We start from the raw sequence: 115,343 nt of genomic DNA on the forward strand, positions 1-115,343 counted from the left end.
TATGATGGCCCAAGCTACATCAATGCGTATAGAAGAATTGTAGACATTTTGAGGCAACAAGGAGTTACCAATGTGGCTTATGTGTGGCAATCCAGCACTTCTCCTATTGATGATATCCTTGATGGAGGAAGAGAAAATCTACTCAACTATTATCCTGGAGACGACTATGTAGATTGGTTTGGAATGTCTTGGTTTTTAAGACCAAACGAAACGGCAACTGTAAACAATAACACGCCTTCGACTCAGCTATTCTTAGGTAATGAATTGATAAGTTTGGCTAGAGAAAGAGGAAAAGCGGTAATGATCGCAGAAGCTGCAGATCAAGGATACGATAACCAGCAACTTACCAATTCTAACATAAGTACAGTTTGGGATGGAGCTGCGGCTCAAGGTACGGTTAGCAAATCAGGTTCTCAAATCTGGAATGAATGGTTTGTACCTTATTTCAATTTTATTAATGATAATGAGGATGTAATCAAAGCGATTACTTATATCAATGCAGATTGGGACTCTCAAGGATTATGGGATGCACCATACGAGCAAGGGTACTGGGGAGATACCAGAATACAAGTTAACCCAACATTAGAAAACAATTGGGTAAATCAAGTTACGCAATCGGGATGGATCCACGGGAGTAGCAATTTAAATAGTATTTTAGGATTGAACACTCAAAGAAATGCCATCAATTCTGGGAATAATCTAGTAGAAGATAATCTTAAGGTATACCCTAATCCAAGTAGTGGCATCATATATATCAATGGTAATGAGTTAATCCAGGTACAAGTTTCTGACCTTAATGGAAGAGAGATTAAAACAATCTCTATCGAGCCTGGCAAAGCAACTCAATCATTTCAATTGGATTTACAAGGTGTAGAACAAGGAATGTATTTGATCACAACTTGGGACATCAATAAAACGGTAAATCACAAAAGAATTGTAATTAAATAATCCCCTAGAGTACGTAATATTTTTGAAGAGTCTGGAATTAGTTTTTCAGACTCTTTTTTTATTTCTCTAAATTAAGCTTGATTTTGATTTTGAATTTTCTCTTTTAGATAAGGCGCTAACTTTCCGTAGATAGGAATAAAAACTTTTTCTTTAATGTTTTCGGCATCCTGAGAATAATATATCTTATTAACTTCATACCTATCTTTTCCTAATAACTGATGCATATGTAGCATTTTGAAATCGATCACCTCTTTGATGTTTTCGCCTAGATGGCCACACCCAAAAATTCCAGGTGTATTGGGAGTTTCTTTTAACAATGATGTGACATTATGATCGTCGATAGACAAGTCATACAAGATCTGTAACAAGACCTGCTCATACAAATCTCCTGCGCCAAGGCTCCAATCTGTTTTTGGGTCCTCCTCCTTGGCCAACGTACCTAAAGAAAAAGCCTCCTTTGTATCAATCCCTAAGACCGAAAATAGCTCATCAAGAGTACCTTTCTTTCCTCCTTTTTCCAGAATCAAGGTTTTTAAGTATTCTTTCTCTTTGTCACTAAGAATATTTCCTACCATATGTTCATATCCTAATAAAAGTATCGCTTCTCTCATTTGATGGTATTGTGTATGCAGTTTCATACGTTTAAAAACACCTCTAGCTGTAGCTGTACCCATAGCCATATTAGAAACCAATAATTCTGCACCAAAAGCATGATTAGCAATACGACGAATACCTCCGGATTTTAATTTTTGATCAGACCATTCTAAGAACTCAAAACGATCAGAATAGGCATTTCCTTCCTTTATTTCATTCATTCGTAATGCATGTCTGTATGACAAAGCTTCTCCATTAAGTCCAGCAGCCTCATTATCCCCAAATACTCCCGGCCAATCCATATTTGTACCCCAAACGGGCCTTGGTTGATCTCCATGACATCGTATACAAGATTGAGGATTTACATGCAACTTTGGTTGATCTCCTGTAAAATCAAATTGCGAAAACTCCCAGGTACCATTTTCTTCATTTAGCTCTGCACAATCCAAAAGATCATATTTGGGATCATCTGCTTTGGTGCTAATATTCATTAGAAAGGTTCCATCCGATCCAAAAAGAACAATTCTAGGGAATTTCAAAGAGGATTGCCCCTCTCCTTTTGTATGCTCGACTAAGGAGAAATTGTTGCGGTAATGTACGGGCAATCGATTCAACAAATCCGTAATCGTGGTTATATTATTTTCTTTAATAAATGAAAGTACTCCAACCATAGTCATTTCGGGAAATTCTTCTGAGGATGCCTGGTGTACTTCTTTTAGCTGTACAATAACATCATTCACTGTTTTTGGACAAAGAAGTTTTCCCTGTTGCTGTCCTCCGCTACTGACTAAACCAACATCCTCTATTTGAACATAGGAAGTTCTTTTCTGATTAGAATTGGTATCACAACTTATCAAACTTATTAAGCAAATCGGCAAAAATATCGCTCTGAAGACTAATTTCATTTCTTCTACTTTTTTAGCAAAAAAACAGCTTTTTATACAAAAAAAAGATGCGGTTTTTACGTTTATAGCATAATGCGTGGTAAAAGCGTAGTAACAGAGCACTATTAAAGTATGATCGACTAGTATTTAAAGATTTGTTTTATCGAAATTAGCTCAACTATAAAAAACTTAATTTTTTAACACAAACTTTATCTATAAATTAAATAAGTAATTATGAAACGTATATTAAGCTTACTCATTTTTTCAATGCTTTTTTTAGGTGCATTTGTTGCATGCGAGAATGAAGGATTTGATATAAATGGTTCGGTCTCAAAAGTTATTGATGCCGAAGGAAAAGCAAGTTGTCCGGGATCACATCCTTACGAAGCTTGTGGAGCCTGTTGGACCGACGCTGCGCAAGCACAATCTGGTGGTTGTACTGATACTTCTGGGGGGAATACCGGAGGCAGCGGTAATGACGGAGGCAATAATCAAAATAATGATTGTCCATCGTCTCATCCTTTTTCTGCTTGTGGACAATGTTGGACCGACGCTAACCAAGCACAAGCAGGAGGATGCAACGATTCTGGAGATAATAACGGAGACGGAGATAACAACGGTGGTGGAGACAATACCGGAGGAGGAACTCCATGTGGAAGCTTCAATTACAACCCAAACAACACTGCTTGTGTTACCACTGTAGCCAATGGAAGTGGGTGTATGAATAGCGATGGGTTATTTGTAAGCGTAAGAGGAGTAGTAAGTAATCCTTGTAATACAAAAGAAGCTGTATTGGATATCGAAAGAAACCTGGGAATTGATATTGATGATCAGTTTATAGAAATGAGCGGTTACCAAGGAAATGTTCCTTCAATCAACCCTACAATGACCAAAAGTGATTTCTTAATCTACATGAAAGAGCTATTGAAAGGAATCAACATCAATGGTAAAACCGGGGATCAATTTGCGACAGAATTCACCAACTTGTTGGATACTAACAATGATGGTATCTTAACCAGAAATGAAGCTAGTCAAGCCAAAGGTTCTGATCCAAGACAAGTACTTAATCTAGAGCCAATTTTCACAATTAATGGTGGTCTTGCAACAGATGATGTATTAGCTTATGTTGGGTTGTATTTAGGAGATGGTGCATTGGATAAATATGCGGGAGATCTACCTCAGTTAGTACAGGACAATATGGCAAGTTTTACAAGAACTTGGCAGCCTGGGGTGAATGCCGCATCAAAAAGATATGACACGAGAAAGTAAGGGATAGTTCCCTAAATAAAGTAATAAATTCTGAATATTTCAGGGGTTTGGTTGTATACTGAACCCCTTGTTTACATTTTTGACTTTTTACTATTATTTATCAATTCTTTCTTATAAATTGAAAACTAGTTTTTGAACTATGACGCGCAAAAAAAGAATCACATTAAAAGACATTGCAAACGAATTCAATGTATCTATTGCTACAGTTTCTAAAGCTTTGAATGACAGCTACGAAATCAGCACTAAAACCAAAGCTAAAATCCAGCAATATGCCAAAGAGAATCATTACAAACCCAATAGTATTGCGCTAAATCTTCAGAATAAAAAAACTAAAACTATTGGAGTTATCATCCCGAATATTCTTAACCATTTTTTTACCAAAGTGTTTGTTGGAATAGAAAAAGTAGCTACCGAAAAAGGATATAATCTCATCACCTGTATTTCTAACGAATCTTATGAGAAAGAAGTAAGTGCCATGGAATTACTTAAAAACTCTGCACTAGATGGTTTTATCCTTTCTATTGCAGAAGAAACACAGGTAAAACAAGAATTTAGTCATTTTCAAAACACCATTAATCAAGGTATCCCAATAGTAATGTTTGATCGGGTTACCGAAGAGGTTGAATGTGATAAAGTGATTGTTAATGATAAGGAAGGAGCATATAACGCTACTAATCATTTTATCGAAACCGGATGCAAAAATATTGCTATCGTCTCTACAATTCATAATCTTAGTGTAGGTAAACTGCGACTAGAAGGTTACAAAAAAGCACTATCTGAAGCAGGTATCCCAATCGATGAATCGTTTATCATAAAAGTGGATGAATTTAATGATATCGATACTTCTTTAAAAATACTACTGGGGTCAAAAAAGGTCGATGCCATGCTATGCCTTGAAGAAGATTCGGCAGTGAGTACCTTAAGATTATTGACCGCCAAAGGGTATAAAATTCCCGAAGATATTTCAATTATTGGTTTTACCAATGGGGTATTACCAAGACATGTTACTCCTGCCATTACCACGATTAGTCAACATGGGATCTATCTGGGAGAAACAGCAACAAGGATGTTGATTGAGAAACTTGAAAATGAAGAATCTGAAACTTCACATACTACAAAAGTGATTAAAACAAATCTAATCGAACGAGAAACTACAAAATCACTCCCTTATTGATCGGATAATACGTCAAAAATAAAAGACGTAAAGTTCTCGTAGCGCTCATTAGCTTTTATTTCACTAGAAGGAAAATGGCTATGATTAGGGGCGTCAGGAAAATTTTGTGTTTCAAAACATATTGCAGGAAACTTATCATAGGTTTTGCCTTTTCTAAAATTCCAATCCGCAAACTTTTCTGGGGTATAGATAACTACAGCAGGCTGATTTGTTTGAATTTGCATTCTAATCCCGGTAAGGGGTGAAAATATAACACCTTGAGAAGTATCTCGATGAACTTCAAAAATTAGGGTATCATCCAGAATTCCATCTTTTTGCAGACTACTCAATGCTCTTTCTTCTCTATAGTCAAATCTGGTATCTACAACTTTATGAACCTTCCCAGTAGGAATATTTTTATCGTCCACTTCCAAATATCGATCACAATGGAGTTGGAGGATATGATCACAAACTGAACCTTCCCCATTTAAATTGTAGTAAGCATGATTGGTAAGATTCAACACGGTGTCTTGATCGGAAACAGCAGTGTATTTAATATTGAGTTTATTATCATCAGTAAGTTGATACATTACTTCTACCCTAAGATTGCCTGGATACCCTTCTTCAAGATGCTCGCTGTAATAAGAAAAGGTTACCGACTGATCATCTTCATCTACATAGGCTACGTCCCATACTTTTTCGTCAAAACCGTATTTACCACCATGTAAATGCACCCCATCCTCATGATAAAGCGGGTATTCTTTGTTATTAATCGTCAACTTTTCTCCTGAGATTCTTCCTGCATATCTTCCTATTGACGCGCCTAGGAATCGAGATACTTTGCCTTTGGATTTATCGACGTATTGATCAATACTATCAAAACCTAAAATTACATTTACCCGACTTCCTTGCTTATCCAGTACCTCCAGACTAAGTATTGAGGCTGCAAAATTGGTAATACGCAATCGCGCTCCATTCTTATTCTTAATTGAAAAAACAAATAATTCTTTGTTGGTATAAAAGCCCGAAGACTTTTGCTTTATTCGTCTTTGTTTAGTTTCCAAGAGTAAATCGTATTATTTAGTTTTTAGTTCTTATTCTTCCATAATTTATCATACAAATCTGGCGTAGATTTGATGAACTTTGGATCAGAAGTCTTACTAATCCAACGCTTGCTAAGGGTATCGCTTAACTGCAACCTAGCATCTACCCTCTTAAATGTAGGGTTATCGAACCACATAGGGTGCGAATCCCAGTGACAGTTGATATAATGAACGGCTTTGATCACGTCTGCATTATCATCAACGGTCTTAAAAAAGGGAACAAACCATTCTTGCCAGGCTTCTTCTGCTTGTTCGGGATTACTAAGCTGTGTCTCTTTGGTATTCCCAGTATTTTTATCAAAATCTGGATGCGTAATTGTTGGAGAAGCTTCAGCAATAAAAACCGGTTTCCCTTTTTTTCTGGCAAATTCGATCATCTTTTGTTCTCTCCAACGGTTAAAAAATGAAAAACCTAACCAATCGACATATTCATCACCCGGATACCATGATTCTAAATCTCCTTCATTTGGGGACATAAACCCTGTCGACTGCCAAACAAAAGCAGTATTGGTCACCCCTCGCTCTCTTAGCATCTTTACCATTCGGATATATGCTTTTTTGGTACTTTCTTTATCGTAATGATTCCAAGGATCACCGTCAAACTCATAGGCTATACGTAAAAATACAGGTCTTCTTCCTAGAGACAATAAAAAATCTGCCAATTTATGGATGTATGCATCATGAGTTCCATCGGCTACTTTTTCTTCGTGGTTTACAAACTGTAGGCCAATAGCTAATGCCATATCTTTATAATCTTCATCTGCTAATTGCATGCTTACATTGTAGTCATTATCCCCCCAATCATGGGTATCATACATCCCGTCCAGTCCCTCTTGTATCCTTCCAAAAGAATCTTCTCCAGGGTTAATATTGGTATACGTAGTCCACCCTGCAGGTTTATCAAAATGATCCAGATAGCCATCATTGTACTTTTCTAAGCCCCCTACCGCTTCTAATTCTTGCCCAACGAACAACAACACCTCTCCTTCGGCAGGTTCAAATTTTGCCAATGTTTTTTGTGGTTTTTCTTGCTCTTCTTGTTTGGGTTGATCTTGTTCCTTTTTTTCTGTGACCTGGTTGCAACTCACAACGGTGCAAATACCAAGTAATACCATTATTTTTTTATACATAGCCCTTTATTTTAATGTATCTCTTTATATGTAAACCAATCGAAATCGGCATGTTTTCTATTATATGCCAAATCCTGGCAACACATCCCTACAAACATCCCTGTAAATGCCGGACGGTATCTTTCGTCTCGATCCCGCACATAATCATCGGATAATATGCTTGCATCCAAAACATCTCCTATCGGAAGAAATGTTTTTTCTTGATCAATGCTGTAGTAAAATTGAAGTTCGCCGTGATTCAAAATTCCTTTTAACACCAGCTTGACTTCTGCCGGGATTTCCACTTCCTGATCTTGTTCAGACATTTCAAAATGATCAGAAGTGATAATCCGTAGTAGTTGTTTATCTCCGTTATAATTTGCCGTCAAATGCAAATAATGGTAATGCCCTGTATTATAATAAAATACCAGTCCCGCCATTTCCTGAATATTCTCTGGATGAAACTCTAAAGAAGTACTGGCTTCAATCCTAAAATGCTGAACTCTCCTGGCAATCAAGGCTTGTGTATGTGTAGAAGTTAAACTTTCCTTTCCTTTTAATCGCAAAAACCCTTTTCTCTCCCTAAGAGAAAACCATTCTTCAGTTCTTGGAATACGAAGGGATTGAAAGTCTAGAGATAACGTATCCGCATCAAAATCATCTCTTTCTGGATGCTTTTCTACCAAGACTTCTTTGGTATCAAGACCAGTAATTTCTAATCTTGGTAATCGACAATCACTAACAAGGTAGGGCCAATCATCTTTCCAAATAATTTCTTCGATCGCTGTTTCTCGTCCTAAAATACAACGCCCTCTTTCTTTGAGTGGTCTTCCCACCAAAAACGTAATGAACCATCGACCATCTTCGGTCTCCACAAAATCTCCATGTCCCGATTTTTGAAGTTTATAGGGTTTATTATATGCGCAAGACACTATAGAAGTATCTGGATGCATCAAATATGGTCCAAATATCGATTCTGAACGTGCCACAGATACTGCATGGTTATATTCTGTCCCTCCTTCGGCAAGTATCAAATAGTAGAATTTTCCTCTTTTAAAAATATGCGGCCCTTCTGTGCATCCCAAATAAGATCCTTGATGAAGGTAATGCACCTCCCCAGTTAACTCTTTTTGAACCGGATCATATTCCTGGAGTTCTATACCGCCAAACATTTTATTATCCCGATGATCGATCAACATGTTGAGAAAATACTTTTTACCATCAGTATCATGAAACAAAGATCCATCAAAACCTCTAGAACTGAGGTATACAGGATCTGACCATTCTCCGGTAATATCCTCTGTAGTTATTAAATAATTGGGTGTATCTTTCCAAACTCCATCAAAAGACTTCACGTTAGAATACACCAAGTAAAAAGTACCCTTATCATAGGATAAACAGGGTGCCCAAACCCCGCAAGAGTCGGGTACGCCTTTCATATCTAATTGAGATACTTTATTGAGGGGTTGCGCAATGACTTTCCAGTTTTTAAGATCCCTGGAATGATGAATTTGCACTCCTGGAAACCATTCAAAAGTAGAAGTTGCAATGTAGTAATCTTCCCCTACCCGGATGATTGAAGGATCCGGGTTAAAACCTCGTAATATTGGATTTTCAATCCTGTTCATATGCTTCTTTATGCTTTTACCAATTCTTTTTCTATTTGTTCTAGTGATTTCCCTTTGGTTTCGGGCAAATACTTAATCAGCACCACAAAACCGATTAAGGCCAACATTCCAAAAATGAAATAGGACGTACTGCTCCCTAGCGTTTCTATTTCCCAATTGAATGTTCTTTGTACTACCCAACTGGTAAAAGAGTTTACGAACCCTACAAAAGCGATCATTAAACTTCGAACTCGATTCGGAAATAATTCGGATAACAATACCCACATGACAGGTCCCAATGAAAAGGCAAATGACGCTACAAAAACAAGTATTCCTACTAGAATAAGTATAGGGTCAAGATTACCTGCAGCTTCTATAATTTCTGCTTGTTTTTCTACAAATGTTTGGTCTCCCAATGCTTCCTTCAATGCTTGTTTAAAAGACACATCACTATCGTAAATTACATTTTGTATGTTGTCTAGGTTGAAGGCATCAATTCCTTCTATATGTGCAATCTTTTCTGGCGTGAGTTGATAAGTTGCTTTTCCAAAACCATACGATGTCAAGAACATACCTATTGCTGCACCGATCAGTCCAATAAGCATTAAAGGTTTTCTTCCCATTCTATCGATGAGCAGCATTGCTAAAACAGTAAATACGATATTGATAATACCCACCAACACCGACGAAGCAAATGCGGCATCTGTACCAATACCCGATTGTTTGAATATCGATGTCGAATAAAAGAAAATAGCGTTAATCCCTGTGATCATCTGTATGACACCCACAAACAGTCCGATAAAAAGAACGAATCGTAATGACTTTTTAAATATTTCTGAAATCTTAACCTTTTCTTTTTGATTATTTTCTTTCAGGCTCTCTTTAATCAAAAGCTCTTCTTTTTTTGCTTTCTCGGTACCGTGAAGTTGTTCCAGCGTCTCAAAAGCTTCTTGATTCTTCTGCTTAACGTATAACCATCTTGGACTACGAGGAACCAGAAATAACAAAAAGAAATACACCACGGCAGGAAGCAGTTCTAGACCAAACATCCAACGCCATACGTTTTCTTTAGTGATCAAGTCCGATGTTTGTATCGCTTCGGAAATTGATTGTTGTAAAAAATAACCTGTAAAGTAGGCCGCAGAGAGTCCTATCACAATATTCAGTTGTTGTATAGAAACTAGTTTTCCTCTGTTTTTTGCTGTTGAAACTTCTGCGATATACATTGGAGCCAGAATAAGCGCTGCTCCAAAAGCTGCACCACCAATAAATCTAGCACACCACAATATCCAATACGAGCTGGCATAAGCCGACAGAAAAGCCGAAAGGGCATATACAAAAGCCACAATGATCAATACTTTCTTTCTTCCGATCTTATCACTAATCCAACCGGCAATCAACATGGCAAACATTGCAGCCGATGTTGGGGCTGCATTGATACTTGCTACCTGATCTCCTGTAAAACCAAAATACGGCCCAAAAAATTCTTGAGCTCCCGATATGATCGCGGCATCAAATCCAAATAAAAACCCTCCTAAGGATACTACAAAGGCAATAAAAATTAATCTTCCTGACATCTATAAATGGTACATTTAAATTTAACTTTTGGCAAACACCAAGCCTGTTTGCTGTCTTACTTCATCTACAATCGAAATTAAGTTTAGGCTATCTTGGTGAGACCACAAATCACTTTGTATTTTTTGATCATGAATACATGCATGACATTCTTCTATCTCGTACGTAAATCCTTTCCCTATAGTTGGAAAATGGTAATCAACACGATGATTATTTTTTATCAAAGCATATGATTGTGTTTCATGCCAAATCGAATTGATCTGTATTCTTCCCTCTTCTCCACTTACGATTGCTTGCATATTTGAAGGAGATACAAAACTGCTATGCAAAATACATTGCGCTTTATCATATTGAAGAATGATTGAAGTTTGTTGATCTGCTCCAGATTCATAAAAATTGGCGGTTGCCAAAATCTTATTCGGCATCCCCAATATCAGATAACTCAAAAACAAAGGGTATACGCCCATATCCATCAATGAGCCTCCACCCAAAGCTGGATCAATCATTCTTCCTGTTGCCTCCCCTATGTTAAAGGCAAAATCTGCGTTGATATACCTAATTTCTCCTATTTCTTTTTGAGATACTTTCTTGTACAACTCTCGAATCGAAGGATTGAACCTCGTCCAAAAAGCTTCCATAAAAAACCTCTCATTCTTCTTTGTCGCTGCGATCATTTGTTCAGTCTCTTCTTTGTTGAGGGCAACCGGTTTTTCACACAACACATGTTTTCCCGCATTCAAAGATTTGATCGTTAGATCGGCATGCGAATCATGTGGTGTAGCAATGTAAACAATATCAACTTCACTATCCTGGATAAGCTGATCGTAATTATTGTATGCCCTTTTAGCCTCGTATTTTTGAGCAAAATCTGCAGCTTTTTCCATACTTCTTGATCCAACCGCTACTAATTCTGCCTCGGGAACCAGAGCTAGATCTTTGGCAAACTGGTTAGCAATATTTCCCAGTCCTATTATCCCCCACTTTATTGTATTTGTTTGATTCATAGGTTTTAATTTCTTACCAAAAACGGAATATTACCTCCTCCTACTTTTCCTTTCCCATCATACACATAGGCAAAGATTCGATATTCACCTTCTTTCGGAGAAATAAAAGTAAAACTTCCATTTTCATTCTCTATTATTTTTATGGGAACTCTTGGTGGTTCTAGTTCTTTCTCTCCGCCTTCACTTCGAACAACCACCTCTTTTGAAACTACCCATTTATATTCTAGTGCATCTTGATTAGGATCATTAGCAAACACCTTAGCAGTGTACTTCTGATTGGGTTTCAAGTATATATTTTGCACCGATTTCAGACCATTTAATTGAATGGAATCCACCCTTGGGGCTCTATTTTCTGGATATGATCCGGTCCACACCTTGGTCAAATGATCAATGGTTTCAGTTTGACAACCATCTTTATGAAACATCCCATACCAGGTAGGCGTTCGCTCTTGTTTTTGTCCCCATTCAAAAGCAAAACCACCCAGGCATTTTCCTGATGTATTGTTGATGATCCCTTTTTGCATTCTTCTTAAAATTCCGTCTGCCTTTGGTCCACTTACTTCTTCTATTTCCCGACCCCAAGAGGTCTTGGGCATTTCCCAAAATCCCATAGGTCCAAATTCTGTAATCATATAGGGCTTGGTTATTCCTGTATCTTTCATTCTTTGCTCCACGGTCTCTAAATCCCCATACACTTGAACCGAAACCATATCCATTTGCGGACATCGTTCTAAAGCTATTTTCAAATGCTCATCAATAACACCTGCAAAAGTTGTTGTTACCGGATGATTTGGATCTTCTTTATGAATGAAATCTATAATTTCGGATACCGCATCGTAGACCTTGGGATTCACCATTTTCAACTTACCATTCTCATCAAATAATAAATTCAACTCATTCCCTACCACCCAACACAAAATATTTGGGTGATTCTTATATGCCTTTATCGTTGATTTTACTTTTTTTAGCTGTTGAGCAACCGCTCTTTTATCATTGTAATCGAACCCCCAAAGTTCTTTGCCTATATTGATCCCCATGGCCACCATGAATCCATATTTTTTGGCAGCTTTCAATTCTTCATAGGCATTGTAGGTCCCCCAGGTTCTAAAAGCATTTCCACCTGCTTTACTTAAAGCTTCAAAATCATGACCGTCTACGTAGTTAATACCGACTCCTTTAATTTCGAATTTAGTTTCATTGATATAAAAATTATACTGCCCCTCCACTTCTCGTATAGTCACTTTTGGAACCTCTTGAGCATGTAACTGTATATCTCCCAAGAAACTCAAGAAACTGATGAAAAGAAATATGAAAGCGACGTTTTTCATCTTACTAGGACCTTTCTTCTATAACCTCACTGGTAGAGAATTTATACAACATATTACGATACACACAGATATCGGTGATATCTTCAGGTGTGTCTTGAGGAACAGCTCTGAAGTTGGAAGATATTCGATCTTTCTTTACCGGTAACACCTTATGCCAACAATGGCCATGTAAAAAAATAACAGTTCCCTTTTTGGGCCTAAAGACTAACTGCCCGTCTAGATCCTCGTTTGGCACACCTACTGACAGCCTTCCTTTCTTGTGAGTTTCAGGGAAAATGGCGATTTCTCCTCCTGTTGCTTCGGTAATATCATGAGTATATACCAATCGATTAAGATTATAAGTGGATTTGTCTTCTGGCAGGCAGTCCTGATGCCAAGCTTGACCTTTGCTACCGCCCTTTGAAAACATCATCATACAATACAAATTTTGCCATCCTGTATTTAATATATGATCTGTAATTTCATTAAACTTCTGGTCCTTATCGATCCCATCAAAATAATTTTTTCCTTCTCTATACGGAAACCAAGGGATGACCTCTACAGCAGATTTTGTAATAAACTCTTCGGTATGTTCCCAATTTGGGTTTACACCGTAATGCTCCAGTATTTTTTGATTATAGTCATCCATCAAGCTATCTTCAAAAAAGTCTTCGAAAATAACGAATCCTCGTTCCCAAAACTCGTTTGCTACTGCTTTATAATCCATATCTACTATTTTTTTATACCACTAAAGATTTTGCATCCTCAAGAAACTTTTTTAATCCATTATCGGTAAGAGGATGTTTTACTAATCCTTCAATCGCAGATAATGGCCCAGTCATCACATCAGCTCCTATTTTGGCACAATTTACCACATGCATGGTATGGCGCACTGAAGCTGCAAGAATTTCTGTTTCAAAATTGTAATTGTTGTAAATCTCCCGTATTTCATTAATCAAGAGTAACCCATCTGTAGACACATCATCCAATCTCCCGATAAAAGGAGAAACATATGTCGCTCCCGCCTTGGCCGCCAACAATGCTTGCCCACAAGAAAAAATCAATGTGCAGTTCGTTTTAATCCCCTTATCAGCAAAATACTTAATCGCTTTAATTCCTTCTTTGATCATTGGGATTTTCACCACTATTTGAGGGTGTAATTTTGCTAATTCTTCTCCTTCTTTGATCATTCCTTCAAAATCAGTACTGATTACTTCTGCAGAAACATCTCCATCCACGATTTCGCATATATTTTGATAATGTTTTAGGATATTATCTTTCCCTGTAATCCCTTCTTTTGCCATAAGCGAAGGATTTGTGGTTACCCCGTCTAAAACACCAAGTGCTTGTGCTTCTTGAATATGATCCAGGTTGGCAGTATCTATAAAAAATTTCATATTATATGTCCATTTTTAGCCTACGAAGTAGGACAATATTGTGATTACTATAAGCACCAGTAGCACCGATAATACAATATCGATAAGAGCAATGCTTTTCTTATTTTCTATTTTGTGTTCTTTTGACAACGTACCGAAAGAAAGTCCGGATATGGTGGCATAATTGGGAGGCGCAGTACACAAGCTTATAATAACAGCTATGATTACCGAGAATACAAACATAAATATAGCCATATGTGCAAAATTTATGGTTGCAAAAGAATATAGCACTCCTGATAAATTGTCTTTAAAAATTTCTGCTACGATTCGTAAAGCAGCAACCCCTAATCCAGAAAACAATGTGATAATGGCTGCCCGAGCATTCATTTTTTTCCACAACACTCCGAGCAGGAATACTGCTGTAATCGGTGGTGCAATATAAGATTGCACGCTTTGTAGGTATTGATACAATACTCCTCCCCCAATTTTTTCCATAATAGGTATCCATGTGATCCCCAAAACTACCATAACTACAGTCGCCAATTTCCCAATATTTAACAGCTTCTTTTCTGGTGTTGTAGGTTTCAGTTTTTTATAAATATCAATCGTAAAAATGGTGGAGCACGAATTAAAAACGGATGCTAATGAACTCATTAAAGCTGCCATAAGTCCTCCGGCGACCAAACCTTTTAGTCCAACAGGCAATAATGTTTTAACCAGTATTGGAAAAACCTCATCTGCTTTCTCGTAGGTAAGCACCCCTTGTTTGGCAAGTGCAAAGGCAATAATTCCTGGGATTAGAAAAATGAAAATGGGTAATATTTTGAGATAAGCTCCAAAAATAGCTCCTCTTCTTCCTATGGTAATATTATTGGCAGCAAGCGCTCGTTGTACAATATATTGATCGGTACACCAATACCAAATCCCTACGATTGTTCCTCCAAACAATAGGCCCGTCCAAGGAAAATCCGGATCACTCATCGGGCGCCACATATTAAAATGGTTAGATCCCACTGTTTCTCGTAGAGTGTCCCATCCACCTACTTCTTTTAATCCCAAGTAGGTGATAATAACAGATCCTGTAATTAGGATAACGGTCTGCAGCGTTTCGGTATATATTACGGCTTTCATTCCTCCTACAACTGTATACAAACCGGTAAATAAGACGATTCCAATTGCTCCATACCAAAACGGTATTCCTATCAGTTCTGAAACGACAATCCCTCCTGCATAAATAGTAACCGAAACTTTGGTAATTACATACCCTACTAATGAAAAAAGCGATAAAAACCATCTTGATCTGCTATCGAACCTTTTTTCTAAAAACTCTGGCATGGTAAATACTTTACTTCGCACATAAAAAGGAAGAAAAAGCCATCCCAAAACCAAAACTATCCAGGCATGGAGTTCGTAATGTGCCATTGGCATTCCGGACTCTGCTCCGGTACCTGCCAATCCTACTACATGTTCTGAGCCAATATTAGACGCAAAAATAGATGCTCCGATCACAAACCAACCTACATTTCTACCGGCCAGAAAATAATCTTCGGTATTCTTGTTTTTTTGAAGGACTACCCATACAGCAACTCCTATAAGTGCCACAAAATATAATCCTAATACAATCCAATCCTGAAACGCTAATATTGACTCCATGTAAAATTAGATGTATTGATTTATAATATTTTCAAACAACTCCTGCTTTCCACTTTGTAGTTCCAATTCACCGTTTTGAATAGCGATATCATATAGATTTTTTAAATCCAATTTTCCATCTTCAAAGGCTTTTCCATTTCCAGCATCGAAGGATTCATACCTTTTTTCTCTTAATTTTTGGTATGGTGAAGCTGAAAGAATTTTATCAGCTGTGATCAATGCGCGAGCAAAAGTATCTGCCCCACCAATATGCGCTAAAAAGACATCTTCCAGATCTGTAGAATTTCTACGGATCTTAGCATCAAAGTTGACACCTCCTCCTTGAAGCCCTCCAGCTTTTAGAAATACCAGCATAGCTTCTGTCACTTCTAATATGTTATTTGGGAATTGATCGGTATCCCATCCGTTTTGATAGTCTCCTCTGTTGGCATCGATACTTCCCAACATACCTGCATCTGCTGCCACCTGTAATTCGTGTTGAAATGTATGTTGCGCTAGAGTTGCATGGTTGACCTCGATATTGATTTTAAAGTCTTTATCCAAACCGTACTCTTTCAAAAAGCCAATAGAAGTTGCCGTATCAAAATCATACTGATGTTTTGTAGGCTCCATCGGTTTTGGTTCTATAAAAAATGTTCCTTTAAAACCTTGCGCTCTGGCATAATCTCTTGCTATGGTAAGAAAGCGTGCCATATGATCTAGCTCTCTTTTCATATTGGTATTGAGCAAAGACATATATCCTTCTCTACCACCCCAAAACACATAATTTTCGCCATCTAATGCTATGGTTGCATCCAGGGCTAATTTGACCTGTCCTCCTGCTCTTGCCAACACATCAAAATCAGGATTTGTAGCCGCTCCATTCATATAGCGTGGGTTCGAAAAACAATTTGCAGTTCCCCATAATAATTTTACCCCTGAAGCTTCCTTTTTTTGTTTAAGATAATCTACAATGGTAGCTAGTCTTTTTTCAGATTCTGAAAACGTAGGTGCTTCCTGAACCAGATCATAATCATGGAAACAGAAATAATCAAATCCCATTTTGGTGATAAACTCGAAGGCTGCATCAGCCTTATCTTTGGCCGCCTGAATAGGATCTGAAGCAGTATCCCATTCGAATTTTTGAGTTCCTGGTCCGAAGGGATCGGCTCCAAGTCCACAGAAGGTATGCCAATAAGCAACGGCAAACTTAAAATGCTCGCGCATCGTTTTACCTGCTACCACTTGGTTCGCATCATAATATTTGAATGCTAAAGGATTATCCGACTCTTTTCCTTCAAATTGTATATCATTTATGGTTTTAAAATATTCTTTATCTCCAACTAAGGCCATATCATTATTTTTTTAAAATTCTATTTAATTCTGTTTTCCAGTTTTTATATGCTTCTTTGTAATCGTCTTGATTTTGTAAAGGGTGGTAGGTCATTACATGGTCATTTTTGGTGATCATTGTTCCAAAATCATCAAATGTACCATCACTTAAACCTGCTGCTCGAGCGGCTCCTATTGCACCAGTGGTATTGTAAATCTCAATTTCCTGATTGATCAAGGTAGCTACGGTATTCGAAAAGATTTCTGATCGAAATAAATTGTCATTCCCCGCACGGATCACATTGATTGTGGTATTGTCTTTTTTTAATATTTCCATACCATACACAAAGGAGAATGCTATCCCCTCGAGTGCTGCTCTAAAAATATGTGACCGATTATGCTTATTGAGGTTTAGATTACAGATATGAGTTCCTATAGTTTGGTTATCAAACATACGCTCTGCGCCATTTCCAAAGGGAATCAATTGTAGATTATTAGATCCAACCGATACCTTTGATGCATGTGAATTCATGGTTTGATACGAATTCGTTTCCAGATTCAGATTATTTTTCAACCATCGATATTGAATTCCAGCTCCGTTTATGCACAAAAGTTTACCAATACTGGGTTGGTTTTGGGAATGATTGACATGGGCAAAATTGTTTAATTTAAGTCCCTCTGTAGCAGAAAGGTTATCGGTAACCGCATAGATTACTCCAGAAGTCCCCCCTGTAGCGGCTACTTCTCCCGCTTTAAAAACATTAAGCGATAGTGCATTGTTGGGTTGATCACCTGCTCGATATAAAATAGGAGTTCCCGGATTAAGCCCGCTATCGCCCGCTCCTTTTACTGATAGTTCTCCCTGATTCGAAAAAGTAGGAATGATATCTGGAATTAATGATGCATCAAGGTTATAATGTTCTAATAACCAATTTGCTGGTTTATCGTCTTTAAAATCCCATAAAGTCCCTTCAGAGAGACCTGAAGTTGTAGTGTTTATGATTCCTGTAAATTTAAACGCTATATAATCTCCTGGTAACAGAAATTTATGGATGCGTTCATATTTTTCAGGTTCGTTTTGTTGTACCCATTTTAATTTTGAAGCGGTAAAATTAGCTGGAGAATTCAATAGATTCTCCATACACTTTTCTTCTCCTATCTCTTCAAAAGCTTTATTTCCTATTGCTACTGCCCGGCTATCACACCAAATGATTGAATCCCGAATCAACTCTCCTTTGTCATCTACAACCACCAAACCATGCATCTGATACGAAATTCCGATTCCTTTTATTTGCTCTGGTCCAATTGTATTTTCTTTCAGTAATCTCTTAGAAGCTTTACATACATTTTCCCACCAGGATTCTGGATTTTGTTCAGCCCATTCTTTCTGGACAGAAATGATATCCATCTCCTCTTCGGGTTCATTTACAGAAGCTATGGACTTCCCATTTTCAGCATTTACCAGTGCCGCTTTGATCGAAGAGCTCCCTATGTCAAATCCTATATAATACATTTCACGATTTTTCTTTGCGGTAAAATTTCTACTATTTCTTTGGAAAAGGAATTACTTTCTTAAAAATCCCCGAAACTTAGGTTTGTAATTTTCGTAAATCAAGATAACCACTTTATTATTAAGATCATAGCCTAGATAAAAAAGGAGCATTTCGCAGTTTTATGTACAGAAATAACTCCTTTTTTAACATTAAAATTTACTGAATGAATTAAGCTAATTCAACAATCCTAATTGTATCCCGGGTTTTGTTGTAGAATATCTGATCCCACCTGATCAATTTCAGACTGAGGGATAGGTAACAATTCATCTCTACCTACCACAAAAACTTTCTGAAACTGCGTTCCTACTTCTACATTGTTTAACACCGTTTCTGCATCTCCCCATCGTACCAAGTCGGTATATCGATTCCAACCTTCGGTAGCTAACTCTCTCCTTCTTTCATCCTTAATACCTTGAAAGGTATATGCAGGAGCTGCTGGATTACCTGCCCCATAGGCTCTATCAAGTACTTGTTGGAAAGAAGACGCTCCGTCTCCTCCTCCTCCCAAGATAGAAGCTTCGGCATGCATTAATAATACTTCTGCATATCTCATCATTTTTTCGTTTAATGGAGAATCTGCAAAATTCAATGTGTTTTCTTGTACTGATACTGGAATATGATATTTCCTCATCGTAGCTTTTGATATCCACGATGGTAAAACGTTACCGGCATTATCACAAACTTGCCAGAAAAAGCCGTAAGTATCTGTACCAAATAACCAGTCTCCAGAATTACTTTGATCTGGTAATAAACACTGGTCGGATTGATCGATTTGACACCCACAACTTATTGGTCCACGAACACCTCCATTCAAGTCTGTTGGTAGATCGACAGTTAGCGGTGTAATGAATGTAGCATTCTTTCTTTGGTCAGAATCATCATAGAAGTCGATTAATTCTTGTCTTGGCACTGCGTTTCCGAATGCACTGTTACCAACACCACTGTTAAATAAGAATCCCATTAACTGATGAGTTGCAGAACCTTGATTGAATATTCCTCCTGGAGATTCCCAATTGTTATAAATGATATTTGCCTCGTATCCTATTTCAAAAATAGATTCTTTCCCATATTCGTTGGTAAGACTAAAGTTATCTCCAAAATTCTCCTCCAAACTATATCCAAGTGCCATTACCTCTTCGGTATACTCCACAGTTTGCGCATATTCTTCTTGGTATAAATGTGCCTTTGCCAAAAATGCATATGCTGCTCCACTAGTTGCTCTTCCTTGCTGAGCTGCGGTTGCCGGTAGTGCTTGTGCTGCTGCTAATAAGTCTGGTTCTATTACGTTATCATATACTTCTTGCGCAGTGCTTCTTGGTATTTTGAAATTGAAATTGGCATCCGTAATTCGTTCTGTAATTACAGGTACTCCACCAAAATTCTTCACAAGTTCTAAATAGGCTAATCCTCTCAAAAATCTAGCCTCTGCAATTAATTGTGCTTTGGTAGCTACAGGATCTGCATAGATTTCGTCTGGAGATTCTTCGATAACACCAATTGCGGTATTTGCTCTGGACACCATGGTAAACCATTTTCTCCACCATCCTAATACACTTGGGTTGTTAGGTGGAATTGGGTTTTGATCAAACACTCTTCCCGCTACCCAGAAATTAGCCCACTGAGAGAATACATCGTCTGCACGAATTCCTTGAAACATGACTGGAAAGTGATGTCCTAGGTTATTGTTTATTACCTGCCAACGCAATGGATCATACGTTGCTATCACCAAAGAAGCTATATCATCTTCCGTTTGTATAGCATCCGAAGTTAAAGATGTTATCGGTTCTCTATCGAGAAAATCATCCTCACAGGAAATCGTCATAAAAGTCACCATACATATCCCAAGAATGGCCTTGACAGAAATATTTTTAAGTTTTATATTTTTCATGATGTTTTGTTTTTAGAATTCTAACTGAAACCCGAATAAAAATGTTCTTGGCTGAGGATTAAACCCTCTGTCTATACCCAGATCCAAAGAGTTTCCTGAAGCTTGTTCTCCAATTTCTGGATCAGTTCCATCATAATCTGTTATTAAGAATAGGTTTTGCGCAGTTCCATAGATTCTTAATCTATTTAATCCAATGCTCTCTACCCAGCTCTCTTTAAGTGAATATCCTAAAGTCAAGGTTTTCATTTTTAAGAAAGAACCATCTTGTACGAAAAAGTCTGAAACCTGAGGAGTAAAGCCACCGAGTCTATTAACTACTCCATTGGTAAGAAAAGATTCTTTTCTATTGGTAAATGCCCCGTCCGGTCTTAACGTAGCATCAAAAATGTCGTTTCCTTGAGATCCGTATAAGAAGGTACTAAGATCAAATCCTTTGTATTCAAGATCCAACGTGATTCCATAGGTGAAATCTGGTAGAGGACTACCTATAAACGTCTTATCTGGATTACCATCACCATCAAAATCTCTAAACACAAGATTGCCATCATCATCTATACTTTCTACCTCAAATCCAAAGAAACTCGAAATTGCTTCTCCTTCAGTAGTAAGTGTAATAGGGTCATTGAACACAAAAGTATTCCCTCCTTGCAGTGGTTGCCCGTTATTACCAATACTGGTTACTTCATTCTCATTTACTGCCAGGTTTGCTCCTAATTGCCATCTAAATCCACTTTTATAAGTTTGCTGATAAGAAACTAAAAATTCAAAACCTTGGTTTTCTACATCAGCAATATTGGTTGCAGGTGCAGGGAATCCTGAGAATATAGGTATCCCGATTGGAATTAAAACATCGGAAGATTGTTTATTGTAGTAATCTATAGTAATTCCTAAGGCATTATTAAAGGCATTAATATCCAAACCAATATTGGTTTGCGCCACTTCTTCCCACTTTACATCAGGGTTTTGTAAAAATGCAGGAGTAAGTCCTGGGTTTAGTCCTCCACCGAAGTTGGTTCCTGAACCAGCATTTAAAATCGGAGAGAATTGATATGGAGCGATAAAGTCACTACCATTAATACCCCAACTAGCTCTAAGCTTTAATAAATTAATTACTTCAGAATCTTGTAAGAAATTTTCTTCAGAAATCACCCATCCCGCGGATACCGAAGGGAAAATACCAGTTCTGTTATCATCTCCAAAATTTGAAGATGAATCTGCACGTAAAGTAGCTTCTACATTATATTTATCCATATAGCTATACTTTACCTTACCATAAATACCCAATAGGTTATTCTCTGTTTCCACCGGAGGTGCTACAGTAATACTTGAAGGATTTGTAATCAATGCAAAATTGGCTTCATCTAGCGTATTTACAAAAAAACCAACCCCAGACAATGAACTATTAGAAAAATCTGATTCGTATGTGGAAAACCCAGCTAATGCGTCCAATTTATGGTCTGAGTTTTGGAAAAAATCATATCTTACATTAGCATCAAACTGTCGTAATACCGTCTCTGTTCTTGTTTCTATTAAGGTTGCATTTGGAGAAGCGATCGCCTGCGTTGGAAAATTGAAAGAAGGAAAAAACTGTTTGGTAAATGCATCAGAATTAAAATGATAATAAGTTCCTTGCAGCCTAAATCTATCAAAAATCTCCCAATCTCCTTTTATACTGGCATTGGTTACTGCGGTTTGCGTATTGTTGTTATTCAGCAATAATGCCAACTCAGGATTTGCAACCGCGCCGAGTGCCGGTAATGTTACACCATTTACTACAACTGGGTTGGTTTGGTTACCTGGATTGAACGGCACCGACGGATCGTTAGGATCATTAACCGGATAAATCGCTGGCATCGCATTGATAAAGTTAATAATTGATGTTCCTGTAACTCCAGCATTTTCTAACAAAAAGTTACGATCAATATCTGCTAAATTCGCATTAACCTCAACATTAAAGTTCTCACGAATATCGGTTTCAAAATTTATTCTAACATTTTTTCTATCGAAGTTAGACTTGTTCTCTCTTCCACCTAGCATACCGTCTTGTTGAAAAATTCCTCCAGAAATTGCATAGGAGTATTTTTCTCCTCCACCTATTACAGAAGCTGCGATATTACTAATCGGAGTAGTATCAAAAAGCTCATCATACCAGTCTGTGTCCGGTAAAGCGGCGATCTCTGCATCGGTTAGCTGTGTCCCTCCATTTGATGCCTGAAATTCATTAAAATACTGGACATACTGATTCTTGTCCATTAGATCTGGTTTCCTTAATAAGGACTGAAAACCTGTATATCCATCTATCGAAACTTTTGGTGCAGCAAGATTTCTTTTTCCTGATTTGGTTTCTATAAGCACAACTCCGTTCCCTCCTCTTGCTCCAAAAATCGAAGCAGATGCTGCATCTTTTAACACACTGAAGCTTTCAATATCACTGGCATTGATATGATTTAGGTTAGGTACTTGCTGCCCGTCTACCAAAAATAAAGGTGTAGAAGCCCCAGTAGAACTAGTACCTCTAAGTCTCACCGTAAGCGGTGCTCCTGGTGCTCCAGAGGTTTGCGTAACCGCAATTCCCGGTGCCGTTCCTTGTAATGCAGCTTCTGGCAGAGCAATCGGTACTCTTTCTATTTGTTCTGTAGATACCGTACTTACCGCAGAAGTAACTGATTTTTTGTTTTGTACCTGACCATAACCCAGAATTACTACCTCGCCTAAGGCTTCTGTATCTGATACCATGATCACATTAATGGTGGTTTGACCATTTACAAGAATTTCCTGTGTTTTAAAACTCAAAGAGCTAAACACTAAGATGGCACCTTCTGATAAGTTATCGATGGTGTATTTCCCATCAAAATCTGTAGAAGTACCGTCGGTAGTTCCCTTTACTATAATATTTACCCCAGGTATTGGAGTTCCGTTTTCCTCAGTAACTGTCCCCGAAACACTTTGAGCATAGGAGTTACTTACCGTCAAGATGATCCCCCAAAATAGAATCTTAAGTAAGCTGTTTTTCATACTGACTTTGTTTTGATTAATTAATAAGTTTTAGTTTGATTGTTCGCGAAAATTTCAGGATCTAAATTAGGCGGTAACCAAGGGCGTTCAAAAAAATCAGCAGAGATCAATACAAGAAGAGATCCCTCAAAAAAAGAAGGTTAAAAATGAAAAAAGGTTAAAAAATAAACGCAATTAGCTAGTTTTCAACAACTTAATACTTGTTCAAAAAATACATTTAAATTTTCTCAAACGTTTAAGTAAATCGTTAAGTTTTTGTCATATCCGAAATTGAAAAAGTTATAGATATGACCTATTTATTGCTGAAAACTGAAAAATTTCATAATGATGTTATTAAAAATGTATTATTCTTCATGTTTGATTAATAATTTACTATGCTAGCATAGTAAATTTCACCTTAAAACTCTCTTAAAGTTTAACATCTATTAATTTATTTAAGAATATTTTGTGTAATCCTCTATTGACAGGCATTTTGAAAGTATCTAAATTGGAAACCATTCATTCATTAATCAAAAATCAAATGTCGAAAGAGATACAAATGGCTGCATCTTTGGATGGCAAAATAGACGTCTTAGATTCAGTTCAAATTAAACACGCGTCCTTTTACGAATTCTTATCGTTAAGAATTTGGGGGGTCATTCCTAGTTGGTTTCAACGTTTTATTTCAGGAATTTACGCAAATGTCTTCAATCTTCATATTTCGAAGTTTCTCATTAAACCTTATTGCAAATTTCATTATGAAGAAGCTGATTATCTAAGTCAATTTAAACCTCCTTTTGGTAGATCAAAGTATCTCAACTTTCAGGACTTCTTTGTTAGACAGTTCAAAGAACTTCCTCAAAACTCCTCTCCAACAGTTTGGCCATGTGAAGGACTACTTTGTGACATGGATTTTGTACATAACATTAACAAATCAAATGTAAAAGGAGACCTTAGAGCAGTGCATCATATCTTTGGAGTTAGTGAAAACGAGATCGATAAGGATTATGTATTTACCAATGTATTTTTACATAATAAAAATTACCATCGAATTCACGCCCCTGTAGATGGCACAATTACGCGTATACAACATATTAAGGGGGATTTGATTATTTTAAGACCTTGGTTCTACAAAGACAATCCTTCTATTCCAGCCTTCAGGAATGAACGAATAAATATTGACATCACAGATGATGAGGATCAAAAATGGCATTTATCGATTGTAGGAGGACCAGCGGTTGGCACCATTGAACTCCCAGAACATATTCAATTGGGATCCAGAGTTTCCAAAATTGATGAGATCGCCTTATTCTATTTGGGTTCTACTTGTTGTATGGTTGCTCCTGCAATGCCAAAACACCATGTTAAAAATAGTTTGGTGTATATGGGCGACACTTATTAGTACTACAAATACAAAAAATTGATAGTCAAATATTTGAAACTAACGATAAACTCAATAAACAAAAATTTAACATTTAAAATTTTGAATTACTAGACGGGTGGTCATATTTTTGCTAGCAAAATTGTAAGAAAAAGATGTCTAAAACCCTAAAACATGAAACAAAAGCAGATTACCTTTTGGAAAAAGGTCTGCATATTATTTGGTCTAGGGGATATAATGGGACAAGTGTCAATGATATTGTAAAAGCTGCAGATGTACCTAAAGGTTCTTTTTATTTCTACTTTGACAGTAAAGAAGATTTTGCTATCAAAGCATTGAGAAAGTATTTTGATATGCAATTTGGAACCGCATTAGACATTTTACACGACTCCTCGGTTAGTTCTCCCAAACAACGTTTACTAAACTTTTATGAACACCGGATTGATGTTGTGAAAGAAGAACTAGAATGCAAAATGGGATGTATGGGCTGTAATCTGAGTAATGAAATGTCTGAACATAATGACAATATCAGAGAAGCCATACTAGCACTGCATAATAAGGTGAAAAATGAAATCGTTGCTGTTGGATTAGAAGCACAACGACTTGGTGAAGTAGAAGCCGATATTGATGTAGAAGCCATGGTATCTTTTCTCGAAGATGCGGGAAAAGGAGCAATGACAACTATGAAAGAAATGAAAAGTGCCGAACCTATTGACAATGTGATGAAAATGACCAAACTCCTATTTCTGAAGTAATTTTTTTTGAAATTTTAATAGACGACTGGTCAATTATTAACAATCTAATAACAAAATTATATGAAACAAACTCTAATTTTATCCTGGTAAAAAAATTTTTAATCTATTTATAGATGACTGGTCAACTTTTTTAAAAATTTATTTGAACACCCCTGTCCAAATAAATTCGATCTAATCGTCTTCATACAAATAACTCTTAACAACAAAGATCAATTGAATAGTATTTTCTATTACTAATTGACTGGTCAACTAACAACTGTAATTATGAATGCACTTAAAAAAGCAAGTAACGTTACGAACACTTTTGCTAAGCGGTGGGCGCAATTTGTGATCAAAAACAAGTGGTACGTCCTACTAGCAACAATTATCCTTTCAATGGGATTAGGTTCCCAAGGAGCTATGGAATTTGATGGAGATTATCATGTATTTTTCAGTAAATCGAACCCTGAGCTTGAAGCTTTTGACGCTTTACAAGAAAAATACACTAAAGATGATAACATAGTAATTGTATTATCTCCTTCTAATGGCAACATTTTTACCAAAGAAAATTTGGTCGCCATAGAAGAACTCACCGCCGAAGCATGGAATACCCCTTACTCATCCAGAGTAGATGCGGTTACCAATTTTCAACATACTAGTGCACAAGGAGATGATCTCTATGTAGATGATCTTTCGTACGAGTCTGCAAACAAAACACCTCAGGATATAGCAGAAATACGAAGAAAAGCACTCAAAGAACCTTTATTAGTAAATCGATTACTCAACGAAGAAGGCAGTGTTACTGCTATAAACGTGACAGTAAGACTCCCAGGAGAAGACAGTGCTAAAGAAATCCCAGAAGTAACTGCTTTTATACGCAGTACGATCTCGAATTTTCAAGAAAAGCATCCTAATTTTGAAGTACATTCCTCCGGTTTGGTCCCTTTGAACACTGCCTTTTTTGAGTCCTCGATGCGGGATTTAATGTTGACCATGATTATGCTAATTATTGTGGTAATCACCACTCTTATCCTTACTAGAAACTTTGTTAGCACCTTAGCTACGTTGGTTGTAGTAATGTTTTCTATAATGAGTGCAGTAGGATTTGTGGGGTTAATGGGGATTAAGCTCACCCCTCCCTCTTCTGTATTCCCAACCATGATTCTTACTCTGGCAGTTGCAGATAGTATTCATATCCTGATTACCATGCTTCAAAAAATGCGAAAAGAGGGATACAGCAAACATGACGCTTTAGTAGAATCTATACGTCTTAATTTTATGCCGGTATTTATTACGAGTCTTACCACAGTGATCGGGTTTCTAACCATGAATTTTGGAGATGTTCCTCCGTTTTGGGACCTAGGAAACATTACTGCATTTGGTATGACAATGGCATTTATCTACTCTACCAGTACTTTGCCGGCATTGATGGCTATTCTTCCTGTAAAAACAAAGCAGAAAGCAGAAAATACACCTGAAAAATTTGGATGGTATACCAATCTTGGGCTATTTGTTACCAAGCAACCTGTTCGACTTACTATTATTTCGATAGCAGTTATTGGAGGTTTAACGTATCTGGCCACCAAAAATCAATTTAATGATGAGTTCATTAATTATTTTGATGAAACTGTCCAGTTTAGAAGTGATACGGACTATATCAGTGATAACTTAACAGGGATTTATAATGTTGAATTTTCTGTTGGCAGTGGAGAAAGTGGAGGGATCAACAATCCGGAATACCTTCAAAAACTAAATGAGTTTGAAGACTGGTTGAATCAACAACCGGAGGTAGTACATGTAAATGCCTTTAGTGAAGTAGCCCGAAGAGTTAATCGATCGATGCACGGTGATAATGAGTCTTACTACAAAGTCCCCGCTAATCGAGAAGAAGCGGCTCAATACTTGTTGTTATACGAACTATCTCTTCCTTTTGGACTTGATCTGAATAATCAAATTAATGTAGACAAATCCGAAACGAGAGTTACAGCGACGATCGAAAACATCTCTAGTGCAGAAATGATTGCCTTCTCCAAACGTGCAGAACGCTGGTTAGAGGATCATACTCCTGATGCGATGCACGCTATAGGAGTAAGTCCAACACTCATGTTTTCAAAACTTGGGTTCAGACAAGCCGATAGTATGTTTAAAGGAAACATCATTGCCTTAATATTGATTTCCATAGTACTAATGCTTGCACTGCGCAACTTCAAATTAGGTTTACTAAGTATTATTCCTAATGTGACTCCAGTCCTGGTAGGGTTCGGTTTCTGGGCCATGTACAAAGCACAAATTAATACCGGGATGGTGATTGTTTTTGGTATGACTCTAGGAATCATCGTAGATGATACGGTTCACTTTATGAGTAAATTTTTAAGGGCTCGACGGGAGCTCAATTACGATGCTAAACAAGCAGTTATCTATGCCTTCGAGACCGTAGGTAAAGCTTTGGTAACGACAACCATTGTTTTATTAGCAGGTTTTGCAGTCTTGTCTACCTCTTCATTCGCATTGAATAGTTATATGGCCAGGATAACGGTAATTATTATTGTAGCAGCATTGATCATTGATTTCATCTTACTACCATCACTACTTATTCTGATCAGTAAAAAGAGCGAAAGTAAAGAAAACGTACGTTCATTACAACCACAAATACAATTGGATAAATAAATCAAAAACTTCTCATAACAGTAGGGTTTGGGCTGATTGGCCCGAGACGAATCACCCGAATCTTGCTGTTATTCTTAACTAAAAATTATAAAAACAATGAAACAGTTATTTTTTGCAATCATTGCAATAGCAGGAATCACTTCTTTATCTGCTCAAAATGCAGAAGAAAGAGGGTTACAAATTGCCAAAGCAGCAGAACAAGCTGACCTGGGATTTGGAAGTTCTAAGGTAAAACTAAAAATGACCTTAAAGAATAAAAATGGTCAGACCAGTGAACGATATCTAGAAACAAGAACCTTAGAACTTACCGAAGATGGAGATAAATCTTTAATCGTTTTTAACAGTCCAAAGGATGTGAAAGGCACCTCTACCTTAACCTTTACTCATAAAGTAGGTTCTGATGATCAGTGGTTATTTCTACCTTCTATCAAAAGGGTAAAAAGAATATCTTCTAATAATAAATCTGGTCCGTTCGTAGGAAGCGAGTTTGCTTATGAAGATCTATCTTCTCAAGAAGTAGAAAAATACGCCTACAAATTTCTGGAAGAAAAAGGAAATTTATTGGTAGTAGAACAAGATCCTGTAGACCCAAAATCAGGGTATACACGTCGTGTTGTGACTTATAACAAAGATAAAGGATATCGTATTGAAAAAGTAGAATTTTATGATCGTAAAAACTCCCTTCTCAAAACGCTTACCTACACCGATTATAAGTTATACAAAGGAAAGTACTGGAGAGCACTTACTTTCAATATGGTAAATCACCAAAGTAATAAAGAAACCTTGTTGAAGTTCGAAGAATACAATTTTGACATCGAATTATCAGACGAGGATTTTACACAGGTAGCATTACAACGCGCCGGTCAGTAAATTTTATTTCATGATGAAATACACAAGGCTTAGTTTGTTATATCCTATTATTGTTCTTTTAGTTAGTGGATTATTATTAATAATACAACCTAGCCTTGTGTTTTCAATATTAAACAGCAACACCTCATATCAACCCGATATCGCAAATTTGCTAGGCATGATGTTTATAGGGTTGGGTACTCTCATCACTTTGGTTTTTTGGTACCGAGTTCAAAAAATATATAAATGGACCATACCTATACGATTGTTCTTTAGTATATGCTCAATTGTACTATTCTGCATCTATCAAAATCCATTTTTCGTCATGCTACTGTTTATTATTCTTATCGGGATTTTGATTACAATTTTTGGAATGGTAAAAGACCAGGAATTAAAAAAGTAAATACATGAAAATTAGACATATCACATTTGTAGCGCTCCTATGCGTAGGATTCAACATGCATGCTCAAAACGATGATAGCAAAAAAACAGTTCAAGAATTCGAATTAGAATTAGAAGGAGAGTATCGTTATTTCTATGATGATGCCTTATTTGAAGAGCAGGAAGATCATTTCCCTTCTTTGGCCATTCGACCCGAATATAATATCTCCTGGAACAAAGGTTATGAAAGCATCAATTTTAAAGGTTTTTTTCGTCTGGATGTAGATGATGAACGTACGCATTGGGATATCCGCGAATTGTATTATCAAAAGGCAAAAAACAACTGGGAATTAAGCTTGGGTGTCAAAAAGATCTACTGGGGAGTTACAGAGAGTAATCATCTGGTTGATATCATCAACCAGACAGATGCGGTTGAGACTTTTGACGGCGAAGAAAAGCTAGGGCAGCCTATGGCCCAGTTTACCTGGATCACTCAAAAATTTGGGACTTTCGACTTTTTTTACCTGCCATATCATCGGAAACGTACTTTTGCAGGTGATAAGGGAAGGTTACGTTTTCCTGTGGTGATTGATAAAGACGATTTGGAGTATGAAAGTGGAGCCGAAGAGTGGAGACAAGACCTTGCTTTTCGCTGGAAACACTATTTTAATGCTTTTGATATTGGGCTTTCTTACTTTCATGGTAACGGAAGAGAACCTCTTTTTACTTTTGATACCACGGGAAATATCAATGCTTTTTATCCTGTCATACATCAGGCCGGGCTAGATCTGCAAATTACTCATAATGCATTTTTATGGAAATTAGAATCCATCTATCGTCATGCTGAAGCTCAGGAGTTTGTAGCACTTACCGCAGGATTAGAGTATACTTTTTCTAATATCGACGGAAATGGTCTGGATATAGGTCTTTTGGGAGAGTATTTGTACGATGAACGTGATGAACTTGCTCTTAATGCTTTACAAAATGACATCTTCTTTGGAAGTCGTATTGCTTTTAACGATACGCAAGATACTTCAATTCTGGTTGGTGGGATCTCTGACTTAGAATCTAGTAGTACTATTTTTAGTCTAGAGGCGTCCAGACGTTTTGGAAGTACCTGGACCGCAGAAATTGAAGCTCGAATTTTTAATGATATCGATCAAAACGAGTTTATTCTTTCCAACTTTAGAGAGGATAGTTTTTTAAGGATATCCATCTCCAAATACTTCTAGACGCATTCTTATAAATCCACCGGATTGGTAGCCAAACTATTAAACAGTTTGGCTTTTGCCGTAAAGAACTTATTCTGCACTTCTATTCCTTTTAATCTAGCATCAATAAGACTTCGTTCTCGAGAATTAATCAAAAACACAGAACTCTCACCAAAGCTGAATTTACGCTCTTCTGCCTGTAATAAAGTGGTATAGTCTTTAACAATATTCGCTATTAGTTCGTTTTGCGTTTCAAAAGACTCTAATTCGGCATAAATCGCATTGATTTTATTCTGAATTTGCAATTCTGTAGTTTGTCTTTCAAATTTAGCATCCTGAACTTTGAATTTAGCTAACTTTAGATCTCCTCTTTCTTTTCTCAAAAATAACGGAAACTCAAAGGTTATCCCTCCTTTATATTCCCGCGTCGTAAACGAATTACCTACATCAGGTGTCTCGGTCAAAAAGTTATATTCCAGGTCTATTCTGGGCAAGAGTTTGTTTGCTTTTAATTTCCGATCAACTTCTAGTCCTTCAATCTTATACCCCAGTGATCTTAGTTTTGGGTGATTTTCTAAAGTAAATTCACTTAATGGATTCCCTTGTATCTCCAGAGTAGTATCAATAATTTGATCCAGGTTGTTATCAGGAACTACTTCGGGTTGTAACTCTACTGGAACATTTCCCTCTAACCATAAGAAATTAGATAACTGTAAGGAAGTTTTGATCAACTTCACTTTGGCCTGCTCCAAACTCAATGCACGATTTTGCACAGTGATTTTGGCTTCAACCGTATCGATCGCTGCTTTATCTCCTGCCAAAGCACTTTGCTTTATCCCTCGAAATCTAATCTCGGCATTATTCAAAAAATTCTCATAAATCTCCTTTTCATTAAATGCTTTTAACCAATCAAAATAAGCCAAGGAGGCATCATATAGAATTTGATTGACCAAAAGATCTCGATCAGCTTTGGTTTGCTCTCTAAAAATCTTTGCCTTTTGTAAGGTAGCCATACGTTCATTGATCCAAAACCCTCTTGCTACAGAAACCGAAATACCGGCATTAAAAAGCCCATCTTCGGGGATAAAGTTTTCAGGATTCAAAAATTCACCCTCGTTCTGCTCAAAACCTCCTTTAAGCTCAACACCATACCAGGTTGGGATCTTGAAAGTAGCATTCAACAAGTCGTAATACTCACTTCCCTTAAACTTCTTTCGGTCGTAGTCTACTTCAATTTTGGGATCAAAACCTCCTCTGGCCTTCATCAAATTAGCTTCTCCTATATTGATATTCAGCTCTGCTTGCCTAGCTATAGGATGGTATTTTTTCACATATCCAAGATACTCTTCAAACCGAAGTGTCAACTCATTATTGTCTTGGGCATGCAAAGAAACTATCCCTAATAAAACGATCAAAAATCTGATTTTCTTCATCTTATTTTTTTCCAACTTTAGCTGTATTTCCTTCAGGTTGATAATAATTTGGTGGGAAACCATTCAGTTTACGCCATAATTCAAACCAAATGGGGACATCTTCTAGCAATGCAATAGAATTAGCTCCTGATCCTACTCTTATGTCTTTGGGCCAATCATGATCATCAGCATCTGGAGCGATAAGTACACGGTATTTACCGTTATCACTAATAAACGTTTCGATAGCCACCACTTTACCACCATAGGTACCGTAAGATACATTTGGCCAACCGCTAAATATAATCACCGGCCAACCGTCGAATTGTATCCGTATTTTTTCACCAATATGGATCAAAGGTAAATCGATAGGTTTAACAAAAGTTTCTACTGCAAGTTCATAGTCTGCAGGCATAATACTGAGCAACTGATCTCCTTCTTTAAACGTTTCACCTACACCAGCGCGAATAGCCTTATTTATAAAACCATCCTGCGGAGCACGGATATAATACAGATCATTACGGATCTCATAATTCGTATATTCATTCTCCAACTTAGTTACTTGAGCTTCTGCGTCAAACTGACTGGATTGAGCTGTAAACTTATCACTACGCGCCTTTGCGATTTTATCGGTATACTCGGCAGTTACGCGATTGATTTCTACTTCTGCGTTGATAACATCATTCTTACTGGCCAGGAGTTTATTCTCTTGTGAGATTAATTTTGCTTGTGTTTCCTGAAGCTTTAAACGTTTTTCTTCTACATCAGTCAATGCCTTAAGTCCCTCGCTTTCTAGCTGCACAGTACGATCATATTGGCGCTGCGCAATTGAAATATTAGTTTTGGCAGCCTCTAGATCAATACTATCGCTTTGTACCTTTAATCTGGATTGCATCAACTTATTTTGTGCTTGTTGCAATTTCAAACCTCTTTCATTAATAAGAGCATTGGCTTGAATGTCCAGAGCTTTTACTTTTTCCTGATAAGAGGTCACCGCCATCGATTTCGCCTTGATTTGCTTCCCTGTTCGTTGCACCAAATTGGGATCAAAGTACTCATTCTTTACCTCTGAGATAAACAAGATTGTATCTCCTTTTTTAACAAAATCTCCTTCCTTCACATACCACTGTTCGATACGCCCTGGTATAGGAGATTGAATAGTCTGCGGTCTGTGATCAGGTTTTAAGGTAGTTACATTTCCTACTCCCGAAATATTTTGTGTCCAGGGCAAGAACATAATAATAATAGTAATCCCTGCAAACACCTTCAAAAAACGATTAAAGTACTTGTAATGCCTTCTATGAAAGACTTTCTCTACAGCCTTATATTCTGAAAGATCTACCTTTTTATTTAGTTTATTATGGGTGATATTCAACATAACACTTTATTTTTCGCTTACAATTTTTCCTTTTTCTATCTGAATAATACGACCACATCTTTTGGCCCATTTATTATTTTGACTCACTACAACCAATGCCCAAGGTCTTTCTGGAGCGGTTAGGAAATCCATAATACGAGACACCTCGTTTTCATCGAATTGATCTAGAGGATCTTTAAGGATCAATAATTTTGGTCTTCGCACTATACCTCTAGCCAACACTATTTTTTTGGCCACCGTGTAAGAGATTTGTTTTCCTTCGGGATAAATAATGGTATTCAACCCTTTGGCTTGTTCTTTTACAAATTGTGTTAATCCCACTTGCTCTAATGCCCAATACACATCCTCATGTGGGATTGTACTATCGCCGAAGGTGATATTTTCTAAGATTGTTCCTTCAAAAGGTGATTCCTCGGTAAGCGATTGCCCCAAATGTGCTCTGTAGTAGTTTAAATTGATCCCAGATAGATCTACATTATTTACATAGACTTTACCCGAATCGGGCTTTATCAAACCTGCGATTAAACGTAATAAAGTGGATTTACCCGATCCATTAGATCCCTGTACCAAAATGGTACAGTCTTTTGTTATGGATAAGGAGATATCATCCAAAATTTTCTTACCCGCTTCTCTGGTTGTATAGGTTACATGATCTAACTCTACAGTAAATCCTTCATTTTCTTTGAATGGCTTCTCTCCTTCTTGTGGTTCCAGATTTTTATCAACTACTTGTCCAAGTTTTTCAAGAGAGGTCAATACATCATAAACGGATTCTAGGCCGGTAATCAGTTTTTCTACAGAACCAATAACCAATACAATGATAATCTCTGCTGCTACAAATTGCCCGATATTCATTTCCTGATTGAGTACTAGAATACCTCCAATAAGTAACAAACCAGCAGTTACCAGTACCTTAAAACCAATCATTTGAATAAACTGAATGACCAATACCTTGAAATGACTTTCTCTTGCTGAAAGATACTCGGTCACCAAAGCATCATTTTTTTGCAATGCTAAATTGGTTTTACCAGATAATTTAAAGCTTACAATAGATCTAGCAATTTCCTGAATCCAGTGCGCTACCTTGTACTTACTTTTAGATTCTTTCAAACTGGTTTCTAATCCTCTCTTTGCCGTGTATTTAAAAACCACATATACCAGTAACAGTAGTAAAATTCCGTAGATAATAAAAAACGGATGGTAGAATGACAAGAGCATCAATCCAAATATAATCTGCAACAATGCCGCCGGAAAATCTACCAGAATTTTTGACAAACCTTTCTGAGTGGTTAAGGTATCAAAAAAGCGATTTGCCAATTCTGGAGGGTAGTAATTACGCAGTTCACTCATCTTTATCTTTGGAAAACGATACGTAAACTCAAAAGAAGCACGAGTAAAGATTTTTTGCTGTACATTTTCAATAATTCTGATTTGCATCAGTTGAAGCATTCCCGCAAAAACAACCCCAAGAGTCACCAGTATCACAAGGATGATCCAGGAAGTACTAATTTGAGCTCCTTGTATAAGGTTGATAATTGCCTGTATACCCAGGGGTAAGGATAGATTTACTAATCCCGCAAAAATAGCATAGTAAAAGGTTTGTAAAATATCTTTTTTATCCAGCTGCAAAAGACCTATTAGTCTTTGCCAAGCGGTTAAAACAGTTTTGGCCATTTGGGTTATTTTAAAGATTTAAACACTAGGTCTACAAAATAATTTGAGGGAGTAACTTTTTCGCTACAATCGGTGAGTGTAGCAAAATGTTCCTGTAAAAAATGTTGATGTAATGCTCCTTCGATTACTGTACTTGCCAAGCTTGAAGGATATTTGTATTTTTTATTGTACTCATGAATCATATCTTTCAATCGAGTTACCAAACGCTTATAGATCAAAAAATACCCTTCTTTATTCTCGCGATCAACCTCTTTGGTCAAATAGGATTTTGAGTATTCATTAATTACAATTTTGTTGAGAAGCACCTCATTAATATGAGAAAAAGAGGAATCCTGCTGTACAGTTTGTGTTATAATTTCTATCGCTCTTCTCAATTTCTCTTCTGAATTAGGAATGCTATTGGTTGCAAAAACCAATTGATACTCTAACCAGCCCCAATACCAAGAAGTAAGATACAGCAGTAATTTATGTTTATTTTCGAAATACCGATAAATAGAACTCTCATTAGATCCAATTTTATCTCCTAGTTTTTTGAAGGTGAAGCCTTCAAACCCTATTTCATGAATCATAAGAATGCTATGTTCTATAATGCGTTTCCCTAAATCCGAAGATTCTGGATCCTTTATATAGATCTTATCATTGATATTTACCTTTAAATCTTGCAACAAGTATTTCATTTGCACGCAATTTTAAAATTATTATGTGCAAAAATAAAAGTAATACTATTACATCATAACAGATTAACTTTTATTTAACCACTGTACAGTTTTTAAGAAATCAATGATATTGTTAAATTTGTAAAAAAAGTAACTCTTAATTAACAATAAACTAATTTGACAATGAAAAAAATCTTAATTATTGCGTTTTTGGCATTTTTAACCACTAGCGCCCAAGAAAGTAACGTTAAACAAACCAACGCTTCAGTTGGTGATGAATTAGTAATAGGTGCTCCTTCTTCTCAAGAATTTGAACATATCCATTTTCCTAAAACAAATTTTATCATTAAAAAAGGAGGAATAGCAAATTATAAAGCCCTTACCGAGAAGACGGTTATTATCACCAATGTAGACACCAGCAATGGAAAAAACGTTGTAACTGTAAAAAGAAAAGACGGTCTTAAATTCTTTAATCGTATCGCTACGGTAAAAATTAACCTGGATAAAGCAATTTCTGCTGGAGAAATCAAATCCTAAAAAGAGTATAGACATAAAAAAACCATCCCAATATTGGGATGGTTTTTGTAAAAGTTCAAAGCTTAGTTTTTATTCTCAGATATTAATTTGTTTCTTATTAGTATAAGAATTCTAAAGCTACAACGTCGAAGTTACTAAACTCTCCGTCTTCGCTTCCATCAAAACAAGAAATCATTAAAGAATCAGAGTCAAGTCCACTAGCTCCCCACTGATTTACAGTAGGTGTACCAGGGATATGAATCGCTCCAACTCCTCCGCCACCTTCGTTAGCTCCACCACATCTTCTTCTTGCGTAGTCTGTGTGTCTGAAACCAACAGCGTGACCGATCTCGTGTCCGATTACGTGCTCATTTACATTGTTTACATTACTTCCGCCGAAAGTTCCTGTTCCAGCGTTGATTTGGATAAACTTACCTGGTCTTCCTCCACTTGGGAATTCCGCTTGTCCTCCAGCTCCAGACGCACCATTGTTATAAACTACCATATCAGCTGCCTGGAAGTTTGTACCAAAAGTTAATCTAAAGTTTAATGTACTATTAATTCTGTTGTAATTGTTAACTGCCCACTGTAATCCAGTACGCATGTTAGACGTAAGCGCACAACAAGAACCAGTAAATCCTAAAATATCAATAGTTCTGTTACCACTACTAATTAGGTTATTAGTTCTGTACTGCTTATTTCCATCTTCAGTAGTTCCTAATCTGAACTCTCCTGACTCAAACAAGTCAATTGGTAGTCTTACATCGTCTGCTACGATATATTTACCTACAGAACCATCAAGTAATTCTATAGTTTTGTAAGAAGCTTCAGCTGTTATACCAGCTGCCAATAACCCAGCTTTGTGATCATCTGAAATTTCAACAGATACTTCCGGAGCAGTTTCGTTAGCGATTTCGTCTTTTTGGCAAGATGTAGCAAAACCAGCTACAATAGCACATAGTGCTAATAATTTGATTTTTTTCATTTTAATAAGTTGAGTTTGTGTAGTTACTAATACAATATAAACCAGTTACCTTTTATATTGCTCGCAAATTTTGATAAAGCTTTGAACTTTTACGAATTTGCGGGATGAATATATGACATTTTTTTTGAAATATGAGTTAATATTTTGAACTATTTATTGAAAATACGGGAAAACCGTACGATTTTTTCAAAGAAATTTAAAAATTACTTCGATTTAATCAAGGCAAAAATCGACCAAATACACAATATATTTAAGAGTATTTTTTGTTAATAAACTATTAAAACCTGCCGTATTTCCATAGTTGTTAACACTTTCATAAAAGAAAAAGAATTCATGACAAAACCAAAGCTGACAGAAGGTATTTTCTTACAAATTATAAAAAACAACTTAATCTTCGTTAAAAAAACTAAAAATCAAATTTTTAAGGAGATTTATCTTAAAAAAATGATTTCAAGACTGCCTTAAAACACAAAAAAACAGCCAAAAAGGCTGCTTTTCTTATACATATTATCTATTTTTTTATACTATTTCAGCGCTAAGACCTGCTTCAAGTAGCTTTGAGCAACGTGGTACCAATTCTTTATAAGCTCCTGTTTTTACAGTACATTTTCCTGTATAATGCACCAACAAGGCACACTGTTCTGCTTGAACCGGTGTATGCTCGCAAGAATAGATCAACGTCTCAATCACGTGATCAAAGGTATTTACATCATCGTTGTACAAAACAATTTCATTATTGCTTTGATCAACCGATTTTTCCAACACTTCTTCTAATACTTTTTCCTGAGTACTCATGGAGAACAATTTTATACAAATATACTAACTTAAGCTTTCAAATTAACTGATTGTAGGATTATTTTAACTCATAAGAAGCTGCAATCCAATTATTTCTGTCAAAATTATTCACAAATTGAAAACCTTGTTGATCACAAGCTTCTGTAATTACTGGTAAATCCTCTTTATAAAAACCACTAAGAAGCAGCGTACCTTTATCGGAAAGAGATTGGGCATACTTGGGTATATCATTTAATAAGATATTACGATTGATATTTGCGATAATCAAGTCATATTTCTTATCCTTGATTAGAGTTACATCCCCTTCATAAGCAGTTATAGCAACACAACGGTTCCTTTCGACGTTCTCAATAGTATTCAAATAACACCAATTATCAATGTCGATCGCGTCAATTGGTGAGGCTCCTTTCATCTCTGCGAGAATAGCTAGCACTCCTGTACCGCATCCCATGTCCAACACTTTTTTATCATTCAAATCGATACGCAATAAATGCTGTATCATCATATGTGTAGTTTCATGATGTCCCGTACCAAAAGACATTTTTGGTTCGATAATGATATCATAATCCGTATCCGGTTGATCATGAAATGGCGCTCGAACAGAACATACTCCATCCACAACGATAGGATTAAAGTTCTTTTCCCATTCGCTATTCCAGTTTACCTGCTCTATCTCTTCAAAGGTATGGGTGATTTTAAATTCTTCTGATTGTAGTATGTGTATTTCGTCAAGAATATGCTCATTCCATTCTTCTTTTTGGATAAATGCTTGTACTCCTTCTTCGGTTTCTACAAAACTTTCAAAACCAGCATACCCTAATTCTGCAATAAGAATTTCTGAAGCTGGTTGCAATGGGGTTATCGTGAAATAATACCCCAAATATATTGGATTAGACATGGTGTTATTTTGTGCGCAAAGGTAATCTTTTACCAACAAAAAAAGCACCTCATCAGTATATGAAGTGCTTCAACTAAATTATATCAGTATATCTTTAAATCGCGTTGGCAATTGCAGAAAAACTTTCGGCATCCAAAGAAGCCCCTCCAATCAATCCACCATCTACATCTTCTTTGGCAAAGATCTCTTCGGCATTGTTTGGTTTTACACTTCCTCCGTATAAGATGGAAACCTGATCAGCGATGTCGTTATCAAATGCCTTTGCAATAGTTGTTCGAATAAACGCATGCATTTCTTGGGCTTGTTCTGGTGATGCAGTTTCGCCTGTTCCTATTGCCCAAACAGGTTCATACGCTAACACTACATTTCCCCAATTTTCGGCAGCGATATGAAATAATCCATTTTTAAGTTGACTTTCTACGACAGCAAAGTGATTTCCGCTTTTTCGATCTTCTAGCTCTTCTCCAAAACAGAAAATAATTCTCATGTTATGTTTGATTGCGGTATTTACTTTTTCTGCTAATAGCTCATCAGTCTCCCCAAAATATGCACGTCGTTCACTATGCCCAAGAATAACGGTATTTATCCCTATATTTTTAAGCATCCCCGCAGCTATTTCCCCAGTAAATGCTCCATTTTCAGCCTGATGCATATTTTGAGCCGCTACATCTATAGTAGTATCCTTTAATGCTTGGCTGGCACTATATAGGTTTACAAACGTTGGTGCAACAATGATATCTGCAGATGTTTCTCCTAATTTGCTTTTTAATTCTGAAAGCAAAGTTTCAGTTTCGGCCAGATTTTTATTCATTTTCCAGTTTCCGGCTACAATTTTTTTTCTCATGAATTTTGATTTATAATTTGGTTAACGTGTGGTTACAAGTGTTATGAAGGCCATTTAAGATCTAATTCTAGGATCTAACCAGCCATAGATAATATCAACAAATATATTGATTAGAATAAACATTGTGGCTACGATTAATACAGAACCCATTATTATAGGCAAATCCAGTGTATTCAATGCATCTACAATCTCTTTTCCTAATCCATTCCATCCAAAAATATACTCTACAAAAACAGCCCCAGCCAACATAGATGCAAACCAGCCCGATATTGCAGTTACCACCGGATTTAACGCATTTTTGATTGCATGTTTCTGTATAATCTGCACCAAGGATAGACCTTTTGCTTTTGCTGTCCTGATATAGTCTTGATTCATTACCTCAAGTAACGAATTACGCATCAGCTGAGTAACCACCGCCAAGGGTCGTATTCCCAAAACAATTGCGGGTAATATCAAGTTTTTCCATTGGATATAACTTCCCTCTCCAAAATCATCAACTTCATACAAACTACCTGTCATATTAAGGTTGGTAAATTCGTGCAATACATACCCAAATAACCAGGCAAAAATAATTGCACTAAAAAACGAAGGGACACTCATCCCTAAAGTGCTTAATAATTGAACTGTTCTATCGACCCAGGTATCTTTGGTCAATGCACTAACGACTCCTAGAAATATTCCTAAAAAAATAGCTATGCAAATGGCGCTAACTGCCAAAATAGCGGTATTGGGTAGCGTTTCTCCTATTACCTTGCTTACCTTTTTTCCATTTTTCTGAAATGAAGCTCTTAAATAGGGAAGCTTAATAACTACATTAGTGTTCCCTGCCGTAAACAAACGGTTATAACTATACTTGTTGTCATCCAAAAATGTAAAATCATCCGGGCTTTGACTATGAAAAGATACAGGTGATAAGTCGTTGAGATAATACATGTATTGCTTAGAAACCGGTTGATCAAACCCATATTTCTTTCGAACCGCTTGCAACTGTTCCTCGGTTTCATTTTGACCAAGCATCATTTGTGCAGGATCCCCAGGTAATAAGGTAAAAAGTAGAAAAATAACGGTTATTACCCCTAGCAAAGTAAGTAATGCATACCCAATTTTATTAAGGAAATAACTCACCATTATTGTTTCTGGTTTTTATAAAGAAAGTTTCTCGGCGTCATTCCAATGTAACTTCTGTACAATGGTGCCTTTTTTAAGTTTAACAATTCCTGGGTTTGAACGTAAAATAGTCTTCAGCGCTGTTTCATCTGTAATATAAAATTCGAAGTTAAGATTATACTTCACTTTTATTTCAGAAATATCTTTTGTAGTAGACGCCGTAAGCCCAATAACTTCATAGCCCTGAGCAATAGCTTTATCAGTTATTCCTTTCATCGCATTCAAACCTTCTGCTTCACTTTTTGACAAGTTATAGGCAACTATCACTATTAAATTATCCTGAGATAAAAACTCTGATGTATAGTCTCCCCCATCCTTTTCTATAGAAAAATCATGAATAGGAGGTTCATACCCTTCTTTTAGCGTTTCAGTATCGACACTAATAAATTTACCTTCAACCTTAGGGTAATCTCCACTAGTAGTTACTATTTGCTCTTCACCATTCACCTCAAATTTCCAATGGTAAGCAAATTCGGGTTTTGGAGCGTTTTCGGGTACTTGCATACCCTGCTCGATATTCACTCCTACTTTATACGCTCTAAAATCAAATACCGGTAAATGCATCAGCACGTAATAGGCAAACCCTAAACAAGCCGTAAAACTCGCAAAAACAATCCATTTGTGAGTAGGAATTGGACCGACTGGATTAATATAACGTCGCCCAAAAAACAAGATTAATATCAGGATTAATAAGATTACATCTTTGGTAAAGGATTCCCAGGGTGTTAGTGGTAGCGCATCTCCAAAACATCCGCAATCTGTTACCTTATTAAAATATGCCGAATAAAAGGTGAGGAATGTAAAAAATACAATCATCAATAACAGCGACCACACTGTAAATTTTGGCAAGTAACCCAGAATCAGCATAATTCCTAAAACAACCTCAAAAATTACCAGAAAAACTGCTATTAACAAGGCATACGGAATTAAAAATTCTAGATTAAGTACGCCTTCACCAAAATACTCCTGAAGCTTATATGAAAACCCTAAGGGATCATTAAGTTTAATAAATCCCGAAAACAAAAAAAGTGCTGCAACAAAAATTCTGGAGAAAGTGACTAGTATTTTCATGTGATGTTGTAATTATTTTTTAGGGAAATCCTGCACAATATAGTGTGGATTGTATATTGTTATTTTTAGTTTAACACTATTTTATACCTATTTTTTATCTTCTTCTCCGAGATGAATCATCGCAAACACTGCATAATTGATCATATCCTGATAATTGGCATCGATACCTTCACTAACCAGAGTTTTCCCTTTATTATCTTCTATTTGCTTTACCCGCAACAATTTCTGAATGATTAAATCTGTTAGGGAACTTACTCTCATATCTCGCCAAGCTTCGCCATAATCATGATTCTTATTCATCATCAACTCCTTGGTTATCAAGATATGTTTATCATACAAAGCAGTAGCTTCCTCTACATCTAAATCTGGTTGATCAACAATCCCTTTTTCTATTTGCACAAGAGCCATAATACTATAATTGATAATCCCTATAAATTCTGGCACTTCTCCTTCATCAACCTTTCGCACCGCATTTTCTTGAAGACTTCGTATACGTTGCGCTTTTATAAAAATTTGATCTGTTAACGAGGGAAGTCTAAGGATTCTCCAAGCACTACCGTAGTCCTTCATTTTCTTGACGAATAGATCTCGACATGTGCTAATTACTTCATCATATTGTATCGAAGTATCTTGCATATAACTGTTGAATTTTGCGTAAATTTCGCTTTAATATGGGAATTAAAAAAATCATAGCTCAAGTTTAGAAATAAAAAACCTCAAAACTTCATAATGACAATAAACTGTAAAGGTTCTTTAATTGATTTATCCAGCCCAAAAGTAATGGGAATACTCAATATCACTCCAGACTCATTTTATGACGGAGGCAAATACAAAAACGAAGATCAAATTTTGCTACAAACCGAAAAAATGTTGAAAGAAGGAGCTACATTTATAGATGTAGGTGCATATTCTTCTCGACCTGGAGCAGATCACATTTCTGAGGAAGAAGAAAAAGCAAGAATCCTACCTATTATTGAGTTGTTGGTTGTAAAGTTTCCAGAAATCCTGCTCTCCATCGATACATTTAGAAGTGCTATTGCAAAACAATGCATATTAGCCGGTGCAGCTTTAGTTAATGATATTTCTGCTGGCCATCTGGATACGGAAATGATCTCTATGGTTGGAAATCTCAAAGTACCCTACATTATGATGCATATGAAAGGTACTCCGCAAACTATGAAAACCTTAGCCACATATGATAATCTCCTTACCGATATTAACTTATATTTTTCTGAACGAATAGCCATAGCAAGAAAACATGGAATTGATGACATCATTATTGATCCAGGTTTTGGGTTTGCAAAAAACTTAGCTCAAAATTTTGAGCTATTAAAACATCTAGAAATTCTACAATTTCATAAGTTACCCATCTTAGCAGGCTTATCCAGGAAATCTATGATTTACAAAACATTAGATATCGATTCTACTGCAGCGCTAAATGGGACTACTAGCTTAAATACGATAGCCTTAATCCATGGAGCTTCTATTTTAAGAGTCCATGATGTAAAAGAAGCTGTAGAATGTGTTTCTTTAATCAATGCACTGAAAAGTTAATTTTTTCTATTTTTACAAAAACACCGAGCTTTTGGATTTAATCAACTTAAGAATACTTGATATATTAGATATTGTACTTGTTGCTTTTCTATTGTACTATATCTATAAGTTGGTTAAAGGTACTGCAGCAATCAATATCTTTATTGGGATCGTAATTATTTACCTGGTTTGGAAACTCACTCAGTTTCTGGCCATGGAGATGCTGAGTAGTGTTTTGGGTGAATTTATTGGTGTTGGAATGTTTGCCTTGATTGTTGTTTTTCAGCAAGAAATCAGAAAATTTCTGTTGATGATTGGATCTACCAATTTTGGTAGGAGAAGAAAGTTTCTAAGGCAACTCAAATTTATAAGAGATACGCCCGAAGATAGTGTAACTAATGTAAAAGCTGTAGTAGAGGCCTGCAAGAGCATGGCCGTTACTTATACGGGTGCTCTTATTGTTATTAAAAGAAATACATCTTTGGATTTTGTGAAAACTTCTGGTGATGCCATGGACATATTGGTTAATACACCAATCATAGAAAGTATTTTTTATAAAAACAGTCCATTGCATGATGGGGCTATGGTAATAGAAGACAATCACATTTTGGCTACTCGAGTAATTTTGCCCGTTACCCAGGAAAGCACAATGCCTTTGCGTTTTGGACTTCGACATAGGGCTGCTGTAGGAATCACTGAAAAAACGGATGCTCTTGCCCTGGTAGTAAGTGAGGAAACCGGTAAACTCTCCTATATCAAAAATGGCGAATTTGTCATTTTTAAAACCGAAGAAGAGTTGATTGAAAAAATAAAAAGAGACTTGAGTTAATGAGTAAATTAATTCCTATTACAAATTGCAAAAACTGTGGAGCCCAGGTTGAACAACATAACTTTTGTCCCAATTGTGGCGCAAAAAAGATTACTAAACGCATTACGTTTAGGAATTTGACCGAAGAACTTACCGAAAAGTATTTCAACATAGACAACTCTTTAATTAGAACTATCAAAGACCTTATGTTTAGACCTCATGATGTCATTGATGGATTTATTCATGGAGTGCGCAAAAAATACATCAATGTGATTTCTTACTTTTTGATTTCTATCACATTAAATGGACTTACCCTTTTTTCTTTAAAAAAGTATTTTAATCAGTCTGTTGTTGATTTGAGTACTATCAAAGAGGATCAAGAATGGATAACCACTTTCTATGACATGCTATATGATTATCAAGGGATTTCAAGTTTTGCTTTTATTCCTTTATATGCATTAATATCCAAAAAGGTTTTTTCAAATTACAAGAGGTACAACTTCACCGAGCATATTGTAATCAACATGTATATCACAGCCCATTCATCGATAGTTATGTTCGTTCCAATAATGACATTATTGATTTTTGGATTTAAGTATCAAGGTCTTTCATTTTTTACGCTACTCTTTAGTTTTCTATACAGTATTTATGCTTTCAAAGATCTATACCAATTGAATTGGAAACAAATCACATTAAAAACCTTAAGATTGTTTCTAATACTCTTTATACTTTCTTTTGTTTTAATTTTTATAGCAATCATCATTGGTATTGCTAAGGCTGCAATGGAAGGAAGGTTTAACAACGAAACTGCAATGCTGTTCTAATTATCGCAAATTACACTTCGGCAAACTGCACCTCATACAAGTTGCGATAATACCCATCACTAATTTTCAAGAGTTCATTGTGATTACCTTCTTCTACGATGGTTCCTTGATCCATAACTATAATTTTGTCAGCATTTTTGATTGTTGCTAATCGATGTGCGATAACTATTGAAGTTCTTCCTTTAGTTATTTTATCCGTTGCATCCTGAATCAATTGTTCACTATGAGAATCGATAGAAGAGGTGGCTTCATCCAACACCAAAATACCGGGATTAGTGACATAAGCTCTTAAAAATGAGATTAACTGCCGTTGTCCAGAAGACAGCATCACTCCTCTTTCTTTTACGTTATAATTATACCCTTCGGGAAGACTCATAATAAAGTCATGAATCCCAATCTCTTTGGCAGCAGCCTGCACCTGTTCTTCTGTAATATCTGGATTATTTAAGGTAATATTATTTAGGATAGTATCTGCAAACAAAAACACATCCTGGAGGACCACCGCAATATGATTTCGGAGTGAAGGGAGTGAGACTGTTTTAATATCCGTTTTATCAATAGAAATAGTACCACTATCGATTTCATAAAACCTACTTAACAAATTAATGATGGTAGACTTTCCGGCTCCAGTTGCTCCTACAATCGCAACCGTTTCTCCAGCTTTTACACTTAGAGAAATACCCTTAAGCACTTCTTCTCCTTCAAGATAGCTAAACCGAACCTTTTCAAAATCTATGTCTCCATGAATATTCTCCAGTGTTATCGAGCCCTTATTTTCGATAGTAGCCTCTGTATCCAATACAGCAAAAACTCTGTTGGCTGCTACCATTCCCATTTGTAAGGTATTGAACTTATCCGCTATCTGACGTAATGGTCTAAATAGCATTTGAGACAATTCTATAAATGCTACTACTACCCCTAAGGTAATCACATCACCTTGTGCTGCTTTTAGTCCTCCAAACCAAACAATAAGTCCTATTGTTACAGAACTTGACATTTCTGCAATAGGAAAAAAGATAGAATTATACCAAACCGTTTTTATCCAACCTTTTTTATGCTTTTCATTAATTTCTTTAAAATTAGTGTATTCAGTCTCTTCTCGAGTAAACAGTTGCACAATCTTCATTCCTGTGATCCGTTCCTGTACAAAAGAATTAAGATTAGAAACTTGTGTTCTTACTTCTTCAAAAGCAGCTTTCATCTTCTTCTGAAAAACTCGGGTTGCATATACAATCAGAGGTAATATCACCAATACTAAAAGTGTAAGTTGCCAACTCTGATAGAACATATATCCCAATATAACCAGCATTTTAAGAAGATCACTGATGATCATAAATAACCCTTGGCTAAATATACTTGCTATAGTTTCGATATCGCTTACAGCCCTCGTTACCAAACGCCCAACAGCAGATTGGTCATAATACTGTTTCTTGAAGCCCAACATATGCCGAAACAGCTTGATTCTAAGGTCCAGAATTACCTGTTGTCCTAACCAGTTAGCAAAATAAATGAATAGAAACTGAGAAATCACTTCTAGAAACAGTACTCCAACCATCAAAGAAATAAAGTACACCAGCAATTCTCCGTCTTTGGGTATAATGGTCTTATCGATTACTTGCTGTAATAAATAAGGACGTAATACACCAAAGATCGATAGCATAATTGCCGCGAAAGCAACAAAATAAAATGTAAATCGATAGGGTTGGGTATATGAAATCAACCGTTTAAAAAGTCTGAAATCAAATGCTTTACCGCTCTTTTCTGCCATTTAGTTGATAAATATTATCAGGATATTGAACATTAGTAAGGTATAATCCATGAGCCGGGACTGAATACCCTGCTCTACTACGATCCTCACTTTTAATTATGGTAATCAAATCACTAACTGCTAATTTACCTTCACCAATTTCTATAAGTGTACCAACAATCGCTCTTACCATATTACGCAGAAAACGATTTGCTGAAATCGAGAAGACCAAATCATCACCATATTTTTTCCAATATGCTTCAGTAATGGTACAATTATACGTCTTTACATCGGTTTTGGACTTACTAAAGCATTTAAAATTGGTATAGTTTAACAGTAATTTAGCAGCTTCATTCATGCTGTCTATATCCAGTTTCTTTTTGAAATAATAGGATTTATCCAACACAAAAGGATTCTTTACCAGTGTAAGATGATACTCATAAGATCTACTTACTGCATCAAATCTCGCATGTGCATTTACAGCTACTTCTTGTACGTTTCTTACCGCTATCTCCGGAGGTAAAATAGAGTTCAATTTATATTTTAAATCTTCAGAATCTATATTTTTTTCGATATCGAAATGAGCCATAATTTGTTTGGCATGAACCCCTGTATCCGTTCTTCCTGCTCCAACAATATCAATCTTAGTCCTAAGAACAGTAGACAAACCGTTTTCAATTACTTCCTGAACAGAAATAGCATTCGGTTGCCGCTGCCATCCATGATATGGAACACCATTATAAGAAAGTTCTAAAAAGTATCTCAAAGTATTTTATTTTTGCATAAAATCGGAAGCAAATATAACTCTAAAAATAGAGATTTATCGCACTTCTTGATTCCCTATTTAATTCTACTATCTTGAAAAAAATTCTTTTATTAAGTGACACCCATAGCTATATCGACGAGCGAATCCTACATTATGTAAAAGAAGCTGATGAAGTTTGGCATGCAGGCGACATTGGAGATCTAAAAGTTACCGACGCTATTGAAGCACTTACTACACTCAGAGGGGTATATGGCAACATAGACGACAGTAAAGCAAGAGCAACCTTCCCGCTACATCAGCGTTTTGTTTGTGAAGGAGTCTCGGTTTGGATCACACATATCGGTGGATACCCTCCAAAATACAATCCGCAAACCAGAGCAGAAATCCAAAATAATCCTCCCAAGCTGTTTATCTGTGGTCACTCTCATATTCTTAAAGTAATACCCGATCCAAAAAATGGATTGTTACATATGAATCCGGGAGCAGCTGGAAAACATGGTTTTCACAAAGTTAGAACCATGCTTCGTTTCACGGTTCATGATGGAGCTATAGAAAACCTCGAAGTTATTGAACTTGGAAAAAAATAAAACCCGAAGTTGGCATACTCCGGGTTTTAACGCACTAATACTACTAAGATGTTAGGTTTATCGTAATCGATCAACAGATTTTACAAGATCTTCATCCTTTTTAATGGCTTTGTTCGCCAACACTAATAAAACGATAGAAATAATAGGAATCAGCATCCCAATACCTTTCTCAGAAATCATAGTTTCTCCAGATATAGTTAGAGACCAATAAACAAATACTCCTAGTAAAATAAAGTTTAATAAGATATTGATACGCCCCAATACGAATTGAAGCTTTCTATTTCTAAACAAAAAAATACTACCCAAAGACAAGGCTGCAGATCCAAAACACAACCCTATCAAAAGAGGTTGTTGTTTTACAAATAATTCTACTCCTTGTTGATCAAATCCATAAGGAAATACCATACTTACACCACCACATACTGCGGCCGCTAATAATAGATATACTGTTTGAATTCTTTGTAGCATTATAACTTTTTCTTACGGGAAAGCAAAAATAAGAGTTTCTTTTTATAAATAAGCTTAAAAATTAAAAATAAAGTCGTATACTTGCAGCACAAAATCTGTAACCCATTCAATCAGGGTTACTTACCTTCAAAATAAAATTTTCATAGAATTCTTCTTTAGAAATTTATACCTAAGAAAATTTATATCAAACGTAAATTATATAACACATTTAAATGTTAGAAATTTCAGAATTAAAAGCGAAGAAGCTTCCTGAATTGCAGGAAATTGCAAAAAGCCTTAATGTACCCAAATACCGTTCTTTGAAGAAATTAGATCTGGTATATCAAATTTTGGATCATCAGGCTGCAAATCCTGACGCCTTAAAAGAAACAACAGCAAAGGAGCCAAAAGCTACTACTGGTGAGAAAGCACAAAAAAAGCCTGCTCCCCAAAGACAAAGAAGACCACGAACGAGAAAGCCGGAGGGAACAAACACTACTGCCAATGACGGCAAGAACGAAAAGGCAAACAACAATACTAACACCACAACCTCATCTCCTAAAGTTTCTGAGGAAAACAACAATCCTAAAAAAGAAACAAAAGAAGAAAATACTCCTCAACCAAAAAAGGACGACAAAAAAGACAACAGAAATAAAAATACAGAAAAGTCTAATCAAAAAGGCAGAGGAAATAAAAAAGACAATAATAACAACAACAATAGAGACAATAACGGAAACCGTGATAATAGAAATCGTTATAAGGAACCCGATTACGAATTTGATGCTATTATCGAAAGTGAAGGTGTTTTAGACATTATGCAAGATGGTTATGGATTCTTAAGATCCAGCGACTACAATTACCTATCTTCTCCGGACGATATCTATGTATCTCAATCACAAATACGACTTTTTGGTCTTAAAACTGGAGATACCGTATTAGGGCAAGTAAGACCTCCTAAAGAAGGAGAAAAGTACTTCCCTCTTATTAAGGTTAACAAAATTAATGGTCTAGACCCTCAAGTAGTAAGAGATCGCGTTTCTTTTGAACACCTTACTCCATTATTCCCTCAAGAAAAATTTACACTTGCCGAAAAGCAAAGTACTATTTCTACCAGAATTATGGACTTGTTTGCTCCTATTGGAAAAGGACAACGTGGTATGATTGTATCACAACCTAAAACGGGTAAAACAATGCTACTTAAGGATGTTGCTAACGCTATTGCTGCAAATCATCCTGAGGTATACCAAATGATTCTGCTTATTGACGAAAGACCGGAAGAAGTTACAGATATGCAGCGTAATGTAAAAGGTGAAGTGATTGCTTCTACTTTTGACAAAGAAGCTAACGAACATGTAAAAGTGGCTAATATTGTTCTGGAAAAAGCTAAGCGCCTTGTAGAATGCGGTCATGATGTAGTTATACTTTTGGATTCTATAACACGTCTGGCAAGAGCATATAATACTGTACAACCAGCCAGTGGAAAAATATTAAGTGGTGGTGTTGATGCCAACGCTTTGCACAAACCAAAACGTTTCTTTGGAGCGGCACGTAATATTGAAGGAGGAGGATCTCTTTCTATAATCGCTACTGCTCTTACTGAAACAGGTTCAAAAATGGACGAAGTAATCTTCGAGGAATTCAAGGGAACTGGTAATATGGAACTGCAATTAGACAGACGCATTGCCAACAAGCGTATATTCCCAGCAATTGATTTGATCTCTAGTAGTACAAGAAGAGATGACTTATTGCTAGATGACGCTACGATTCAGCGTATGTGGATCATGAGAAAATACCTTGCAGATATGAACCCTGTTGAAGCAATGGAATTTATTAACGAACGTTTCAAACAGACTAGAAACAACGACGAGTTTTTAATATCAATGAACGGCTAATTCATTTTATATATCATTGACAAAATGACTATCCTTTGAGGATAGTCATTTTTTATTTTAGAGCAATTTTAAGAAATGTACACTAAGCAAAATGTACTTTTACTTAAAATCTTGAAAGTTTTCATATCTATTGAGGACCAAGTAACAAATATGTATGAATTATGAAAAACACACACTACTTTATTATTGGCATTCTTTTTTTATTTACAAGTTGTCAAAGCAATAGCCAAACAGCAAACCCTAAACAAGAGTCACTCAAAAACTTACCCCCAGTGCAAACTGAAGCTGTTGACGGATATGAAAGAGCATATTTTGCCAGTGGATGCTTTTGGTGTGTTGAAGCAATATATGAAAGTGTAAAAGGAGTAAAAGAATCTATTTCGGGATATTCTGGCGGACACACAGACAATCCAACCTATGCAGCAAGCAACACTGGACGCACAGGACATGCTGAAGCTGTAGAGATCTATTACAACCCTGAAGTCATTTCATTTGAAACACTCGTGGACATTTATTTTGGATCTCAAAACCCTACCCAGATAAATGGACAAGGACCAGATCATGGATCACAATACAGATCTATCATCTTTTATCAAAATGAGGAACAGAAAAAAATCATTGAAGAAAAGAAATCTGCATTAGCTAAAAAATTAAACAGAAGCATTGCTGCCGAAATTCTTCCTTTTCAAAAGTTCTGGATAGGAGAAGATTATCACCAGGATTATGAAAAGCGAAACCCCAACAATCCATACATCAGAAATGTTTCGATACCAAGATTGTTAAAATTTCAATCAAAATTCCCTCATCTTATTAAAGACAAGCATTAAACAATCTGAATTCCCTATGTTAAAATATGTTAAAATAAAATACTCTTGTATTTCACTCCGAAAACCTTTTAAACATTAGTAAAAGTTGTCTTACATCGTCATAAAACCAAAACCGACAAACCCGATTTAAACCATCAAATAAATCCGGTGTAATACATAAAATATTCGTTGAATAACACAATTCAATGAAAAAAAATTGATATTTTTGTAGAAATAAAATCAAAAGATGTTGTGTTTTTCATATTAAAACCTTACTTTTGATTCTGATTTAAGGGTTTTCTTATCAGTATTTTAATCGTAAATATTGAAGCTTTACTAAAGCAAATCTTTTATAAAGCACTAGAAAACAACCACTTAATGATAAAATTAGTTCTTTAAAAAGCGGGAAATTTCAGTACTTATATCAAGTTAGTTTCTGGAAGAAATAAGATCAAATTTATTTTTGGCACCCTTTTTGAAAAGCGAATTTTGATGGTAAATTCTAACATTTTGTTTAGAAATTATGATGAAAAAATTAATTTATAGTTAAATATTATAACCCAATCTACTTAAAACAAGAGATATGAAATCTATTTTTACATTTATTCTACTTTTGGTGATGACTTTCTCTTCTGCGTATTCGCAAACAGAGCAGTACATGATGACTAGTACTAAGTTGACAGTACATAGTGGTCCAGGTCTAAATTTTAATACTATCGGTGAAATTGCCCAAGGAACTCAAGTTTACGTTATGAGTTCAAATTACGGTGAATGGAGTGCGATTCAGTATAAGAAGATCAACGGATTCGTTGTTACCAAATATTTAACAGAAGATAGTCGTATTGCAGACGCGGAAGCAGCAGCAGCTAAGGCAGCAGCACAAAGAGAAGCAGCTAAGGCAGCAGCAGCAGCAGCAATTGCACAAGCAGAAGCAGCAAGAAGAGCGGCAGAAGAAGCAGCAAGAAAAGCAGCTTTGGAAGCTAAAAGAGCTAGAGAGTTAGCAGAAGCTGAAGCAGCAGCAGCAATCGCTCAGGCTGAAGCAGCGCAAAATGCAAAAGATGAAGCTGCCAGAAAAGCTCGTCAAGACGCTTCCGAAACGGAAGCAGCCTTGAAAGCAGCTAGAGCAAGAGCAGCAAAAGGAATTGATGACGTTGCCTCTAACCCAATAGAATCAGCAACACCATCTTATGGAGCAAGCAGCAATAGTTCTTCTCCTAAAGCAGCTAACATAGAAGTAACCAGAGAGGATAAATATTCTAGCTGGGAGAAAAAGACATATAAATCAGGAGCTACTCCTAAGTCTTTCAATTTCAAAGGAAAGTTTGACTACAAATTAGATAACTACCTAAAAATTAAAGTAGGTAAGAATACAGAAGTAGTTATCAAACTTTACAAATTAGGTAAAACGCCTAGTGATGATCAATTGGTACGTGTAACTTACATTAACACCAACACTACTCAATTTATCAGAAATATTCCAGAAGGTGAGTATAAGTTAAAAATTGCTTACGGTAGAGAATGGAAAGAAAAAGTGATCGATGGTAAGAAATACGGAACATTTACTAAAAATGCTCTTTATGAAGAAAGTAAGCAAATCTTAGATTTCAAAACGGTAAAAACAACCAAAGGAATCAATGTTCCATCATATAACTTATCTCTAGATCTTCTACCAAGTGGAAGCGGAGGATATAGTACTGGTGGTTCTGGAGACGAGAGCATTAGTGCTGATAAATTCAATCAATAAGAAAACATTATTTAAACAGAATATCACCAAAATATAAATGTAACAAAAAGTTAGATCTAATATAGATCTAACTTTTTGGTTGTTTCTGTTAAATCTAATAACCTATAGAATAACAGAAATTATAGAATAAAAAAATGCTCGTTATCTGCAGATAACGAGCATTTTTTTTACAGTTTAATAGAAATAATAAGTTTATCCCTTGTTGTTATGATGCCTTTCTCTTGCTAACAAGGTATTTTTCAATAACATTGCTATAGTCATCGGCCCTACTCCACCAGGAACAGGAGTAATATGGGATGCTTTTTTACTTACGTTTTCAAAGTCAACATCTCCTACGATCTTATATCCTTTTGGTCTAGTTTCGTCAGTAACACGAGTAATACCCACATCAATAATTACTGCATCATCCTTCACCATTTCAGCTTTTAAGAAATTAGGAACTCCCAAAGCAGATATTACGATATCGGCTTGAGATATAATCTGTGTGATATTTTTAGTATGACTGTGTGTCAAAGTAACCGTTGAATTTCCTGGCCATCCTTTTCTACCCATCAAGATACTCATAGGGCGCCCTACAATATGACTTCTACCGATAACCACAGTGTGTTTTCCTTTGGTATCTACATCATAACGCTCTAGCAATTCTAAGATTCCAAAAGGTGTTGCAGGAATAAAAGTAGACATATCCAATGCCATCTTACCAAAGTTCATTGGGTGAAAACCATCAACATCCTTGTCAGGATCTACTGCTAATAGGACTTTTTGCGTATCAATTTGTGGAGGAAGCGGTAATTGCACGATAAATCCATCAATATTATCGTCCTCATTCAACTCTTTGATTTTAGTCAACAACTCAATCTCACTAGTTGTACTCGGCATTTTCACCAAAGTAGATTCAAAACCTACACGCTCGCAGGCTTTTACTTTACTACCTACATATGTTAAACTGGCGCCGTCGTTACCTACTAATACTGCCGCCAAATGAGGAACTTTCTCTCCTCTGTCCTTCATTTTTTGAACCTCGACAGCAATTTCATCTTTAATATCGTTGCTAACTTTTTTTCCGTCTAATAATTCCATCCCCCTATAATGTGCTTAAATAGTTTATGTTGTGTTTTAATTTATCTCATTTTACCCATCATCTGCATCATACGTTTGCCACCGCCACCTTGCATCATCTTCATCATCTTGCTCATTTGATCAAACTGCTTCAGTAATTGATTTACCTGTTGAATCGAGGTTCCTGATCCTTTACCAATACGTTTTTTTCTGCTGGCATTAATAATTTGTGGCTTTGCACGCTCTGCAGGAGTCATAGAATGAATAATCGCTTCAATATGTTTGAAGGCATCATCATCGATATCCATATTTTTCATCATTTTTCCGGCTCCGGGTATCATCCCCACTAAATCTTTCATATTACCCATTTTCTTGATTTGCTGAATTTGCTTCAAGAAATCATCAAAACCGAATTGATTTTTTGCTATTTTCTTCTGTAATTTTCTAGCTTCTTCTTCATCAAACTGCTCTTGCGCACGTTCTACCAGAGACACTACATCTCCCATCCCAAGGATTCGATCTGCCATACGCGAAGGGTAGAAAACATCAATAGCTTCCATTTTCTCTCCGGTACCTATAAACTTGATTGGTTTATTAACCACAGATTTAATAGAAATTGCGGCTCCACCTCGAGTATCACCATCTAACTTGGTAAGAATTACACCATCAAAATTCAAAACATCGTTAAATGCTTTCGCAGTATTCACCGCATCCTGACCAGTCATCGAATCTACCACAAATAGTGTTTCGCTTGGAGAAATAGCTTTATGTATATTCTCGATCTCGGTCATCATGGCTTCATCAACCGCCAAACGACCGGCCGTATCTATAATTACAACATTGTTTCCATTTGCTTTTGCATGAGCCACACCGGCTTTAGCAATTGCTACAGGATCGTTATTTCCTCTATCACTAAATACCTCAACATTGATCTGCTCTCCTACTACATGCAACTGATCGATCGCCGCAGGTCTGTATACATCACAGGCTACCAAAAGAGGTTTCTTGGTTTTTTTATTTTTTAAATAATTCGCAAGTTTTCCAGAGAATGTCGTCTTACCCGACCCTTGTAATCCAGACATTAAAATGATCGATGGCGAGTCAGACAAATTAATTCCTGCGGCATCACCTCCCATTAACTCGGTAAGTTCGTCTTTTACCAGTTTTACCATTAACTGCCCTGGTTTAAGACTTTTTAATACGTTCTCCCCTATTGCTTTTTCTTTTACTCTTGCAGTAAAATCTTTGGCTATTTTATAGTTTACATCCGCATCAACTAAGGCTCTTCTTACTTCTTTTAGGGTTTCGGCTACATTTATTTCTGTAATCTGACCATGACCTTTAAGAATATGTAAGGCCTTATCTAACTTATCACTTAAATTATCAAACATAAAATTCTCTGTTTTGCAATACTACCTTTATCGATAGATAGCTGCAAATTTACACATTTGTAGTGTATTAATAAAAGAAAGGAAATGTAGAATTATAATCATTTTGGATAATTTGAGAATTCTATATCAAAATGTTTTCTATTTCGGAAATAATACAAAAAGCCATCAAAAGAAACCGATAAATTGATTTCTTTCGATGGCTTTTTTTTTTGGAAAATTAATTATAAGGTGGCTAAACCTAAATTAACACTTATTAGTGAGCTGAAGGAATCAAAACTCCTTCAATAACATGAATAATACCATTGGACGCCTCTATATTGGCCATGGCTACTCTTATGTTTCCATTTAATATTACTTCGCCATTTACCATCTCGATAGTGACTTCATCTCCTTGCAATGTAGTTACTGTTTGACCAGCGAGTAGTTCTGCTGCAGTTAATTTCCCAGAAGCTACGTGATATAACAACACTTCGGTCAATACATCTCCAGAAGGAATTGCACTCAACGCATCGAAGGCAGCATTGGTTGGTGCAAACACTGTGAAAGGTCCTTCTGCGCTAAGTGCATCAACCAAATCTGCTGCCTGTAATGCTCCCACTAGGGTAGAAAGCTCAGGGGTATTGATTGCAATCTCTACGATACTTTGTAGCTCTGCGGGGGGTAACAGAACTCCATTAATTACATGAACTATTCCATTAGATGCTTCGACATCCGCCATCAATACTTCGATAGTATCATTCAAAATTACTTTACCCTCATCATTCATAGCAATGGTTACTTCTTCTCCTTGGATTGTGGTTACCGTTTGACCGGCCAATAAATCTTCTGCAGTTAATTTTCCGGAAGCAACGTGGTACAATAATACCTCTGTCAATGCATCTCCAGATGGTATTTCGGACAAAGCTGCAAATGCGTCATTCGTAGGTGCGAACACCGTAAAAGGGCCTTCCCCATTAAGCGTATCCACCAAATCCGCTGCTTGCAGTGCACCTACCAAAGTAGATAATTCTGGAGTAGCTACAGCGATCTCAACAATGCTTTGTAATTCTGCTGGAGGTAACAAGACTCCATTAATTACATGCACAATACCATTGGAAGCTTCGATATCTGCCATTAGCACTTCTATCGATCCATTAAGAATTACTTTGCCATTATCATTTAATGCAACGGTCACTTCTTCTCCCTGAATGGTAGTTACTGTTTGACCTTCAATCAATTCTTCTGCCGTTAGTTTTCCAGAAGCTACATGGTATAATAACACTTCGGTCAATGCATCTCCAGATGGTATTTCAGACAACGCAGCAAAAGCATCATTTGTTGGTGCAAACACGGTAAAAGGACCATCTCCATTCAATGTATCCACCAAATCTGCAGCCTGTAAAGCACCTACCAGCGTAGATAACTCTGGAGTGGCAACTGCAATTTCTACAATACTTTGTTGTGTTTCAAAAGAAGGTGGGATCAACACAGCATCAATAACTTGTATAATACCATTTGAACCGCCAATATTTGCTGAAAGTAATTTTACTGTATCATTGATAACAATCTCATTATTCTCATTTAAGCTTACTTTTACATCTTCTCCTTGTAGTGTTTCCGTCAACTCTTGGGCTAACAATTCTGCAGTATTTAATCTCCCGCTTGCAACATGATATAATAATATTTGCGTTAACGTTTCTAATGGTGGGATTTCTTCCAAAGCTTCAAAAGCTTCATCGGTAGGAGCAAAAACCGTAAAAGGTCCTTCTCCTGATAATGGCTCTACCAAATCTGCTGCTTGTAAAGCTCCGACCAAAGAGGTAAATCTTCCATCTTCAACGATAAGTTCGACTATAGTTTTATTTGGTATAGTAGTTTCTAGTAACTCTGCGGTCCACAATCCTCTTCCTAAACCTCCTCGGGTAAAGAATTTAAAACTTCCATCCACATTTCCGTTATCTCTTACTCTACCGATACCAAAAATCAAATCTCTTCCTGGCGGATCAATGATAATATAGAAAATCCCATCACTTATAATGGCTCCCCTAGCTCTTGCTTTGGTACCATCTGGCAATTCGAGATTACCTCTTACAATGGTAAAACTGGCATGATAAAAAGTGAAGTTTAATGAAAGTTCTCCTGAAAGTTGTGTTCCGGATCCTGCTCCCTGTAATACCTCAGCAGAAAAATCATATACTCTTTTTTCTCTACTGATTCTAAACGTTTTGCCTTCGTCCTTGACTGTTAATTCACCGTCAAGAAGCGTTTTTGTCATTTCTTCGATTGCATCAAAACTGATGATTTTTGATTCTTCGAATTCAATAAGTTCTGGTTCGTTTTGGACTTCATCATCGTTTTGACAAGCCACAAACATACTCGATACAATTATGCAAAAGATCGACATGCATAACCTACTGGTTAGTTTTTTCATAGCAATTTTAATTTTAAGAGTTAGAAATTAAGAAGTGTGAAATATGTGAAAGAAATATCCAGGCTCGAGTGAGCCTGGATATATATTGAATTACATCATCGGTAATAATACTTGGTCTACAACATGAATAACTCCATTTGCTGCCTGAACATCGGTTACAACAACATTGGTAACTCTACTATTTTCATCAGTTATAGTTACACTACTACCAACATTTACGGTAAAAGTTCCTGTTTCTAAAGTAGTAACTACTTGACCATCTGATAAATCTGCTGCTCTAACATTCGCTCCTGCAACTACATGATATTGCAGTATTGGAGTAAGTTCTGACTCTCCTGGGATTGTTATCGCAGAAAATGCATCATTAGTAGGCGCGAATACTGTAAATGGTGCTGGATCTGTTCCATTTGCTGTGCTTAGCACACTTACAAAATCAGTCGCTGGTGTAAGGTCGGTAAGTGCAGAAACCAAAGTAGAGAAATTAGAATCTGCAACCGCAAATGTTACCACAGTTGGTAACCCTATTACTGCATCCACCACATGGATTACTCCGTTACGGGTTTCTACATTAGGTGTTACTACTGTTGCTCCTCCATTAGCCATCCCTCCATTAAGCACTACTCCACTACTAGTATTGATATAGATACTCAAATTGTTCATAGTATCCCCAAATGTCGCTAATGTATTTGCATAGCTTGTAGACAAATCAGTGGATAATAACTTTCCATCTATCACATGATTCAATAATATTTGTGTTACAGTTGCTACTGGTAAATCTTCTAAGCTAGCGCCATCCAACAAAGCATCGAATGCTGCATTAGTGGGTGCGAATACAGTACGCATGGTTGCGCTATCCAAAGCGTCATTTAGACCTGTAATACGAAGAGCAGCATACAAAGAAGAAAAATCACTTGCTTCTCCTCCATTAAAGGCTACAGCTGTAAAACTTCTTCCTAAAGCATCTAATGCAGCGTTAGGTAAAAGTACTTTATCAATAGCATGAATCACACCGTTGGTTGCCTTTACATCTGTGGCGATAATTTCAGAATCCACTCCTGTTTTATCACGTAAAAATGCTCCGCCTTCTAGATTTAACGTTAGTGTTTCCCCTTGTAAAGTAGCTGGAGTTACTCCATCAGGAATACCAGGAAGATCTACTGCCAAAACATTAGCTCCTGCAATTACATGATAATTTAATACTATCTCTAATTGGGCAGCTGTAAGGTCTGCTATCTCGATATTGAATCTATCCAAAAGATCTGTAAATGCATCGTTTGTTGGTGCAAATACTGTGAATGGAGCTGGATCAGTTCCGTTTGCTGTACTTAACACAGTTGCATAATCTGTATCTGGAGTAAGATCTGTAAGTGCTGCTTGTAATGTATCAAAGTTAGGGTCTGCAACTGCAAAAGTAGTCACCGTGGGTAGTGTAATTACAGCATCTACAGCATGAATCACTCCGTTAGATTGCTCGATATCAGCCTGTGTTACTGTGGAGATTCCATTGATTTGTACCCCACTTGACGTATTTACATAAGTACTAAAACCTGCCAGGTTATCAGAATATCCAGTAGTTAATTGTGTAGAAGTGAGTCTTGATCCTAAAACGTGATTTAATAAGATTGGTGTTAAATCATCTTTTGAGAGATCATCTAGAGTTACTCCCAGACTCGTAAGCAGTGCATCGAATGCTGCGTTGTTTGGAGCAAAAACAGTAAAACTTCCTTCTTCGGATAAAGTTTGTACTAGTTCAGCTTTTTCTAATGCTGCAAGCAAAGAACTATAATCTGCATTTGCCGCTACAAAATCTGCAATCGTTGTTGATGAAGGGGGAAAGGTAGTATCATCATCATCCGAACACGAAAAAACAGTAATGGTTAAAAATGCTATCAAAACTGTTTTGAGGAAATTTTTCATTTTCATGGTGTTTAAATTTATTGTTTGATGATTAAACAACTCAATCCTAAAAACTCTAACCCTGGTATTGGGTTTTTAGCATTTATTTAACTTTTTGTTTAACGTTTTAGCTAAAAATGTTAAACAAAAAAAGCCGCTACAATAGCGGCTTTTCTACTTATCTTCTTTATTTATAAATCGTTCTCATCGCAGGCCATTGCTACTTCGAGTATAGCATTCAATAGATCCGTGTTATGTTGCGCTTGCGAATTTTGGCCATCATGTAACAACAAATCTATGGGGTAATTAATACTCATCGAAACCGTTTCGTCTGCCTGATCCATGAATTCAAACATTTCTGAATCATGAAATAATTCTAGAGTCTCTAATTGGTTTGTTCGGCTATCAAAAGTAGCTATTCGAATAGGGTAAGTAAAATCTATACACTCGATATCAGGATCGTTCGCCAAACAAGCATTTGCTAGCGCATCAAGTTGGGCCTGATTTTCAACCTCGGTTTCTTGATAATTAAATAAAGTAATTACTACAGGGAATTGAATCTGTATGTTATCTGCATCTTGCAACAATTGATAATCGTTTACCTCATCAATTAAAAATTCCTCCTGATTTCTTAAGATCGTATAGGGCAATTTAATACTAAAACAATGTCCTTTGTCTACTATATTATCAAAAGAACCATCATGAGTCACTACATTTTTAATTAAACTTGCTAATTGCGAATTTCTGGGAATCACGTCGTCAATTGTAGGATCGATAATTTCTCTTTCTTCATCTTGACATCCTACTAAGCTCGTTATCGCAGCCAAACAGAAAATTAATATCCTAGTCTTCATTTTTTTTTACTTTTTCCAACAACTATTTGTATAATAACAATTAAACCGCGAAAATTCCTACTGGTAAATAGTATTTTTTATAATTTTAACAAAAAATATAGTAATGTCTAAGAACCTCTATGACAATGTTTGCGAAGAAAAATTGTTTGCTGAACTTTTCAAGAAACATGCTCAAGAATTACATAATTTCATTTATTACAAGTATGGAGAGCATATAAGCCCCAGAGACAAGGTTCAAGAGGCATTTATTAAACTTTGGGATAATTGTAAAAAAGTTCCTTTGCAAAAAGCAAAAAGTTTCCTGTTTACAATTGCTAACAATTTATCTTTAAATCAGCTTAAACACGATAAGGTAAAACTAAAGTTTCAACAAGAAGATCATAAAAATTATACCAATCAATCTCCAGAATTTATTTTGGAGGAAAAAGAGTATTTACAAAAATATCAAAAAGCCATTGCCAAACTTACCGAACCACAGCGTGTTGCATTTCTTTTAAATAGAGTAGAAGGAAAAAAACATAAAGAAATTGCAGAGCTTTTAGGCATTTCGAGAAAAGCCGTAGAAAAGAGAATCTATGGGGCATTAGAAAAATTAAGAAAAGAAATCGAAGGAATTTGAAAAATAGGGTAGGAATTTTCGACTTTAAGGTGTTATATATATAGGAACTTTGTTATGAAAGAGAAAGATCTTATTAGAAAATGGTTAGATAATGCGCTGACCGATGAAGAATTAAAGGCGTTTAAGCAATTAGACGCCTACGATTCTTACATCAAAATTTCTGATACTAGCAAAAAAATTCTTCCTCCGTCTTATGATGTAACCGAAGAATTAAACGAAATACAACAACACATTTCGCAACGTACAGTTGCCAAAAATAAATCCTACTTGGGTATTCTACTTAGAATTGCGGCCGTATTCGTATTGGGTCTAGGAGTGTATACGTTTTTTGTCAATCAAGATACTCAAGTCAATACCTTAGCTGGACAAAAGGTAAATATTGAACTTCCTGATCAAACCAAGGTACAACTCAATGCCTTATCTGAAATCGTGTATAATAAAAAGGGTTGGGACAACAATCGAGAAGTACATCTTGAGGGTGAAGCTTATTTCAAAGTTGCTAAAGGAAAAAAGTTCGATGTTCGCACACCTCTTGGTGTTGTTACTGTACTAGGTACAGAATTCAATGTAAATCAACGTGAAGGGTATTTTGAAGTAATTTGCTATGAAGGTCTGGTAAGTGTATCTTACCAACAAAATACTTACCGATTACCTCCGGGAAAAGGTATAGAGTTACTTTCTAAAAAAATCAATGAAGTCAATACCCTAGATATCACACCCTCTTGGATAGAAAATAAAAGCATTTTTAAGAGTAAACCTTATTATCTAGTACTAAGAGAACTTGAAAGGCAATATGATGTGGTCATCTCTTCAAAAAATATTGATCAACACTTACTTTTTACTGGTAATTTTGTACATTCAAATATTCAAATGGCATTGGAGTCTATCACGATACCAATGGGTTTGAAATATGAAATTAACGAAAACCTAGTAACCCTGTATAAACAGTGATCAGAACCAAAATCACAGTTGTACTTTTTATTCTTTTCTTAAATTGTTTTCAGTCTTTTGCGCAGTCTGAAAAGGATGTATTGCCTTTAATTTCGGTGTTAAACGAATTACAAAAACAATTTGGTTGTAGTTTCTCTTATGTTGACAATGACCTGGAAAGCATTACGGTTAAAGCTCCCAACAAAGATCTTGACCTAAAAGCAGCTGTTACCTACATACAAAAACAAACCTTGCTTAATTTTACGTATCTCGATCCTACTACGATTACTATAAGTGCACGTTTGTTCTCCATTTGTGGGGTACTCATTTCAGCTTCCGAAAATACGGTAATTACAAACGCTACCATCCAAAGCCAAAATAAAACTAGTGTCACGGATCAAAACGGGTCTTTTTCTATTGAGCTATCTGATCTCAATCAGCTCATCAACATTCAGTTTTTGGGATATACTCCGCTTCAATTACCTGCTAGGGATCTTCTAGAACAACCCTGCAAAGAGATTATGATGACACGGGAAGTGCAATACCTGAATGAAATTATTTTAAATGATTATCTTATTAAGGGAATTGGTAAAAAAAACGATGGATCTATACGCATTGATTATGATGATTTTGGAATCCTACCCGGATTAATCGAACCAGATCTTTTACAAACTATCCAAGCGTTACCTGGTATCTTAAGTACAGAAGAAACCGTTTCTGACATTAATGTAAGAGGTGGAACCAATGATCAAAATCTAATACTCTGGGATGGTATAAAGATGTATCAATCTGGACACTTCTTTGGGCTAATATCAGCTTTTAATCCTTATTTAACCAAAAATGTAGAATTACTCAAAAATGGCACCAGCGCACGTTACGGAGATGGAGTGTCTAGTGTTATTGCCATGAGTACAGATAATAAGGTAGCTCAACAAAACAACACAAGTTTTGGTGTAAATATGACCAGTATCGATGGATATACAGATCTTAGATTGGGTAAAAAATCCTCTATTCAGCTCTCTGTCCGGAAGTCTATTAGTGAAGTCCTGGAAACGCCAACATATCGTCAATTTTTTGACAAGTCATTTCAAGATTCGGAAGTCGTTGAAAATACCAATGAAATTTCTAACACCAATGATGAGTTCTCTTTTTATGACACTAGCTTACGTTGGTTATACCAGTTCAGCCCAAAGGATCTGATCAAAATAAATGCATTGCTTATCCGTAATGATCTTATGTTTCAGGAAAATGCCATTGTAAATAGTACGAATGAAGCCAGAGCAAGTAGTCTTAAACAAAATAACACTGCTGGAGGCTTATCTTATCAAAGAAATTGGAGTGATGCCTTCAACACCGAACTAATATTGTATGGTACTAATTACAACCTTGAAGCTATTAATTCTGACATTATCAATAACCAGAGGCTTTTACAAGAGAATGAGGTATTAGAAAGCGGCGTCAAAATAAATGGATCGTTCAAAATACACCCTAATTTATATTGGTTTAGTGGGTATCAATTTAATGAAACTGGTATTTCCAATTTAAGAGATGTAAACAACCCTACATTCAGAGATTTTACAAAAGAAGTCATCAGAACGAATAGCCTGTATTCTGAAATTAATTACAATTCACCAAACAACATTACCCATGTCACTGCTGGGGTACGGCTTAATCATTATGGAAAATTAGATCGGACCTTACTAGAACCTAGACTGAGTGTTACTCATAAATTTCTAGATCATTTTACAGTAGAAGTACTTGGAGAACTAAAGAGCCAGGTCACTTCTCAAGTTATCGAGTCACAAAATAATTTTTTGGGCGTCGAGAATCGAAATTGGGTGCTATCCAATGAAGAAGATATACCAATTATAGAAAGTGAACAAGTTTCTTTAGGAATAACATATACGCATAACAATTGGCTAATCAATGTTGACACCTTTTATAAACATGTAGCAGGAATCTTGTCAAAAAGCCAAGGCTTTCAAAACCAATTTGAATTTGTTCCCGATCACGGTAGTTATACCACCAAAGGAGTAGATTTTTTGATCAATAAGCGTTTTAAAAACCTGAGTACCTGGTTGAGTTACTCTTATGCCAAAAATGACTATACATTTAATCAACTCTTTTCCCGTGATTTCCCAAACAATATTGATATTAGGCATAACATCAACTTTGCCGTAGCTTACTCGATAAACAATTTAAAACTTTCAACAGGTATCAATTGGCATAGTGGAAGACCTACGACAAGACCCGCTTTAGAAAATCAAATTTTGGGAGACGGAAGTATTAACTATCAAGCTCCAAATAATGATACACTACAAGATTATTTTAGATGGGACGCTTCTGCAACCTATGTCTTTAATTTAACCAAGAGTATCAAAGGAACTGCTGGTCTCTCTTTATGGAATCTTACCAGTCGAGAAAATGTCGTCAACAACTATTACAGAGTAAATGATAGTGGAGATGTAGAAGAAGTTCAACAATTAGGGTTAGGATTCACCCCTAATGCATTATTACGTATTAATTTTTGAGGTGTCTAACCGCGGTGTAGGTAACGACTTCTTCGCCTCCCACAACTTTTACGGAGTTTTTGATCATCTCAAAACCATGTTTTTGAAAAAAACCTTTGGTCAATATGCTAATTTCTGTGGTAAGCGTATCAATATTTTCTTGTCTAGCAATCTGCTCTAAGGTTTTAAACATAGCCTTAGCTATCCCCTGGCCATGGTAATTCATATGCACAAAAATATATTCTATATTTCCTTTTTTGTCCATACAAAAAGAACCTATAATTTCACCGTTTAACTTGGCGTTGTAAATAAAATCTTCTCTAAATTTTTTCTGCCAATATTCTTTGTTGGTTGCTAATCGAGAATAGATTTTGATTTCGTCCTTGGTAAATATCAAAGACCCATAAGAAGTGACCGTCTGATAGAACAAGCGTTGCATCAGCGATAAATCCGTATCTGTAGCCCTGGATATTTGAAATTTCATAACTCTAAAATAAAAAAACAGGGCGTTTTTGCAAGGATTTGCACGCTTTTTTAATTGAAGAAAACAGATAAAACGGTAAAAAAGTCGATATATTGCATAATAACTCTACTGAAAATCAAAATAATACGATATTTAAGAAGTTATTAACAACAATTACATTCTTTCAGGAACATTGATCCCTAAAAGCCCAAAAGACGATTTAATCACGCTGCCTACCATGCTAGAGAGTTGTACTCTAAATTTTTTCTCTTCTTCCAGATCCGCTCCAAAGATGGATACATTCTGAAAGAAGGAGTTATAACTTTTCACCAGATCATAGGTATAGTTAGCAATTAATGCCGGACTTAGCTCGTTGGCTGCGGTTTGAATCACCCCTGGAAATAGCTCAAGCTGTTTCAGGACCTCCTTTTCTTTTTCGTGAATAGTTACCCCTTTAATTTCCTGATCAAACTCAAAATCTGCCTTGCGTAAAATTGCTTGTATTCTAGCGTATGTATATTGAATAAATGGCCCCGTATTTCCTTGGAAATCTACAGATTCTTCTGGATTAAAAAGAATTCGTTTTTTAGGGTCCACTTTCAGGATATAATATTTTAGTGCCCCTAATCCAATCGTGTTATAGACTTGTTTCTTTTCTTCTTCTGTGTAACCGTCAAGTTTACCCAGATCTTCAGAAATTTCTTCGGCTGTCTGCGCCATCTCATGGATCAGATCGTCTGCATCTACTACTGTTCCTTCTCTACTTTTCATTTTACCACTAGGAAGATCCACCATTCCATAACTGAGGTGGTGTAAATTTTCTGCCCAATCATAGCCCAACTTCTTAAGAATCAAGAACAACACTTTGAAATGATAATCCTGCTCATTACCCACCGTGTAAATCATTCCCCCAACATCAGGTTTATCTTTGGCTCTTTGAATCGCTGTACCAATATCCTGAGTCATATATACTGCCGTACCGTCGCTTCGTAAAACTAATTTTTCGTCCAGCCCCTCTTCAGTAAGATCACACCATACGGATCCATCTTCCTTTTTAAAGAATACTCCGTTTGCCAAACCTTCTTCAATATTATCTTTTCCTAACAAATAGGTGTTACTTTCGTAATAATAGCTATCAAAATCTACTCCCAATGCTTTGTAGGTTTGATCAAATCCATCATACACCCATCCATTCATCGTTTTCCATAGCTCCACCACTTCTGGATCTCCAGCTTCCCATTTGCGAAGCATTTCTTGTGCTTCTTTTAAAAATGGCGCTTCCTTTTTCGCTTCTTCTTCTGGTGTCCCCTGTTCAATTAAAGCTGCGATTTGTTTTTTATATTCTTGATCAAACTTTACATAGTAATTCCCTACCAATTTATCCCCTTTAAGTCCAGAAGATTGGGGTGTTTCATCATTCCCAAATTTCTTCCAGGCCAACATCGATTTACAAATATGAATCCCTCTGTCATTAATGATTTGGGTCTTATACACTTTTTTACCGCTAGCTTTAATAATTTGCGATACCGAATATCCTAGAAGTATATTTCGAATATGCCCCAAATGGAGTGGCTTATTGGTATTAGGAGACGAATACTCTACCATAACCGATCTTTCCTCATTCGAAGGTGTTTGAAAGCCATACTTATCTTCATCTTTAATCGTATTAAAAAATGAAAGATAGTACTGATCGGAAATCACAAGATTCAGAAATCCCTTTACCACATTAAAATCATTTACTTCATCTACATTTTCTTTCAAAAACTTACCCAAAGCTTCACCGATTTGCACAGGATTTCCTTTTACAACTCTAAGCATAGGAAACACCACTACAGTAATATCGCCTTCAAACTCTTTTCTGGTAGCCTGTAACTCTACAGTTTCAAGTTGTGCATCAAATAGTGTTTGTATACCTCCTTTTACCTTCTCGGAAATGATATGTTGTAAGCTCATCGTCTAAAAATTAGGCTGCAAAGATAAGAGAAATTATAAAGGTACACTATCCGATTTCACACTGTATTTCATCCGTTACGTAATAAAAAGAAACATCGTGTAGCCGTACATATTTTATTCTGAAAACTTAACGAGTACATCCCACTCTCTCCCTATTCTTTTTGAAATTAGAATAACCGTCTTTTTCATAAAACCTAAGACCATACGACGATCATGAAGCACACAAAATCAAACAATTACCCTTCCCCAAATTTATAAATATGAGGGACAACTATTTGTGGTGTACAAATGCTAGATCTAACTTAGTAGAGGTCGAAAGTAATAAGGCTTGTTCGGAGTAAATCAAAAATCCATTAATAGAATAGGCAAAAATATACACACACAAAATGAAACAATTAAAACCTAAAAAACTAAAATTTGACAAAAAAGTGATTACCTCTTTAGACAAAAAGAAATTAAATACAATAAAAGGAGGAGGATATACCGATTCGCTTTTACTAAAAGGTTGTTATTTTCATTAATACTTAAGAAACTCTTTATGTGGTCATCTAAAACGCCCAAGCATAGGTTTGGGCGTTTTACTTTTCCAAAAAAGTTGAGACAACTTCATGATATAAATTTTATCTCATTCAAATTCTTTGTAACTTAATCAGAAAAAAATGCGAATTCTTCTTACAGGTACTAATGGATACATTGGTATGCGATTGTTGCCTCTTTTATTAGATGCTGGACATGATGTAATATGTTGTGTGAGGGATAAAAACAGGTTGGCCATTGATCAAGAAACCAAAAAGAAAGTTGAAATTGTTGAAATTGACTTTTTAAATACTCCAGAACCTTCTAAATTACCAAAAAACATAGATGTAGCATATTATCTAATACATTCTATGAGCTCCTCGACCAAGGATTTTGATACCAAAGAGGAAATCTCTGCAAAAAATTTCAACACCTATCTTGCTGATACCAATATTAAACAGGTCATCTATCTTAGTGGGATTGTTAATGAAAAAAACTTATCAAGGCATTTATGGTCTCGTAAAAATGTTGAAGAGACTTTGTATAAGGGGAATTATAATTTAACCGTATTACGATCAGGAATCATCGTAGGGTCAGGAAGCTCCTCATTTGAAATTATTAGAGACTTATGCGAAAAACTGCCGATTATGGTGACTCCTAAATGGGTAAACACCAAAACTCAGCCGATTGCGATTAGAGATGTCCTGAAATTTATGACGGGAGTATTACTTAATGAAAAGTGCTACAATCAATCATTCGATATCAGTGGTCCTGATATCCTCACTTATAAAGAAATGCTATATCGGTATGCCAGAGTAAGAGGAATTAAACTCTTTATATTCACGCTTCCTGTAATGACGCCAAGGCTATCTTCGTACTGGTTATATTTTGTGACTTCGACCTCATTTAAGCTTGCATTGAATCTGGTGGATAGCATGAAAATCCCAGTTATTGCCAACGATAAGCGTTTGAATGAGCTCTTGAATATTCATCCTATGACTTATGAAAGAGCTTTGGAACTTGCATTTATTAAAATCGAACAGAATCAGGTGGTTTCTAGCTGGAAAGATTCTATGATCAGTGGTCGTTTTAATCGTAGTATTCAGAAATATGTTAGGGTTCCTAAAAGAGGATGTTTTAAAGACATTAAAAAAATAGAGTTGACCAATATTGAAAACACCTTAGAACGTATTTGGGCTATTGGTGGCGAAACCGGCTGGTATTATGGAAATTGGATGTGGAAAATACGAGGACATATCGATAAATTCTTTGGGGGAGTTGGTTTACGAAGAGGAAGAACACATCCCGATGATATATTTTCTGGAGATGCATTGGATTTTTGGCGTGTTCTGGTTGCCGACAAAAAAAATAAGCGATTATTGTTATTTGCCGAAATGAGAGTCCCAGGTGAAGCTTGGTTAGAATTTGATATCGATCAAAATAATATTTTACATCAAACAGCCACATTTAGACCCAAAGGGATATGGGGGCGTTTGTACTGGTATCTCATGATTCCTTTTCACTACTTTATTTTTGGTGGAATGATTCGTAAAATAGCATCTAACTCCTAAATTACTAGGATAAAATGCATGATTTTATCGATTAATTGCATTTTTCTTAATTTTTTTCATATATTTATCAAAAACTGCATGAAGCAAATTCTCCTTCTTCTTTGTTCACTAATTTTAACCTTTGGATGTAGCTCCAAAGCGGTTAGTGACCCAGAATTAAATGATCTGGTATCATTGATGGTAGGAGAGTTTTCTAACGAAGAACAAGCTCAAGATGATTCGAGTTATCCGTTTCTTAGGTTAGTAAACATCAAGATATGGAAAGATCGCCCTGGGCACTGGGTATACAGTGAACTTTTCGATGCTAAAGACGAAAATAGAGTTTACGGCCAACGGATCTTGCACTACGAGCGAGTAGACTCCTTGCGATTTCAAAGCACAAGTTATAAAATCCTAAATGCTAAAGATTACAACTCAAGTTGGAAACATGTTAAGCTTCTGAATAAATTAACCTTAGACAGTCTGGAAGTTAGAGAAGGGTGTCAAGTTTATTTTGTTAAAAACACTTCTACCATATATTCTGGAAAAACCAATAAAAAAACCTGTTCTAGTAGTATCAAACATGTAGATTATATTACTTCTGATTTTGTAGTAAGTAGGGATAAGATATCTATTTGGAACAGAGGGTATAATACAGAAGGAAAACAAGTATGGGGAAAAATAAAAGGTCCTTTCAAATACAAAAGAATAACCAACAAATAACTTCCTATTTGGTATAATCTTCTAAAGTTTTGTTTTCTAAAACTTTTAGGGTATTATCTCTCACTTCTATCATAAGGCTGTGTACCGCACAAGCATCCTCATCCGGACAATCATCACACTTTTCATAGAAGTTAAGGCTTACACAAGGTAACATTGCAATTGGGCCTTCCAAAACCCTAATAATAGAGGCCATTATGATTTCTTTTGGTTCTTTGATCAAATAATAGCCTCCACCTTTTCCTTTTTTGGATCCCAAAAATCCATTCTTTCTGAGAGTTAACAATATACTTTCTAAAAACTTTTGAGAAATATTTTCACTTTGAGCGATCTCTGAAATTTGCACAGGATGATCACATTTCTTCCTAGCGATATAGGTAAGCGCTTTTAATCCGTATTTTGTTTTCTTTGAAAGCATATTCTTATCATTTGGCAGGTAGAAATACCTCTGCCATCATACATCTTGCACTTCCTCCTCCAAGAGTTTCGATCATATTCAAATCACTATGAAGAATTTCGCAATGTTTTTTGATACTCTCGATTTGAGATTCAGTTAGACTATTATACGCCGCAGATGACATTACAAGATAACGTTTCTCATCGGAACCTACAACTTGAAGCATATTACCCGCAAAATTATTAACCTGTTCTTCCGTGATTGCAATAATTTCTTTGTCTGTTTCTTTTAAATGATTGATCAGGTTTTTTCGTTCCTTTTTATCATCAATACACTCCAGACATACCACTGCAAAGGTTTCCCCTACTCCCATCATTACATTGGTATGATAGATAGGCAATCTCTTTCCATCTACGGTTTGATAAGCTGTAAAAACTACTGGTGTATACTCAAAATCTTCACAAAACTCAATAAACAAGCTTTCATCGGCTCTGGGAGAGAGTGCGCAATATGCTTTTCTGTGTACACGATCCAAAACCAAGCTTCCTGTTCCTTCAAGAAAAACCTCTTCTTCTTCGGCACTGGTGTAGTCTACTACATTTTTTATTTCGAACCCTGAAGCTTCAATCTCGTCAAGAATCTCTGGTCTTCGTTCTCTTCTTCTGTTTACCGCAAACATTGGATATAAACCGATGTCCCCATTTTCATGAAAGGACACCCAGTTATTAGGAAAAATAGAATCCGGAGTATCATTTTTGGGATCATCATCAATTACAATTACACGAACTCCTACTTCTTTCAATTTCCCTACAAACCCATCAAATTCTTGTTGAGCTTTTGAGTTTGCATCTTCTTTGGCTACTCCAGCATCTTCTTGATAATAATTATTTACCGCAGTTTGCTCGTTCATCCTAAATTGTACAGGACGAATCATTACAATTGTGTTTGTTACTTGTTTCATATCAAAAATCATAGTGTATTACTACACTTTCAAAAATTTTTAATTATAATTCGCTTAGTCTCTAATTAATGGCATTGTAGAACAACGTAAAAGTCCTTCCTGCTTTGCTATTTCAGCATAAGGCACTTCTTCTACAGTAATATTTTGTTTTCTTAGCCAGGCATTCAATCTCGTAAAGTTTTTTTCAGAAATCACTACATCTTCGGCAATAGAAAAGATGTTAGAATTCATGTAGTACATCTCTGTTTTATCTATATGAAAGAGATTGTCTTTACCGTAAAAATCTAATAAAAACTCATAATCCAAAGGATCTCGAAACCCTTCTTTGTGTATGATCGCTTTATTATGACCTACAGGCTGAAAACAACAATCCAAATGTAACGCATTATCTTTGGGATCTTGCATCGATTTATTCAAATCAAAAGCCTTTACCTTTTTATCTGGAAAAAGAGAGGCAATGTACTCTACTCCTTTCATGTTTGTACGAGCAACAATACAATCGGGATAATCTTCTCCTAGGTACGTGCCGATAAAGATATAGTCATTATGCGCCATAATATCTCCCCCTTCAAAGTGAATATCTTCTGACGGTGCTTTGAATACTTTGTTGGGATCAATTTCTGCTATTACATGTTCAATAGCTTTTATTTCCTTTTCTCTATCTGGTAAAATATTAGACTTAATGAACTTATCTTCGATAACCAAAGCGATATCCCTTGCAAAAATTTGGTTGTAATCCTTGATAATTTCTGGTCGGTATACTTTCACTTCATACTTCTTCAGCACTTTGGCCACTGCTTCCATCTCCAAGACCATATCTGATTCCTTAGGATAGGTTCCTGCTTTGATGTGTTCTATAGACTTCGGATCGTAAGCATCTTCAATTTTAGGTACTGGACCGTTGCTTGTTGCAGTTCCTAATACCACTGCACGAAGTCGTGATGTCTCGTTTTGTATATTTAATTTCAACAATGTTAGTTTTTAAGTGTAAATGTTTGAGTAGTTACGCAAATATATAAATAGACAATTTTATGACGCTGATTTTGTATGAAAAAGTAACCTTCAAATTGCTATGATTTTTCATGGAGGCTTTTCTAAGCTTTACAATAAACAAAAAAGGCGCTGAATTATTCAGCGCCTTTTTAAAAATATTATGTTGTGATTTTCCTTATTATCTTTCAGAAACCGCTTTAAAAGCTCTGTGATTCTCTCCGATATATATTTGTCTAGGTCTTCCGATTGGTTCTTTACGAAGTCTCATTTCTCTCCATTGAGCAATCCATCCCGGTAGTCTTCCTAAAGCAAACATTACTGTAAACATTTCGGTAGGTATACCCAATGCTCTATAAATGATTCCTGAATAAAAATCAACATTAGGATATAACTTTCTTTGTACAAAATATTCATCTTTCAATGCTACGTCTGCCAATCCTTTTGCTATGTCTAATACAGGATCTTCGATTCCTAGATCTCCTAATACTTCTTCTGCAGACTTTTTAATGATCTTTGCACGAGGATCGAAGTTTTTATATACTCTATGACCAAATCCCATCAAACGGAATGGATCATTTTTATCTTTAGCTTTCGCAATATATTTTGCAGTATCACCACCATCTGCTTTGATCGCTTCTAACATTTCGATAACTGCCTGGTTGGCTCCACCGTGAAGTGGTCCCCACAATGCAGAAATACCTGCAGATAAAGAAGCAAATAATCCAGCATGAGATGATCCTACAATTCTTACCGTAGAAGTAGAACAGTTTTGCTCATGATCAGCATGTAAGATCAACAGCTTATCCAAAGCGTCATTTACAATTTTATTTGCTTCATACGCCTGGTTAGGTCTAGCAAACATCATTTTATGTAAATTTTCTACGTACCCCAAAGAATTATCTCCATAATCTAGAGGAAGGCTTTTTCTTTTTCTCATTGTCCAAGCGGCAAGCACTGGAAATTTTGCTAAGATCTTAACAATCGCGCCATACATCTCTTCTTCAGAATCCACATCAACAGATCCAGGATTAAATGCAATCAAAGCACTTGTCAAAGAAGACAATACTCCCATTGGGTGAGCGCTTTTAGGAAATCCATCTAGAATTTTCTTCATGTCTTCATCCACATGAGATTCTTCTTTGATATCCTTATCAAATTTTTCTAATTGAGCTGCTGTTGGAAGTTCTCCAAAAATCAACAAATAAGCTACTTCAAGAAAGTCTGCTTTTTCAGCAAGTTCTTCGATAGAATATCCTCGGTAGCGTAAGATTCCTTTTTCTCCATCCAGGAAGGTGATTGCACTCTCGCAACTACCTGTATTTTTATATCCAGGGTCAATCGTTGTTACTCCTCCTGTTGCTCCTCTGAGTGCCTTGATATCTATTCCTAATTCATTCTCCGTTCCTTTAATAATTGGGAACTCATATTTATTACCGTCGATTTCTAACGTAGCTATTTTTGACATATGATTATTTAGAATTTTGCTATTACATTAAGGGCTGCTAAATTACGAAATATAGTGTTAATATGTTATTAATCGTTACATGATTTTTACCCTTACAAACTATTTTCAAAATTATTCGCAATAAAAAAAGGACTATTCAAAAAATAGTCCTTTTTTTTAGCATAAAGATTAATCTAGCGTTTAACTTTAAAAGCTTTTTCTCTCGGATAGTAGGCCACACTTCCTAACTCTTCTTCTATACGAAGTAGTTGATTGTATTTTGCCATTCTATCACTTCTAGAGGCTGATCCTGTTTTGATCTGTCCTGTATTTAAGGCTACAGCCAAATCTGCAATGGTATTATCTTCTGTTTCCCCAGAACGGTGAGACATTACTGAAGTATACCCTGCATTATGTGCCATATTTACAGCTGCAATAGTCTCTGTAAGTGTTCCTATTTGATTTACCTTGATCAAAATTGAATTTGCAGTATTATTTTCAATTCCTCGGGATAATCGCTCTACATTGGTTACAAACAAATCATCACCTACTAATTGTACTTTATCCCCTACTTTGTCAGTAAGATATTTCCATCCTTCCCAGTCATTTTCATCCATACCATCTTCGATAGAAATAATAGGATATTTTGAAGCTAATTCAGCAAGGTAATCTGCCTGTTCTTCACTAGAACGAACTACTCCTGTATCTCCTTCAAATTTGGTGTAATCATACTTTCCATCCACATAGAATTCTGCAGAAGCACAATCCAAAGCGATCATGATTTCATCTCCAAACTTGTATCCTGCTTTTTCTACGGCTAGTTTGATAGAATCTAGAGCATCTTCTGTTCCGTCTAATGTAGGAGCAAATCCTCCTTCATCTCCAACGGCTGTACTCAAACCTCTATCGTGTAGTACTTTTTTCAGATTATGGAAAATCTCGGTTCCCATCTGCATCGCTTCAGTAAAATTTTTAGCTTTTACCGGCATTACCATAAACTCTTGAAAAGCTATTGGAGCATCACTATGAGAACCTCCATTGATAATATTCATCATTGGAACAGGTAGTGTATTGGCACTAACTCCTCCTACATATCGATATAATGGAATATTTAACTCATTGGCAGCAGCCTTTGCAGCAGCCAAAGAAACTCCTAAAATGGCATTTGCACCCAGCTTTGATTTATTTGGAGTCCCATCAAGTTCGATCATCCTCTGGTCTAACAAGTTTTGATCAAACACCGAGTACCCTAATAATTCTTCAGCGATTACTGTATTTACATTTTCTACAGCTTTAAGTACTCCTTTCCCCATATAATTATCACCTCCATCTCTTAACTCTACTGCCTCATGTTCTCCTGTAGATGCTCCCGAAGGAACAGCTGCTCTTCCTAATACACCATTTTCGGTAATCACATCAACTTCAACTGTTGGATTACCACGAGAATCAAGAATTTGTCTAGCGTGAATATTAATAATTACACTCATTGTTTTATTTATTTTGTTGGATAATTTTAATTCTTCGCAATATACAAAACCGGTATGTTCTGACCCCTTTAAAAAAGTGCTAATTTCCTACCAAAAACGCAATACGTTAACGAAGTTATCAACTATAACGTTGTAGGTTAAGACATTATCAAAACCGGTAGTATACGATTCAATATTTATATTGATTTATACAGCCAATTTTGCCTTTTTGATATTTTCTATAAACTCGTCGAATAAGTATACAGAGTCATTTGGTCCAGGACTGGCTTCTGGGTGATATTGAACCGAAAAACAGTTTTTATTCTTCAGTTTAATTCCCATTACCGTATCATCATTAAGATGGATATGAGTCATCTCGATATCTGGATGTTTTTCGGTATCTTCTTTACTTACTACAAACCCATGATTTTGAGAAGTAATTTCTCCTTTACCTGTTACCAAATTTTTAACTGGGTGATTAATCCCTCTATGTCCATGATGCATTTTGTACGTACCAATACCATTGGCCAAAGCAATCACCTGATGCCCTAAACATATCCCGAATAATGGTAAATCTCTTTCAATAATCTCTTTTGCTGTGGCAATCGCTTCCTTTAAAGGCTGTGGATCCCCAGGCCCGTTAGATAAAAAGAATCCATCCGGTCCCCATTCATTCATCTCGTCAAAAGATGCGTTGTAAGGAAACACTTTGATATACGCATCTCTTTGTGCTAGGTTACGTAGTATATTTTTCTTAATCCCGATATCCAGCGCCGAAATTTTGTAGGTGGCATTAGGATCTCCATAGAAATATGGTTCTTTGGTAGATACTTGAGATGCTAATTCCAATCCGTTCATATCAGGAACTGCAGCTAGTTCTTTCTTTAATTTATCTATATCCTCTGTCTCCGTAGAAATAACAGCGTTCATGGCACCATTATCTCTGATATAGCTCACCAATGCTCTGGTATCTACATCAGAAATCGCCAATAAATTATGTTGCTCCAAAAATTCCTGTAAAGATCTGTCTGCTTTAACTCTGGAATATTCATAACTAAAATTCTTTACAATCAGTCCAGCAATTTTAATAGAATCAGATTCTATTTCCTGATCATTAGTCCCATAATTACCAATATGTGCATTGGTAGTTACCATAAGCTGACCATAGTACGAAGGATCTGTAAAGATTTCTTGATATCCAGTCGTACCGGTGTTAAAACATACTTCACCAAATGCAGTCCCTTCTCTCCCTACAGCTTTGCCGTAAAAAATGGTGCCATCTGCTAATAAAAGAATTGCTTTTTTTCGAGATTGATATTTCATTATTTATAATTATTTCTATTGAGAAAACTTTTTCAAAATTATTTAAAAAAAAAGGATAAACGCCAAACGTTTATCCTTTTGTTATTATGTGTTATTCACACTCTTCATTTATTCTTCTTCAGAATTAGTAACTTCTGGCGCTGGTGCAGCAGGTGCACTTGCTTTTCCTCTTCTACTTCTTCTTGTTGATTTCTTCTTAGCAGGTTTACCAGCATTGTATAGCTCGTTGTAATCTACTAATTCGATCATTGCCATATCGGCGTTATCTCCAAGACGATTTCCCAACTTGATAATTCTGGTATATCCTCCCGGTCTGTCACCTATCTTGCTTGCTACATCTCCAAACAACTCAGCTACCGCTTCTTTACTTCTAAGTCTGCTAAAAACAATTCTTCTGTTGTGAGTAGACTCTACAGTAGTAGTGTTGTTTTCTGCTTTAGACTTAGTCACTAAAGGCTCAATAAACTGCTTAAGCGCTTTTGCTTTTGCTACAGTCGTATTGATTCTTTTGTGCTCTATTAAAGAGCAAGCCATGTTTGCAAGCATCGCTTTGCGATGTGCAGTCTTTCTTCCTAGGTGATTTACTTTTTTTCCGTGTCTCATGACATTTTTGTTTAATCATCATCTTGCTCTACCCGCTATGAGGAGCAAAATATGATGGATTACTTAATCTTTATCTAATTTGTATTTTGAAAGATCCATTCCAAAGTTAAGCCCTTTAACATTTACAAGCTCTTCAAGCTCAGTTAAAGATTTCTTACCAAAGTTACGGAACTTCATTAAATCGTTCTTGTTGTAAGATACCAAGTCTCCTAGTGTATCTACTTCTGCAGCTTTCAAACAGTTTAACGCACGAACTGAAAGGTCCATGTCGATAAGTTTTGTTTTCAATAACTGTCTCATATGAAGCGATTCTTCATCATATGTTTCAGTTTGTGCAATCTCATCAGCCTCTAATGTAATACGCTCATCAGAGAATAACATGAAGTGATGGATTAATATTTTTGCTGCTTCTGTTAAGGCATCCTTTGGATGAATAGAACCATCAGTAACGATTTCGAAAACTAATTTTTCGTAATCCGTCTTTTGCTCTACACGATAGTTTTCGATACTATACTTTACATTCTTGATCGGAGTGTAAATAGAATCGGTAAAAATCGTTCCAATAGGAGCATTAGCTTTTTTATTTTCTTCAGCAGGTACGTAACCTCTACCTTTTTCAATAGTAATTTCAAGGTTTAACGCTACCTTCTTATCCATATTACAGATCACCAATTCTGGGTTTAATACCTGGAATCCTGAAATGAATTTTTGGAAGTCTCCAGCAGTAAGCTGCTCTTGACCAGAAATAGAAATAGTCACAGACTCATTATCTATATCTTCAATCTGACGCTTGAAACGTACTTGTTTAAGATTTAGGATGATTTCGGTAACATCTTCTACCACCCCAGAAATAGTTGAGAACTCGTGATCTACTCCTTCGATTCTAAGAGAAGTTATAGCGAATCCCTCTAAAGAAGATAGCAAAACTCTTCGTAAAGCGTTACCAACTGTCAATCCGTACCCAGGTTCTAATGGTCTAAATTCAAATTTACCATCGAACTCTGTAGAGTCGATCATGATAACTTTATCGGGCTTCTGAAAATTTAATATTGCCATGTTATTGTTTCTTCTTTAGCGTTATTACTTAGAGTATAATTCGACGATGAATTGCTCATTGATATTTTCCGGAATTTGAACTCTTGCCGGAACTGATACGAAAGATCCTTCTTTTGTATCGTTATTGAAAGTAATCCACTCATATACCTTGCTATTATTAGCCAATGAATTCTGGATTACTTCTAATGATTTTGATTTTTCTCTTACTCCAACAACATCTCCAGCTTTTAACTGATACGAAGGAATGTTTACTAACTCTCCGTTTACAGTGATATGTCTGTGAGAAACTAATTGTCTTGCACCTCTTCTAGAGTTAGCAAGTCCCATTCTAAACACTACATTGTCCAGACGAGATTCACAAAGTTGAAGTAATACCTCACCCGTAATACCTTGAGCACGGGTTGCTTTTTCGAACATGTTACGGAATTGACGCTCTAAAATACCATACGTGTATTTTGCTTTCTGCTTTTCCATTAACTGGATAGCGTATTCACTTTTCTTTCCTCTACGTCTGTTGTTTCCGTGTTGCCCAGGAGGGTAATTTCTTTTTTCGAATGACTTATCGTCTCCGAAGATCGCTTCACCAAATTTACGAGCGATTTTAGTTTTTGGACCAGTATATCTTGCCATTATTAATAAATTAGTTATTGAGGTGATTATGAATTAAGGTCACTTTCCTTCGATAATCAATTCTCCTCAAATTAGATTACTTACTTAGTTATAATTAAAAAGAGAACCCAAGCATAAGCTCGGGGAAAAATTATACTCTACGTCTTTTAGGAGGACGACAACCATTATGCGGCATTGGCGTTACATCGATAATTTCTGATACCTCGATACCTGAATTATGGATAGAACGTATTGCAGACTCTCTTCCGTTACCTGGGCCTTTTACGTAAACTTTTACTTTTTTAAGTCCAGCCTCGATAGCTACTTTTGCTGCATCTTCTGCTGCCAATTGCGCTGCGTAAGGCGTGTTTTTCTTAGATCCTCTGAATCCCATTTTACCGGCAGAAGACCAAGAGATTACATCTCCTTTTTTATTGGTCAACGAAATAATAATATTGTTGAAAGAAGCTGTAACGTGAGCTTCACCTACAGATTCTACTATTACTTTACGTTTTTTTGAAGTTGACTTTGCCATACTACTTATTATTTAGTTGCCTTTTTCTTGTTTGCAACTGTTTTTCTTCTTCCTTTACGTGTTCTTGAATTGTTCTTAGTGCGTTGTCCTCTAAGTGGCAAACCTGCTCTATGACGAATACCTCTGTAACATCCTATATCCATAAGACGTTTGATATTCAACTGAACTTCTGAACGTAATTCTCCTTCGATGGTATAGGCTCCTACAGCTTCACGGATACGACCAATTTGATCATCATCCCAATCAGAAACTTTTATACTTTCATCTACTTTGGCAGTAGCTAAAATTTCTTTAGCTCTACTTCTACCGATTCCGAAGATATAGGTTAATGCTATAACTCCTCGCTTTTGTTTAGGTATATCTACCCCTGCAATTCTTGCCATAATTACCCTTGTCTTTGTTTAAATCTAGGATTCTTTTTATTAATTACGTAAAGTCGGCCTTTTCTACGCACAATCTTGCACTCGGCACTTCTCTTTTTTAATGATGCTCTTACTTTCATCTGTTATTTCTTAAGTTTTTCAACTGTCAGATTATATGCTTCGACAACTGAGATAATTGTTTTTAAAAAACCAACAATCTCAATCCTGTCGGTTTTCTCTATTGTTTATTTCATACTCCTGAAAAACAGGATATCATCTATAGAGATATTTATTTATTTTTTCAGCGTGCAAAACTACGGAAAAAAAATTAAATAACAATATCTTCTAAAATTAGTATCTGTATGTTATACGAGCTTTTGTCAAATCGTATGGACTCATCTCTAGCTTTACCTTATCTCCAGGTAACAACTTAATGTAGTGCATTCGCATCTTTCCAGAGATATGAGCAGTTACTACATGACCGTTTTCAAGCTCTACACGAAACATTGCATTTGACAATGCTTCTATGATACTTCCATCTTGTTCTATTGCTGGTTGTTTTGCCATTATGCTACTGCTTTTCTGTTTTTACCAGATTTCATCAATCCGTCGTAATGTCTATTCAATAAGTACGAATTTACCTGTTGCATTGTATCTATCGCGACACCTACCATAATAAGTAAAGAAGTACCTCCAAAGAACAACGCCCATCCTGCTTGAACATTAAGCAATTTTACTGCTATTGCAGGAAAAATAGCTATAAGTGCCAAGAATATAGAACCAGGCAATGTAATTTGAGACATGATCTTATCCAAGTACTCGGCAGTTTCACTTCCTGGTCGAATCCCGGGAATAAATCCACCACTACGTTTAAGATCGTCTGCCATCTTATTTGTTGGCACTGTAATCGCTGTATAGAAATAGGTAAATACAATAATCAACAATGCAAATACAATGTTATACCATAGTCCAAAAATATCACTAAAAGCAGCAGTAATACCCTGAGCAGTCTCAGACTCTGAAAGACTTCCAGCTATCAAGCCAGGAACAAACATAATCGCCTGCGCAAAAATGATTGGCATTACTCCAGATGCATTTAACTTTAGCGGGATGTACTGACGAGATCCAAAAACATTTTTCTCGTATCCTCCACTTGCTGTTCTTCTAGCATATTGCACAGGAACTTGTCGTACCGCCATTACTAATAACACTGAAGCCAATATAATAACAAACCAGATTACCAATTCGATCAATACCATAATCATTCCTCCTCCGTCTCCAGAAACTCTTGAGAAGAAGTTCTGTACAAAAGACTGAGGTAAAGTAGCAATGATACCTACCATAATTAATAATGAAATACCATTACCAATACCCTTGTCTGTTATCTTCTCTCCTAACCACATAGCGAAAATACACCCTGTAGTAAGAATGATTACCGATGACACAACAAAAACTGTTTGATTTGGAATAACAAATGCCTCTGCAGGAAGTTGTGCAAAAAGATTGTAAATATACCCTGGTCCCTGTACCAATGTAATGGCAATTGTTAACCAACGTGTAATTTGATTAATCTTTTTACGCCCACTTTCTCCTTCTTTCTGAAGCTTTTGTAAATACGGTATCGCGATTCCCATTAACTGCACTACAATGGATGCAGAAATGTAAGGCATAATACCCAAAGCAAATACTGATGCATTTGCAAATGCACCACCTGTAAAGGCATTTAACAACCCTAATAGCCCATCTTGAGCTTGAGTACTAAGATTTGCAAGTTGTGCAGCATCTACACCAGGCAATACTACCTGAGCTCCAAAACGATAAACCAAAAGTAAGCCTAGAGTGACTAAAATTCTATTCTTTAGTTCCTCTATTTTCCAAATATTTTTTATTGTATCGATGAATTTCATGAATTGTTTATTATAAGGTTACTGCTTCACCACCAGCAGCTTCAATAGCAGCTTTTGCAGTGGCTGTAAATTTGTGAGCTGAGACTTTCAATTTCGCCTTCAATTCACCTCTTCCCAGTATTTTCACCAAATCATTCTTTCTAGCTAAACGAGTTGCCAAGATCACGTCAAGATCTACAGTATCCTTTATCTTTCCTTCGTCTACTAATTTTTGTAGCGTGTCAAGATTGATTCCTTGATACTCTTTTCTGTTGATGTTCTTGAAACCGAACTTAGGCACACGTCTTTGAAGTGGCATTTGTCCACCTTCAAAACCAATTTTTCTAGAATATCCAGAACGTGACTTTGCTCCTTTATGTCCACGAGTAGCAGTTCCTCCTTTTCCAGAACCTTGTCCGCGACCTACTCGCTTACTGTTATTTTTTACCGAACCTGCAGCAGGTTTTAAGTTACTTAAATCCATGTGCTTATATTATTTTGTTTCTACTGAAACTAAATGTTTAACTTTATTTACCATCCCAAGGATATTAGGAGTATCATCATGCTCCACTACCTGGCCGATCTTTTTAAGCCCTAGAGCCTCTAGAGTTCTTTTCTGTCTCTGAGTACGATTAATCGCGCTCTTTACTTTAGTAATTTTAATCTTTGCCATCGTTCCTTAATTTATCCTTTAAACACCTTTTCTAGTGAAATACCACGTTGTGCAGCTACTTGCTGAGCACTACGTAATTGTAACAACGCATCAAAGGTTGCTTTCACTACATTGTGTGGGTTAGACGATCCTTGGTTCTTAGAAAGTACATCATGCACACCTACAGATTCTAATACTGCACGGATAGCACCACCAGCAATTACTCCGGTACCAGTTGCAGCAGGCATTAATAATACTCTTGCTCCACCATACTTACCTTTTTGTTCGTGAGGTAAAGTACCTTTATGTAATGGAATACGAACCAAATTCTTTTTTGCATCTTCTACAGCCTTAGCGATAGCTTCTGCTACCTCCTTAGACTTACCAAGACCATGACCAACAACACCGTTTTCGTCACCAACAACAACGATTGCAGAGAAACCGAATGCTCTACCACCCTTTGTTACTTTAGTCACACGTTGTACACCAACTAAACGATCTTTTAGTTCAAGTCCGCTTGGTTTTACTAATTCTGCGTTTTTATATTTCTGATACATAATTTCTTAGAATTTAAGTCCTGCTTCTCTAGCACCTTCTGCCAATGATTTAACTCTACCGTGGTACAAATACCCTCCTCTATCAAAAGATACTGTTTCTACACCGGCTTTAATCGCTTTTTCTGCCAAAGCTTTTCCAACTAAACTTGCGATTTCAACTTTAGTTCCATTAGCTTTAGCAATGTCTTTATCTCTTGAAGAAGCTGAACTGATTGTCTTACCAGTTACATCATCTATAACCTGAGCATAGATTTCTTTATTACTTCTATAAACAGATAATCTAGGACGTTGTTCTGTTCCGCTAATTCTTCCGCGGATTCGCTTTCTTATCTTTAATCTTCTTGATTCTTTTGAGAATGCCATAACTTCGTTATTATGCAGATTTACCTGCTTTTCTTCTTAATTGTTCTCCTACGAATTTAACTCCTTTTCCTTTGTAAGGCTCTGGCTTACGGAAACCTCTAATCTTAGCGGCTACCTGTCCCACCAACTGCTTATCATGAGAAGTCAATTTTACGATAGGGTTTTTACCTTTTTCTGAAATAGTTTCAACCTTAACTTCTGGAGCTAAATCTAAAACTATGTTATGAGAGAATCCAAGCGCCAAATCTAATTTCTGACCCTGGTTAGAAGCTCTATATCCAACTCCTACTAATTCTAACTCTTTGGTAAAACCTTCAGAAACACCTACTACCATGTTCTGGATCAAAGCACGATACAAACCGTGTTTTGATTTTGAATCCTTAGCATCATTAGATCTTTCTACAACGACCTGACCTTCTTCTACTTTCACTTCAACAGTATCAAACTCTTGAGAAAGCTCTCCTAATTTTCCTTTAACAGTAACAACATTACCTGTCACCTCTACAGTGACACCAGACGGAATAGTTACTGGATTTTTTCCTATTCTTGACATTTCTTTTGCCTTTTATACTGTTAATATACGTAACAAAGTACTTCTCCTCCTACGTTCTCTTGTCTTGCCTGCTTACCAGTCATAACACCATGAGATGTAGAAACGATTGCTATACCTAATCCATTAAGAATTCTTGGAATATCTTTTGATCCAGCATACTTACGTAAACCCGGCTTACTTATTCTCTGTAATTCTTTAATTACTGGCTCTTTAGTCATTTTATCATACTTAAGAGCGATCTTGATAGTACCTTGTACTGAGTTATCCTCAAACTTATAACTTAAGATATATCCTTGATCGAATAATATCTTAGTAATTTCTTTTTTAACCTTAGATGCAGGAATCTCAACAACTCTGTGCTGAGCTCTATTTGCATTTCTAATTCTAGTTAAATAATCTGCAATAGGATCTGTATTCATTATTTATAGTTTATGGTATTGGTTTTCGATGTTTATCGAACCTTATACCAATTAATTCAAATTAGTCTACCAACTAGCTTTTGTTACTCCTGGAATTAATCCTTTGTTTGCCATTTCTCTGAATGTTACACGAGAAATTCCAAACTGACGCATGTACCCTTTTGGTCTTCCTGTAAGCTTACAACGGTTGTGCTTACGGATAGGAGAAGCATTTCTTGGTAATTTCTGCAGCGCCTCATAATCTCCAGCTTCTTTTAAAGCTTTTCTTTTTTCAGCATATTTAGCTACAGTTTTAGCTCTCTTCACCTCACGGGCTTTCATTGATTCTTTAGCCATAATTAATTCTTTTTAAAAGGTAATCCTAGTTCGGTTAACAATGATTTTGCTTCTTTATCAGTCTCCGCTGAAGTTTCGAAAGTAATATTCATTCCTGAAATTTTGTTTACCTTATCGATATCGATCTCAGGAAAGATGATTTGTTCAGTAATACCCATGGAGTAGTTACCTCTTCCATCAAAACCTTTAGCGTTGATTCCACCAAAATCTCTTACACGTGGTAATGCTGAAGTAATTAAACGATCTAAAAATTCGTACATTCTTTCTCCTCTTAACGTAACCTTTGCTCCAATTGGCATTCCTTTACGCAATTTGAAAGAAGCAACATCCTTCTTAGAAATCGTAGGCACAGCTTTTTGACCAGTGATTGTTGTCAATTCATCAACTGCATAGTCGATCAATTTTTTATCAGCAACTGCAGCTCCAATACCTCTACTCAAAACTATTTTTTTAAGTTTTGGTACTTGCATTACATTATCATAGCTGAATTCTTCTGTAAGAGCAGACACAACGCGGTCTTTATACTCTTGTTTTAGTCTTGGGATATAAGCCATAACTATATTACTTCATTAGATTTTTTAGAAAATCTCACTTTCTTATCTCCTTCCATTCTATACCCTACTCTTGTCGCTTCTCCATTTGAAGTCATCAACGACAAGTTAGAAATATGAATAGGTGCTTCTTTTTCTACAATACCACCTTGAGGATTCTGAGCACTTGGTTTCGCATGTTTCTTTACGATATTTACTCCCTCTACGATAGCTTTGTTTTCTTCACGTAGTACCTTTAATACTTTTCCAGTAACAGCATTGTTCGTAGTACTCTTATGAGCACCAGCGATAACTTTTACCGTATCTCCTGTTTTAATTTTAAGCTTTGTCATCTTTAAATTATTTTAAAGCACTTCTGGCGCTAGTGAAACAATCTTCATGAATTGCTTATCACGAAGTTCTCTTGCCACAGGACCAAATACACGAGTTCCTCTCATTTCTCCCGCAGGGTTTAATAAAACACATGCATTATCATCGAAACGAATATAAGAACCATCTGGTCTGCGTACCTCTTTTTTAGTACGAACTACAACTGCAGTAGAAACCGCTCCTTTCTTAATGTTTCCATTAGGAGTTGCTTCTTTTACACTGACAACTATTTTGTCTCCTACAGAGGCGTATCTTCTTCCTGTACCACCTAGAACACGAATTGCTAAAACTTCTTTAGCCCCGGTGTTATCGGCTACTTTTAATCTAGACTCTTGTTGTACCATAATTACTTCGCTCTTTCAATTACTTCTACTAATCTCCAGCATTTGGTTTTACTCATAGGTCTTGTTTCCATGATCTTTACAGTATCACCAATATTGCAGTCGTTTTTCTCGTCGTGTGCAACGTATTTTTTCGTTTTTAACACGAACTTTCCGTACATCGGGTGTTTTACTTTTTTCACCTCAGAAACCACGATTGATTTCTGCATTTTGTTACTTGTAACAACACCTATACGTTCTTTTCTTAAGTTTCTTTTTTCCATCTTTCAGCAGAATTAACCGTTTAATTCTCTTTTTGTTAGCTCTGTAGCAATTCTTGCAATAGATCTTCTTACTTTACGTAATTGTAAAGGATTTTCTAGTGGAGACATTGCGTGAGCCATTCTTAAATCTGAATATGCTTTTTGTGACTTACCAAGTTCTTCTTGTAATTCAGCTGTAGATAATTCTTTAACTTCTGATTGCTTCATAATAAATCTTCAATTTTAAGCTTGATAATCTCTAGCTACAATAAACTTAGTTCTCACGGGAAGTTTTTGAGCTGCCAAACGCAATGCTTCTTTAGCTACGTCATAAGGCACACCACTAACTTCAAATAATATTCTTCCTGGTTTTACTACTGCTGCCCAGTATTCAACCGCACCTTTTCCTTTACCCATACGTACTTCAAGAGGCTTTTTTGTAATTGGCTTGTCTGGGAAAATTTTAATCCACAGAGACCCCTCTCTTTTCATATAACGAGTAGCAGAAATACGAGCTGCTTCAATTTGTCTAGCAGTAACAAAATTTGAATCTAATGATTTGATTCCGAAAGTACCGTTTGAAAGTTGGTGTCCTCTTTGAGAAAGACCTTTCATACGACCTTTTTGTTGCTTACGGAATTTTGTTCTTTTAGGCTGTAACATTGTTAATTTACTTTAAAAAATTACTTTCTACGACGTGACTTATTACCACCACTTCGTCCACCTCTGTCACCTTTTCCTTGTTTTTTGGATAAACCAACTAAAGGAGAAAGTTCTCTTTTACCATATACTTCGCCTTTCATGATCCATACTTTCACACCCAATCTACCGTAAGTAGTATGAGCTTCAACTAAAGCATAATCTATGTCAGCTCTAAATGTAGATAAAGGAATTCGACCTTCTTTGTAAGCTTCTGAACGTGCCATTTCAGCTCCATTCAAACGCCCTGAAATCTGAATTTTAATCCCTTCTGCATTCATTCTCATTGCAGCCGCAATAGCCATCTTGATTGCACGACGGTAAGAAATACGACTTTCTATCTGTCTTGCAACACTTGATGCTACTAAGTATGAATCCAGCTCAGGTCTCTTGATTTCAAAGATGTTGATCTGAACTTCCTTCTCTGTAATCTTCTTAAGCTCTTCTTTTAACTTGTCTACCTCTTGCCCACCTTTTCCGATAATGATACCAGGTCTAGCGGTAGTGATAGTAACGGTTACAAGTTTAAGCGTACGCTCTATGATTACTCTTGATACACTAGCTTTTGATAAACGCGCATGTACATACTTTCTAATCTTATCGTCTTCGGCAAGTTTATCACCGTAGTCATTACCTCCGTACCAGTTGGATTCCCAACCTCTAATGATACCAAGGCGATTTCCGATTGGATTTGTCTTCTGTCCCATAGTCTATATTAGCTTTGTGTATTATTTTTTGCTCCTAACACGATTGTTACGTGATTTGAACGTTTTCTAATTCTGTGTGCGCGACCTTGTGGAGCTGGACGAAGTCTTTTTAACATACTTCCTCCGTCTACACGAATTTCTTTAATGAATAGATCCGCATCCTCTATACTAGCGTCTTCATTTTTCGCCTGCCAGTTTGCTATAGCAGAAAGCAACAGCTTCTCTAAACGACGTGCTGCCTCCTTTTGGCTAAATCTAAGAATATGAAGCGCTCTTTCTACTTTCTCACCACGGATCAGGTCTGCTACCAAACGCATTTTGCGTGGTGACGTAGGGCAGTTATTAAGCTTAGCAAAAGCAACTTGCTTTTTCTCCTCCTTAATTCTATCCGCCATTTCTTTTTTACGAACTCCCATAGCTTAAATTATTTTTTACCTTTATTTTTAGCACCAGCATGTCCTCTAAATGAACGAGTTGGCGAAAATTCTCCTAATTTATGACCTACCATGTTCTCTGTAATATATACAGGTACAAACTGTCGACCATTATGAACTGCAATTGTTTGCCCTACAAAGTCAGGAGTAATCATAGATGCTCTAGACCAAGTCTTGATAACAGACTTTTTGTTAGCCTCTACATTAGCAGCTACTTTTTTCTCTAACTTATAGTGAACGTAAGGTCCTTTTTTTAATGAACGTGCCATATCTTATTATTTCTTTCTACGTTCTACAATATACTTATTACTCGCTTTCGTCTTAGAACGGGTTCTAAATCCTTTTGCAGGAAGACCTTTTCTAGAACGTGGGTGACCTCCAGAAGAACGTCCTTCACCACCACCCATTGGATGATCTACCGGGTTCATCGCTACTGGTCTTGTACGTGGTCTGCGACCTAACCATCTAGATCTACCAGCTTTACCACCAACGATCAATTGGTGATCACTGTTAGATACTGCACCGATAGTTGCCATACAGTTAACCAATACCATTCTCACCTCGCCAGAAGGCAACTTTACAGTTGCAAACTTACCATCACGAGCCATCAATTGAGCAAAAGAACCAGCACTACGCGCCATAACAGCACCTTGACCTGGTCTTAACTCTATACAAGAAATAATAGTACCTAATGGGATATCACTTAAAGGCATTGCGTTACCAATTTCTGGTGCTACATTGTTTCCAGAAACAATGTTTTGCCCTACTTGAAGTCCATTTTGAGCGATAACATAGCGCTTCTCACCATCTTGGTAATTTACTAACGCTATAAAAGCAGTTCTGTTTGGATCATATTCGATTGTTGCAACGGTAGCAGGGATTCCATGCTTATCACGTTTAAAATCGATGATACGATACCTTCTCTTATGACCTCCACCTTTGTAGCGGATTGTCATTTTTCCTTGACTGTTTCTACCTCCAGATCTTTTCTTCGGAGCTAATAAACTCTTCTCCGGCTTATCAGTAGTAATTGCGTCAAATCCATTTACTACTCTAAAACGCTGACCTGGGGTAATTGGTTTTAATTTTCTTACTGACATTTTCTAGTCTTAAAGATTACTATATAAATCAATTACATCACCTTCCGCCACCTGTACAATTGCTTTTTTATAAGCGCTTGTTTTACCAGTGATCATACCAGTTTTGGTATAACGAACCTTGCGATCCGGACGGACATTTATTGTGCGAACTTTAGTAACAGATACACCATAAGCAGCCTCAACTGCCTTTTTGATCTCTACCTTATTCGCTTTCTTATCTACTACAAAACCATAGCGGTTATACACTTCACTATCGTTAGTAGCCTTTTCCGTAATAATAGGTTTTATTAAGATACTCATGGCTTCTATTTACTTAAATTCGTTTCAATTCCTTTCAAAGAACCTTCCAAAAGCACAACGCTGTTTGCATTAAGTATTTTGTAAGTACTTAATTCTGAAGCAGTTATAACTTCTGAACTTTTCAAATTGCGCGACGACAAATATACATTATTATTTGACTCTGCCAACACAAACAAAGATTTTTTGTTTTCAAGCCCTAATGACTTCAAAATTGCTGTAAAACTCTTTGTCTTTGGAGCATCAAAATTAAAGTCTTCGATAACGGTTATCGCCTTGTCATTTGCTTTGATACTTAAGGCAGATTTACGTGCTAATCTTTTTAAGTTCTTATTTAATTTAAAAGAGTAGTTACGTGGTCTTGGACCAAAAATTCTACCTCCTCCTTTAAAAACAGGAGACTTGATACTACCAGCTCTGGCAGTTCCCGTTCCTTTTTGTTTCTTTATCTTTCTGGTACTACCAGCAATCTCAGCTCTTTCCTTAGCTTTATGAGTTCCCTGACGTTGATTCGCCAAGAATTGTTTCACATCTAAGTATACAGCATGATTGTTTGGCTCTATACCGAAAACAGCATCAGAAAGGTCTACCTTTCTTCCTGTTTCTTTTCCGTTTATATCAACAACTGCTACTTTCATTACTTCTGAATCGTTACATAAGTGTTTTTATGACCAGGAACGCATCCCTTTACCACAAGTAAGTTCTTTTCTGGAACTACTTTTAACACTCTTAAGTTTTGAACTTTTACTTTTTCTCCACCCATTCTACCTGCCATACGCATTCCTTTGAATACTCTTGCAGGGTAGGATGCAGCACCAATAGAACCAGGAGCTCTTAATCGGTTGTGCTGTCCGTGAGTTGCTTGTCCAACACCGCCAAAACCATGTCTTTTTACAACCCCTTGGAAACCTTTACCTTTTGAAGTTCCTGAAACGTCAACAAACTCTCCTTCTGCGAAGTGTTCTACTGTTATCGTGTCACCTAATTTGTACTCCTCATCAAAACCTTTAAACTCGACAACTTTACGCTTAGCAACAGTTCCTGCTTTTTTAAAGTGACCTAAAGCCGCTTTTGAAGCATTTTTGTCTGCTTTGTCATCGAAACCTAATTGAACAGCATCGTAACCGTCAACCTCATTGGTTCTGACTTGGGTAACCACGCATGGCCCAGCTTCGATCACCGTACATGGAATATTCTTTCCATTCTCGTCGAAGATGCTGGTCATACCGATCTTTTTTCCTATTAACCCAGACATATTTAAATTATTTATTAATTATTCTTATTTAAAGTCAAAACTAGATCTTGACTTCTCTTCATTCTTTCACAAAAAAACAGGGCTAAAAACACTTTCAACCCTGAAATGTATTTTTGCCGTTTTTCCCTCGCACGCAGCTTGGGACATGTTGTTTCGACTCCGCTCAGCAATTTAATATCAACTATTGTTGAGCGGAGTCTAAATCAATATTATACTTTGATCTCTACTTCTACCCCACTTGGTAATTCCAACTTCATCAACGCATCAATCGTTTTTGAAGAAGAACTATAGATATCCAAAAGTCTTTTGTAAGAACTTAATTGAAATTGCTCTCTTGACTTTTTGTTTACGTGTGGAGAACGTAGAACCGTAAAAATTTTCTTATGTGTTGGTAAAGGAATTGGCCCAGTTACTACAGCTCCTGTACTCTTTACCGTCTTTACGATTTTCTCAGCAGACTTGTCTACCAAGTTGTGATCGTAAGATTTTAGTTTTATTCTGATTTTTTGACTCATTTCTGTAATAATTAAGCGTTAACTCCTTTTGCAGCTGCAATTACTTCTTCTGAAATATTAGAAGGAGTCTCTGCATAGTGAGAAAATTCCATCGTAGATGTTGCTCTACCAGAAGACAATGTTCTTAATGAAGTTACATAACCAAACATTTCTGAAAGAGGAACGATCGCTTTCACAACCTTAGATCCTGAACGATCACTCATATCGTTAACCTGACCTCTACGTCTGTTCAAATCTCCTACGATATCACCCATGTTTTCTTCTGGAGTTAATACCTCCAATTTCATGATAGGCTCCATGATTACAGCTCTTGCAGCTTTTGCAGCAGCTTTGTAACCTAACTTCGCAGCCAATTCGAATGACAATTGATCAGAATCCACATCGTGGTAAGAACCATCGGTAAGTGTCACTTTCATTGCATCCATTTCATATCCAGCCAAAGGTCCATTTTTCATAGCCACTTTGAATCCTTTTTCTACAGAAGGGATAAATTCCTTAGGAACGTTACCACCTTTAATCTCAGAAACGAATTCAAGACCAACTTTACCTTCTTCAGCAGGCTCCATAGTAAATACGATATCTGCGAATTTACCACGACCACCAGACTGCTTCTTGTACACTTCTCTATGTTCTGCACGAGCAGTAATAGCCTCTTTGTACTCAACCTGTGGTTGCCCTTGGTTAACCTCTACTTTAAATTCACGCTTTAAACGGTCAACAATAATATCTAAGTGAAGCTCACCCATTCCAGAAATAATAGTCTGTCCTGAAGCCTCATCTGTTCTTACAGTAAATGTAGGATCTTCTTCTGCCAATTTAGCCAAAGCCATTCCTAATTTATCTACGTCAGCCTTTGTTTTTGGCTCTACAGCGATACCAATTACCGGATCAGGGAAGTCCATTGATTCAAGAACAATTGGATTCTTCTCATCTGATAATGTATCTCCAGTTTTAATATCTTTAAAACCTACAGCTGCACCAATATCTCCTGCCTCAATATATTCAATTGCATTTTGTTTGTTAGAGTGCATCTGGTAAATACGAGAAATACGTTCTTTCTTTCCAGAACGGTTATTCAACACGTAAGAACCTGCATCCAATCTACCTGAATACGCACGGAAGAAAGCCAAACGACCTACGAAAGGATCTGTAGCAATCTTAAATGCTAATGCAGAAAACGGCTCCTTAACATCAGGCTTACGAGAAATCTCTTCATCTGTGTTAGGATCAGTTCCAACAATTGCATCCTTATCCGTTGGAGAAGGTAGGTAACGACATACAGCATCTAATAAGAACTGTACTCCTTTATTTTTAAAAGCAGAACCACATACCATTGGAATAATAGACATATCCATTACCGCAGCTCTAAGTGCAGCATGCACTTCCTCTTCGGTAATAGACTCCTCGTCTTCCATGTATTTTTCTAAAAGATCCTCGTCATAAGCAGCTACCTCTTCGATAAGCTTACCTCTAAGTTCTTTTGCTTCAGCTTTTAGCTCTTCAGGAATGTCGATAACATCAAATGTTGCTCCTTGAGTTTCATCATGCCATACGATAGCACGGTTCTTCACAAGATCAACAATACCTTTAAAATCAGCCTCTTCACCGATATTCAAAACGATAGGAACAGCATTTGATCCTAACATTTCTTTTACCTGATTACAAACCGCTAAAAAGTTAGATCCCTGACGATCCATTTTGTTTACAAATCCCATTCTTGGAACTTTGTAATTATCAGCTAGCCTCCAGTTAGTTTCAGATTGAGGCTCTACACCATCAACTGCACTAAATAAGAAAACTAATCCGTCAAGTACACGTAAAGAACGATTCACCTCTACGGTAAAATCAACGTGTCCCGGAGTATCAATAATATTGAAGTGGTATCCTTTTGCATCTGCAGTTGGTTTACCATTTTCGGTTGGGAAGTTCCACGTACAAGTGGTAGCAGCAGAAGTAATTGTAATACCTCTTTCCTGCTCTTGCTCCATCCAGTCCATAGTAGCCGCACCATCGTGCACCTCACCTATTTTGTGACTTACACCAGTGTAATAAAGAATACGCTCTGTAGTCGTTGTCTTTCCTGCGTCAATGTGCGCAGCAATTCCTATGTTTCTTGTATATTTTAAATCTCTAGCCATTTCTGTTATTGATTAAAATCTAAAGTGTGAGAATGCTTTATTTGCTTCAGCCATTTTGTGAGTATCAACTCTTTTCTTAACCGCAGCTCCTTCTTCTTTTTCTGCAGCGATAATTTCTGCAGCAAGTTTTTGAGCCATAGATTTTTCGTTTCTCTTACGAGCAAACTGAATCAACCACTTCATAGCAGTAGATATCTTACGGTCTGGTCTGATTGGATTAGGAATTTGAAAAGTAGCTCCACCAACTCTTCGGCTTCGTACTTCTACGTGAGGCATTACATTAGACAATGCATCTTTCCACATTTCTAATGCAGTTTTTTCCTCATTTTGTTTTTTCTGATCTACGATATCAATCGCATCATAAAAAATCTTGAAAGCAACAGATTTCTTACCATCCCACATCATCATATTTACAAAACGAGTCACTAATTGATCGTTAAAACGAGGATCTGGTAAAATCGGTCTTTTTTTAGCCTTTCTTTTTCTCATTTCTTCTTAAAGTTTTTTAATTACTTTTTAGGGCGTTTTGCACCGTATTTAGATCTACGTTGTGTCCTACCTTCAACACCAGCGGTGTCCAAAGCTCCACGAACAATGTGATATCTAACTCCCGGTAAATCTTTTACCCTTCCACCTCTAACTAATACTATCGAGTGCTCCTGGAGATTGTGACCTTCACCACCGATGTATGCATTCACTTCTTTTCCATTAGTTAACCTAACACGCGCTACTTTACGCATCGCAGAATTTGGTTTCTTAGGAGTAGTAGTGTATACACGAGTACATACACCGCGACGTTGCGGGCACGAATCCAAAGCAGCCGATTTACTCTTCTTAGTTATTTTGGCTCTACCTTTTCGTACTAATTGTGAAATTGTTGGCATAATTTGCTTTACACTATTATTAAAAATTTTAAAATATCCCTTTAAAAGGGCTGCAAAGGTAGAAATATTTTTGAGCAAATCAAATCCTAGTACATTAATTTTTAAAGAATTAAAAATCCTTACGAAAACACCCCATAAATAAGAATAGCAGAAAAACTCATTTTCAGAATCCACTAACCACATTCTAACCAAAGAACTCATAGTATATATGGTAAGAAAAACAAAGCCACTACATTCTAAAAATTGAAAACAAAACTTGACCAAATAAAAAAGATTGTAAATTTTGTTTTACCAAAACAAACAACTAACCTACAGTCAGTTCTAAAAAGAGTTTAAAATTATCCGTCTGATTTTCAGCTGTTAAGACAATCAATCACAAAGTTTAAAAAGTTGAAGAAGTCCTCTTAAATTATCATAAATTAACAGATAAACCGTAACAAAAAACGTTAAAAAAATCTAAAAGAACAGCTGTTAGTTATTATTTATTATCAACTTTGAAGTTGGCTAATTCTAATAATTAAAATAAATGAAATCACCGACAAATCGAATGCTGGTGCTATTCCTAGCGCTGGTAGTGCACCTCTCGTATGCACAAGAAAAAACAATCACAGGAACAATAACAGATGATGCAGGCTCACCTCTACCGGGAGTAAACATCATTGTAAAAGGAACAGACTCTGGAACACAATCAGACTTTGACGGAAAATACAGTATTGAAACTGCTCAAGGAAGTACTCTTGTATTCAGCTTCCTTGGGTTTACTAACAAGGAAGTACTGGTAGGCGCATCAAATACTATTGATGTGCAATTAGAATCTTCAACCTCGGAACTCGAAGAGGTAATTGTAACTGCGCAAGGTATTCGCCGTGAGAAACAAGCACTGGGATACGCAGTAGCAGAAGTAAAAGATGAACAATTAGAACAAAGAGCAGAAGGAGATATCGGTAGGGTACTCTTCGGAAAAGCCTCAGGTGTAAATATCACACAACAAAATGGACTTTCTGGATCAGGTACCAATATCGTAATTCGAGGCCTTAGTTCTTTTAGCGGTAGTAACCAACCTCTATTTATTGTAGATGGTGTTCCTTTTAGTAGTGACACCAACTCGCAAGGAGGTAATGATGGAGATAGTCAGAATGACTTTATTGATGGTAACTCAGGATCAAGTAGATTCCTAGATCTGGATCCTAACAGTATAGAAAGTGTAAACGTACTAAAAGGTTTGGCAGCCGCAACCCTTTATGGCACTGCAGGACGTAATGGTGTAATTCTTATCACCACCAAAAATGGTTCTACAGGTGGAGCCCTAAAAAAGAACGAAGTGACCATAACCTCTTCATTCTTCTTTAATGAAATTGCCTCCTTGCCCGATTACCAAGATCAATTTGGTAATGGATTTGACCAGGCTTTCGGATGGTTTTTTAGTAACTGGGGACCAAGTTTTGATAGAGATGGTGTTGCCGGCTGGGGAAATGGAATTAACTCAGACCCTAACAGAGGATTCAACGAAGACGGAACTCTAGCTCACCCATATAGCACAGCAGCTTCTGCTACAGGAATCCCAGCAGCATTCCCACAATTTGCAGGTGCAAGATATGAATGGAGACCTTATGATAGTGTAGAAAACTTTTTCAGAACAGGAACAGTTTCTAATACCGCAATCAACTTTAGAGGAACTACTGCAGATAACACTTTAAGTTATAATGCCAACTATAGTTATCTGGAAGATGAAGGTTTCACTCCAGGAAACACTTTAAGAAGAAACACACTTGGTTTTGGAGGAAAAGCACAACTATCCAACAAAATCACGCTTTCGAATACATTAAACTATTCTAAAACAGATTTCCGAACTCCACCAGTATCGGCGAGTAGAGGTAACGGATCTTTTGGAACAGGTTCATCAGTATTTGGAGAATTGTTCTTTACCCCACGTAGTGTTGACTTAATAGGATTACCGTTTCAGAATCCAATAGACGGATCCAGTGTTTATTATCGTCAAAACAACAGTATACAGCACCCACTATGGACAGTAAACAACGCCTTAAACCGTCAAACTACCAATCGTGTATTTGGTAATGGAACTATTCAATACGATATCAACGATAATATAAATCTGGTATACCGTTTTGGTTTGGACAACTATACCGAATCAAATGTCAACCAACAAAACAAAGGTGGAGTAAGTGATGATGCTTCCTTACGAAGTGGTATTTATCAAACATGGACTAATATCAACACCATTTTTGACCATAACTTTATCGTTAATGGTAGCTACTCTCTTAGCGAACAAGTCGGAATGACTTTTAACCTAGGTGCAACAAGCCGACGAGAAGTTTTTGAACGTAACGGTGTTGCTAGTAGTGATCAACAGGTGTTTGATGTTTTCAGACATGTAAACTTTGCCAATCAAAACGAAATAGAGTTCAAACAAGAAAGAAATATTGTTGGTTTATATGGACAAGCAGATTTTGACTACAAAAGAATGTTATATCTTACAGTTGCAGGAAGAAATGACTGGGTATCAAATCTAAGTTCTGCCAACCGCTCTATCTTTTACCCTAGTACCAGTGTATCTTTCTTACCAACAACCGCAATAGAAGGACTAAGAACTGATAACGGTATTAACTACCTTAAAATAAGGGCAGGTTATGGAACTTCAGCAAACTTCCCAACCGGATTCCCGGTAGCTACCACTCTTGACTTGGACACTCAAAACTTCCAGGATTCTGGAACAGATATCGTAACCAACTCTGCAGCACCTAGACTAGGAAATCCAGATCTGAAGCCAGAACGTCTAAACGAGATCGAATTAGGGATCGAATCAAGGTTTTTTAGAAATAGAATCTCATTAAACGCTTCTTATTATAACAGAATCACCAAAGACTTAATCATTGACAGACCACTAGATAACTCTACCGGTGCTACAGTAACCAGTGAAAACATTGGAGAAATCAAAAGTGATGGTTTAGAAATTGATTTAGGCATCGATATTATTCAATTTCCAGACAATGGATTCAATTGGAATACCAATATCAATTTCACCACCAACGAAACTACCGTAGAAGACCTTGGTGCTGATACCGATATTATTGTGTATTCTGGTTTCTCAAACCTTGGTAATGCTGCTATCGAAGGAGAGCCTCTTGGTGTTATAGTAGGTAGCCGAATAGAAAGAGATGCCAATGGAAACTTTTTGGTTAACGATGCTGGTAATTACAGAGAAGAAGAGGGTACTTTCGTAATTGGTGACCCTAACCCGGATTACTTATTGAACGTAAACAACTCATTCTCTTACAAAAACTTCAACTTAAGCTTCTTATTTACTTTTGTTAAAGGAGGAGATATCTATTCAAGAACAGTATCTACTTTATTAGGAAGAGGACTAACCACTGATACTGTTGACAGAGAAAACACGTTTATCTTACCTGGAGTAAGAGAAGATGGCTCTCAAAACAACATTCAGATCAACAATTCAACATTCTATTTCTCGAATGTATTATTTGGACCTGATGAACTAGGTGTTTTTGACGGAACAGTACTACGATTACAAGAACTTTCTTTAGGGTATTCATTACCAACAAAATATTTAGACAATACACCTTTTGGTTCACTTAGCGTGAATCTTACAGGATATAACTTATGGTTTGACGCCTTCAATATTCCTGATGGAACGAATTTCGATCCTAACGTAGCTGGATTAGGAGTAGGTAACGGTAGAGGTTTTGACTTTTTGAATGGACCAAGTTCAAGAAGATATGGTATCAGTGTTAAAGCTTCTTTCTAATCAAAAAAAACAACATCATGAATACAATAAAATTGACATATAAAATATCACTCATAGCAATCCTCTCGATAGGAATGTTATTTACCTCTTGCGAGAGTTTAGAGCTTGATTTGGCAGACAATCCAAATCAATTAACACCTGATCAATCCAATCCAGATTTATTTCTGAATTCTATACAAGTAGACTTTGGAAAAGTTGTTGAGCGTTTTGGAGCTATTGCCGGGCAGGTTACCCGAATAGACAATATGTTTGGAAGAAACTACCAAAACACTTATTCACCAGCTGATTTTAATGATGTCTGGAGTGGTTCCTACCAATCAACTGGAGAATCTTTTGATGATCAAAATGGACATAGCCAAACCTTTAATGGTATTCTGGCGGATGTTAGAGCTTTGGAACCTCTTGCCATAGATGGAGAACTTTATCATCACTTAGCTATAAGCCAAGTAATTGAAGCATATACTATTGTTACCTTGGTAGACTTTTTTGGAGATGTTCCTTACACCGAAGCTGTTCAAGGAAGCACTGGTAATTTAAACCCTGTAACAGATAGCGGAGCAACAATATATGCTGCTGCACTGGAATTACTAGACGAAGCCATTATAAATTTTGAAAGAGATGTAACTAACGAACCAGAAAATGATTTTTACTATAGTGGTGATTGGGACAATTGGATTAAGGCTGCTAATACCTTAAAAATGAAAATCTACCTGCAACGCAGGCTTGTAGACAACAATGCTATTGCTGATTTTAATGCTATTGTTACTTCTGGAGATTATATTCAAACTGCTTCGGAAGACTTCCAGTTTTCCTGGGGAGCCAATGAAATTCAACCAGATAACCGCCATCCTAGATATGCAAACAATTATGAAGGTGATGGTGCCGACGAATACCTATCAAATTGGTTAATGAACCAAATGTCTAATAATGACGATCCAAGAATTAGATATTACTTTTACAGACAAACCAATGCAGTACCAGGAGCAGAAATTGCCCCTAATGAAGAAACACTAAGTTGCTCCTTAGAAAGTGCTCCTCAACATTATATTGACGGTAATTTTACATTTTGTTTTCTAAATAATGGATACTGGGGGCGTGATCATGGAGATGATGATGGAACACCTCCAGACGGATTCCTAAGAACGACTTTTGGAGTTTATCCTGCTGCAGGTCGATTTGACGATAGTAGTTTTCAAGGTATCTCTCAAGGAGATGGAGGACAAGGAGCTGGTATTACTCCGATCATCCTATCTTCATGGGTAGATTTCATGATCGCAGAAGTCGCTATGTTAAACATGGACATTCCTGGTGCAAGAACTGCACTAAATAACGGATTGACTAAATCAATAACAAAAGTTGCCACTTTTGGAGCTTTAGACACTTCTGCAAACTTATCGTTTGAACCTAACGCAGCTGCTATTTCTAGTTTTGTTAATGATCGCCTTGCTGATTTTGATGCTGCAGTAACACCTGATGACCGTTGGGATGTAATTGCAGAACAATATTGGGTAGCATTATTTGGTAATGGTATTGATTCTTACAACTTTTATCGTCGTACAGGTTATCCTACCACATTACAACCTAATATTGAACCTAATCCTGGGAATTTGATAAGATCTTTCTTTTATCCGGCAGATCTTGTTACCAACAATTCTTCAGTACAACAAAAACCAAATACGGATCAAAAAGTTTTTTGGGATACTAACCCTGATTCCCCAGCTTTCCCTCCAGCGAACTAAAATGAATAGCATTTAGGAATCATAAAAAGACAAAACAATGAAAAGATTTTTTAAATATATAAACATAGCACTACTAACTGTAATCATGTTAGGTTGTAGTGGCGATGACAAAACCGTTGATGACGTACTTGCAAATGTAACAAGCGGGGCGGTTTTGAGAACGATTGATATTGACAACAATCTAGTCTACAATGATATAACCTTATCCTTTGAGACCGGATCTAATTATGTACTTACCATTGAAGAACAGGATGCACAACAAGGTGAACTCCTGGAATCTATTGAAATTTCTGCTCGTTTTGTAGAAAACACAAGAGTAGACACCAATATGGATGGAACAATTGATGATGATGACGCTGATCTTACAACCCAAGTGGGCGTAATTCGTACTTTGACGGCAGCAGACTTTCAACCCGGTAGCCGAGGAGTACCTATTACCGAAATTACATTCACAGCTGATGAACTTGTTACATTCACCGGAGTAGATGAAGCTTTAATAGAAGGAAGAGACGACTTTGAATTGAACTTCGTACTAACACTAACTGATGGACGTACTTTCTCTGAAGACGATGCCAGTGGTAACGTATCTGGAGGTTCTTACTTTTCTTCACCATATACCTATAGAACACCTATAGCATGTGCAATCACCGAAAGTCTTGCCGACACTTACACATATCAGATAACTGCTCTAACTTCTGCCCCGGGAGGAAGAAGTAATTGCCCTGCTCCTCCTCTATCAGGCCAGGTGACATGGGAAGAAACGGATACTCCTGGAGAATACACCACATCAGATATTAGTTTTGGACAATTTGATAGCTGCTATATGGATGTTTTCAGTTCTATTACTTTTGATGACGTGCAAATTGTTTGGGATTGCATCAATTTGGTAGCAGAAGGAACTATCGAAACCGTAGAAACTGCAAATGGTAACGAAGATGAATTTTCTTATGTATACACCATTGTTTCTACTTCTGGTTCTGATATGACATTGGACTTTAGCAACTCTGCTGGAGATCGAGGAACTGTAATTCTTACCCGACCAGACGGCAAAGTTTGGCCAGCATTATTAACTCGATAATTACAGATTATTCCTACAAAAAAGATAAAAAAATGAATATTTAGTAAAAAAACACTCGAATCATAAGTTTTTTAAGATCTTTCTTTAATCAGAAAGATCTTTTTTTGTTAATTTAATAAAAAACTCTTCCTTTACCTGAATAAACTACAATATTTAACACTAACTCAAATCAAAGACAAAGTACTGTTTTACAGTAAAGTAACACTGTGTTCTCACCTCAAAAAAGGAATGGACAAGTAAATTTGATATCGAAAAAGTTGTTTTATTAAGATATAATTAAGATTTTTAGCGTGGCTAATTCTAAAATTACAAAACACAATGAAATCTTTATTAAAGGGAATCCTAATGCTATTCCTAGCATTGGGTGTGCAGACTTCTTTTGCACAAGACAAAACCATTACAGGTACTGTAACGGACAACGGGGGATCCCCACTACCAGGAGTAAACATTATTGTAAAAGGAACCAATAGTGGAACTCAAACCGATTTTGATGGAAAATATTCGGTAAGTGCTAGTGCGGGCTCAAGTTTAGTATTCAGTTATCTTGGATTTACAACACAAGAAGTTACCGTAGGAAGCGGCAACCAAATTGATGTTACACTTCAGGAGGATGCTGCGGTACTAGAAGAAGTAGTAGTAACGGGGGTTGCTTCCGGAACGAGTAAACGGAAACTAGGGGTTTCGGTAAATTCGGTAAAAGCAGAAGACCTTCAAGTACAGGGTGCTCAAGCAATTGACCAGGCACTTCAAGGTAAAATTGCTGGTACTATTATCCAATCGACTACTGGTCAGCCAGGTCAGCAACAAAACATCATTTTGAGATCGATCAATAGTTTGAACTCTTCTCAACCAATGATATTAATTGATGGTGTTCAGGTTTCTACTTCAGAATCAAGTGTAGGTGGAGCTTCTAACCAAAGTTCTCGTCTTGCAGATATTGACTTTTCTAATGTAGAGCGCGTTGAAACTATCTCTGGAGCTGCTGCGGGTACCATTTATGGTGCGCAAGGAGCAAATGGGGTAATCAACATTATCACCAAAAAAGGTAAAGCAGGTGCTCCTGTCGTAAATATCAGATCTTCTGTAAGTGTTGCTCAAGCAATTACTGGAAAAGATCGATTAAGAGCTGATCTACATCACTATTCAACAAACGCTGCAGGATTTTTGGTAGACCTAAACGGTACTCCAGTAACACAACTTAATGACGAAGCACAATATCTAGCGGTAGATCCTGCCGAGAGAAATATCAATGGAACGGCACTTGGTGCAGAAGGTATTAATGACACACCTTTTAGAGAGCCAATTTTTGATGCTACCGATATACTTTTTAGAGATGCTATCAACACTACCAATGGTATAACTGTTTCAGGAGGTTCTGAAGGTATCAGATATCTTGTTTCTGGTAATAGAACAGAACAAGAAAGTGTTTTAGTAGTTGGAAAATATACAAAATATGATGGCCGTATTAATTTAGGCTTCGATCTTGGAGAGAAAATCAAGGTTAACACAAGATTTGATGTTATCAATAGTACAAACACCACAGGTACAGATACTGATAACGCAAATGCCAACAACCTGATCAATAACGTATTTCAAAATCTTCCTCACGTAGATTTCTTCAACAGGAACTCAGATGGAGATCTTACTGTATCACCAGACGCAACTGATCCTAACTCTGCTAACCCTTTCTTTTATCAAGAAATTCAAGTTAGAGAGGACAAAATCACCAGATACATTGCAAACCTTGATTTAACGTATCAGCCATTTGAAGTATTATCTGTAAACTTCAAATACGGATATGATACTTTCTCCCAACAGTTCACTTTCTTTCAAGAAAATCAGACCAACCACCAACAGGCATCGTCTATTGGTACTAATGTTTCTGGTATTATAAATCAAATAGACACACAAGAGTTTTTCCAAAACTTATTGATCTCTACAAACTTGACTTTAGATTTCAAAGAAGATCTTAAAATTAACATTCCATTTACTTCAAATACGACATTTAACTTTGATTGGAGAGATTTAGGATCTCGTACCACTGATGTTCAAGGAACAAACTTACCAACAGGACCATTTGGTTCTTTTAACGTAAACCAAGCGGTTGTTAAAACGTTCAACGAATTTAGCGATGAGCCTTTTAGAACATATGGTTTCTTGTTAAACCAAAAATTTGATTACGAAAGTATATTTGGTTTTTCAGCAGGTTTCAGACGTGACTTCTCTAACAGATTTGGTAATAACTTAGACTTTACCTTCCCAAGAGCAGATGCCTATCTTAATTTTGCAGAATTATTTGAATCTGACTTAGTAAGCAACTTAAAAATAAGAGGTGCATATGGTGAAGCAGGTATTCAACCTCTATTTAGCCAGAACATCTTTACTCTTGCGACTACTACGGTAGGAAGTGAAGTAATCTCAGGGATCCCTTCTTCTGTAGCAAACCCAAGTCTTGAGGTGGAAACTTCAAAGGAACTTGAAGTTGGTCTAGATTACACCTTTACTCCTGGAAAAGGAGCTTGGTTTACTAGATTAGATGGTTCTGTGAACTATTTTGACAGAAAGACGGATGGAGCAATATTCCGTTTAGGACTACCAAGTAGTACAGGAACAAGTGCCATTTTCTCTAACGCGTACGATATTTCGAGTGATGGTGTTGAAGCTTCCATAGATGCTTCGATGTTTACTTCAGAAAAATTCAGATGGAACTTCGGATTACGTTTTACAAAATCTACAGCAGTACTTGATAGAATCGCGAATGGACTTCCAGTTGTTGTTAATGATAACTTCGTTCTTGACGAAGGGGAAGAAATCGGTACTTTCTCTGTATTCCCAGTTATTACTAGCTTAGATGCTCTTGACGCTAGCGGAAACAGAATCATCCCCGAAGCTGATGTAAATGACTTTACAGTGGCTAGCTCAGGATATGTTGTAAACAAAAATACTGGTCGAGTTGTGATCGGACCAGACAAAGTAGTAGCAGGTAGTACTCAGCCTGATTTCGTAATGACATTTATTAATGACTTCTCATTCTTCAATGATTTCATGGGAGTATCTTTCCAGATAGACTGGTTCCAAGGTCTTGATGTGTACAACCGTGCAAGACAGTGGTTATACAACAACGGTTTGCATTCTGACACTGCAGTTCCTGTATCTATTGAAGACCCAACTGGAGCAGTACAAACTGGAGCTTTTGTAAGCTACTATACTTCTTTATACAACACCAATGTACCAACGTCAGAATTTGTTGAGGATGGTTCATTCTTAAGATTTAGAGATATCAGTTTTAATTTTAAACTAAACAACGTGCTTAACCTAGAAGCTTTTGACTATATCAATTTAAGCATCTCAGGAAGAAACTTAATCACTATCACAGATTACAAAGGTCTGGATCCAGAAGCAGCAAGAGGATTTGGAAACACATTCCAAAGAGGATTTGATGAATTTACGCATCCAAACGTAAAGAGCTATAATTTTGGATTAAACCTAGCATTTTAAAAAAATAAGACTATGAAAAGTTTATTAAACAAAGCAGCGTTACTTATAACGCTATCGTTTGTGGTCTCTTGTCAAGATAATATTTTAGATACAGACATTGACCCTGTTGACAACAACCTTCCTTCTACTGCATCTCTAAGCAATGTGGACGGATTGACTACCTTTTCTAAAGGAATATATGATTTTATAGCATCCGATGATGTATTTGAAACTGTAGGAGCAGAATTAGAAAGCCCAATGCTTTTCTTTACTTATGGATATCATGAATCTATGGGAGATGCATTAACAACTCCATGGGGTAACTTTGCCAACAGATGGATCAATCAAACAGAATCTGTTGTTTTGGACGATGGTACTGTGGTATTACCTCCTGCAGGAGGGCCTCAGCCAGGTGAAATTGCTATTAGAAACACAAGAGCCGCAGGTAGTGACAACCCAACACAATATGAATGGAGAGACATGTATGGACTTATAGTTCAAAGCAATACAATTGCAGAAGCACTAGACAACTTAGAAGCTGATGATGCCACTAAAGACGCCTTTAGAGCATGGTCACTATGGTGGAGAGCCTATGGATACAATAGACTTGGTTCGATGTATGAGCAAGGATTAATCAATGACTCAGGCTTGATCTCTAATCCTACTTCTGAGCCAAGCACACAGTTTGTAGACAATTCTCAACTAATAAGCAAGTCTAATGAAATATTAAATGAACTTGAAACTTTATTAAATGGTGTTACTGATGTAGCAACCTTTGATGGGAGATTCACCGGATTACAACTTGCTTATCTTACTTCTAAAGTAAATCTTGCAGGTTTACAGGAAAACATTAACTCATTACGAGTTCGAAACCTTGTTTACAACACTCCAGTAGCAGACATGACAACTGCAGACTGGAATCAGGTAATCACATTAGCGAACAACGGAGTATCAGCAAATGCAAACGCTTTTATTATGCAGTCTGAATCTTCGTTTATCGACAACAACTGGATACCTGGTCAGGTTACTGGTTTCTGGTATTTTCCAAGTGAAAGATTAATTCAGGATATTAATCCAGGAGATGTGCGTTTAGATTTATATTTTGAACCAGATTTTGATTTCCCTAATCCAAGAGGAAGAGGAATTCAATATGGTGCGTCTAGATTCTGGAATGACAATACCCCTATCGTATCTTCGAATCCATTAGGAGCTACTATGTATTATGCAGGAAGTTTTGAAGAAAATCAATTAATACTTGCAGAAGCAAAAGTAAGAACTAATGATATCGAAGGGGGGCTTGCCCACTTGGACGCTGTTAGAACTTTCCAGGCTTCAGGTTTAGCTGCTACAGTAGGAACAGGATTAACACAAGATCAAGCATTAGAGGAAATTAGAAAAGAGCGTCGTCTTGCATTAATTTTTAGAGCAGTTGCTTTCTATGACGCTCGCCGTTATGGTGTAGCAGCCACTTCAAGAACTGGAGCGCATGTTCTTGATGAAAATGGAAACCTTAACACCAATGCCACTATTAATTATGGATATTTAGAATACTGGCCAGTACCAGCATTCGAAACAGACTTCAACCCTGTTTCTCCTACTCCTAACTAATAAGTAGCGTAAAATTATATTAAATAAAAGAGGTTGTGGATTCACAACCTCTTTTTTACATTTAACCCATGAAAAACATCCTAACATTACTTCTTCTAATTTTTTTCTTTTCCTGCACTCAAAAAGAAAATCAAGATGCTACATCATATCTATTTTCAAAAGTAGATAACAAGATCACAGGAATTGATTTCCAAAATCAAATTCAGGAAGATGAAAAATATAATATCGTCAATTACTTGTATTATTACAATGGCGGAGGAGTAGCAGTAGGAGATATCAATAACGATGATTTACCAGACTTGTATTTTGTATCTAACAGAGGCCAAAACAAATTGTACCTCAATCAAGGTGATTTCAAATTCAAGGACATCACAACTTCTTCTGGTACAGCAGGAAAATCTGACTGGAATACAGGTGTTACTATGGTGGATATTAATGGAGATGGATTTCTGGACATCTATGTATGTGCCGTAATCAATATTTTGGGGTTTGAAGGACACAATGAACTATTTATTAATAATGGAGATGGAACTTTCACAGAAGAATCCGAAAAATATGGCCTGAACTATAAAGGATATGCCACTCAAGCTTATTTTTTTGATTATGATAAGGATGATGATCTAGATGTCTATATCGTTAACCATGCATTACACACCAAAACCTCCCACGGCCCTTCGTACATTCGCAAAAAAAGAACAGATTATGTTGGAGACGTATTACTTAAGAACGATAATTCCAAATTCATAGATGTAAGCCTTGAAGCAAAAATTCATGGAGGTGCTAATGGATATGGCCTTAGTGCATCAATTGCAGATTTTAATAATGACGGCTGGGATGACATTTATGTATGTAATGATTTCCATGAAGACGACTATTACTACATTAATCAAGGAGATGGCACTTTCAATGAAGAACTTCCGAAATACTTTTCACACACTAGCAGATTTTCTATGGGTAGCGATGCCGCCGACATTGATGGAGATGGGTTCCAAGATTTGATAACCCTGGATATGCTTCCTTATGAAGAAAAAGTACTCAAAGAATCAGATGGAGATGTTTCTTACAAAACTCAGGAATTCCTTATTAGCCAGGGTTATCAAAAGCAATACGCCAGAAACATGCTTCAAATGAATAAATCTGGAGATTTCTTTATAGAAAAAGGGCTATACGACAACATAGCTGCAACGGATTGGAGCTGGTCTCCTCTTATTGCAGATTATAATCTCGATGGGCATCAGGATTTGTTTATTACCAATGGAATATACAAGAGACCTAACAATCTAGATTTCATGAGATATCTTTCCAATTCTTTTAAAAACAAATATCAAGATAAAAAACAGAAAGATGCTTGGTTGATAAAATCTTTAAAAGTTATGCCTACCGGAGAGACTCCAAATGCCATTTTTGAAGGGGACAGTAAAACTTTTCATAATAAAACTGGGGATTGGATCAAAAACACACCTACTCTATCCAACGGTGCCACTTATGCAGATCTGGATAATGATGGAGATCTTGATTTAATAGTAAATAATTTAAATGACTTTGCTAGTTTATACAAAAATGGAAGTTCTGACAATTCAAATACATCCTTTGTTTCGGTAGAGTTTGATTACAAACCTAGCAACAAGTTAGGTATTGGCTCCAAAGTCTTTATATACAGCAATAATGAAGTTCAAAATAAGCAATTATTTACTTCACGAGGTTTTATCTCATCTGTAGCACCTAAATTACACTTTGGATTAGGTAAGAATAGTATTGATTCTATTAAAGTAATCTGGCCAGACAATACTTATCAAAATATAAACTTAGTAGATTTCAAAAATAAAAACATCAAAATCAAATATGATTCTCAAAATATCACACCTTTCAAATATAAGAATCAAACGAGTAATCATATTTTCAAAAAAGACCAATTAGCAACTTTTAAACATCACGAAGACCAGTACAATGATTTTGATGTAAACAAACTAATTCCATACAAAGTATCTACACAAGGCCCAGCGATAGCTATAGGAGACGTTAATAATGACGGACAAGAAGATATATTTATTGGAGGAGCATCTTTGCAAAAATCTAAATTAATAATTAGTAAGGAACAAAAACTACAACATCATCCAATCCCTGTTATTGAAAACGATTCTATCAGCGAAGATGTTGATGCTACTTTTTTTGATGTTGATGGCGACAACGACTTAGACCTATATGTAGCTTCAGGAATAATTGATTCCAAACACATTGAGTTTCAAAATGACCGATTGTATATCAATGACGGTTTGGGTAATTTCTCAAAGCCTTCTACAGACCTACCTGTAAACAATTTGAATACTGCTGTGGTACGTGCTTATGATTATGACCAAGATGGAGATATAGATATTTTTGTTGGAAACAGATCTGACAGTTCAAACTTTGGAAAAAAAGTAAATTCTTACTTATTAAAAAATCAAGGCGACTTACAGTTTGTAAAAGACAATAGCTTTTCATTAACCACTATGGTTACTGATGCTATCTGGGAGGATATCAATGGAGATAACATCAAAGATTTATTGGTAGCTGCAGAGTGGGATAAACCAAGAATTTTCACCAATAACAATGGTACCTTAACCGAAGTAGAAATCCCAGCCAATATCACTGGCCTTTGGCAATCTATAGCATTTTATGATATAGACTTCGATGGGGACAAAGATATTCTCTTGGGGAACTGGGGGCAAAATACCAAATTTAAACCTACCGCAGAATATCCTCTTATAATGTACTATGGCGATTTTGATCAAAATAACAAGAATGAAACATTGCTAGCATATGACGTAGAAGGTCAGTATTATCCCGTAAATTCTAAAGATGAATTCGCTTCCCAAATCAATATAATCAACAAACAGTATATTGATTATAAAAGTTATGCAAATCAACCTATAGACGATATTTTAAAATCCCTAAATGCAAAAACAATTGAAAGCATCGATGTAACCACCCTGAAAAGTGGATATCTTCGCAATACAAATGGCACGTATGATGAGTTTATCGAATTCCCTCCTACCTTTCAATTATCTCCTATCAATTCTTTTTTAGCAAATGATTTTCTTGGAGAAGGCTATGATCAATTACTTCTGGGAGGAAACTTTTATGGTCTCAACACGTATCACGGTATTTTTAATTCTAATCCAGGTTTTTTGATAACAAAAAGCAGGACCAAAAACACGTTCTCTTATTTATCCTCAAAACAAGTAGGACTAACCCTACATAATAAAGAACTGCGATTCTTAAAAAAATTAACACATAACCAAAAGGAATATCTAATATCAGGGTTTAATAATGATAGTCTATACTTTTTTAGACGCTTGACAAACAACTCTAAATAAGCATTTTGCAATTATTTTTTTAACCAAATTTTAAAATCAAAGAGGCCGTTCTTGTTATAAAAAATTAGTAGGAAAAAGAGCCAATACATCCTATTTAATTTGGTCAAAAAAAAACAAAAAAAATCTTACAAACCCCCTACTACAACGTTTTAGTAAGTGTTCGCCATTTATAAAACCACTTAAAGCAATAATTCAAATTTTAATAGTAAAAAGTTGTTTTATAAAGATATTATTATCATTTTTGGAGCTGGCTAATTCAAATAAATTGTAAAATGAGAACAAAGTTTAGTGGAATTTTAACGCTATTTTTGGCGTTTGTTGTGCAAATAACTTTTGCGCAAGAAAAAACTATCTCAGGTAATGTAACCGACGACAGAGGGTTACCTTTACCAGGGGTTAATATCGTTGTGAAAAACACAGCTAACGGTACACAAACCGATTTTGATGGTAACTATAGTATTACCGCAAACAAGGGTGCAGTACTATCGTTTAGTTATGTTGGTTTCACAACTAAAGAAGTTGTAGTTGGTGACAGTGATAATATCAACGTACAGTTGGCAGCATCAGCTTCAGAGTTAGAAGAAGTAGTAGTAACAGCACTTGGTATTGAGCGTTCTGCAAGATCACTTGGTTATGCAGTATCTACTATTAAATCTGAAGATCTGAATGAGGTAAGAGAAACCAACCTTCTTGGAGCACTACAGGGAAAGACTTCTGGTGTAGTAATCCAAAACCAAAGTGGTAACGTAGGTGGATCTACGAGAATACTTATCCGTGGTATCTCAAGTTTACAGGGTAATCAGCAACCACTATTCGTAGTAGATGGTGTGCCGATCTCGAACTCTAATATCGCGACAGGATCTCGTATTACTGGTGGATTTGACTTTGGTAACCGTGCTCAGGATATCAACCCAGATGACATCGAAACTATTTCTGTATTGAAAGGTGCATCTGCTGCCGCTCTTTACGGATCTCGTGCATCTGCTGGGGTTATCATCATTACTACAAAGAAAGGTAAGCAAGGTTCTAAAGCTAGTATTAGCTTTAACTCTAGTTTACGTTTTGACTCTCCTTTGAGATTACCTGATTTCCAAAACGAATTCATTAGTGGTGATCAAGGAGTATATGACTTTACACAGAATGAAAGAGACCAAACTACTGTAGGTTGGGGTCCTTCAATTAATGACCCATCTCTTGCTGGTCAAACTTTTGTGAACTTAAGAGACGAGAATGTTCCTTTCAGAATTTTTGAAGACGGTGTTGAAGATTTTTATGACACTGGTATCACTTCTATTAATAGTGTAACTGTTTCTGGAGCTGGTCAAAATGGTGATGACTACAGATTAAGTGTTGCTTACACTGATCAACAAGGTATCATCCCTAACTCTTCTTTGAATAGAACTAATATTGGTTTGAACTCAGGTAAAGAGTTTAATGAGAAATTAAGTTCAAGATTTAGTGTAAACTATGTGAGAACAAACACGATAGGTACTGCTGCACAAGGAGCAAATGACCCTAACGTATTAACAAATATTGTAAATGGTCTTTCAAGATTAACTGATTTCTCTTTATTCGATCCAGATGTTGACGAATTCGGAAACCAGATCAACGATCCAGGAGGACAATCGAACAACCCATTGTTTATTGCTCGTCAGAATGCTACTCAAACGCAAGTTGAGCGTTTCTTTGGTAATGCATCTTTAACTTATGCTCCTACTGAAAACTTCAATATTTTAGGTAGAGCTGGTTACGATACATTTACAGATCAGCGTTTAATCCAAAACAGTATCGGTACTATCGGTGCTTTACGTGGTAGCTTCGTAGATGACTTTATCAAAAGACGTGAGCTTACTTTAGACCTTATCGCTACTTATGATAAGTCTCTTTCTGATGCTTTCAACTTAACGGTACGTGGTGGTATGCAGTGGAACGAAAGGGTATTAGATCGTTTACAAAACACAGGTACTAACTTAACAGTACCAGAATTATTTGATCCAGGTAATGCCGAGGTTAATGCAGTAGTAAAAGATTTCACACTTAGAAGAATCTTTGGTGCATTTGGAGACGTTACTTTAGACTACAAGAACTGGTTAATTTTGAACGTAACTGGTCGTAATGACTGGTCATCTACACTACCGATTGGTAACAACAGTTTCTTCTACCCTTCTGTATCTTTGAGTTGGATATTCTCTGATGCTCTTAACATCCAGGGAGATTTCTTAAGTTATGGTAAGCTTAGAGGAGCATGGGCAAACGTAGGTGTTGATACTGCGCCATTCCTATTAGACTTTACGTTTAATCCAGATACTGGTTTCTTCCAACAGTTTGGTCAGGGAGGTACTTTCCCATTCGACGGACAGTTAGCATTTAACTCTGATGGAACCTTAGCCAATCAAAACTTGAAGCCTGAAAATCAGGAAAACTTCGAAATAGGTGTTGAATTAGGTTTATTGAATAACAGAATATTCATTGATGCAACATACTACGAAAACTTTACTGAGGATCAAATTATCACAGTACCTACTCCACAATCTTCTGGTTTTGGTGGGTTCTTAACCAACGTTGGTGAGATTAGTAACAAGGGTATTGAATTACAAATTAACGCTAAAGTTGTTCAAACTGATAACTTTACTTGGGACTTAGATTATAACTTTACAACTAACGAATTTAAAGTAGAAGACCTTGGAGCTCTTCCAGGTGGTGCTTTAAACTTAGCGACTGGATTTAACGGTATTGCAGTAAGAGCAATCGAAGGTGAAGATCTTCAGTTATTCGGTCCACGTTGGTTAAGAGCTGTAGATGCAGAAGGAAATGATATTGATGATCAAATCGTTGTTGATGCTAATGGTATCCGTCAAGTTGGTCAGTCTGCTCCTCTTGGAAGCATCTTCCCTGATTATACAATGGGTATTACATCTACGTTCAGATATAAAAACTGGAGATTATCTACTACATTCGATTACAGAGAAGGAGGAAAAATATTCTCTAATACTGTAGGACAATTAAGAAGAGCTGGTTTAGCTGAAGAAACTGCTGTAAATAATCGTGAAGTATTTGTTGATCCAAATACATTTGTAGCTACGGGTACAAATCCTGATGGTTCTACAATCGTTGCTCCAAACACTACTCCAATTTCAAGTGTACAAAACTACTGGGGTGGATTTGCAAACGCTAGTGTTGTAGAAGGTAACGTATTTGACGCTACTTTCATCAAATGGAGAGAAATTAGTTTAGCCTATACTTTCCCTTCAGAAATTCTTAAGAAGACACCTATCAAAGCATTACAAATTGCTTTAGAAGGAAGAAACCTTGCTTTGTTTAATACTGATGTTCCTCACATTGATCCAGAAGCTGGTTTAGGAGGTTCTGCTAGTAACCTGCAAGGAATTGAAAGAGGTGGTGTACCATCTACTAAGAGTTTCGGATTTAACATTCAAGCAAATTTCTAAAATGAACAAAATGAAAAATATATTTAAAAATAAGATCAGTATCCTTCTTGTTTTGGTATCGGCAATCGTATTTACAGGTTGTGAGGATACTATTGAAGGTATTAACTCTGATCCCCTTGCTGCCTTAGAAATTGATCCGGCATTATTAATGCCTGAGATTTTACTTGGAGGTATTACAGCAAACAGAACAGTAGAACAATTTCAAATGAGTACCCACTCTCAGCATTGGTCATTCTCTGCTAACTTTGGAGTATTCCGTAATCCGGAAAGAGGTACTATTAGTCCAAATACAGTAAATAACATTTTCTTCGGTAACTATACAACTTCCTTGAGAAACTTAGCTCAAATGAGAATTCTTACAGAACGCAACAACCCTGCGGCAAGAAATATCATAGGACAAGCTAAAGTTCTTGAAGCGTTTACTTACCTAAACTTAACTCAGATTTTTGGTGCTATTCCATTTAGTGAAGCAATTCAGGTAGAGGAATTCCCAAATCCTAATTTTGATAGCCAAGAAGATGTATTAAGAGGAGTTGCAGTATTGTTAGACGAAGCAGTTGCTGAATTAGCAACTGATACTGATATTGTTGATGGTGCAGATTTAATCTACGGAGGAAATAGAGAAAACTGGATCCGTTTTGCTAACTCATTAAAGTTAAAAGCTTTAATGTTAATCGCAAATGTTGATCCTACTTCTGTAGCTGCAGATATTCAAGCACTAGCTAGTCAGCCAATGATTACAGAAAATCAATACGAAGCTAAACTAGACTACCTTGATCAGGCTGGTAACCAAAACCCAATCTTTACATTGATTGTACAGTTTGCTGGTGGTAGCCAAGACTTCTACTCTGGTGGTTCTACTTTAGTAACTTTAATGAACAACAACGACGATCCAAGAAGAGCTGCATACTTTAATGAGCTTGACGGAGGAGGATTTGCTGGACAGCCACAAGGTTCTTTAATCTTGGATACTGCTCAGTTCTCTCAAGTTTCTGACGACATTATCGTTGCTACATTACCAGATAGATATGCTACTGCTCCTGAAACTAACTTCTACTTAGCAGAAGCTGCTTTGTTAGGATTAATTACAGGTGGACAAGCTGCTGCAGATACATTCTACCAAGCTGGTATCTCAACTTCTTTAGGTCGTTATGACGGTCTTCCAAACGAAGTTCCTGCTGGTGATAAAGCTACTTATTTAGCTTCTGCAAGAGGATCTATCGCTGGTGACAGCCAAGCTGATGCATTAAGAAAAATCCACGAAGAGCACTACGTAGCTGATTTCATGAGACACATGGAATCTTGGACAACGATTAGAAGAAATCAGGTTCCTGATTACGAGCCTATTACTCAAACTGTACTTACTGATAATATTAATAGATATCAGATTCCATTGAGTGAGATTACTTCTAACCCTAATGCACCTGCGGTTGAAGCATTGATTACTCCAATGTTCTTCCAAAACTAAAATTAAAGTTGTTTTAAAAACACTTTTAATATAAAAAAGCATCCCTCTGAAAATTTCAGAGGGATGTTTTTTTATACCTATATTTGCAGGCAGAAAACTAAACAATCATAGGGTGAAAGACGAAACGTTAGTATTTGGTATCAGAGCGGTTATGGAAGCCATCATTTCTGGAAAAACAATTGACAAACTATTTATCCAAAAAGGGTTGCATGGTGAATTGTCAAAAGAGCTCTGGAAGCAAATCAAAGAAAATGGTATATCATTCTCATATGTTCCTATTGAAAAGCTAAACCGGCTAACCCGAAAAAATCATCAAGGAGTTGTAGCCTTCATCTCCCCTATTGAATTTCATAACCTGGAAAACCTAGTACTCAATGTGATCGAGTCTGGAGAAACTCCACTCTTCTTAATTCTTGATCAATTATCAGATGTTCGCAATTTTGGAGCTATTATAAGAACTGCAGAATGCACCGGTGTACATGGTATTATCATCCAGAAAAAAGGTGGAGCACCAGTAAGTGCAGATACTATAAAAACTTCAGCAGGTGCGATATTTAATATTCCCATCTGCAAAGTAGATCACATCAAAGACGCTTTATTCTATTTGCAGGGTTCTGGGATAACTGTTATAGCAGCAACTGAAAAAGCAAAGGGAAACATCTACGATTTAAACTTAACCAATCCTACAGCTATTATTATGGGTAGCGAAGGCAAGGGAATATCTAATTCTGTTTTGAAATTAGTGGATGAACAAGCTAAATTACCAATGCACGGCGAGATTGCTTCGCTTAACGTATCCGTTGCCTGTGGTGTATTTCTCTACGAAACTATACGCCAACGACTATAGTTTGTCTTCCCTCCTATTATCTTCCTTATATTCGTAATTGATCTTTATTTCTTGATCTATCACCTCCTCTTTTTGTTCTGGAAGGGTTTCTATGAAATTCCCATCCTCATCAAAATGCTTCAAAAATTCATCTTCCTCTGGGTTATAATCGGGAGATTCCCAGGAATATACTTTGGGTTTTGCAATTCCTTTTCGAATTAAAAATGCCAATAAGGCACCCGAAAAAAGACCTGAAAAATGACCTTCCCAAGAAATTTTAGGGTCCACAGGAAAAACATACCAGACCATACTTCCATAAATAAATACTACAACAAATGACAAAGCCATTAATCTAAAATTTCTAGCAATGATTCCTTTGAAAAACAGAAAACCAAATAAAAGATATACTATCCCACTTGCTCCAATATGATTGGCAGGTCTACCCAGTATCCATGTCAAAATACCAGTAAGCAAAGCACCAATCAACAATATTCTCCAGGCATTGTTATGATAAAAATAAAATAAAGCACTAGACAATATCA

At 36.5% G+C, this 115,343-nt stretch carries 105 protein-coding genes (2 of these 105 cut by a window edge); 31 read left to right on the forward strand and 74 right to left on the reverse strand.

From position 1 onward, the window contains the following. A protein-coding gene (locus tag ACXAGJ_RS07930) for a glycosyl hydrolase (protein WP_474838701.1) crosses the window boundary here: on the forward strand, positions 1-948 show its 3' end. The gene continues 3,075 nt to the left of window position 1, outside the view; only the last 948 of its 4,023 coding nucleotides appear in the window; the start codon falls outside the window, past its left edge; its stop codon occupies positions 946-948. 71 nt (positions 949-1,019) lie between these two features. Here ACXAGJ_RS07930 and ACXAGJ_RS07935 read toward each other — a convergent pair whose 3' ends face one another. Next, positions 1,020-2,447, reverse strand: coding sequence for a hypothetical protein (locus ACXAGJ_RS07935; protein ID WP_474838703.1), 1,428 nt, complete (start codon positions 2,445-2,447; stop codon positions 1,020-1,022). 213 nt (positions 2,448-2,660) lie between these two features. Here ACXAGJ_RS07935 and ACXAGJ_RS07940 point away from each other — a divergent pair, with 213 nt between their 5' ends. Both ACXAGJ_RS07940 and ACXAGJ_RS07945 read left to right on the forward strand, forming a co-directional pair. Beyond that, positions 2,661-3,695 (forward strand): hypothetical protein, encoded by a 1,035-nt coding sequence (locus ACXAGJ_RS07940; protein ID WP_474838705.1) that lies wholly within the window; start codon positions 2,661-2,663, stop codon positions 3,693-3,695. 139 nt (positions 3,696-3,834) lie between these two features. Beyond that, a complete protein-coding gene (locus tag ACXAGJ_RS07945) occupies positions 3,835-4,869 on the forward strand; it encodes a LacI family DNA-binding transcriptional regulator (RefSeq protein WP_474838707.1) in 1,035 nt (344 codons plus the stop codon). Here ACXAGJ_RS07945 and ACXAGJ_RS07950 read toward each other — a convergent pair. The 13 genes from ACXAGJ_RS07950 to ACXAGJ_RS08010 all read right to left on the reverse strand — a co-directional run bounded on the left by ACXAGJ_RS07950 (position 4,863) and on the right by ACXAGJ_RS08010 (position 23,349). Then, on the reverse strand, positions 4,863-5,912 hold the full coding sequence (locus ACXAGJ_RS07950) for an aldose epimerase family protein (RefSeq protein WP_474838709.1): 1,050 nt from the start codon (positions 5,910-5,912) through the stop codon (positions 4,863-4,865). The genes ACXAGJ_RS07945 and ACXAGJ_RS07950 overlap by 7 nt on opposite strands. Before the next feature lie 23 nt (positions 5,913-5,935). Then, complete coding sequence (locus ACXAGJ_RS07955) at positions 5,936-7,081, reverse strand: glycoside hydrolase family 26 protein (RefSeq protein ID WP_474838711.1); 1,146 nt, start codon at positions 7,079-7,081, stop codon at positions 5,936-5,938. An 11-nt stretch (positions 7,082-7,092) separates the two neighbouring features. Continuing rightward, a complete protein-coding gene (locus ACXAGJ_RS07960) occupies positions 7,093-8,688 on the reverse strand; it encodes a glycoside hydrolase family 43 protein (protein WP_474838713.1) in 1,596 nt (531 codons plus the stop codon). An 8-nt stretch (positions 8,689-8,696) separates the two neighbouring features. Beyond that, entirely contained in the window at positions 8,697-10,244 is a 1,548-nt protein-coding gene (locus ACXAGJ_RS07965; protein ID WP_474838715.1) for a sugar porter family MFS transporter, read from the reverse strand. Between the two features lie 21 nt (positions 10,245-10,265). After that, on the reverse strand, positions 10,266-11,246 hold the full coding sequence (locus ACXAGJ_RS07970; protein WP_474838717.1) for a Gfo/Idh/MocA family protein: 981 nt from the start codon (positions 11,244-11,246) through the stop codon (positions 10,266-10,268). A 5-nt stretch (positions 11,247-11,251) separates the two neighbouring features. Beyond that, on the reverse strand, positions 11,252-12,574 hold the full coding sequence (locus tag ACXAGJ_RS07975; RefSeq protein WP_474838719.1) for a glycoside hydrolase family 2 TIM barrel-domain containing protein: 1,323 nt from the start codon (positions 12,572-12,574) through the stop codon (positions 11,252-11,254). 4 nt (positions 12,575-12,578) lie between these two features. Next, positions 12,579-13,280, reverse strand: a complete 702-nt coding sequence (locus ACXAGJ_RS07980; protein WP_474838721.1) for a phytanoyl-CoA dioxygenase family protein — start codon at positions 13,278-13,280, stop codon at positions 12,579-12,581. Between the two features lie 13 nt (positions 13,281-13,293). Next, positions 13,294-13,950 carry a fructose-6-phosphate aldolase gene (gene fsa / locus ACXAGJ_RS07985; RefSeq protein ID WP_474838723.1) on the reverse strand — a complete coding sequence of 219 codons (657 nt, stop codon included), beginning with the start codon at positions 13,948-13,950 and terminating at the stop codon, positions 13,294-13,296. Between the two features lie 15 nt (positions 13,951-13,965). Next, complete coding sequence (locus tag ACXAGJ_RS07990; RefSeq protein WP_474838725.1) at positions 13,966-15,582, reverse strand: sodium:solute symporter; 1,617 nt, start codon at positions 15,580-15,582, stop codon at positions 13,966-13,968. A gap of 6 nt (positions 15,583-15,588) precedes the next feature. Then, positions 15,589-16,914, reverse strand: coding sequence for a xylose isomerase (gene xylA / locus ACXAGJ_RS07995; protein ID WP_474838727.1), 1,326 nt, complete (start codon positions 16,912-16,914; stop codon positions 15,589-15,591). Between the two features lie 4 nt (positions 16,915-16,918). Continuing rightward, positions 16,919-18,406: a xylulokinase gene (locus ACXAGJ_RS08000; RefSeq protein WP_474838729.1), complete on the reverse strand. Its 1,488-nt coding sequence runs from the start codon at positions 18,404-18,406 to the stop codon at positions 16,919-16,921. A gap of 227 nt (positions 18,407-18,633) precedes the next feature. Continuing rightward, positions 18,634-20,334 (reverse strand): RagB/SusD family nutrient uptake outer membrane protein, encoded by a 1,701-nt coding sequence (locus ACXAGJ_RS08005; RefSeq protein WP_474838731.1) that lies wholly within the window; start codon positions 20,332-20,334, stop codon positions 18,634-18,636. A gap of 12 nt (positions 20,335-20,346) precedes the next feature. Next, positions 20,347-23,349 (reverse strand): SusC/RagA family TonB-linked outer membrane protein, encoded by a 3,003-nt coding sequence (locus ACXAGJ_RS08010; RefSeq protein ID WP_474838733.1) that lies wholly within the window; start codon positions 23,347-23,349, stop codon positions 20,347-20,349. Positions 23,350-23,869: 520 nt separating this feature from the next. Here ACXAGJ_RS08010 and ACXAGJ_RS08015 point away from each other — a divergent pair. The 5 genes from ACXAGJ_RS08015 (at position 23,870) to ACXAGJ_RS08035 (ending at position 30,572) form a co-directional block, all read left to right on the forward strand. After that, the gene (locus tag ACXAGJ_RS08015) at positions 23,870-24,730 is read left to right on the forward strand and encodes a phosphatidylserine decarboxylase (protein ID WP_474838735.1); all 861 of its coding nucleotides are present in this window, start codon (positions 23,870-23,872) and stop codon (positions 24,728-24,730) included. Positions 24,731-24,864: 134 nt separating this feature from the next. Then, positions 24,865-25,464: a TetR/AcrR family transcriptional regulator gene (locus ACXAGJ_RS08020; RefSeq protein ID WP_474838737.1), complete on the forward strand. Its 600-nt coding sequence runs from the start codon at positions 24,865-24,867 to the stop codon at positions 25,462-25,464. A 264-nt stretch (positions 25,465-25,728) separates the two neighbouring features. Next, the gene (locus ACXAGJ_RS08025; RefSeq protein WP_474838739.1) at positions 25,729-28,110 is read left to right on the forward strand and encodes an efflux RND transporter permease subunit; all 2,382 of its coding nucleotides are present in this window, start codon (positions 25,729-25,731) and stop codon (positions 28,108-28,110) included. A gap of 96 nt (positions 28,111-28,206) precedes the next feature. Further along, on the forward strand, positions 28,207-28,980 hold the full coding sequence (locus tag ACXAGJ_RS08030) for an outer membrane lipoprotein-sorting protein (protein ID WP_474838741.1): 774 nt from the start codon (positions 28,207-28,209) through the stop codon (positions 28,978-28,980). A gap of 386 nt (positions 28,981-29,366) precedes the next feature. Further along, positions 29,367-30,572, forward strand: a complete 1,206-nt coding sequence (locus tag ACXAGJ_RS08035; RefSeq protein WP_474838743.1) for a hypothetical protein — start codon at positions 29,367-29,369, stop codon at positions 30,570-30,572. Positions 30,573-30,580: 8 nt separating this feature from the next. On the opposite strand, the gene ACXAGJ_RS08040 is transcribed toward ACXAGJ_RS08035, so the two are convergent. From ACXAGJ_RS08040 to ACXAGJ_RS08055, 4 genes are read right to left on the reverse strand one after another with little or no spacing between them, the layout of a single operon-like run. Further along, a complete protein-coding gene (locus tag ACXAGJ_RS08040) occupies positions 30,581-31,984 on the reverse strand; it encodes a TolC family protein (RefSeq protein WP_474838745.1) in 1,404 nt (467 codons plus the stop codon). A gap of 1 nt (position 31,985) precedes the next feature. Continuing rightward, on the reverse strand, positions 31,986-33,338 hold the full coding sequence (locus tag ACXAGJ_RS08045; protein ID WP_474838747.1) for an HlyD family secretion protein: 1,353 nt from the start codon (positions 33,336-33,338) through the stop codon (positions 31,986-31,988). 6 nt (positions 33,339-33,344) lie between these two features. Continuing rightward, entirely contained in the window at positions 33,345-35,012 is a 1,668-nt protein-coding gene (locus ACXAGJ_RS08050; protein WP_474838749.1) for a peptidase domain-containing ABC transporter, read from the reverse strand. Between the two features lie 5 nt (positions 35,013-35,017). After that, entirely contained in the window at positions 35,018-35,689 is a 672-nt protein-coding gene (locus ACXAGJ_RS08055; RefSeq protein WP_474838751.1) for a TetR/AcrR family transcriptional regulator, read from the reverse strand. Between the two features lie 162 nt (positions 35,690-35,851). Here ACXAGJ_RS08055 and ACXAGJ_RS08060 point away from each other — a divergent pair, with 162 nt between their 5' ends. Then, a complete protein-coding gene (locus ACXAGJ_RS08060; protein WP_474838753.1) occupies positions 35,852-36,205 on the forward strand; it encodes a hypothetical protein in 354 nt (117 codons plus the stop codon). A 97-nt stretch (positions 36,206-36,302) separates the two neighbouring features. On the opposite strand, the gene ACXAGJ_RS08065 is transcribed toward ACXAGJ_RS08060, so the two are convergent. The 7 genes from ACXAGJ_RS08065 to ACXAGJ_RS08095 all read right to left on the reverse strand — a co-directional run bounded on the left by ACXAGJ_RS08065 (position 36,303) and on the right by ACXAGJ_RS08095 (position 42,580). Further along, positions 36,303-37,169, reverse strand: a complete 867-nt coding sequence (locus tag ACXAGJ_RS08065; protein WP_474838755.1) for a M57 family metalloprotease — start codon at positions 37,167-37,169, stop codon at positions 36,303-36,305. A gap of 519 nt (positions 37,170-37,688) precedes the next feature. Beyond that, positions 37,689-37,964 carry an ATP-dependent Clp protease adaptor ClpS gene (locus ACXAGJ_RS08070; protein ID WP_073316942.1) on the reverse strand — a complete coding sequence of 92 codons (276 nt, stop codon included), beginning with the start codon at positions 37,962-37,964 and terminating at the stop codon, positions 37,689-37,691. A 58-nt stretch (positions 37,965-38,022) separates the two neighbouring features. Then, complete coding sequence (prmA, locus tag ACXAGJ_RS08075; protein WP_474838757.1) at positions 38,023-38,862, reverse strand: 50S ribosomal protein L11 methyltransferase; 840 nt, start codon at positions 38,860-38,862, stop codon at positions 38,023-38,025. Positions 38,863-38,956: 94 nt separating this feature from the next. Further along, complete coding sequence (tpiA, locus tag ACXAGJ_RS08080) at positions 38,957-39,706, reverse strand: triose-phosphate isomerase (RefSeq protein WP_474838759.1); 750 nt, start codon at positions 39,704-39,706, stop codon at positions 38,957-38,959. A 54-nt stretch (positions 39,707-39,760) separates the two neighbouring features. Continuing rightward, complete coding sequence (locus ACXAGJ_RS08085) at positions 39,761-40,834, reverse strand: ABC transporter permease (RefSeq protein ID WP_474838761.1); 1,074 nt, start codon at positions 40,832-40,834, stop codon at positions 39,761-39,763. A gap of 15 nt (positions 40,835-40,849) precedes the next feature. Further along, a complete protein-coding gene (locus ACXAGJ_RS08090) occupies positions 40,850-41,944 on the reverse strand; it encodes a BT_3928 family protein (RefSeq protein ID WP_474838763.1) in 1,095 nt (364 codons plus the stop codon). An 87-nt stretch (positions 41,945-42,031) separates the two neighbouring features. Next, the gene (locus ACXAGJ_RS08095) at positions 42,032-42,580 is read right to left on the reverse strand and encodes a DUF1599 domain-containing protein (protein WP_474838765.1); all 549 of its coding nucleotides are present in this window, start codon (positions 42,578-42,580) and stop codon (positions 42,032-42,034) included. A gap of 93 nt (positions 42,581-42,673) precedes the next feature. Between ACXAGJ_RS08095 and folP the strand changes: the two genes are divergently transcribed. Genes folP through ACXAGJ_RS08110 form a run of 3 tightly spaced genes read left to right on the forward strand, consistent with a single transcriptional unit; the run spans position 42,674 to position 45,109 of the window. Beyond that, a complete protein-coding gene (gene folP / locus ACXAGJ_RS08100; RefSeq protein ID WP_474838767.1) occupies positions 42,674-43,498 on the forward strand; it encodes a dihydropteroate synthase in 825 nt (274 codons plus the stop codon). A gap of 31 nt (positions 43,499-43,529) precedes the next feature. After that, positions 43,530-44,306, forward strand: a complete 777-nt coding sequence (locus ACXAGJ_RS08105; RefSeq protein WP_474838769.1) for a diadenylate cyclase — start codon at positions 43,530-43,532, stop codon at positions 44,304-44,306. Next, positions 44,306-45,109 (forward strand): DUF3667 domain-containing protein, encoded by an 804-nt coding sequence (locus tag ACXAGJ_RS08110; protein WP_474838771.1) that lies wholly within the window; start codon positions 44,306-44,308, stop codon positions 45,107-45,109. Before ACXAGJ_RS08105 ends, ACXAGJ_RS08110 begins: the two co-directional genes overlap by 1 nt. Positions 45,110-45,119: 10 nt before the next feature. Here the strand turns inward: ACXAGJ_RS08110 and ACXAGJ_RS08115 are convergent, their stop codons facing one another. Next, positions 45,120-46,877 carry an ABC transporter ATP-binding protein gene (locus ACXAGJ_RS08115; RefSeq protein ID WP_474838773.1) on the reverse strand — a complete coding sequence of 586 codons (1,758 nt, stop codon included), beginning with the start codon at positions 46,875-46,877 and terminating at the stop codon, positions 45,120-45,122. Beyond that, positions 46,858-47,622, reverse strand: coding sequence for a tRNA pseudouridine(38-40) synthase TruA (truA, locus tag ACXAGJ_RS08120; protein WP_474838775.1), 765 nt, complete (start codon positions 47,620-47,622; stop codon positions 46,858-46,860). The genes ACXAGJ_RS08115 and truA overlap by 20 nt, the downstream gene beginning before the upstream one ends. 92 nt (positions 47,623-47,714) lie before the next feature. Here truA and ACXAGJ_RS08125 point away from each other — a divergent pair, with 92 nt between their 5' ends. Beyond that, positions 47,715-48,209 (forward strand): metallophosphoesterase family protein, encoded by a 495-nt coding sequence (locus ACXAGJ_RS08125; RefSeq protein ID WP_474838777.1) that lies wholly within the window; start codon positions 47,715-47,717, stop codon positions 48,207-48,209. 57 nt (positions 48,210-48,266) lie between these two features. Here the strand turns inward: ACXAGJ_RS08125 and ACXAGJ_RS08130 are convergent, their stop codons facing one another. Next, positions 48,267-48,677, reverse strand: a complete 411-nt coding sequence (locus ACXAGJ_RS08130; RefSeq protein ID WP_474838779.1) for a DUF4293 domain-containing protein — start codon at positions 48,675-48,677, stop codon at positions 48,267-48,269. A gap of 212 nt (positions 48,678-48,889) precedes the next feature. Here ACXAGJ_RS08130 and rho point away from each other — a divergent pair, with 212 nt between their 5' ends. The 3 genes from rho (at position 48,890) to ACXAGJ_RS08145 (ending at position 53,098) form a co-directional block, all read left to right on the forward strand. Then, positions 48,890-50,548: a transcription termination factor Rho gene (rho, locus tag ACXAGJ_RS08135; RefSeq protein ID WP_474838781.1), complete on the forward strand. Its 1,659-nt coding sequence runs from the start codon at positions 48,890-48,892 to the stop codon at positions 50,546-50,548. A gap of 161 nt (positions 50,549-50,709) precedes the next feature. After that, positions 50,710-51,375, forward strand: coding sequence for a peptide-methionine (S)-S-oxide reductase MsrA (gene msrA / locus ACXAGJ_RS08140; RefSeq protein WP_474838783.1), 666 nt, complete (start codon positions 50,710-50,712; stop codon positions 51,373-51,375). Positions 51,376-51,937: 562 nt separating this feature from the next. Further along, complete coding sequence (locus ACXAGJ_RS08145) at positions 51,938-53,098, forward strand: SH3 domain-containing protein (RefSeq protein WP_474838785.1); 1,161 nt, start codon at positions 51,938-51,940, stop codon at positions 53,096-53,098. 192 nt (positions 53,099-53,290) lie between these two features. On the opposite strand, the gene ACXAGJ_RS08150 is transcribed toward ACXAGJ_RS08145, so the two are convergent. The 5 genes from ACXAGJ_RS08150 to ACXAGJ_RS08170 all read right to left on the reverse strand — a co-directional run bounded on the left by ACXAGJ_RS08150 (position 53,291) and on the right by ACXAGJ_RS08170 (position 60,708). Continuing rightward, complete coding sequence (locus ACXAGJ_RS08150) at positions 53,291-54,178, reverse strand: bifunctional 5,10-methylenetetrahydrofolate dehydrogenase/5,10-methenyltetrahydrofolate cyclohydrolase (RefSeq protein ID WP_474838787.1); 888 nt, start codon at positions 54,176-54,178, stop codon at positions 53,291-53,293. 41 nt (positions 54,179-54,219) lie between these two features. After that, complete coding sequence (gene ffh, locus ACXAGJ_RS08155; RefSeq protein WP_073316924.1) at positions 54,220-55,548, reverse strand: signal recognition particle protein; 1,329 nt, start codon at positions 55,546-55,548, stop codon at positions 54,220-54,222. Positions 55,549-55,801: 253 nt separating this feature from the next. Beyond that, positions 55,802-57,958 carry a fasciclin domain-containing protein gene (locus tag ACXAGJ_RS08160; protein ID WP_474838789.1) on the reverse strand — a complete coding sequence of 719 codons (2,157 nt, stop codon included), beginning with the start codon at positions 57,956-57,958 and terminating at the stop codon, positions 55,802-55,804. 90 nt (positions 57,959-58,048) lie between these two features. Further along, positions 58,049-59,875, reverse strand: a complete 1,827-nt coding sequence (locus ACXAGJ_RS08165) for a fasciclin domain-containing protein (RefSeq protein ID WP_474838791.1) — start codon at positions 59,873-59,875, stop codon at positions 58,049-58,051. Positions 59,876-60,045: 170 nt separating this feature from the next. Beyond that, positions 60,046-60,708 carry a hypothetical protein gene (locus tag ACXAGJ_RS08170; RefSeq protein ID WP_474838793.1) on the reverse strand — a complete coding sequence of 221 codons (663 nt, stop codon included), beginning with the start codon at positions 60,706-60,708 and terminating at the stop codon, positions 60,046-60,048. A 103-nt stretch (positions 60,709-60,811) separates the two neighbouring features. On the opposite strand from ACXAGJ_RS08170, the gene ACXAGJ_RS08175 reads away from it, so the two are divergent. Genes ACXAGJ_RS08175 through ACXAGJ_RS08185 form a run of 3 tightly spaced genes read left to right on the forward strand, consistent with a single transcriptional unit; the run spans position 60,812 to position 64,788 of the window. Continuing rightward, a complete protein-coding gene (locus ACXAGJ_RS08175) occupies positions 60,812-61,327 on the forward strand; it encodes an RNA polymerase sigma factor (RefSeq protein ID WP_474838795.1) in 516 nt (171 codons plus the stop codon). A gap of 54 nt (positions 61,328-61,381) precedes the next feature. Then, the gene (locus tag ACXAGJ_RS08180) at positions 61,382-62,278 is read left to right on the forward strand and encodes a FecR family protein (RefSeq protein ID WP_474838797.1); all 897 of its coding nucleotides are present in this window, start codon (positions 61,382-61,384) and stop codon (positions 62,276-62,278) included. Beyond that, the gene (locus ACXAGJ_RS08185) at positions 62,275-64,788 is read left to right on the forward strand and encodes a TonB-dependent receptor plug domain-containing protein (protein WP_474838799.1); all 2,514 of its coding nucleotides are present in this window, start codon (positions 62,275-62,277) and stop codon (positions 64,786-64,788) included. The genes ACXAGJ_RS08180 and ACXAGJ_RS08185 overlap by 4 nt, the downstream gene beginning before the upstream one ends. On the opposite strand, the gene ACXAGJ_RS08190 is transcribed toward ACXAGJ_RS08185, so the two are convergent. Both ACXAGJ_RS08190 and argS read right to left on the reverse strand, forming a co-directional pair. Next, entirely contained in the window at positions 64,778-65,251 is a 474-nt protein-coding gene (locus tag ACXAGJ_RS08190) for a GNAT family N-acetyltransferase (protein WP_474838801.1), read from the reverse strand. The genes ACXAGJ_RS08185 and ACXAGJ_RS08190 overlap by 11 nt on opposite strands. A 153-nt stretch (positions 65,252-65,404) precedes the next feature. Beyond that, positions 65,405-67,183: an arginine--tRNA ligase gene (gene argS, locus ACXAGJ_RS08195; protein WP_474838803.1), complete on the reverse strand. Its 1,779-nt coding sequence runs from the start codon at positions 67,181-67,183 to the stop codon at positions 65,405-65,407. 386 nt (positions 67,184-67,569) lie between these two features. Here argS and ACXAGJ_RS08200 point away from each other — a divergent pair, with 386 nt between their 5' ends. From ACXAGJ_RS08200 to ACXAGJ_RS08210, 3 genes are all read left to right on the forward strand, one after another. Next, positions 67,570-67,704, forward strand: a complete 135-nt coding sequence (locus tag ACXAGJ_RS08200) for a hypothetical protein (protein WP_280174035.1) — start codon at positions 67,570-67,572, stop codon at positions 67,702-67,704. Between the two features lie 138 nt (positions 67,705-67,842). Further along, positions 67,843-69,270: an SDR family oxidoreductase gene (locus ACXAGJ_RS08205; RefSeq protein WP_474838805.1), complete on the forward strand. Its 1,428-nt coding sequence runs from the start codon at positions 67,843-67,845 to the stop codon at positions 69,268-69,270. A gap of 78 nt (positions 69,271-69,348) precedes the next feature. After that, complete coding sequence (locus ACXAGJ_RS08210; protein ID WP_474838807.1) at positions 69,349-69,972, forward strand: chromophore lyase CpcT/CpeT; 624 nt, start codon at positions 69,349-69,351, stop codon at positions 69,970-69,972. 4 nt (positions 69,973-69,976) lie between these two features. On the opposite strand, the gene ACXAGJ_RS08215 is transcribed toward ACXAGJ_RS08210, so the two are convergent. From ACXAGJ_RS08215 to rpsL, 38 genes are all read right to left on the reverse strand, one after another. After that, positions 69,977-70,387 carry an RrF2 family transcriptional regulator gene (locus tag ACXAGJ_RS08215; protein ID WP_073316900.1) on the reverse strand — a complete coding sequence of 137 codons (411 nt, stop codon included), beginning with the start codon at positions 70,385-70,387 and terminating at the stop codon, positions 69,977-69,979. 7 nt (positions 70,388-70,394) lie between these two features. Then, on the reverse strand, positions 70,395-71,327 hold the full coding sequence (gene ctlX / locus ACXAGJ_RS08220) for a citrulline utilization hydrolase CtlX (RefSeq protein WP_474838809.1): 933 nt from the start codon (positions 71,325-71,327) through the stop codon (positions 70,395-70,397). Between the two features lie 54 nt (positions 71,328-71,381). Further along, on the reverse strand, positions 71,382-72,299 hold the full coding sequence (locus tag ACXAGJ_RS08225) for a dimethylarginine dimethylaminohydrolase family protein (protein WP_474838811.1): 918 nt from the start codon (positions 72,297-72,299) through the stop codon (positions 71,382-71,384). A 199-nt stretch (positions 72,300-72,498) separates the two neighbouring features. Beyond that, positions 72,499-73,785 carry a citrate synthase gene (locus ACXAGJ_RS08230; protein ID WP_474838813.1) on the reverse strand — a complete coding sequence of 429 codons (1,287 nt, stop codon included), beginning with the start codon at positions 73,783-73,785 and terminating at the stop codon, positions 72,499-72,501. 173 nt (positions 73,786-73,958) lie between these two features. Beyond that, positions 73,959-75,251: a phosphopyruvate hydratase gene (gene eno, locus ACXAGJ_RS08235; RefSeq protein ID WP_474838815.1), complete on the reverse strand. Its 1,293-nt coding sequence runs from the start codon at positions 75,249-75,251 to the stop codon at positions 73,959-73,961. 186 nt (positions 75,252-75,437) lie between these two features. Continuing rightward, entirely contained in the window at positions 75,438-76,553 is a 1,116-nt protein-coding gene (gene carA, locus ACXAGJ_RS08240) for a glutamine-hydrolyzing carbamoyl-phosphate synthase small subunit (RefSeq protein WP_474838817.1), read from the reverse strand. Between the two features lie 108 nt (positions 76,554-76,661). Then, positions 76,662-77,156: a 50S ribosomal protein L17 gene (gene rplQ / locus ACXAGJ_RS08245; protein ID WP_073316890.1), complete on the reverse strand. Its 495-nt coding sequence runs from the start codon at positions 77,154-77,156 to the stop codon at positions 76,662-76,664. Between the two features lie 63 nt (positions 77,157-77,219). After that, positions 77,220-78,212 carry a DNA-directed RNA polymerase subunit alpha gene (locus ACXAGJ_RS08250; RefSeq protein WP_073316888.1) on the reverse strand — a complete coding sequence of 331 codons (993 nt, stop codon included), beginning with the start codon at positions 78,210-78,212 and terminating at the stop codon, positions 77,220-77,222. Positions 78,213-78,236: 24 nt separating this feature from the next. Next, on the reverse strand, positions 78,237-78,842 hold the full coding sequence (gene rpsD / locus ACXAGJ_RS08255) for a 30S ribosomal protein S4 (RefSeq protein ID WP_073316887.1): 606 nt from the start codon (positions 78,840-78,842) through the stop codon (positions 78,237-78,239). Positions 78,843-78,972: 130 nt separating this feature from the next. Continuing rightward, positions 78,973-79,356, reverse strand: a complete 384-nt coding sequence (gene rpsK / locus ACXAGJ_RS08260) for a 30S ribosomal protein S11 (protein ID WP_073316875.1) — start codon at positions 79,354-79,356, stop codon at positions 78,973-78,975. A gap of 8 nt (positions 79,357-79,364) precedes the next feature. Continuing rightward, positions 79,365-79,739, reverse strand: a complete 375-nt coding sequence (gene rpsM, locus ACXAGJ_RS08265) for a 30S ribosomal protein S13 (RefSeq protein WP_073316874.1) — start codon at positions 79,737-79,739, stop codon at positions 79,365-79,367. Positions 79,740-79,741: 2 nt separating this feature from the next. Then, positions 79,742-79,858 carry a type B 50S ribosomal protein L36 gene (ykgO, locus tag ACXAGJ_RS08270; protein ID WP_073316873.1) on the reverse strand — a complete coding sequence of 39 codons (117 nt, stop codon included), beginning with the start codon at positions 79,856-79,858 and terminating at the stop codon, positions 79,742-79,744. 211 nt (positions 79,859-80,069) lie between these two features. Beyond that, positions 80,070-80,285, reverse strand: coding sequence for a translation initiation factor IF-1 (infA, locus tag ACXAGJ_RS08275; protein ID WP_008613577.1), 216 nt, complete (start codon positions 80,283-80,285; stop codon positions 80,070-80,072). Then, complete coding sequence (gene secY, locus ACXAGJ_RS08280; RefSeq protein WP_474838822.1) at positions 80,285-81,625, reverse strand: preprotein translocase subunit SecY; 1,341 nt, start codon at positions 81,623-81,625, stop codon at positions 80,285-80,287. The genes infA and secY overlap by 1 nt, the downstream gene beginning before the upstream one ends. A 10-nt stretch (positions 81,626-81,635) precedes the next feature. Further along, positions 81,636-82,088, reverse strand: a complete 453-nt coding sequence (gene rplO / locus ACXAGJ_RS08285; RefSeq protein ID WP_073316871.1) for a 50S ribosomal protein L15 — start codon at positions 82,086-82,088, stop codon at positions 81,636-81,638. A 9-nt stretch (positions 82,089-82,097) separates the two neighbouring features. Beyond that, positions 82,098-82,277, reverse strand: a complete 180-nt coding sequence (rpmD, locus tag ACXAGJ_RS08290; RefSeq protein WP_027392536.1) for a 50S ribosomal protein L30 — start codon at positions 82,275-82,277, stop codon at positions 82,098-82,100. An 11-nt stretch (positions 82,278-82,288) separates the two neighbouring features. Next, on the reverse strand, positions 82,289-82,813 hold the full coding sequence (gene rpsE / locus ACXAGJ_RS08295) for a 30S ribosomal protein S5 (RefSeq protein WP_073316869.1): 525 nt from the start codon (positions 82,811-82,813) through the stop codon (positions 82,289-82,291). 6 nt (positions 82,814-82,819) lie between these two features. Next, a complete protein-coding gene (rplR, locus tag ACXAGJ_RS08300; RefSeq protein ID WP_073316867.1) occupies positions 82,820-83,176 on the reverse strand; it encodes a 50S ribosomal protein L18 in 357 nt (118 codons plus the stop codon). 10 nt (positions 83,177-83,186) lie between these two features. Further along, the gene (rplF, locus tag ACXAGJ_RS08305) at positions 83,187-83,729 is read right to left on the reverse strand and encodes a 50S ribosomal protein L6 (RefSeq protein ID WP_474838825.1); all 543 of its coding nucleotides are present in this window, start codon (positions 83,727-83,729) and stop codon (positions 83,187-83,189) included. A gap of 20 nt (positions 83,730-83,749) precedes the next feature. Beyond that, a complete protein-coding gene (gene rpsH, locus ACXAGJ_RS08310) occupies positions 83,750-84,148 on the reverse strand; it encodes a 30S ribosomal protein S8 (RefSeq protein WP_474838827.1) in 399 nt (132 codons plus the stop codon). A gap of 66 nt (positions 84,149-84,214) precedes the next feature. After that, positions 84,215-84,484: a 30S ribosomal protein S14 gene (gene rpsN / locus ACXAGJ_RS08315; RefSeq protein WP_073316862.1), complete on the reverse strand. Its 270-nt coding sequence runs from the start codon at positions 84,482-84,484 to the stop codon at positions 84,215-84,217. Between the two features lie 2 nt (positions 84,485-84,486). Then, a complete protein-coding gene (gene rplE / locus ACXAGJ_RS08320; protein ID WP_073316860.1) occupies positions 84,487-85,038 on the reverse strand; it encodes a 50S ribosomal protein L5 in 552 nt (183 codons plus the stop codon). Between the two features lie 2 nt (positions 85,039-85,040). Then, positions 85,041-85,367, reverse strand: a complete 327-nt coding sequence (rplX, locus tag ACXAGJ_RS08325; protein ID WP_474838830.1) for a 50S ribosomal protein L24 — start codon at positions 85,365-85,367, stop codon at positions 85,041-85,043. A 12-nt stretch (positions 85,368-85,379) separates the two neighbouring features. Then, complete coding sequence (rplN, locus tag ACXAGJ_RS08330; protein WP_073316857.1) at positions 85,380-85,748, reverse strand: 50S ribosomal protein L14; 369 nt, start codon at positions 85,746-85,748, stop codon at positions 85,380-85,382. 2 nt (positions 85,749-85,750) lie between these two features. Further along, positions 85,751-86,008, reverse strand: coding sequence for a 30S ribosomal protein S17 (rpsQ, locus tag ACXAGJ_RS08335; protein WP_034243856.1), 258 nt, complete (start codon positions 86,006-86,008; stop codon positions 85,751-85,753). A 12-nt stretch (positions 86,009-86,020) separates the two neighbouring features. After that, positions 86,021-86,215 (reverse strand): 50S ribosomal protein L29, encoded by a 195-nt coding sequence (gene rpmC, locus ACXAGJ_RS08340; RefSeq protein ID WP_027411972.1) that lies wholly within the window; start codon positions 86,213-86,215, stop codon positions 86,021-86,023. A gap of 15 nt (positions 86,216-86,230) precedes the next feature. Continuing rightward, positions 86,231-86,650 carry a 50S ribosomal protein L16 gene (gene rplP / locus ACXAGJ_RS08345; protein WP_473282168.1) on the reverse strand — a complete coding sequence of 140 codons (420 nt, stop codon included), beginning with the start codon at positions 86,648-86,650 and terminating at the stop codon, positions 86,231-86,233. Positions 86,651-86,670: 20 nt separating this feature from the next. After that, entirely contained in the window at positions 86,671-87,393 is a 723-nt protein-coding gene (rpsC, locus tag ACXAGJ_RS08350) for a 30S ribosomal protein S3 (protein WP_073316854.1), read from the reverse strand. A gap of 8 nt (positions 87,394-87,401) precedes the next feature. Beyond that, positions 87,402-87,809, reverse strand: coding sequence for a 50S ribosomal protein L22 (rplV, locus tag ACXAGJ_RS08355; protein WP_473282169.1), 408 nt, complete (start codon positions 87,807-87,809; stop codon positions 87,402-87,404). Positions 87,810-87,817: 8 nt separating this feature from the next. Next, the gene (gene rpsS, locus ACXAGJ_RS08360) at positions 87,818-88,096 is read right to left on the reverse strand and encodes a 30S ribosomal protein S19 (protein WP_024770876.1); all 279 of its coding nucleotides are present in this window, start codon (positions 88,094-88,096) and stop codon (positions 87,818-87,820) included. A gap of 6 nt (positions 88,097-88,102) precedes the next feature. After that, complete coding sequence (gene rplB / locus ACXAGJ_RS08365; protein ID WP_073316851.1) at positions 88,103-88,927, reverse strand: 50S ribosomal protein L2; 825 nt, start codon at positions 88,925-88,927, stop codon at positions 88,103-88,105. A 9-nt stretch (positions 88,928-88,936) separates the two neighbouring features. Beyond that, positions 88,937-89,227: a 50S ribosomal protein L23 gene (gene rplW, locus ACXAGJ_RS08370; protein WP_073316849.1), complete on the reverse strand. Its 291-nt coding sequence runs from the start codon at positions 89,225-89,227 to the stop codon at positions 88,937-88,939. A 5-nt stretch (positions 89,228-89,232) separates the two neighbouring features. Beyond that, complete coding sequence (gene rplD, locus ACXAGJ_RS08375; protein ID WP_474838836.1) at positions 89,233-89,862, reverse strand: 50S ribosomal protein L4; 630 nt, start codon at positions 89,860-89,862, stop codon at positions 89,233-89,235. After that, positions 89,862-90,479 carry a 50S ribosomal protein L3 gene (rplC, locus tag ACXAGJ_RS08380; protein WP_073316845.1) on the reverse strand — a complete coding sequence of 206 codons (618 nt, stop codon included), beginning with the start codon at positions 90,477-90,479 and terminating at the stop codon, positions 89,862-89,864. The genes rplD and rplC overlap by 1 nt, the downstream gene beginning before the upstream one ends. 209 nt (positions 90,480-90,688) lie before the next feature. Further along, positions 90,689-90,994: a 30S ribosomal protein S10 gene (gene rpsJ, locus ACXAGJ_RS08385; RefSeq protein ID WP_010181931.1), complete on the reverse strand. Its 306-nt coding sequence runs from the start codon at positions 90,992-90,994 to the stop codon at positions 90,689-90,691. A gap of 11 nt (positions 90,995-91,005) precedes the next feature. Continuing rightward, a complete protein-coding gene (gene fusA / locus ACXAGJ_RS08390) occupies positions 91,006-93,132 on the reverse strand; it encodes an elongation factor G (protein ID WP_474838840.1) in 2,127 nt (708 codons plus the stop codon). A 12-nt stretch (positions 93,133-93,144) separates the two neighbouring features. Then, a complete protein-coding gene (gene rpsG, locus ACXAGJ_RS08395) occupies positions 93,145-93,621 on the reverse strand; it encodes a 30S ribosomal protein S7 (RefSeq protein ID WP_073316841.1) in 477 nt (158 codons plus the stop codon). A gap of 20 nt (positions 93,622-93,641) precedes the next feature. Further along, a complete protein-coding gene (gene rpsL, locus ACXAGJ_RS08400) occupies positions 93,642-94,016 on the reverse strand; it encodes a 30S ribosomal protein S12 (RefSeq protein ID WP_024770883.1) in 375 nt (124 codons plus the stop codon). 526 nt (positions 94,017-94,542) lie between these two features. Between rpsL and ACXAGJ_RS08405 the strand changes: the two genes are divergently transcribed. The 9 genes from ACXAGJ_RS08405 (at position 94,543) to rlmB (ending at position 114,822) form a co-directional block, all read left to right on the forward strand. Continuing rightward, positions 94,543-97,800: a SusC/RagA family TonB-linked outer membrane protein gene (locus ACXAGJ_RS08405; protein WP_073316839.1), complete on the forward strand. Its 3,258-nt coding sequence runs from the start codon at positions 94,543-94,545 to the stop codon at positions 97,798-97,800. A 17-nt stretch (positions 97,801-97,817) separates the two neighbouring features. Further along, the gene (locus ACXAGJ_RS08410) at positions 97,818-99,539 is read left to right on the forward strand and encodes a SusD/RagB family nutrient-binding outer membrane lipoprotein (RefSeq protein WP_474838843.1); all 1,722 of its coding nucleotides are present in this window, start codon (positions 97,818-97,820) and stop codon (positions 99,537-99,539) included. Positions 99,540-99,576: 37 nt separating this feature from the next. Beyond that, positions 99,577-100,617, forward strand: coding sequence for a hypothetical protein (locus ACXAGJ_RS08415; protein ID WP_474838845.1), 1,041 nt, complete (start codon positions 99,577-99,579; stop codon positions 100,615-100,617). A gap of 318 nt (positions 100,618-100,935) precedes the next feature. Then, the gene (locus ACXAGJ_RS08420; protein WP_474838847.1) at positions 100,936-104,115 is read left to right on the forward strand and encodes a SusC/RagA family TonB-linked outer membrane protein; all 3,180 of its coding nucleotides are present in this window, start codon (positions 100,936-100,938) and stop codon (positions 104,113-104,115) included. A 12-nt stretch (positions 104,116-104,127) separates the two neighbouring features. Beyond that, the gene (locus ACXAGJ_RS08425) at positions 104,128-105,702 is read left to right on the forward strand and encodes a RagB/SusD family nutrient uptake outer membrane protein (RefSeq protein ID WP_474838849.1); all 1,575 of its coding nucleotides are present in this window, start codon (positions 104,128-104,130) and stop codon (positions 105,700-105,702) included. 68 nt (positions 105,703-105,770) lie between these two features. Then, entirely contained in the window at positions 105,771-109,058 is a 3,288-nt protein-coding gene (locus tag ACXAGJ_RS08430) for a VCBS repeat-containing protein (protein ID WP_474838851.1), read from the forward strand. A gap of 272 nt (positions 109,059-109,330) precedes the next feature. Then, a complete protein-coding gene (locus tag ACXAGJ_RS08435; RefSeq protein ID WP_474838853.1) occupies positions 109,331-112,507 on the forward strand; it encodes a SusC/RagA family TonB-linked outer membrane protein in 3,177 nt (1,058 codons plus the stop codon). A gap of 10 nt (positions 112,508-112,517) precedes the next feature. Continuing rightward, the gene (locus ACXAGJ_RS08440; RefSeq protein ID WP_474838855.1) at positions 112,518-113,975 is read left to right on the forward strand and encodes a SusD/RagB family nutrient-binding outer membrane lipoprotein; all 1,458 of its coding nucleotides are present in this window, start codon (positions 112,518-112,520) and stop codon (positions 113,973-113,975) included. A 112-nt stretch (positions 113,976-114,087) separates the two neighbouring features. Further along, on the forward strand, positions 114,088-114,822 hold the full coding sequence (gene rlmB / locus ACXAGJ_RS08445; RefSeq protein ID WP_474838857.1) for a 23S rRNA (guanosine(2251)-2'-O)-methyltransferase RlmB: 735 nt from the start codon (positions 114,088-114,090) through the stop codon (positions 114,820-114,822). Here the strand turns inward: rlmB and ACXAGJ_RS08450 are convergent. Beyond that, positions 114,817-115,343: the 3' portion of a rhomboid family intramembrane serine protease gene (locus ACXAGJ_RS08450; protein ID WP_474838859.1), read on the reverse strand. It continues 226 nt past the right edge of the window; the window shows 527 of its 753 coding nt (coding positions 227-753); its start codon lies off the right edge, out of view; the stop codon is at positions 114,817-114,819. The genes rlmB and ACXAGJ_RS08450 overlap by 6 nt on opposite strands.

It is taken from the genome of Aquimarina sp. AWH4_224 (assembly GCF_056160245.1).

Coding starts and splice junctions, on each gene's coding strand:
- ACXAGJ_RS07935 (WP_474838703.1), bottom strand. CDS start 2,447: ATGAAATTAGTCTTCAGAGCGATATTTTTGCCGATTTGCTTAATAAGT.
- ACXAGJ_RS07940 (WP_474838705.1), top strand. CDS start 2,661: ATGAAACGTATATTAAGCTTACTCATTTTTTCAATGCTTTTTTTAGGT.
- ACXAGJ_RS07945 (WP_474838707.1), top strand. CDS start 3,835: ATGACGCGCAAAAAAAGAATCACATTAAAAGACATTGCAAACGAATTC.
- ACXAGJ_RS07955 (WP_474838711.1), bottom strand. CDS start 7,081: ATGTATAAAAAAATAATGGTATTACTTGGTATTTGCACCGTTGTGAGT.
- ACXAGJ_RS07960 (WP_474838713.1), bottom strand. CDS start 8,688: ATGAACAGGATTGAAAATCCAATATTACGAGGTTTTAACCCGGATCCT.
- ACXAGJ_RS07965 (WP_474838715.1), bottom strand. CDS start 10,244: ATGTCAGGAAGATTAATTTTTATTGCCTTTGTAGTATCCTTAGGAGGG.
- ACXAGJ_RS07970 (WP_474838717.1), bottom strand. CDS start 11,246: ATGAATCAAACAAATACAATAAAGTGGGGGATAATAGGACTGGGAAAT.
- ACXAGJ_RS07975 (WP_474838719.1), bottom strand. CDS start 12,574: ATGAAAAACGTCGCTTTCATATTTCTTTTCATCAGTTTCTTGAGTTTC.
- ACXAGJ_RS07980 (WP_474838721.1), bottom strand. CDS start 13,280: ATGGATTATAAAGCAGTAGCAAACGAGTTTTGGGAACGAGGATTCGTT.
- fsa (WP_474838723.1), bottom strand. CDS start 13,950: ATGAAATTTTTTATAGATACTGCCAACCTGGATCATATTCAAGAAGCA.
- ACXAGJ_RS07990 (WP_474838725.1), bottom strand. CDS start 15,582: ATGGAGTCAATATTAGCGTTTCAGGATTGGATTGTATTAGGATTATAT.
- xylA (WP_474838727.1), bottom strand. CDS start 16,914: ATGGCCTTAGTTGGAGATAAAGAATATTTTAAAACCATAAATGATATA.
- ACXAGJ_RS08000 (WP_474838729.1), bottom strand. CDS start 18,406: ATGTATTATATAGGATTTGACATAGGGAGCTCTTCGATCAAAGCGGCA.
- ACXAGJ_RS08005 (WP_474838731.1), bottom strand. CDS start 20,334: ATGAAAAATATAAAACTTAAAAATATTTCTGTCAAGGCCATTCTTGGG.
- ACXAGJ_RS08010 (WP_474838733.1), bottom strand. CDS start 23,349: ATGAAAAACAGCTTACTTAAGATTCTATTTTGGGGGATCATCTTGACG.
- ACXAGJ_RS08015 (WP_474838735.1), top strand. CDS start 23,870: ATGTCGAAAGAGATACAAATGGCTGCATCTTTGGATGGCAAAATAGAC.
- ACXAGJ_RS08020 (WP_474838737.1), top strand. CDS start 24,865: ATGTCTAAAACCCTAAAACATGAAACAAAAGCAGATTACCTTTTGGAA.
- ACXAGJ_RS08025 (WP_474838739.1), top strand. CDS start 25,729: ATGAATGCACTTAAAAAAGCAAGTAACGTTACGAACACTTTTGCTAAG.
- ACXAGJ_RS08030 (WP_474838741.1), top strand. CDS start 28,207: ATGAAACAGTTATTTTTTGCAATCATTGCAATAGCAGGAATCACTTCT.
- ACXAGJ_RS08035 (WP_474838743.1), top strand. CDS start 29,367: ATGAAAATTAGACATATCACATTTGTAGCGCTCCTATGCGTAGGATTC.
- ACXAGJ_RS08040 (WP_474838745.1), bottom strand. CDS start 31,984: ATGAAGAAAATCAGATTTTTGATCGTTTTATTAGGGATAGTTTCTTTG.
- ACXAGJ_RS08045 (WP_474838747.1), bottom strand. CDS start 33,338: ATGTTGAATATCACCCATAATAAACTAAATAAAAAGGTAGATCTTTCA.
- ACXAGJ_RS08050 (WP_474838749.1), bottom strand. CDS start 35,012: ATGGCCAAAACTGTTTTAACCGCTTGGCAAAGACTAATAGGTCTTTTG.
- ACXAGJ_RS08055 (WP_474838751.1), bottom strand. CDS start 35,689: ATGAAATACTTGTTGCAAGATTTAAAGGTAAATATCAATGATAAGATC.
- ACXAGJ_RS08060 (WP_474838753.1), top strand. CDS start 35,852: ATGAAAAAAATCTTAATTATTGCGTTTTTGGCATTTTTAACCACTAGC.
- ACXAGJ_RS08065 (WP_474838755.1), bottom strand. CDS start 37,169: ATGAAAAAAATCAAATTATTAGCACTATGTGCTATTGTAGCTGGTTTT.
- ACXAGJ_RS08070 (WP_073316942.1), bottom strand. CDS start 37,964: ATGAGTACTCAGGAAAAAGTATTAGAAGAAGTGTTGGAAAAATCGGTT.
- prmA (WP_474838757.1), bottom strand. CDS start 38,862: ATGTCTAATCCAATATATTTGGGGTATTATTTCACGATAACCCCATTG.
- tpiA (WP_474838759.1), bottom strand. CDS start 39,706: ATGAGAAAAAAAATTGTAGCCGGAAACTGGAAAATGAATAAAAATCTG.
- ACXAGJ_RS08085 (WP_474838761.1), bottom strand. CDS start 40,834: ATGGTGAGTTATTTCCTTAATAAAATTGGGTATGCATTACTTACTTTG.
- ACXAGJ_RS08090 (WP_474838763.1), bottom strand. CDS start 41,944: ATGAAAATACTAGTCACTTTCTCCAGAATTTTTGTTGCAGCACTTTTT.
- ACXAGJ_RS08095 (WP_474838765.1), bottom strand. CDS start 42,580: ATGCAAGATACTTCGATACAATATGATGAAGTAATTAGCACATGTCGA.
- folP (WP_474838767.1), top strand. CDS start 42,674: ATGACAATAAACTGTAAAGGTTCTTTAATTGATTTATCCAGCCCAAAA.
- ACXAGJ_RS08110 (WP_474838771.1), top strand. CDS start 44,306: ATGAGTAAATTAATTCCTATTACAAATTGCAAAAACTGTGGAGCCCAG.
- ACXAGJ_RS08115 (WP_474838773.1), bottom strand. CDS start 46,877: ATGGCAGAAAAGAGCGGTAAAGCATTTGATTTCAGACTTTTTAAACGG.
- ACXAGJ_RS08130 (WP_474838779.1), bottom strand. CDS start 48,677: ATGCTACAAAGAATTCAAACAGTATATCTATTATTAGCGGCCGCAGTA.
- rho (WP_474838781.1), top strand. CDS start 48,890: ATGTTAGAAATTTCAGAATTAAAAGCGAAGAAGCTTCCTGAATTGCAG.
- msrA (WP_474838783.1), top strand. CDS start 50,710: ATGAAAAACACACACTACTTTATTATTGGCATTCTTTTTTTATTTACA.
- ACXAGJ_RS08145 (WP_474838785.1), top strand. CDS start 51,938: ATGAAATCTATTTTTACATTTATTCTACTTTTGGTGATGACTTTCTCT.
- ACXAGJ_RS08150 (WP_474838787.1), bottom strand. CDS start 54,178: ATGGAATTATTAGACGGAAAAAAAGTTAGCAACGATATTAAAGATGAA.
- ffh (WP_073316924.1), bottom strand. CDS start 55,548: ATGTTTGATAATTTAAGTGATAAGTTAGATAAGGCCTTACATATTCTT.
- ACXAGJ_RS08160 (WP_474838789.1), bottom strand. CDS start 57,958: ATGAAAAAACTAACCAGTAGGTTATGCATGTCGATCTTTTGCATAATT.
- ACXAGJ_RS08165 (WP_474838791.1), bottom strand. CDS start 59,875: ATGAAAAATTTCCTCAAAACAGTTTTGATAGCATTTTTAACCATTACT.
- ACXAGJ_RS08170 (WP_474838793.1), bottom strand. CDS start 60,708: ATGAAGACTAGGATATTAATTTTCTGTTTGGCTGCGATAACGAGCTTA.
- ACXAGJ_RS08175 (WP_474838795.1), top strand. CDS start 60,812: ATGTCTAAGAACCTCTATGACAATGTTTGCGAAGAAAAATTGTTTGCT.
- ACXAGJ_RS08180 (WP_474838797.1), top strand. CDS start 61,382: ATGAAAGAGAAAGATCTTATTAGAAAATGGTTAGATAATGCGCTGACC.
- ACXAGJ_RS08190 (WP_474838801.1), bottom strand. CDS start 65,251: ATGAAATTTCAAATATCCAGGGCTACAGATACGGATTTATCGCTGATG.
- argS (WP_474838803.1), bottom strand. CDS start 67,183: ATGAGCTTACAACATATCATTTCCGAGAAGGTAAAAGGAGGTATACAA.
- ACXAGJ_RS08200 (WP_280174035.1), top strand. CDS start 67,570: ATGAAACAATTAAAACCTAAAAAACTAAAATTTGACAAAAAAGTGATT.
- ACXAGJ_RS08205 (WP_474838805.1), top strand. CDS start 67,843: ATGCGAATTCTTCTTACAGGTACTAATGGATACATTGGTATGCGATTG.
- ACXAGJ_RS08210 (WP_474838807.1), top strand. CDS start 69,349: ATGAAGCAAATTCTCCTTCTTCTTTGTTCACTAATTTTAACCTTTGGA.
- ACXAGJ_RS08215 (WP_073316900.1), bottom strand. CDS start 70,387: ATGCTTTCAAAGAAAACAAAATACGGATTAAAAGCGCTTACCTATATC.
- ctlX (WP_474838809.1), bottom strand. CDS start 71,327: ATGAAACAAGTAACAAACACAATTGTAATGATTCGTCCTGTACAATTT.
- ACXAGJ_RS08230 (WP_474838813.1), bottom strand. CDS start 73,785: ATGTCAAAAATAGCTACGTTAGAAATCGACGGTAATAAATATGAGTTC.
- eno (WP_474838815.1), bottom strand. CDS start 75,251: ATGAGTGTAATTATTAATATTCACGCTAGACAAATTCTTGATTCTCGT.
- carA (WP_474838817.1), bottom strand. CDS start 76,553: ATGAAATATCAATCTCGAAAAAAAGCAATTCTTTTATTAGCAGATGGC.
- rplQ (WP_073316890.1), bottom strand. CDS start 77,156: ATGAGACACGGAAAAAAAGTAAATCACCTAGGAAGAAAGACTGCACAT.
- ACXAGJ_RS08250 (WP_073316888.1), bottom strand. CDS start 78,212: ATGGCAATATTAAATTTTCAGAAGCCCGATAAAGTTATCATGATCGAC.
- rpsD (WP_073316887.1), bottom strand. CDS start 78,842: ATGGCAAGATATACTGGTCCAAAAACTAAAATCGCTCGTAAATTTGGT.
- rpsK (WP_073316875.1), bottom strand. CDS start 79,356: ATGGCAAAGTCAACTTCAAAAAAACGTAAAGTAATAGTAGAATCTGTA.
- rpsM (WP_073316874.1), bottom strand. CDS start 79,739: ATGGCAAGAATTGCAGGGGTAGATATACCTAAACAAAAGCGAGGAGTT.
- ykgO (WP_073316873.1), bottom strand. CDS start 79,858: ATGAAAGTAAGAGCATCATTAAAAAAGAGAAGTGCCGAGTGCAAGATT.
- infA (WP_008613577.1), bottom strand. CDS start 80,285: ATGGCAAAACAACCAGCAATAGAACAAGATGGAAGTATCATAGAAGCA.
- secY (WP_474838822.1), bottom strand. CDS start 81,625: ATGAAATTCATCGATACAATAAAAAATATTTGGAAAATAGAGGAACTA.
- rplO (WP_073316871.1), bottom strand. CDS start 82,088: ATGGATTTAAGTAACTTAAAACCTGCTGCAGGTTCGGTAAAAAATAAC.
- rpmD (WP_027392536.1), bottom strand. CDS start 82,277: ATGGCAAAGATTAAAATTACTAAAGTAAAGAGCGCGATTAATCGTACT.
- rpsE (WP_073316869.1), bottom strand. CDS start 82,813: ATGTATCAGAAATATAAAAACGCAGAATTAGTAAAACCAAGCGGACTT.
- rplR (WP_073316867.1), bottom strand. CDS start 83,176: ATGGCATTCTCAAAAGAATCAAGAAGATTAAAGATAAGAAAGCGAATC.
- rplF (WP_474838825.1), bottom strand. CDS start 83,729: ATGTCAAGAATAGGAAAAAATCCAGTAACTATTCCGTCTGGTGTCACT.
- rpsH (WP_474838827.1), bottom strand. CDS start 84,148: ATGAATACAGATCCTATTGCAGATTATTTAACTAGAATTAGAAATGCA.
- rpsN (WP_073316862.1), bottom strand. CDS start 84,484: ATGGCTAAAGAATCAATGAAAGCCCGTGAGGTGAAGAGAGCTAAAACT.
- rplE (WP_073316860.1), bottom strand. CDS start 85,038: ATGGCTTATATCCCAAGACTAAAACAAGAGTATAAAGACCGCGTTGTG.
- rplX (WP_474838830.1), bottom strand. CDS start 85,367: ATGACAAAGCTTAAAATTAAAACAGGAGATACGGTAAAAGTTATCGCT.
- rplN (WP_073316857.1), bottom strand. CDS start 85,748: ATGGTACAACAAGAGTCTAGATTAAAAGTAGCCGATAACACCGGGGCT.
- rpsQ (WP_034243856.1), bottom strand. CDS start 86,008: ATGGAAAAAAGAAACTTAAGAAAAGAACGTATAGGTGTTGTTACAAGT.
- rpmC (WP_027411972.1), bottom strand. CDS start 86,215: ATGAAGCAATCAGAAGTTAAAGAATTATCTACAGCTGAATTACAAGAA.
- rplP (WP_473282168.1), bottom strand. CDS start 86,650: ATGTTACAGCCTAAAAGAACAAAATTCCGTAAGCAACAAAAAGGTCGT.
- rpsC (WP_073316854.1), bottom strand. CDS start 87,393: ATGGGACAGAAGACAAATCCAATCGGAAATCGCCTTGGTATCATTAGA.
- rplV (WP_473282169.1), bottom strand. CDS start 87,809: ATGGGAGTTCGTAAAAAAGAAATGGCGGATAGAATTAAGGAGGAGAAA.
- rpsS (WP_024770876.1), bottom strand. CDS start 88,096: ATGGCACGTTCATTAAAAAAAGGACCTTACGTTCACTATAAGTTAGAG.
- rplB (WP_073316851.1), bottom strand. CDS start 88,927: ATGTCAGTAAGAAAATTAAAACCAATTACCCCAGGTCAGCGTTTTAGA.
- rplW (WP_073316849.1), bottom strand. CDS start 89,227: ATGAGTATCTTAATAAAACCTATTATTACGGAAAAGGCTACTAACGAT.
- rplD (WP_474838836.1), bottom strand. CDS start 89,862: ATGAAAGTAGCAGTTGTTGATATAAACGGAAAAGAAACAGGAAGAAAG.
- rplC (WP_073316845.1), bottom strand. CDS start 90,479: ATGTCTGGGTTAATAGGAAAAAAGATCGGTATGACCAGCATCTTCGAC.
- rpsJ (WP_010181931.1), bottom strand. CDS start 90,994: ATGAGTCAAAAAATCAGAATAAAACTAAAATCTTACGATCACAACTTG.
- fusA (WP_474838840.1), bottom strand. CDS start 93,132: ATGGCTAGAGATTTAAAATATACAAGAAACATAGGAATTGCTGCGCAC.
- rpsG (WP_073316841.1), bottom strand. CDS start 93,621: ATGAGAAAAAGAAAGGCTAAAAAAAGACCGATTTTACCAGATCCTCGT.
- rpsL (WP_024770883.1), bottom strand. CDS start 94,016: ATGCCAACAATTTCACAATTAGTACGAAAAGGTAGAGCCAAAATAACT.
- ACXAGJ_RS08405 (WP_073316839.1), top strand. CDS start 94,543: ATGAAATCACCGACAAATCGAATGCTGGTGCTATTCCTAGCGCTGGTA.
- ACXAGJ_RS08410 (WP_474838843.1), top strand. CDS start 97,818: ATGAATACAATAAAATTGACATATAAAATATCACTCATAGCAATCCTC.
- ACXAGJ_RS08415 (WP_474838845.1), top strand. CDS start 99,577: ATGAAAAGATTTTTTAAATATATAAACATAGCACTACTAACTGTAATC.
- ACXAGJ_RS08420 (WP_474838847.1), top strand. CDS start 100,936: ATGAAATCTTTATTAAAGGGAATCCTAATGCTATTCCTAGCATTGGGT.
- ACXAGJ_RS08425 (WP_474838849.1), top strand. CDS start 104,128: ATGAAAAGTTTATTAAACAAAGCAGCGTTACTTATAACGCTATCGTTT.
- ACXAGJ_RS08430 (WP_474838851.1), top strand. CDS start 105,771: ATGAAAAACATCCTAACATTACTTCTTCTAATTTTTTTCTTTTCCTGC.
- ACXAGJ_RS08435 (WP_474838853.1), top strand. CDS start 109,331: ATGAGAACAAAGTTTAGTGGAATTTTAACGCTATTTTTGGCGTTTGTT.
- ACXAGJ_RS08440 (WP_474838855.1), top strand. CDS start 112,518: ATGAAAAATATATTTAAAAATAAGATCAGTATCCTTCTTGTTTTGGTA.